Origin of the sequence: Promicromonospora sp. NPDC050262 (genome assembly GCF_040655935.1) — a bacterium.
In the GTDB taxonomy this organism is placed as follows: Bacteria; Actinomycetota; Actinomycetes; order Actinomycetales; family Cellulomonadaceae; genus Promicromonospora.
The window spans coordinates 57,069-172,411 of the sequence record NZ_JBFAKX010000013.1; the positions used below are offsets into that span (position 1 = coordinate 57,069).

The 115,343-nt window shown below is 72.6% G+C and carries 88 protein-coding genes and 1 riboswitch (2 of these 89 cut by a window edge); of the genes, 25 read left to right on the top strand and 63 right to left on the bottom strand.

The features are described from left to right. A protein-coding gene (locus AB0I29_RS19180; RefSeq protein ID WP_357484422.1) for a glycosyl hydrolase family 18 protein crosses the window boundary here: on the top strand, positions 1-296 show its 3' end. Its footprint begins 679 nt before the window's first position; the window shows 296 of its 975 coding nt (coding positions 680-975); the start codon falls outside the window, past its left edge; its stop codon occupies positions 294-296. 22 nt (positions 297-318) lie between these two features. On the opposite strand, the gene AB0I29_RS19185 is transcribed toward AB0I29_RS19180, so the two are convergent. The 5 genes from AB0I29_RS19185 to AB0I29_RS19205 form a co-directional block, all read right to left on the bottom strand. Further along, the gene (locus AB0I29_RS19185) at positions 319-1,986 is read right to left on the bottom strand and encodes an ABC transporter ATP-binding protein (RefSeq protein ID WP_357484425.1); all 1,668 of its coding nucleotides are present in this window, start codon (positions 1,984-1,986) and stop codon (positions 319-321) included. A 62-nt stretch (positions 1,987-2,048) separates the two neighbouring features. Then, the gene (locus AB0I29_RS19190) at positions 2,049-2,897 is read right to left on the bottom strand and encodes an ABC transporter permease (protein ID WP_357484428.1); all 849 of its coding nucleotides are present in this window, start codon (positions 2,895-2,897) and stop codon (positions 2,049-2,051) included. Continuing rightward, on the bottom strand, positions 2,894-3,922 hold the full coding sequence (locus AB0I29_RS19195) for an ABC transporter permease (protein ID WP_357484431.1): 1,029 nt from the start codon (positions 3,920-3,922) through the stop codon (positions 2,894-2,896). The genes AB0I29_RS19190 and AB0I29_RS19195 overlap by 4 nt, the downstream gene beginning before the upstream one ends. A gap of 33 nt (positions 3,923-3,955) precedes the next feature. Next, positions 3,956-5,632, bottom strand: a complete 1,677-nt coding sequence (locus AB0I29_RS19200) for an ABC transporter substrate-binding protein (RefSeq protein ID WP_285101594.1) — start codon at positions 5,630-5,632, stop codon at positions 3,956-3,958. A 142-nt stretch (positions 5,633-5,774) separates the two neighbouring features. Further along, positions 5,775-7,262 carry an FAD-linked oxidase C-terminal domain-containing protein gene (locus AB0I29_RS19205; RefSeq protein ID WP_357484435.1) on the bottom strand — a complete coding sequence of 496 codons (1,488 nt, stop codon included), beginning with the start codon at positions 7,260-7,262 and terminating at the stop codon, positions 5,775-5,777. Between the two features lie 215 nt (positions 7,263-7,477). Between AB0I29_RS19205 and AB0I29_RS19210 the strand changes: the two genes are divergently transcribed. From AB0I29_RS19210 to AB0I29_RS19220, 3 genes are all read left to right on the top strand, one after another. Next, a complete protein-coding gene (locus AB0I29_RS19210; RefSeq protein WP_357484438.1) occupies positions 7,478-8,725 on the top strand; it encodes a PLP-dependent aminotransferase family protein in 1,248 nt (415 codons plus the stop codon). Between the two features lie 141 nt (positions 8,726-8,866). Continuing rightward, positions 8,867-9,508 carry an NAD(P)H-dependent oxidoreductase gene (locus tag AB0I29_RS19215; protein ID WP_357484441.1) on the top strand — a complete coding sequence of 214 codons (642 nt, stop codon included), beginning with the start codon at positions 8,867-8,869 and terminating at the stop codon, positions 9,506-9,508. Next, positions 9,505-10,068 carry a flavin reductase family protein gene (locus AB0I29_RS19220; protein ID WP_285101588.1) on the top strand — a complete coding sequence of 188 codons (564 nt, stop codon included), beginning with the start codon at positions 9,505-9,507 and terminating at the stop codon, positions 10,066-10,068. The genes AB0I29_RS19215 and AB0I29_RS19220 overlap by 4 nt, the downstream gene beginning before the upstream one ends. A 41-nt stretch (positions 10,069-10,109) precedes the next feature. Here the strand turns inward: AB0I29_RS19220 and AB0I29_RS19225 are convergent, their stop codons facing one another. After that, positions 10,110-11,129: an aldo/keto reductase gene (locus tag AB0I29_RS19225; RefSeq protein WP_357484445.1), complete on the bottom strand. Its 1,020-nt coding sequence runs from the start codon at positions 11,127-11,129 to the stop codon at positions 10,110-10,112. Between the two features lie 100 nt (positions 11,130-11,229). Beyond that, positions 11,230-12,285, bottom strand: a complete 1,056-nt coding sequence (locus tag AB0I29_RS19230) for an NADPH-dependent oxidoreductase (RefSeq protein WP_357484448.1) — start codon at positions 12,283-12,285, stop codon at positions 11,230-11,232. 254 nt (positions 12,286-12,539) lie between these two features. Between AB0I29_RS19230 and AB0I29_RS19235 the strand changes: the two genes are divergently transcribed. From AB0I29_RS19235 to AB0I29_RS19270, 8 genes are all read left to right on the top strand, one after another. Further along, the gene (locus AB0I29_RS19235) at positions 12,540-14,174 is read left to right on the top strand and encodes an ABC transporter substrate-binding protein (protein WP_357484451.1); all 1,635 of its coding nucleotides are present in this window, start codon (positions 12,540-12,542) and stop codon (positions 14,172-14,174) included. A 1-nt stretch (position 14,175) separates the two neighbouring features. Then, a complete protein-coding gene (locus AB0I29_RS19240; RefSeq protein WP_285101581.1) occupies positions 14,176-15,126 on the top strand; it encodes an ABC transporter permease in 951 nt (316 codons plus the stop codon). Beyond that, the gene (locus AB0I29_RS19245) at positions 15,123-16,046 is read left to right on the top strand and encodes an ABC transporter permease (RefSeq protein WP_285101578.1); all 924 of its coding nucleotides are present in this window, start codon (positions 15,123-15,125) and stop codon (positions 16,044-16,046) included. The genes AB0I29_RS19240 and AB0I29_RS19245 overlap by 4 nt, the downstream gene beginning before the upstream one ends. Further along, positions 16,033-17,697, top strand: a complete 1,665-nt coding sequence (locus AB0I29_RS19250; RefSeq protein ID WP_357484456.1) for an ABC transporter ATP-binding protein — start codon at positions 16,033-16,035, stop codon at positions 17,695-17,697. Before AB0I29_RS19245 ends, AB0I29_RS19250 begins: the two co-directional genes overlap by 14 nt. 50 nt (positions 17,698-17,747) lie before the next feature. Next, positions 17,748-19,205 (top strand): LLM class flavin-dependent oxidoreductase, encoded by a 1,458-nt coding sequence (locus AB0I29_RS19255; protein ID WP_357484459.1) that lies wholly within the window; start codon positions 17,748-17,750, stop codon positions 19,203-19,205. Continuing rightward, a complete protein-coding gene (locus AB0I29_RS19260) occupies positions 19,202-20,197 on the top strand; it encodes an aldo/keto reductase (protein ID WP_357484463.1) in 996 nt (331 codons plus the stop codon). Before AB0I29_RS19255 ends, AB0I29_RS19260 begins: the two co-directional genes overlap by 4 nt. Before the next feature lie 246 nt (positions 20,198-20,443). Next, a complete protein-coding gene (locus AB0I29_RS19265; RefSeq protein WP_357484466.1) occupies positions 20,444-21,637 on the top strand; it encodes an LLM class flavin-dependent oxidoreductase in 1,194 nt (397 codons plus the stop codon). 10 nt (positions 21,638-21,647) lie between these two features. Then, entirely contained in the window at positions 21,648-23,030 is a 1,383-nt protein-coding gene (locus AB0I29_RS19270; RefSeq protein ID WP_357484469.1) for an NtaA/DmoA family FMN-dependent monooxygenase, read from the top strand. A 75-nt stretch (positions 23,031-23,105) separates the two neighbouring features. Here the strand turns inward: AB0I29_RS19270 and AB0I29_RS19275 are convergent, their stop codons facing one another. The 11 genes from AB0I29_RS19275 to AB0I29_RS19325 all read right to left on the bottom strand — a co-directional run bounded on the left by AB0I29_RS19275 (position 23,106) and on the right by AB0I29_RS19325 (position 40,107). Next, positions 23,106-24,488 carry an NtaA/DmoA family FMN-dependent monooxygenase gene (locus tag AB0I29_RS19275; protein WP_357484472.1) on the bottom strand — a complete coding sequence of 461 codons (1,383 nt, stop codon included), beginning with the start codon at positions 24,486-24,488 and terminating at the stop codon, positions 23,106-23,108. Between the two features lie 52 nt (positions 24,489-24,540). Continuing rightward, positions 24,541-25,794 carry an LLM class flavin-dependent oxidoreductase gene (locus AB0I29_RS19280; RefSeq protein ID WP_357484475.1) on the bottom strand — a complete coding sequence of 418 codons (1,254 nt, stop codon included), beginning with the start codon at positions 25,792-25,794 and terminating at the stop codon, positions 24,541-24,543. A 137-nt stretch (positions 25,795-25,931) separates the two neighbouring features. After that, entirely contained in the window at positions 25,932-26,438 is a 507-nt protein-coding gene (locus AB0I29_RS19285) for an RDD family protein (protein WP_285101566.1), read from the bottom strand. 54 nt (positions 26,439-26,492) lie between these two features. Then, complete coding sequence (locus AB0I29_RS19290) at positions 26,493-27,005, bottom strand: GNAT family N-acetyltransferase (protein ID WP_357484647.1); 513 nt, start codon at positions 27,003-27,005, stop codon at positions 26,493-26,495. Positions 27,006-27,043: 38 nt separating this feature from the next. Beyond that, complete coding sequence (locus AB0I29_RS19295) at positions 27,044-28,396, bottom strand: LLM class flavin-dependent oxidoreductase (RefSeq protein WP_357484479.1); 1,353 nt, start codon at positions 28,394-28,396, stop codon at positions 27,044-27,046. After that, positions 28,393-29,781, bottom strand: coding sequence for an aminotransferase class I/II-fold pyridoxal phosphate-dependent enzyme (locus AB0I29_RS19300; RefSeq protein ID WP_357484482.1), 1,389 nt, complete (start codon positions 29,779-29,781; stop codon positions 28,393-28,395). The genes AB0I29_RS19295 and AB0I29_RS19300 overlap by 4 nt, the downstream gene beginning before the upstream one ends. Beyond that, positions 29,778-30,131, bottom strand: coding sequence for a rhodanese-like domain-containing protein (locus AB0I29_RS19305; protein ID WP_357484485.1), 354 nt, complete (start codon positions 30,129-30,131; stop codon positions 29,778-29,780). The genes AB0I29_RS19300 and AB0I29_RS19305 overlap by 4 nt, the downstream gene beginning before the upstream one ends. A 60-nt stretch (positions 30,132-30,191) precedes the next feature. Continuing rightward, positions 30,192-31,355 carry an LLM class flavin-dependent oxidoreductase gene (locus AB0I29_RS19310; protein WP_357484488.1) on the bottom strand — a complete coding sequence of 388 codons (1,164 nt, stop codon included), beginning with the start codon at positions 31,353-31,355 and terminating at the stop codon, positions 30,192-30,194. Positions 31,356-31,775: 420 nt separating this feature from the next. Further along, positions 31,776-31,887: riboswitch (SAM riboswitch) on the bottom strand. A 307-nt stretch (positions 31,888-32,194) separates the two neighbouring features. Continuing rightward, positions 32,195-35,428, bottom strand: coding sequence for a GH92 family glycosyl hydrolase (locus AB0I29_RS19315; protein ID WP_357484491.1), 3,234 nt, complete (start codon positions 35,426-35,428; stop codon positions 32,195-32,197). Between the two features lie 163 nt (positions 35,429-35,591). Further along, positions 35,592-36,869 (bottom strand): sugar ABC transporter substrate-binding protein, encoded by a 1,278-nt coding sequence (locus AB0I29_RS19320; RefSeq protein WP_357484494.1) that lies wholly within the window; start codon positions 36,867-36,869, stop codon positions 35,592-35,594. Positions 36,870-37,047: 178 nt separating this feature from the next. Next, positions 37,048-40,107 carry a glycoside hydrolase family 38 C-terminal domain-containing protein gene (locus AB0I29_RS19325; RefSeq protein ID WP_357484497.1) on the bottom strand — a complete coding sequence of 1,020 codons (3,060 nt, stop codon included), beginning with the start codon at positions 40,105-40,107 and terminating at the stop codon, positions 37,048-37,050. A gap of 140 nt (positions 40,108-40,247) precedes the next feature. On the opposite strand from AB0I29_RS19325, the gene AB0I29_RS19330 reads away from it, so the two are divergent. From AB0I29_RS19330 to AB0I29_RS19340, 3 genes are read left to right on the top strand one after another with little or no spacing between them, the layout of a single operon-like run. Further along, on the top strand, positions 40,248-40,625 hold the full coding sequence (locus AB0I29_RS19330) for a DUF1844 domain-containing protein (protein ID WP_285101551.1): 378 nt from the start codon (positions 40,248-40,250) through the stop codon (positions 40,623-40,625). After that, positions 40,625-41,176, top strand: a complete 552-nt coding sequence (locus AB0I29_RS19335; protein ID WP_285101549.1) for a hypothetical protein — start codon at positions 40,625-40,627, stop codon at positions 41,174-41,176. The genes AB0I29_RS19330 and AB0I29_RS19335 overlap by 1 nt, the downstream gene beginning before the upstream one ends. Continuing rightward, complete coding sequence (locus tag AB0I29_RS19340; protein ID WP_285101547.1) at positions 41,173-41,910, top strand: serine protease; 738 nt, start codon at positions 41,173-41,175, stop codon at positions 41,908-41,910. The genes AB0I29_RS19335 and AB0I29_RS19340 overlap by 4 nt, the downstream gene beginning before the upstream one ends. A gap of 9 nt (positions 41,911-41,919) precedes the next feature. Here AB0I29_RS19340 and AB0I29_RS19345 read toward each other — a convergent pair whose 3' ends face one another. From AB0I29_RS19345 to AB0I29_RS19380, 8 genes are all read right to left on the bottom strand, one after another. Further along, a complete protein-coding gene (locus AB0I29_RS19345; RefSeq protein ID WP_285101545.1) occupies positions 41,920-42,648 on the bottom strand; it encodes an SseB family protein in 729 nt (242 codons plus the stop codon). After that, positions 42,645-43,382, bottom strand: coding sequence for a bifunctional 1-(5-phosphoribosyl)-5-((5-phosphoribosylamino)methylideneamino)imidazole-4-carboxamide isomerase/phosphoribosylanthranilate isomerase PriA (gene priA, locus AB0I29_RS19350; RefSeq protein WP_285101543.1), 738 nt, complete (start codon positions 43,380-43,382; stop codon positions 42,645-42,647). The genes AB0I29_RS19345 and priA overlap by 4 nt, the downstream gene beginning before the upstream one ends. Positions 43,383-43,473: 91 nt before the next feature. Continuing rightward, positions 43,474-44,118, bottom strand: coding sequence for an imidazole glycerol phosphate synthase subunit HisH (gene hisH / locus AB0I29_RS19355; protein ID WP_285101541.1), 645 nt, complete (start codon positions 44,116-44,118; stop codon positions 43,474-43,476). Between the two features lie 2 nt (positions 44,119-44,120). After that, positions 44,121-44,723: a hypothetical protein gene (locus AB0I29_RS19360; protein WP_357484505.1), complete on the bottom strand. Its 603-nt coding sequence runs from the start codon at positions 44,721-44,723 to the stop codon at positions 44,121-44,123. Positions 44,724-44,728: 5 nt separating this feature from the next. After that, entirely contained in the window at positions 44,729-45,328 is a 600-nt protein-coding gene (gene hisB, locus AB0I29_RS19365) for an imidazoleglycerol-phosphate dehydratase HisB (protein WP_285101537.1), read from the bottom strand. Continuing rightward, positions 45,325-46,518 (bottom strand): histidinol-phosphate transaminase, encoded by a 1,194-nt coding sequence (locus tag AB0I29_RS19370; protein ID WP_357484650.1) that lies wholly within the window; start codon positions 46,516-46,518, stop codon positions 45,325-45,327. The genes hisB and AB0I29_RS19370 overlap by 4 nt, the downstream gene beginning before the upstream one ends. Positions 46,519-46,642: 124 nt before the next feature. Continuing rightward, positions 46,643-49,162, bottom strand: a complete 2,520-nt coding sequence (locus AB0I29_RS19375; protein WP_357484508.1) for a RecQ family ATP-dependent DNA helicase — start codon at positions 49,160-49,162, stop codon at positions 46,643-46,645. Positions 49,163-49,247: 85 nt separating this feature from the next. After that, entirely contained in the window at positions 49,248-50,120 is an 873-nt protein-coding gene (locus tag AB0I29_RS19380) for a helix-turn-helix transcriptional regulator (RefSeq protein WP_357484511.1), read from the bottom strand. A 102-nt stretch (positions 50,121-50,222) separates the two neighbouring features. On the opposite strand from AB0I29_RS19380, the gene AB0I29_RS19385 reads away from it, so the two are divergent. Continuing rightward, positions 50,223-51,092 carry an oxidoreductase gene (locus AB0I29_RS19385; RefSeq protein WP_357484514.1) on the top strand — a complete coding sequence of 290 codons (870 nt, stop codon included), beginning with the start codon at positions 50,223-50,225 and terminating at the stop codon, positions 51,090-51,092. 101 nt (positions 51,093-51,193) lie between these two features. Here AB0I29_RS19385 and AB0I29_RS19390 read toward each other — a convergent pair whose 3' ends face one another. Continuing rightward, on the bottom strand, positions 51,194-52,507 hold the full coding sequence (locus AB0I29_RS19390; protein ID WP_357484517.1) for a glycosyl hydrolase family 18 protein: 1,314 nt from the start codon (positions 52,505-52,507) through the stop codon (positions 51,194-51,196). 143 nt (positions 52,508-52,650) lie between these two features. On the opposite strand from AB0I29_RS19390, the gene AB0I29_RS19395 reads away from it, so the two are divergent. Beyond that, entirely contained in the window at positions 52,651-53,055 is a 405-nt protein-coding gene (locus tag AB0I29_RS19395) for a PPOX class F420-dependent oxidoreductase (RefSeq protein WP_285101528.1), read from the top strand. 3 nt (positions 53,056-53,058) lie between these two features. Here AB0I29_RS19395 and AB0I29_RS19400 read toward each other — a convergent pair whose 3' ends face one another. After that, positions 53,059-53,298, bottom strand: a complete 240-nt coding sequence (locus AB0I29_RS19400; RefSeq protein ID WP_357484521.1) for an RNA-binding S4 domain-containing protein — start codon at positions 53,296-53,298, stop codon at positions 53,059-53,061. Positions 53,299-53,337: 39 nt separating this feature from the next. On the opposite strand from AB0I29_RS19400, the gene hisD reads away from it, so the two are divergent. After that, positions 53,338-54,663, top strand: a complete 1,326-nt coding sequence (gene hisD, locus AB0I29_RS19405) for a histidinol dehydrogenase (RefSeq protein WP_357484524.1) — start codon at positions 53,338-53,340, stop codon at positions 54,661-54,663. 9 nt (positions 54,664-54,672) lie between these two features. On the opposite strand, the gene AB0I29_RS19410 is transcribed toward hisD, so the two are convergent. Further along, positions 54,673-55,125, bottom strand: coding sequence for a cupin domain-containing protein (locus AB0I29_RS19410; protein WP_357484527.1), 453 nt, complete (start codon positions 55,123-55,125; stop codon positions 54,673-54,675). A gap of 170 nt (positions 55,126-55,295) precedes the next feature. Between AB0I29_RS19410 and AB0I29_RS19415 the strand changes: the two genes are divergently transcribed. After that, positions 55,296-59,717, top strand: a complete 4,422-nt coding sequence (locus tag AB0I29_RS19415; protein WP_357484530.1) for a S8 family serine peptidase — start codon at positions 55,296-55,298, stop codon at positions 59,715-59,717. 73 nt (positions 59,718-59,790) lie between these two features. Here the strand turns inward: AB0I29_RS19415 and AB0I29_RS19420 are convergent, their stop codons facing one another. The 22 genes from AB0I29_RS19420 to AB0I29_RS19525 all read right to left on the bottom strand — a co-directional run bounded on the left by AB0I29_RS19420 (position 59,791) and on the right by AB0I29_RS19525 (position 95,132). Further along, positions 59,791-60,315 (bottom strand): NUDIX domain-containing protein, encoded by a 525-nt coding sequence (locus AB0I29_RS19420; protein WP_357484533.1) that lies wholly within the window; start codon positions 60,313-60,315, stop codon positions 59,791-59,793. Continuing rightward, positions 60,312-63,860, bottom strand: coding sequence for a DNA polymerase III subunit alpha (dnaE, locus tag AB0I29_RS19425; protein ID WP_357484536.1), 3,549 nt, complete (start codon positions 63,858-63,860; stop codon positions 60,312-60,314). The genes AB0I29_RS19420 and dnaE overlap by 4 nt, the downstream gene beginning before the upstream one ends. 62 nt (positions 63,861-63,922) lie before the next feature. Continuing rightward, entirely contained in the window at positions 63,923-64,852 is a 930-nt protein-coding gene (locus AB0I29_RS19430; RefSeq protein ID WP_357484539.1) for an RluA family pseudouridine synthase, read from the bottom strand. Continuing rightward, positions 64,852-65,532, bottom strand: a complete 681-nt coding sequence (locus tag AB0I29_RS19435) for a signal peptidase II (protein WP_357484542.1) — start codon at positions 65,530-65,532, stop codon at positions 64,852-64,854. Before AB0I29_RS19435 ends, AB0I29_RS19430 begins: the two co-directional genes overlap by 1 nt. A gap of 251 nt (positions 65,533-65,783) precedes the next feature. Further along, positions 65,784-66,290, bottom strand: a complete 507-nt coding sequence (locus AB0I29_RS19440; RefSeq protein WP_357484545.1) for a hypothetical protein — start codon at positions 66,288-66,290, stop codon at positions 65,784-65,786. 309 nt (positions 66,291-66,599) lie between these two features. Beyond that, complete coding sequence (locus AB0I29_RS19445) at positions 66,600-67,067, bottom strand: TraR/DksA C4-type zinc finger protein (RefSeq protein ID WP_036966460.1); 468 nt, start codon at positions 67,065-67,067, stop codon at positions 66,600-66,602. A 193-nt stretch (positions 67,068-67,260) separates the two neighbouring features. Further along, positions 67,261-67,902, bottom strand: a complete 642-nt coding sequence (locus AB0I29_RS19450; protein WP_020016671.1) for a DivIVA domain-containing protein — start codon at positions 67,900-67,902, stop codon at positions 67,261-67,263. A gap of 264 nt (positions 67,903-68,166) precedes the next feature. Next, positions 68,167-68,463, bottom strand: a complete 297-nt coding sequence (locus tag AB0I29_RS19455) for a YggT family protein (RefSeq protein ID WP_357484550.1) — start codon at positions 68,461-68,463, stop codon at positions 68,167-68,169. Positions 68,464-68,586: 123 nt separating this feature from the next. Next, positions 68,587-69,057, bottom strand: a complete 471-nt coding sequence (locus AB0I29_RS19460; RefSeq protein WP_182614681.1) for a cell division protein SepF — start codon at positions 69,055-69,057, stop codon at positions 68,587-68,589. Between the two features lie 271 nt (positions 69,058-69,328). Continuing rightward, a complete protein-coding gene (pgeF, locus tag AB0I29_RS19465; RefSeq protein ID WP_357484554.1) occupies positions 69,329-70,123 on the bottom strand; it encodes a peptidoglycan editing factor PgeF in 795 nt (264 codons plus the stop codon). A 22-nt stretch (positions 70,124-70,145) separates the two neighbouring features. Continuing rightward, complete coding sequence (gene ftsZ, locus AB0I29_RS19470) at positions 70,146-71,486, bottom strand: cell division protein FtsZ (RefSeq protein WP_285101504.1); 1,341 nt, start codon at positions 71,484-71,486, stop codon at positions 70,146-70,148. Positions 71,487-71,712: 226 nt separating this feature from the next. Next, positions 71,713-72,708 carry an FtsQ-type POTRA domain-containing protein gene (locus AB0I29_RS19475; protein ID WP_357484558.1) on the bottom strand — a complete coding sequence of 332 codons (996 nt, stop codon included), beginning with the start codon at positions 72,706-72,708 and terminating at the stop codon, positions 71,713-71,715. After that, positions 72,708-74,210, bottom strand: a complete 1,503-nt coding sequence (gene murC, locus AB0I29_RS19480; protein ID WP_285101501.1) for a UDP-N-acetylmuramate--L-alanine ligase — start codon at positions 74,208-74,210, stop codon at positions 72,708-72,710. Before murC ends, AB0I29_RS19475 begins: the two co-directional genes overlap by 1 nt. Then, positions 74,207-75,358 carry an undecaprenyldiphospho-muramoylpentapeptide beta-N-acetylglucosaminyltransferase gene (gene murG, locus AB0I29_RS19485; protein ID WP_357484562.1) on the bottom strand — a complete coding sequence of 384 codons (1,152 nt, stop codon included), beginning with the start codon at positions 75,356-75,358 and terminating at the stop codon, positions 74,207-74,209. Before murG ends, murC begins: the two co-directional genes overlap by 4 nt. Before the next feature lie 96 nt (positions 75,359-75,454). Then, positions 75,455-76,702, bottom strand: coding sequence for a putative lipid II flippase FtsW (ftsW, locus tag AB0I29_RS19490; RefSeq protein ID WP_285101497.1), 1,248 nt, complete (start codon positions 76,700-76,702; stop codon positions 75,455-75,457). A gap of 19 nt (positions 76,703-76,721) precedes the next feature. Then, positions 76,722-78,194 carry a UDP-N-acetylmuramoyl-L-alanine--D-glutamate ligase gene (murD, locus tag AB0I29_RS19495; RefSeq protein WP_357484567.1) on the bottom strand — a complete coding sequence of 491 codons (1,473 nt, stop codon included), beginning with the start codon at positions 78,192-78,194 and terminating at the stop codon, positions 76,722-76,724. Next, the gene (gene mraY / locus AB0I29_RS19500; RefSeq protein ID WP_285101493.1) at positions 78,191-79,273 is read right to left on the bottom strand and encodes a phospho-N-acetylmuramoyl-pentapeptide-transferase; all 1,083 of its coding nucleotides are present in this window, start codon (positions 79,271-79,273) and stop codon (positions 78,191-78,193) included. The genes murD and mraY overlap by 4 nt, the downstream gene beginning before the upstream one ends. Then, on the bottom strand, positions 79,270-80,736 hold the full coding sequence (murF, locus tag AB0I29_RS19505; protein WP_357484571.1) for a UDP-N-acetylmuramoyl-tripeptide--D-alanyl-D-alanine ligase: 1,467 nt from the start codon (positions 80,734-80,736) through the stop codon (positions 79,270-79,272). Before murF ends, mraY begins: the two co-directional genes overlap by 4 nt. A 70-nt stretch (positions 80,737-80,806) precedes the next feature. Continuing rightward, positions 80,807-82,384 carry a UDP-N-acetylmuramoyl-L-alanyl-D-glutamate--2,6-diaminopimelate ligase gene (locus tag AB0I29_RS19510; RefSeq protein WP_357484574.1) on the bottom strand — a complete coding sequence of 526 codons (1,578 nt, stop codon included), beginning with the start codon at positions 82,382-82,384 and terminating at the stop codon, positions 80,807-80,809. Positions 82,385-82,663: 279 nt separating this feature from the next. Then, positions 82,664-82,927, bottom strand: coding sequence for a hypothetical protein (locus tag AB0I29_RS19515; RefSeq protein ID WP_357484577.1), 264 nt, complete (start codon positions 82,925-82,927; stop codon positions 82,664-82,666). Continuing rightward, a complete protein-coding gene (locus tag AB0I29_RS19520; protein WP_357484580.1) occupies positions 82,924-91,470 on the bottom strand; it encodes an RHS repeat-associated core domain-containing protein in 8,547 nt (2,848 codons plus the stop codon). Before AB0I29_RS19520 ends, AB0I29_RS19515 begins: the two co-directional genes overlap by 4 nt. A 122-nt stretch (positions 91,471-91,592) precedes the next feature. Then, positions 91,593-95,132: a hypothetical protein gene (locus AB0I29_RS19525; protein WP_357484583.1), complete on the bottom strand. Its 3,540-nt coding sequence runs from the start codon at positions 95,130-95,132 to the stop codon at positions 91,593-91,595. Here AB0I29_RS19525 and AB0I29_RS19530 point away from each other — a divergent pair. After that, positions 95,120-95,404: a hypothetical protein gene (locus AB0I29_RS19530; RefSeq protein ID WP_285101482.1), complete on the top strand. Its 285-nt coding sequence runs from the start codon at positions 95,120-95,122 to the stop codon at positions 95,402-95,404. The genes AB0I29_RS19525 and AB0I29_RS19530 overlap by 13 nt on opposite strands. A 5-nt stretch (positions 95,405-95,409) precedes the next feature. Next, entirely contained in the window at positions 95,410-95,676 is a 267-nt protein-coding gene (locus AB0I29_RS19535; protein ID WP_285101481.1) for a hypothetical protein, read from the top strand. Positions 95,677-95,741: 65 nt separating this feature from the next. Here AB0I29_RS19535 and AB0I29_RS19540 read toward each other — a convergent pair whose 3' ends face one another. The 6 genes from AB0I29_RS19540 to AB0I29_RS19565 are packed head-to-tail and all read right to left on the bottom strand — an operon-like array spanning position 95,742 to position 104,111. Continuing rightward, positions 95,742-96,818, bottom strand: coding sequence for an ABC transporter ATP-binding protein (locus tag AB0I29_RS19540; RefSeq protein WP_285101479.1), 1,077 nt, complete (start codon positions 96,816-96,818; stop codon positions 95,742-95,744). Then, on the bottom strand, positions 96,815-97,732 hold the full coding sequence (locus AB0I29_RS19545; RefSeq protein ID WP_182614664.1) for an ABC transporter permease: 918 nt from the start codon (positions 97,730-97,732) through the stop codon (positions 96,815-96,817). Before AB0I29_RS19545 ends, AB0I29_RS19540 begins: the two co-directional genes overlap by 4 nt. Then, positions 97,729-98,712 carry an ABC transporter permease gene (locus AB0I29_RS19550; protein ID WP_285101476.1) on the bottom strand — a complete coding sequence of 328 codons (984 nt, stop codon included), beginning with the start codon at positions 98,710-98,712 and terminating at the stop codon, positions 97,729-97,731. Before AB0I29_RS19550 ends, AB0I29_RS19545 begins: the two co-directional genes overlap by 4 nt. Beyond that, complete coding sequence (locus tag AB0I29_RS19555; RefSeq protein ID WP_357484590.1) at positions 98,709-99,812, bottom strand: ABC transporter ATP-binding protein; 1,104 nt, start codon at positions 99,810-99,812, stop codon at positions 98,709-98,711. The genes AB0I29_RS19550 and AB0I29_RS19555 overlap by 4 nt, the downstream gene beginning before the upstream one ends. Further along, a complete protein-coding gene (locus tag AB0I29_RS19560; RefSeq protein WP_357484593.1) occupies positions 99,812-101,482 on the bottom strand; it encodes an ABC transporter substrate-binding protein in 1,671 nt (556 codons plus the stop codon). Before AB0I29_RS19560 ends, AB0I29_RS19555 begins: the two co-directional genes overlap by 1 nt. Positions 101,483-101,528: 46 nt before the next feature. After that, entirely contained in the window at positions 101,529-104,111 is a 2,583-nt protein-coding gene (locus tag AB0I29_RS19565; RefSeq protein WP_357484596.1) for a glycoside hydrolase family 3 C-terminal domain-containing protein, read from the bottom strand. Between the two features lie 91 nt (positions 104,112-104,202). Between AB0I29_RS19565 and AB0I29_RS19570 the strand changes: the two genes are divergently transcribed. After that, positions 104,203-104,850 carry a TetR/AcrR family transcriptional regulator gene (locus tag AB0I29_RS19570; protein WP_285101469.1) on the top strand — a complete coding sequence of 216 codons (648 nt, stop codon included), beginning with the start codon at positions 104,203-104,205 and terminating at the stop codon, positions 104,848-104,850. A gap of 21 nt (positions 104,851-104,871) precedes the next feature. Here AB0I29_RS19570 and AB0I29_RS19575 read toward each other — a convergent pair whose 3' ends face one another. The 4 genes from AB0I29_RS19575 to mraZ form a co-directional block, all read right to left on the bottom strand. Further along, the gene (locus tag AB0I29_RS19575) at positions 104,872-106,983 is read right to left on the bottom strand and encodes a penicillin-binding transpeptidase domain-containing protein (protein WP_357484600.1); all 2,112 of its coding nucleotides are present in this window, start codon (positions 106,981-106,983) and stop codon (positions 104,872-104,874) included. After that, positions 106,980-107,408, bottom strand: a complete 429-nt coding sequence (locus AB0I29_RS19580) for a hypothetical protein (protein WP_285101467.1) — start codon at positions 107,406-107,408, stop codon at positions 106,980-106,982. The genes AB0I29_RS19575 and AB0I29_RS19580 overlap by 4 nt, the downstream gene beginning before the upstream one ends. Continuing rightward, entirely contained in the window at positions 107,405-108,448 is a 1,044-nt protein-coding gene (gene rsmH / locus AB0I29_RS19585; RefSeq protein ID WP_285101466.1) for a 16S rRNA (cytosine(1402)-N(4))-methyltransferase RsmH, read from the bottom strand. Before rsmH ends, AB0I29_RS19580 begins: the two co-directional genes overlap by 4 nt. A 184-nt stretch (positions 108,449-108,632) precedes the next feature. Next, on the bottom strand, positions 108,633-109,103 hold the full coding sequence (gene mraZ, locus AB0I29_RS19590; protein WP_357484605.1) for a division/cell wall cluster transcriptional repressor MraZ: 471 nt from the start codon (positions 109,101-109,103) through the stop codon (positions 108,633-108,635). A 396-nt stretch (positions 109,104-109,499) separates the two neighbouring features. Here mraZ and AB0I29_RS19595 point away from each other — a divergent pair, with 396 nt between their 5' ends. From AB0I29_RS19595 to AB0I29_RS19605, 3 genes are read left to right on the top strand one after another with little or no spacing between them, the layout of a single operon-like run. After that, positions 109,500-110,549 (top strand): MoxR family ATPase, encoded by a 1,050-nt coding sequence (locus tag AB0I29_RS19595; protein ID WP_357484608.1) that lies wholly within the window; start codon positions 109,500-109,502, stop codon positions 110,547-110,549. A gap of 20 nt (positions 110,550-110,569) precedes the next feature. Then, positions 110,570-111,883, top strand: coding sequence for a DUF58 domain-containing protein (locus tag AB0I29_RS19600; protein ID WP_285101463.1), 1,314 nt, complete (start codon positions 110,570-110,572; stop codon positions 111,881-111,883). Continuing rightward, on the top strand, positions 111,880-114,171 hold the full coding sequence (locus AB0I29_RS19605) for a transglutaminase domain-containing protein (RefSeq protein WP_285101462.1): 2,292 nt from the start codon (positions 111,880-111,882) through the stop codon (positions 114,169-114,171). Before AB0I29_RS19600 ends, AB0I29_RS19605 begins: the two co-directional genes overlap by 4 nt. A 93-nt stretch (positions 114,172-114,264) precedes the next feature. On the opposite strand, the gene AB0I29_RS19610 is transcribed toward AB0I29_RS19605, so the two are convergent. Both AB0I29_RS19610 and AB0I29_RS19615 read right to left on the bottom strand, forming a co-directional pair. After that, complete coding sequence (locus tag AB0I29_RS19610; RefSeq protein ID WP_285101461.1) at positions 114,265-114,690, bottom strand: DUF3040 domain-containing protein; 426 nt, start codon at positions 114,688-114,690, stop codon at positions 114,265-114,267. A gap of 106 nt (positions 114,691-114,796) precedes the next feature. Further along, positions 114,797-115,343, bottom strand: the end of a protein-coding gene (locus AB0I29_RS19615) for a DNA polymerase IV (protein WP_357484614.1). Its footprint extends 695 nt past the window's final position; 547 of the gene's 1,242 nt are visible here — the last part of the coding sequence; its start codon lies off the right edge, out of view; it ends in the stop codon at positions 114,797-114,799.

A 115,343-nucleotide genomic window follows, 5' to 3' on the forward strand; every position in this document is an offset into this window, starting at 1 on the left:
GGTACAACACCCAGTTCTACTGCGGCTGGGGCGACCTGCGTACGACGACGGTCTACGACCAGATCCTCGCCAACGGCTTCACGCCGGGCCGCGTCGTGGCGGGCACCGTGACCAACCCCGGCAACTGCAGCGGGTACGTGGACCCGCCCACGTTCGACGCCACGGTCGGCACCCTGGTGGACCGCCACCCCGACTTCGGCGGCGTCTTCGGCTGGGAGTACTTCAACTCGGTGGGCCACGACGGCGGCGGACGGGAGTCCTGGTTCTCGCACGTCGCCGAGGTGGTGAACTCCTGAGCCTCCAGGGTGATCGCCCGCGTCACCCACCCGACGGGTGCGGGATCGAGTCCAGGAGGCGGCGGGTGTAGGGGGCGGCCGGGGTCGCGAAGATCTTCTCGACCTCGCCCCCCTCCACGACCCGGCCGCGGTGCAGCACCGTGACCGTGTCCGCGAGCTGGCGGACCAGGGCCAGGTCGTGCGAGACGAAGACGTAGGTCAGGCCGAGCTCGGCCTGGAGCCGCACGAGCACCTCGACGAGGTCGGCCTGCACGGTCACGTCGAGGGCCGACGTCGGCTCGTCGAGCACCAGCACGTCGGGGCGCAGCACGAGCGCGCGGGCGATCGCCACGCGCTGCCGCTGCCCGCCCGACAGCGCGCCGGGACGCCGCGCCAGCAGCTGCTCGGCCAGCCCGACGGCGGCGAGCGCCTCCCGCACCCGGACGGTGCGCTCGGCCCGGTCGCCGATACCGAACCGGTCCAGCGGCTCGCGCACCAGCCGTTCGACGCGCCACGTCGGGTCGAGCGACGTGAACGGGTTCTGGTAGACGAGCTGGAGGTGCCGGCGTACGGCCCGCAGCCCGGCGGCCGAGCGGCCGTGGACGGGCTCGCCCGCGACGAGGATCTCGCCGTCGTCGGCCTGGTCGAGGCCGAGCAGGAGCCGTACCGCCGTGGTCTTGCCCGAGCCCGACTCCCCCACCAGCGCGTGCGTGGTGCCGCGCCGGACGGCGAAGGAGACGTCGTCCAGCGCCGTGAGCCGGCGACCCTCGACGGTGAACGCCTTGGTCACGCCGCGCAGCTCGATCCTGGGCGCGGCCTCGGTCGCCTCGGCGGAGCCCGGGTCACCGGCGGAGCCGGCCCGGGTCTCCCGCAGCGCCCGGTACCGGTCCGGGTTGAGGGCCGGGACGTCGGCCTGCAGCTCGCGCGCATAGGCGGAGCGGGGCGCGGCGAACACCTGCGCCGTCGGCCCCGCCTCCTGGACCACGCCGTCGCGCAGGACCACGAGCGAGTCGGCGCGCTCGGCGGCGATCGCCAGGTCGTGCGTGATGAGCAGGAGGCTGATGCCGAGGTCGGCCCGCAGCTCGGACAGCAGGTCGAGGATCCGCTTCTGGATGGTCACGTCGAGGGCGGACGTCGGCTCGTCGGCGACCAGCAGCGCCGGCCGCGGCAGCACCGCGAGCCCGATGAGCACGCGCTGCAGCATGCCGCCCGAGAGCTGGTGCGGGTACGAGTCGTAGACGCGCCCCGGGTCGTCGAGGCCCACCTGCGCGAAGGTGTCGAGGATCAGCCGGCGTCGCGTGCCGGCGTCCCGCTCGCCCGTCAGCGCGGCGGCCTCCTGCGCCTGGGCGCCGATGGTGCGCACGGCGTTCAGCGAGCTGCCCGGGTCCTGGGGCACGAACCCCAGGGACCGCCCGCGCAGCGGGCGGAACTGCCGTTCGGGCAAGGAGAGGACGTCGCGCCCCTCGAACTCGACCCGGCCGTGAGCCGCGCCGGCGTCGGGCAGGAGGCGCAGCAGCGAACGGGCGATGGTGGACTTGCCGGACCCGGACTCCCCGATCAGCGCGAGGCTCTCGCCGCGCCCCAGCGTGAAGGAGACGTCGGAGACGACCTGGGTGCGGCCGTAGGCGACCGTCAGGCCCTCGACGCGCAGCAGCGCGGACGAGGCGGGGGCGGCGGCGACGCCGGTGGGCGCGGCGGCGGTCACGGTCATGGCGTGCTCCCTCGATGGGATCGGGTCTGGACAAACGGGCGGGGCAATCAGGGCGGAGCGGGTCAGGCGGTCCGCCGCAGCCAGCGGCTGATCCGGTTCACGGACAGCACCGTGGCCACCACGACCAGTGCGGGCGCGTACACGAGCCACGGCGCCGTCGGGTAGTCCTTGCCCGACGAGACGAGCAGGCCCCAGTCGGACGCCGGGGGCGGGTCGCCGTAGCCGAGGAACGCGAGGCCGGCGATCACCAGGATCGACAGCCCGAACTGGAGCACCGCGAGCGCCAGCAGCGACCGCGAGGCGTTGGGCAGCACGTGCCGCAGCAGCACGTGCGTGCGCGAGCCGCCCTGCAGCACGGACGCCTCGACGAACACGGCACGGCGGGTCTTGATCACCTCGGCGCGCATGACCCGGGCGAACACGGCCACGGCGGAGACGCCGGTCGCGATGGCCGCGTTGACGGTCTCGAAGCCGAGCGAGCTGACGATGACCACGGCGAGCAGGAAGCTCGGGATGGCGAGCAGCACGTCGACGACGCGGGCCAGCACGACGTCGGTCCAGCCGCCGGCGGACCCGGCGACCAGGCCGATCGCGCCCCCGACGACGACGCCGATCGTGACGGCGACGAGCGCGCTCGTGACCGAGGACGCCGTGCCGTGCACGACCCGCGCGAACAGGTCGCGGCCGAGGTGGTCGGTGCCGAACCAGTGGGCCGCGCTCGGCCCCAGGAGCTTGTCCGCCGGCACCCCGTTGACGGGGTCCTGGGTCGCGAAGACTCCGGGCAGGAGCGACCACAGCAGCACGACCAGGAGCACCGCGAACGAGAGCAGCACGGTGGGCGGGACGGCGCCCGACCAGGCGCGGGCGGACGCCGTCCGCCACGAGCCGACGACGGTGGTGGCGGCGGTCATGGGACGCTCACCTGCCTCTCCAGGACGGGCTGCTCGGGCGTGGGCTGCTCAGGACCGGGCTGCCCGGCCGCCTTCCGGGGCGCCCGGTCCAGCCGGACCCGCGGGTCGAGCAGCGGGTAGACGAGGTCCGCGAGCAGGTTGACGACGACGAACACGACGGCCGCCAGCGAGACCACCGCCTGCAGCACCGGCAGGTCCTGCGTGGAGACCGAGCGCTGCACCAGGCTGCCGACGCCGGTGCGGCCGAAGATCGTCTCGATGATGAGCGCGCCGCCCAGCAGCTCGCCCACCGTGAGGGCGACCACCGTCACGACCGGCAGGGACGACGGCTTGAGCAGGTGCTTGGCGAACAGCCGCGCCTGCCCCAGCCCGCGCGACCGGGCGACGGCGGCGTACTCCTGCCGCGACTCGTGGTCGAGCCCCGTGATCAGCACCTCGGCCACCTGGGCGGAGACCGGGATGCCGAGCGCGACGGCGGCGAAGAACGTGGCCCACGCGCCGTCGGGCTCGATCACCCGGAACAGGCCGAGCTGGAACGCGAAGACCTGGATGAGCAGGAGGCCCACCACGAACGCCGGCACCGACAGGAACAGCGACGGGAGCGCCCGCAGCACGCCCTGCCCGTACCTGCGCGGCAGGTTCTGCGTGCCGTACGCGACGGCGAACGCCAGCACCAGGGCCACGGCCAGGGCCGACGCCGCGAGCGCCAGCGTGGACGGCACCACCTCGGCGACCAGGCGGGTCACCGGCAGGTTGGACCGCAGCGAGACGCCGAGGTCACCGACGACGAAGTGGGACAGCGACTGCCAGAGCTGGACCACCACGGGCTGGTCGAGCCCGTAGTAGGCCACGATCCGGGCGATCTCCTCCTCGGTGAACCCGTTCTCCGGGTTGCGCAGGGTGTTGGTCACCGGGTCGCCGGGCAGCACGCTGATCACCACGAAGGTGAACACGTACGCCAGCAGCACCACCACGACCGCCTGGAGCAGGCGCCGGCCGGCGAACCGCAGGTAGCTCGCGTTCATGACTCGTCTCCCCCCGTCAGTCCCCGAGCCCCGTCAGTCCTCGAGCCACGCCGTGTAGTAGCTGGCGTAGGCGACCCCGTTGTACGTCACGTCGTGCAGCTCGGGGTTGCTCACGTAGATGCGCTGGACGATCTGCGTGACCGGCGCGAAGTAGGCCTCCTCCAGGAGGTGCTCCTGCAGCTCGTCGACCGCCTTCGCGCGCTCGTCCAGGTCGGTGGCCTGCGCCACGGCGTCGCGCAGCTCGTTGGTCCGCTCGTCGCTCTGGCCCAGGCCGAACCAGTCCTCGCCGTTCTCGGCGTCGGTCAGGATGCTGGCCACGGTGCCGACGTCGATGAAGCTGCGCGTGACCTCGTAGTTGGACAGCGACGTGTTGTCGGAGACCCGCTCGCCGAAGGTGACGACGTCGTACGCCTGGATGTCGACGGCGAAGCCGAGCTCGCCGAGCTGCTGGGCCACGAGCTCGTCGATCGCCTTGGACGTGGCCAGGTAGGGGTTGGGGTAGAGCGTGAGCTCGAGCGGTTCGCCGTCCTTGGTGCGGACGCCGTCGGCGCCCTCGGTCCAGCCGGCCTCGTCCAGCAGGGAGGCGGCCAGCTCGGGGTCGTAGGCGAAGGAGTCGGAGTGGTCCGTCGCCTCCGGGACGTTGCTCTGGATCAGACCCTCGGCGGCGGACCAGTCCTCGGTGTAGACGGTCGACAGGATCTCGTCGCGGTCGATGCCGTGCTGGAACGCCTGCCGCACCAGGGTGTCGTCGAACGGCGCCACGCGGGTGTTGAGGCGGTAGCCGTTGACGAAGCCGAGGTAGCGCGGCACGTCGACCGAGAAGCCCTGCTCCTTGAACGAGTCGAGCTCCTGCGGCGTGGCGTTGTAGGCGACGTCGGCCTGGCCGGACTGGACCGCGCCCGTCCGGGTCGAGGACTCCGCGACCAGCTTGTACGTGATGGTGTCGAGGTAGGCCGGGCCGGTGTGCCCCACGGCCTCGGGGCCCCAGTCGTAGTCCTCGCGCTTGGTCAGGACCACGCTGTCGCCCTCCTTCCAGGACTCGACGACGAACGGGCCGGAACCGATGTCGTTGGACAGGTCGGCCTGCTCCTCGGCGGGCAGGGCGAGGGTCTCGGGCGAGACCAGGATCGAGCCGTGGTAGCCCAGGGTGGGCACGAAGCCGAGGGTCGGGGCGTCGAAGTACACCTCGACGGTGCTCTCGTCCACGGCCTCCGCGCGGTCGTAGGTCTTGGGGAACAGGCCCACGGGGCTGATCCCCGCGTCCGGCGCGCCGAACGCCCAGGTGTCGAGGTTCTCGACGACGGCGGCCGCGTCGAGAGGGCTGCCGTCCGAGAACGTCACGCCGTCCTTGAGGTGGAGCGTGAACTGCGTGGCGTCGTCGTTCTGCTCCCAGCTCTCGGCGACCCAGGGGCTGACCTCGCCCTCCGCGTCGACGTAGACGAGCTTGTCGGTGACGTGGCCCCAGACGTGCCCCTGGAAGCTGGAGATCGAGCTGTTGTTGGGGATCCAGGTGTCGCCGAGCGAGTCGATGAGGAAGACGATGTCCCCGCCCTCGCGCGGTTCGCCGCTCCCCCCGCCGGCCTCCGCCGGGCCGCCGGCCGCGCAGGCCGCCGTGAGGGTGACGGTGGCGAGGGCGGCGACGGCGGCCTGGACCGCCCGGCGCGTACGCCCGGTGCGGCCCGGCGGGCGGCCGGAAGACGTGGTGCTCATCGGTGTCTCCTTCAGGTGCGGTGGTCTGACGACTGGCGCGGACGGTAGCGAGCACGGGGCCCACGTCCATGGCTCATGCCGGACTTCTCACATCATGAGACACAAAATTGAGACAACCTTGCTCCGGGAAACCTTCCCCGGATCAGCGCGCGGCAGCGTCGTCCGCGAGGAAACCACCCGGGGCGAGGATGCCCGCGGGGTCGAGGACCGCCTTGATCGCGCGCTGCAGCGCGATCTGCTCGGCGCCGAGCTCGTCCGCGAGCCAGCGGCGCTTGGCCGAGCCCACGCCGTGCTCCCCGCTGAGGGTGCCGCCGTGCGCGAGCGCCGCGCGGACCAGGGCGTCCGCGGCCTCGTGCAGCCGGGCGGGCGGGGCGGCCTCGCCGGGCAGGCGCGGCACGCTCAGGCCGGGGTGCAGGTTGCCGTCGCCGGCGTGCGCGACGGCGCTGACGGCGACGTCGAACCGCCGGCCGATCTCCTCGATCGCCTCCAGCACGGGCACCAGCGCCGAGCGCGGCACCGCCACGTCCTCGCCGACCGACCACAGGTCGTCGCGCCGGCCGCGCCCCGTGCGACGCAGCTCGTAGTAGCGCTCACCCTCGGCGTCGTCGAGCACCTGGGCGCGCAGGCCCGCGGCGGACAGCGCGTCCGCGAGCGCCGTGATCTCGACGTCGGCGCCCGGGCCGTCGGTGCGGACGAGCACGAGGCCGCCCCCGTGCCGCGCCACCAGGTCGGTACCGCTGTGCGCGTCGATGTTCTCCAGCGTCTCGGCGTTGAGCAGCTCGACCGTGGAGGGGCGCACGCCCGAGCCGGTCACGACCCCGACGGCGCGCCCGGCGTCGGGCAGGCTGGGCACCGAGACCACGAGCGTGCGCACGCGCGTGGGCGCGGGCAGCAGGCGGAGGGTGGCGCCGACGACGATCCCGAGCGTGCCCTCGCTGCCCACGACCAGGCTCACGAGGTCGTAGCCGACCACGCCCTTGACGCTGCGGTGCCCGGTGCGCAGCAGCGTGCCGTCCGCCAGCACCACGTCCAGCGCCAGCACCGACTCCCGCGTCACGCCGTACTTGACGCAGCGCAGCCCGCCCGCGTTGGTCGCGATGTTGCCGCCGATCGTCGAGATCTGGGACGACGCGGGGTCCGGGGCGTACATCAGCCCGTGCTCGCGGGCGGCGAGGTCGACGTGGTCGGTGATCGCCCCGGGGCCGACGACGGCGACGTGGTCGTCCGGGTCGATCCGGATGCCGGCCAGACCCGCGGTGGACAGCACGATGCCGTCGGCCGGCGCCGCCGCCGCACCCGCGAGCCCGGTCCCCGCGCCGCGCACCACGAGCGGCACGCCGTGCGCGCTCGCCGTCCGCGCGACCGCCTGGACCTGCTCCACCGTGCGCGGCACGACGACGACGGCCGGGGGGCGGCCCGCGCGCAGGCCGGTGACGTCGGAGCGGTAGGGCTCGACGTCGTCCGGCGCGGTGAGCACGTCGGCCGCCGCGAGGTGCTCGCGCAGCTCGGCGACGAGCGCCGGGGCGGTGGTCGCGGCGCCGGTTCCGGCGCCGCCCGCGGCGGGTGTTCCGGCGGATGCGGGACGGGTGGCCTGGGCAGGGCCCTCTGCGGGCGAGGTGGTGGTCGACATGGTCGCGGTTGTACGAGGTGGCCCCGCGCCCGTCAACGGTCCGTCGCGACGTCTCGGATCCTGGGCAGCCGGCGGCCCATGGCGTCCAGGGACTGAGAAGTTCCGGCAACCGTGCGGCGTCCGGCCGTGCCTGGCCGTATATCTGCGCCGCGAAGCACGTCCCGGCCGCGGCTCCCGCCGTCGGGCCGGCCGCACCGAACCTGCGAGGAGACGACATGACGCTCACCGACCCGACCGTCCCGGGCACGGCGGCCGCCCCGGATGCGGAATCCCGCCAGCCGGCGCCGGTCCCCCTGGTCCCGGCCGCCCTCGCGCAGGGCCTGACCGTCCCGAAGGGCTTCGGCGACCAGAGCCTGCTGTCGCCGCGCCCGGACGCGATCCGCCTGCTCGGCGGCATCCCCGACCCGTCGGCGCTGCCCCTCCAGGAGCTGCGCGAGGCGCTCGGCGAGGTCTGGGACGCCGGCGGCGCGGCCGCCGCCCTGCAGTACTCCGGATCGCACGGCTTCGAGGGGCTGCGCGGCTGGATCACCGAGCGCGAGGGTGTGGACCCGCGCCGGATCCTCGTCACCAACGGCGGTATGCACGGCCTGTCCTTGACGGTGCAGGCCCTCGTCGAGCGCGGCGGCCTGGTGGCCGTCGACAATCCCGCCTACCCCCTGTTCCTGCGCACCCTGGAGCTCGTCGGCGCCGGCACGCTGCCGGTGCCGGTCGAGGCGGACGGGCTCGACGTCGAGCACCTGGCCCGGCGACTCGCCGAGGGCGAGCGCATCGCCGCGGTGTACACCGTGCCGGACTTCCACAACCCCTCGCAGGGCACGCTGTCGGCGGCCAAGCGGGCCGCGCTGGTGGAGCTGGCGGAGCGGTACGGCTTCGTGGTCATCGCCGACGACCCGTACCGCGAGCTGCGGTTCGCCGGCACCGACCAGGGGCGGCGCGTGTTCTTCGACTCCGGGCACGTGGTGCACGTCAACACGTTCACCAAGACCCTCGGCCCGGGCCTGCGCCTGGGCTGGCTGGTGCTCCCCGACCACCTGGTCGACACCTTCGTGCGGCTGCGCAACCGCCAGGACTCGCACTCCTCGACGTTCGTGCAGACCCTCGTGGAACACCTGCTGGTCAGCCGCCCCGGCTGGTTCGACACCACGCTCGGCGCCGCCCGCGAGCTGTACCGCCACCGTGCCGAGCTGCTCGTCTCGGAGCTGGAGACCCAGCTCCCGGGGCGGTTCGACGTCACCGTCCCCGAGGGCGGGTTCTTCCTCTGGCCGCGGCTGACCGACGACGCAGTGGACTCCCGCGAGCTGCACGCCCGCGCGAGCGCCGAGGGAATCGACTACCAGCAGGGCGAGTTCTTCGTGACGGGACCGGGCACCGACTCGGCGCGCCGACTCCGGCTCGCGTACGGCGACCGCACCGACGACGAGCTGCGCACCGCCGTCGAGCGGCTGGCACGCGCCTTCGGCTGACGCGCCGCCCACGTCCGGGTCCGGATAGTGAGAAGTCCGGGTCTCCTCCTGGTCATCTTCCGATTCGCCGCCTATACCTCCACCACGGTCAACCGCCCACCGCGCGACCACCGAGCTCAACACGTTGCGAGGAGCCCTCCCATGACCTCACCCACCGCACCGACCGCACCGACCACCACCGCCCCGCCCGCACGCACCGTCGTGGTCGTCTCCGGGAACCCCCGTCCCGGGTCGCGCACCCTGCGCGCCGCCGAGGCCGCGGCGCACCGGATCGCCGCGCACCTGGGCATCGACGACGTCGCCACGATCGACCTCGCCACGTTCGCGGGCCAGATCCTCGCCGCCGAGCACCCCGAGGCCGACGCCGCGAAGGAGCGCCTCGCCGGCGCCACCGTCGCCGTCGTCGCCACCCCCGTCTACAAGGCGGCCTACACCGGCCTGCTCAAGGCTTTCCTCGACCTGTACGGCAACGACGGCCTGGCCGGCGTGGTCGCCGTCCCGCTCGTGGTCTCCGGCAACCCCGCGCACGCGCTGGCCGGGGAGGTGCACCTGCGGCCCGTGCTCGTCGAGCTGGGCGCCGTGGTGCCGGCCCGCTCGCTGACCGTCACGGAGAGCCAGCTCGCCGACCTCGACGGCGTGATCGAGGCCTGGCTGAGCCGCGCGGGCGAGTCGCTGCGGCGGGCGACGGGCCCCGGCGTCGTCGTCCCCGCCCGCGTTCCGGCTGGTGCCGCTGCCGGAGTCCCGGCCGGTGCCGCTGCTGGTGTCGAGGAGGTCGCACGATGACCGCGGAGAACATCGACCTGTCCGCCCTGGAGGAGCTCTTGGCCCAGCAGGACGAGCCCCAGCTCAGCCCCGACGAGTTCAAGACCGTCTTCCGCAACCACCCCGCCGGCGTCGCCGTCGTCGCCCTGCTGCACGAGGACCGGCCCGTCGGGTTCACCGCCACCTCGGTCATCTCCGTCTCCGCGGCGCCCCCGCTGCTCGCCTTCTCGCTCGCCTCGACCTCGTCGTCCTGGCCCGCGATCTCCGAGGCCAGCACGCTCGCCGTCAGCTTCCTCGCCGACCACCAGGACGACGTCTCCGCCCGCTTCGCCACCAGCGGCATCGACCGCTTCGCCGACGGCGGCTGGACACCCCTGCCCACGGGCGAGCCCGTCATCGACGGCGCCGTGTCCTGGTTCCGGGCACGCGTCGTGCAGCGCACCCCGATCGGCGACAGCTACCTCGTCTCGCTGCGGGCGCTGGCGTCCAGCCTCACCGAGGCCGGCGGGGAGCCTGCCGCGTCTCCCCTGGTGTACAAGAACCGGGCGTACCACCGCATCGGCGACGACACGGCGATCTGACGCGGGCTGCGCCGCGGCGGCCCGCCGCGGCGCAGCCCCGGTCACGCCTCCAGGAGGTCCGGGCGCGGGTGGCGGACGCCCTGGACGGCGTCGCGCGGGATGACGGCGCCGATCGCCGCGACGTCGTCCGCGGACAGGACCAGCGACGCCGCGGCGACGTTCTGCTCCAGGTACCGCAGCCGCTTGGTGCCGGGGATCGGCACCACGTCGTCGCCCTGCGCGAGCAGCCACGCCAGGGCGAGCTGGGCCGTGGTCACGCCCCGCTCGGCGGCCAGCGACTCCAGCGAGCGCACCAGCGCGCGGTTGTGCTCGAACGCCTCGCCGGCGTAGCGGGCGTGGCTGCGGCGCACGTCGTCGGCGGCGAGCGCGTCCGTCGAGTCGACGGTGCCCGTCAGGATGCCGCGGCCCAGCGGGGAGAACGGCACGAACCCGATGCCGAGCTCGCGCAGCGCGGGCAGGACGGCGTCCTCCGGGTCACGGGTCCACAGGGAGTACTCGCTCTGCACGGCTGTGATCGGGTGCACGGCGTGGGCGCGGCGCACGGTCTCGGCGCCGGCCTCGGACAGCCCGACCGCCCGCACCTTGCCCGCCGTGACGAGCTCGCCCAGCGCGCCGACCGTCTCCTCGACCGGCACCTGCGGGTCCACCCGGTGCAGGTAGTACAGGTCGAGGTGGTCGGTGCCCAGGCGGGCCAGCGACCGGTCGATCGCGCGGCGCACGTACTCGGGGCGCCCGTCGACGGGCCGGCCGTCGGGGTGGCCGCCCGCCGGGGGCAGGCCGAGCTTGCTCGCCAGCACGATCCGGTCGCGCTGCGGGCCCAGCACCCGGCCGATGAGCTCCTCGTTGCGGCCGTGGCCGTACACGTCGGCGGTGTCGATCAGGGTGACGCCGAGGTCGAGCGCGCGCAGCAGCACCGCCTCGGCCTCGGCGGCGTCGGCCGGGCCGTACGAGTCGGCGACGGACATGCCGCCGAACCCGACCGCCGACACGGTCAGGGCGTACGGGCCGGAGCCCAGGGTGCGGGCGGGGACGGGCGGGGTGGGGCTGCTGGCAGTGGTCATGCCCGCAGCCGACCACCCCGCGCCGCCGTCGGCAAGGAGCGCCCGCAGGCTCTCGCATGGCGAGACGGGCGGCTCGCCGCCGGTGCGGCGAGCCGCCCGGTCACCAGGACGGCATGCCCAGCGCGGCCAGCGCCGACCGCAGCCGCTCCCGCCCGCGCAGGGCCGCGGGTCCGCGCAGGCGGGTCAGGGTGCGCCCGATCCAGCCGCCGTCGAGCCCCTCGTCGCGGTAGAAGTCGGTCATGCGCTTCTCGTAGGCCGCCAGCGGCCGGAGCTGCCGCGCCGTGTCGTAGGTCTCGTGGTGCAGCACCACGGCCTGCGGCAGCCGTGGCTTGACCCGCCCCGGGCAGGCCGGGTCGGGACGCCCGACGACGAGGCCCGTCACCGGCGCGGCGCCCCGGGGCAGCCGCAGCTCGCCCGCGAGCTCCTCGGGCCGGTCCCGGACCCCGCCGAGGTAGACGGTGCCCAGCCCGAGCGACTCCGCGGCGACCACGGCGTTCTGGGCCGCGAGCGCCGCGTCGAGGTACGCGGTGACCGTGGTCTCCAGGTACCCGGTCGCGTGCACGGACGTGTTCCGCCGCTCGGCGAGGGCGCGGACGCGGGCGACGTCGGCCACCCACACCAGCAGGAGCGGCGCGTCGCGCACGTGCTCCTGCTCGCCCGACAGGGCGGCCACGCGGGCGAGACGCGCCGGGTCGGTGACGGCCACGACGCTCCAGAGCTGGAGGTTCGACGTGGTCGGCGCGGACTGCGCGGCCGCCACCAGGGTGGGCAGCACGGAGGACGGCAGCGGTCCGGGCAGGAACCGCCGGACCGAACGGTGCGCGAGCTGGACGTCCAGCACCGACCGCGGGAGGTCGGCCGCCGCGGCGACGGTCGCGGACACCTGCGGGGCCGCGGTGTCGGCGCGCCGCGGGCTCACGCCGTAGCGGGCGGCGACCTGGACGCGGGCGGCGGCGAGCCGGCCGGCGTGCTCGGGCGACTCGGGGTGCTGGGAGGGGTCGCGCGTGGAGTCGTGCGCTTCGTCGCGCGCGATCTCGGGCGTGGTACCGGGCTGGTGCGCCCGGGGTGCTCGGGTGATCCGGGCCGGCCTGCGGGCCGGGGGTGCGGGAGCTGTCTCGGTCGGGGTGGTGACCAGAAAGGCGTCGATGGCTGTCATGAGTGCTCCGTGGGGTGGACGGAAGGCCAGACACTCATGTCGGGGGCCCTTCGTCAATGCCCCAGTTCGGCGTCTCACCCTCCGGACAGGAGCCACGGCGAGCTGTCGCGCCCGGTGAGAGGGCTGCGGGCGCCGGCCGCCCACTATATGGACTCTTTGCCGGATTGGTTGACTCGTCGGATTTTTTCCCGTCTCATTCCCGCCGCACTGCAAGGGGCGGTGTCACCTACGTTCCCGATCCGAGGAGAAAGACCGTGTCCACGACGAGAAGGCCCGCCACGAACAGGCGCGGACGGTGGCGCCTCGCCGCCACCGCGGCCGTGCTGGTGTCCCTGGTGGTCTCCGCCTGCAGCACCGGCTCCGGGACCGCGTCGGCGCCGGTGCCCGAGGAGGACCGCCCCGGGGGCACCCTCAACATCGGCCTGGCCGCCGAGCCCAACGGGGTCGACGCCGCCGTCGTCAACCAGGTGTGGCGCACGGTCGCCCGGGCCCTGACGGACTCGCTGGTCTTCTTCAACCCGGAGACCAAGGAGATCGAGCCCTGGCTGGCCACCGAGTGGACCGTCGAGGACGCCCGCGTCTACACGTTCACGCTGCGCGACGACGTGACGTTCCACGACGGCACCGCGCTGACCTCCGAGGTCGTCAAGCAGAACTTCGAGAGCCTCGACCGCCCCGGCATCCACTCCAGCGCCAAGACCATCGTCGAGGGCATCAAGGAGATCCGGACGCCGTCCGAGCACGTGGTCGAGGTGGAGTTCGCCAAGCCGAACGCCGCGTTCCTCGTGAGCCTGTCGCGTGCGCACGCGGGCATCGTGTCGGCGAAGACGGCCGCGCTGCCGGTCGAGGAGCGGCAGAAGTTCCTGGACGGCTCCGGCCCGTTCTACCTGGAGGAGTACACGCCCAACCAGCGGATCGTGCTGAAGAAGCGCGCGGACTACGACTGGGCGCCCGAGTACTTCGAGCGGACCGGCCCGGCCTACCTCGACGAGGTGGTCTACAAGATCATCCCCGAGGACTCGGTGCGCAACGGCGCCGTCATCGGCGGCGAGGAGCTCCAGTTCATCTACTGGGTCAACGCGAAGTACGTGGACCAGCTCGAGGCCGCCGGCCTGACCATCACCGAGACCACGAACCCCGCGACGGGTACGGAGTGGCCGGTCAACACCTCCTCGAAGGTCCTGAAGGACGTCCGGGTGCGCCAGGCGCTCCAGCACGGCATCGACCGCGAGGAGTTCACCAAGCTGGTCTCCGGCGGCTACGACCAGGCCGCGACGGGCCCGCTCAGCACGGCGAACCCGTTCTACTCCGACCAGAGCGAGTACCTCACCTACGACCCGGAGCTGTCGAAGCAGCTCCTGGACGAGGCCGGCTGGTCCGAGACCGGGTCCGACGGCATCCGGGTCAACGCCGCCGGCGACCGCCTCTCCTTCCGCTTCCCGCGGGACGGCGCGGCCGAGCAGGTGGTGCAGGCGCAATGGAAGGAGCTCGGCATCGAGCTGGTCCTGGACCCGCCGCTGGACGCAGAGGCGAACGAGAAGCTGCTGTCCGGCGAGTACGACATCGCCTACTGGTACCACTCCACGCCGGACCCCGACGTGCTGCGCGCCAACTACGGCGTGGAGACGGGCTCGAACCGCTCGTTCATCGCGGACGACGACGAGACCGGCCGGCGCCTCGACGACCTGCTCCAGGAGCAGAACACCGTGATCGAGCCGGAGGCGCGGCAGAAGATCGTCGACGAGGCCGCCCAGCTCCTGGTCGAGGACGCCTACGTGCTGCCGATCGTGAACGACACCGACATCTGGGCCTTCCAGCCCACGGTGCACGACATCCAGCCGGTGGGCCTGGACCAGTACCTCTACAACGCCTGGCTCTCGGAGAAGTGAGGTGCTGAGGTACGGGCTGCTGAAGTACGCCGTGCGGCGGCTGGGCTACGCAGCGATCGTGGTGTGGGGCGCGTTCACCGGGGCGTTCTTCCTGCTCTACATCGTCCCCGGCGACGCGGCGGGCGGCCTGACGATGGGCGCCTCCGGCGGCGACGTCGAGCAGCTCCTGGCCGAGCAGCGTGAGCTGCTCGGCCTGGACCGCCCGGTCCTCGTGCAGTACGGGGACGCGCTGTCGGGCGCCGTCCTCGGGGACTTCGGGGACAGCCTCTACCAGCGCCGGCCCGCCGTCGAGGTGTTCTTCGAGGCCTTCCCGGCCACGCTGCAGCTCGCGTTCCTGGGCCTGGCGCTGGCGGTCGTGCTGGGGGTCGCGCTGTCCGTGGTCATCGAGCTGACCGACTGGCGGTGGCTGCGCGAGCTGCTCGTCTCGCTGCCGCCGGTCGCCGTCTCGCTCCCGCCGTTCCTGGTGGCGCTCGTCCTGGTGCAGCTCGTCGCGTTCCGGCTCGGCTGGATCGACGCGTTCGGCGACCAGACGTTCCTGGGCCTGCTGGTGGCCTCGCTGTCGATCGCCGTGGCCGGCGGCGGGACCATCTCCCAGCTCCTGACGGCCAACCTGCGCGGCGCGCTGACCTCGCCCTACATCGAGACGGCGCGCAGCTGGGGGCTCAGCCGGTTCGACGTCGTGGTGCGGCACGCCCTGCGCAACGCGTCGCTGCCGGTGATCACGGCGCTCGGGACGCTCATCGGCGTCATGGTCGGCGGCACCGTGCTCACGGAGACGGTGTTCTCGCGGCCCGGCATCGGCCGGCTCGTCGTCGACTCCGTCAACGGGCGCGACATGCCGGTGGTGCTGGTCGCGGTCACCGTGAGCGCCCTGATCTTCGTGACCGTCAACTTCGTCGTCGACCTGCTCTACCCGCTGGTCGACAAGCGCATCCGGCTGGAGGGCCGATGAGCGTCACCGAGACAGAGGCGGCGGTCGCCGCGGGGCCTGCGGGTCCGGCCGCGCCGGCCCCGGCCCGCCCGGGCGAGGGACGACGCCGCAGGTGGCTCGGCCGGCTGGTCGACGTCGCGCGCACGCCCAGCCTGCTGGTGTCGTACGTGTGGCTGGTGCTGATCGTCACGGCGGCACTCGCCCCGACGCTGTTCGCGCCGGGCGACCCGCTGGCGCAGAGCGGCGACGCGATGCTGCTCCCGCCAGGCCCCGAGCACCTGTTCGGCACCGACGACCTGGGGCGTGACCAGTTCACGCGCACCGTGCACGGCACCCGGCTGTCGCTCCAGGCCGCGGTGATCGCGGTGCTGATCGGCCTGGTCAGCGGGTCGTTGATCGGGCTCGTCGCCGGCGCCGTGCGCGGCTGGCTCGACAGCGTGCTGATGCGCGTGGTCGACGTCATGCTCGCCGTGCCGAGCCTCATCGTGTCGCTGGCGATCATCTCGGCGCTGGGCCACGGCACCATCAACATCGCCGTGGCCATCGGGATCAACAGCACCGCGACCTTCGCCCGCCTCATGCGGTCGGAGGTGCTGAAGGTCGCGGGCGCCCGGTACGTCGAGGCGTCGGTGTTCGCCGGGCACGGCTATGCCTACCGGCTGCTGCGGCACGTGGTGCCGAACGCCACCCGGTCGGTGCTGGCCTACGCGACGATGGAGATCGGCAGCGCCATCCTCACCGTCGCCTCGCTGAGCTTCCTCGGCCTCGGCGCCCCGCCGCCCACGCCCGAGTGGGGCCTGCTCGTGGCCGAGGGCCGCACCTTCATCGCCGCGCAGTGGTGGCTGAGCCTGCTGCCCGGCCTCGTGATCGTCGTCTCCGTGCTGGCCGTGTACCGCATCGGCCGGTCGATCGACCGAGGGAGAACCCGTGTCGTCGCCTGAACCCCTGCTCACCCTCGACGGCGTCAGCGCCCAGTTCGCGCTGCCCGGCCGTCCGCCGGTCCGCGTGCTCGACGACGTGAGCCTCTCGCTGCGTCCGGGCCACGTGCTGGCGCTGGTCGGTGAGTCCGGCTCGGGCAAGTCGACCCTGGGCCGCACCGTCACCGGCACCCTGCCCGAGAACGGCCGCGTGGTCGCCGGCCGCGTGACCTTCGCCGGCCGGGAGCTGACGGGCCTGCCGGAGCGCGAGCGCCGCGCGGTCCGCGGCAAGGACATCGGGTACATCCCGCAGGACGCCCTGCTCGGGCTCAACCCGCTCCTGCCCGTGGGCGTCCAGGCGGGCGAGCCGCTGCGCGCCCACGGCCTGGCCGGCAAGGCGGAGCGCCGCGAGCGCGTGATCGAGCTGTTCGGCAAGGTGGGGCTGCGCGACCCCGAGACGATCTACGGCGCCTACCCGCACGAGCTGTCCGGCGGCATGTGCCAGCGCGTGCTGATCGCGGCGGCGATGTCCACGGGGCCCCGGCTGCTGGTGGCCGACGAGCCGACCACGGCCCTGGACGTCACCGTCCAGAAGACGATCCTGGACCTGCTGGGCGGCCTGGTCGCGGAGAACGACCTCGCCGTGCTGCTCGTCACGCACGACCTCGGGGTCGCGGCCGAGCGCGCGGACGAGATCGCGGTGCTCAAGGACGGCGTGCTGGTGCGCTCCGGCCGCACGCGGGAGGTCGTGGCCGACCCCGGGGACGCCTACACCGAGCAGCTCCTGAGGTCGTCCTCGCTCGGCTTCTCCGGGGCCGACGCCGCCGCCGCGAGGCACGAGCGCACCGCCGCACGGGTGCCCGCCGACGCCCCCGTGGTGGTCCGGGCCCGCGAGGTCGCCAAGACCTTCCGCGCCCACCGCGGGCGGACGGCGGTCACCGCCGTCGCCGGGGCGAGCTTCGAGGTGCGGCGGGGCACCACGCTGGGCATCGTGGGCGAGTCCGGATCGGGCAAGACCACGCTGGTGCGACTCCTGGCGGGCCTGACGCCGCCCGGCGCGGGCAGCGTCACGGTGGACGGCGAGCCCGTGGTCCATCACCGCCGGGGCGCCGGCCAGGCCGCGTTGTACCGCAAGGTCCAGATGGTCTACCAGGACCCGTTCGCCTCCCTGAACCCGCGCACCACCGTGCGGTCGATCCTGGAGGAGCCGCTGACCGGCCACCGGATCGGCGGCGCGGCCCAGCGGGCGCGGCGGGTCGACGAGCTCCTGGAGCAGACGGGGCTCCCCGCCTCGGTCGCCGACCGCTACACGGCCGAGCTCTCCGGCGGCCAGCGGCAGCGGGTCGCCATCGCCCGCGCGCTCGCGCCCCATCCCGAGGTGCTGGTGCTCGACGAGCCGGTCTCCGCGCTCGACGTCACCGTGCGGCGGCAGATCCTCGACCTGCTGCTCGACCTCCAGGACCGGCTCTCGCTGACGTACCTGTTCGTGTCGCACGACCTCGGCGTGGTCGCGGAGCTCTCCGACGAGGTCCTCGTGCTCCGGCACGGCGACGTCGTCGAGCACGGCCCGGCGTCCGACGTCATCTCCCGGCCCCGGACGGACTACGTCCGCCGGCTGCTGGCCTCCATCCCGGGGGCCGCCCCCGCCGCCGCGGCGGCACCCAGCACGCCGTAGCCCCAGCAACAAGCACGACGCACCACCGCACCGGACGAAAGGAAACCGCCATGGGCGAGCCGGCACAGCGCCAGCTGCACCTCGGATACATGTACTGGCTGAACGGGACCCACTGGGGCGGCTGGCGGCTGGCGGAGTCGGCCACGCCCGACCCCTTCGGCCTCGCCTACCCCGCGCAGGTGCTCAAGCTGGTCGAGGACGCGAAGTTCGACTTCTTCTTCCTCGGCGACACCCTCCCGGGCGACGTCTACCGCGAGCACTACGGGACCACCCACAACGCCGGGCGGCTCGAGCCGTTCACCCTGGCGTCGCAGCTCGCGCTGCAGTCGTCGAAGATCGGGCTCGCCGTGACCGCCCACCCGACCTTCTACGAGCCGTACATCCTGGCCCGGCTGACCGCCTCGCTGGACCACCTCAGCGGCGGCCGCCTGGCCTGGAACGTGGTGCTCGGCGCGAACGACCTCGCCGCCAAGAACTTCAGCCTGCCCGACCTGGGCGGCGAGAGCCGGTACCGCCGCGCGGCCGAGTTCATCGACGTCATCCGCAAGCTCTGGGACAGCGTCGAGGACGGCGCCTACCTCCAGGACAAGGAGTCGGGGCAGTACCTCGACCCGAGCAAGATCCACCGCCTGGAGCACCAGGGCGAGTTCTTCTCCGTGGCGGGCACGCTGCCGATGCTGCGCCCGCCGCAGGGCCACGTGCCGCTGCTGTACGCGGGCGGCTCCGAGCTGTCGCGCGAGCTGACGGCGCAGTACTGCGACATCAACTTCACCGGCCCGCCCACCCGGGAGGTCTCGGCGGAGTTCAACGCCGACGTCCGCGCGCGGGCCCTGCGCCTGCGCGGCCGGGAGGAGCCGATCTTCTTCCTGCCGGGCATCACGCCCGTCATCGGCGACACGCGCGAGGAGGCGATCGACCTCTTCGACCGCCTGAACGCGGGTCTCCCGGTCGACGACGACCCCGTGGCCGGGGACCAGCCCGACGACTACTACACGGGCGAGGCGTTCCAGGCCGCCCAGCGGGGCCGCGCACCCCTGCCGAAGGGCGCGCGCAGCCTGCGCTCCATCGGGGAGCGCACGGGCGCCGACCTGCGTCCGCTGGGGCTCGACGGCGCACTGACGCCCTCGCTCGCCGCGGAGCTGAACGACGTCGGGCAGAAGCTGCTGCGCACCATCGCCGACCGCACGGGCCGCACCGTCGAGGCGGGCACCGTGCGGGGCCGGGACCTGCTGCACAACTCCATCGGGGGCGGCTTCCCGCTCGCGATCGGCACCGCCGACGACGTCGCGGGCACGCTCATCGAGTGGTTCGAGCAGGGCGCCGCCGACGGCTTCAACATCCAGTCGCCGGCCATGCTCGACCAGCTCGAGCGGTTCACCGGGCAGGTGGTGCCGATCCTGCAGGACAAGGGCGTGTTCCGCACCGAGTACGAGGCGGACACGTTCCGCGGCCACTTCGGGCTGCCGGTGCCGCCCAACCAGTTCGCGGCGCAGGAGGCCCGAGCATGACGCTCCCCGCCGGGTACCGCGCGCTCGGCAGCTCCGGCCTGGTCCTGTCCGAGCTCGGCGTGGGCGCCAGCACCTTCGGCCGCAGCGGCATGCGCGCCGTCGGGCAGGAGCAGGTCAACCGGATCGTGGACCGCGCCATCGACCTGGGCGTGACCTACTTCGACATCGCCGAGGGCTATGGCGACCGCACCGGCCTGTCCGAGGAGCTGTTCGGCACGGCGCTGGCCGGGCGGCGCGACCAGGTGGTGATCGGCACCAAGTTCGGCCGCTCGCTGGCGGCGGACCGCGGGCCCTCGTACGGCCGCACGGGGGCGCGCAAGTACGTCCTGGCGGCGGTCGAGGACAGCCTGCGCCGGCTCGGCACCGACTACATCGACCTGTACCAGATCCACTTCCCGGACCCGTTCACGCCGATCGAGGAGACCCTCTCCGCGCTCGACACCCTGGTGCGCGACGGCAAGGTGCGGTACGTGGGCGCGTCCAACTTCAAGGCCTGGCAGCTCGCCGACGCCGACCACGTGGCCGCGGCGCGCGGCTACGGCCGGTTCGTCTCCACGACCGACGAGTACAGCCTGCTGTGGCGCAAGCCCGAGGAGGAGCTGATCGGCGCCCTGGAGCACTTCGGCCTCGGGTTCCTGCCGTACTTCCCGCTCCAGAACGGGCTGCTGACCGGCAAGTACTCGCGGGACAACGCGCCGGAGGGCGCCAAGATCACCAACCTCAAGACGTACCTGCTCGGCGAGGCGCCGTGGGACGCGCTGGAGAAGTTCGAGCGGTTCGCCGCGGACCGGGGCGTGACGCCGAGCGCGCTCGCCCTGGGCTGGCTCCTGGCGCAGCCCACGGTGACCAGCGTGATCACCGGCATCACGGTCCCGGAGCAGCTCGACGAGAACCTCCTGGCGACCCGCTGGGTCCCCACCCCGGAGGAGGAGCAGGAGCTCCGCGACCTCCTCCCGGGCACCCTGACGGGCGGCCCGGGCCGCGTCGGCTGACCGTCGGCGGAACACCCCCGGGTGTTGAGCACAGCGGTTGCTGCCAGAGAGCGCGCCTCTCTGGCAGCAACCGCTGTGGTCAACCACGCCGTCCGGGCGGCCGGGTGGCGGCCGGAGGGTCGCAGCGACCGGATGGCGAGACGATCCGGTCCGGCCATTGCGTCGGGCGGGGCCGGGGCTATGTTGCGCGCGGTCGGCGTCCGCGGCAGTCCGCGGGGGTGCGCCGCGACGACATCGGAGGATCTCTTGTCCGCTTCACAGCCCCCTTCGTCCTTCTTCGTCGGCCTCGACGCCGACGGCGCGGGCGCGCACCCGGCGGCCGCCGCCGTCGCGCGCCTCGCGGGCGCCGACCTCGTGTCCGGCGCCCGGCTGGCCCGCACGGTCCGGCAGGCCGAGAACGCCGGCCTCACCTTCGTCTCCTTCACGGACGCGCTGCTCCCGGCGGTACCCGGTTCGCCGGCGTCGGCCCGGCTGGAGTCCGTCACCCGCGCCGCCTTCGTGTCCCGCACGACGACGGCGATCGGCCTGGTGCCGCAGGTGCCGACCACCTACCCGGAGCCCTTCCACGTCGCGGCGCAGCTCGCGTCGCTGGACATCGCGGCGGCCGGGCGCGCCGGCTGGATCCCGGGGGTGACCCGGGACGCCGCGACGGCCGACGCCTACGGCCGCCCCGTGGTGGGCGACGTGACCCGCGAGGCGCGCGACGTCGTGCGGGTGGTCCGGGACCTGTGGGACTCGTGGGAGGACGACGCCGTGATCCGCGACGTCGCCACCGGCCGGTACGTCGACCGCGACCGCATCCACCACGTCGACTTCGAGGGCGAGACCTTCTCGGTCAAGGGCCCGCTCATCACGCCCCGGCCGCCCCAGGGGCAGCTCGTGGTGCTGGCCGCCGACGGCGACGTGCCGCCGGCGCTCGACGGCACCGGCGACGGTGGCCGTCCCGGCGGGGCGGAGCCGCTCGTCGACGTCACGCTGGTCGGCGGCGCGGGCGTGGGCGCGGCCCGCGGCAACGCGGAGGCCGCACGCGAGCACTCACCGCTCGTCGGCGTCGACCTCGAGGTGGTGCTCGACGCCGGCGGCCGCACCGGCGCGGACCGGCTCGCGGTGCTGGACGCCAGCACGCCCGTCGGCGTCCGCTCACCCTGGGACACGCGCGCCCTGCGCTGGGCAGGCGACGCCGCCGGGCTGGTCGCCCTGCTCACCGAGCTCGCCACCCCGGGTCCGGACGGACGCCGGCCGGTCGACGGCGTGCGGCTGCTGCCCGCCGTGCTCGACGTCGACCTGCCCGTGCTCGCGCGCGACATCCTGCCCGCCCTGCGCGCCGCCCGCCTCACCGCGGTGCCGCGCCCCGGTGCCACGCTGCGCGAGTCCCTCGGGCTGCCGCGCCCCGCCAACCGCTACGACACGCGTGTCCTCGCCGACGCGCCGAACGCCTGAGGAGCCCGCCATGACCGACCTGCCCGCGACCGACCTCCCCGTGACCCGCCCCGACGCCCAGGTGCACTTCGGCGTCTTCTTCCAGGGCGTCAACCACACCACGATCTGGTCCGACCCGGAGTCCGGGTCGCAGACCGACTTCGCCACCTTCGAGCGCGTGATCCGCACGGCGGAGCGCGGGCTGTTCGACGCGTTCTTCCTCGGTGAGGGCCTGCGGCTGCGCGAGTCGCGCGGCGCCCTGCACGACCTCGACGTGGTGGGCCGCCCGGACGCGATCACGCAGCTCGCCGCGCTGGCCGCGATCACGACGCACATCGGCCTGGTCGCCACCCAGAACACCACGTACAACGACCCGGCCGACCTGGCGCGGCGCCTGCAGAGCCTGGACGTGCTGTCCGGGGGCCGTGCCGCGTGGAACGTCGTGACCACCGACAACGCCTGGACCGGGGCCAACTTCCGCCGCGGCGGGTACCTCGACCACGCACTGCGCTACGAGCGGGCGCAGGGCCAGCTCGACGTAGCCCGCCAGATCTGGGACGCCTTCCCGGACACGGGCGGCAGCGACGCGTTCAGCGGCGCGGTGGCGCACGTCTCCGAGCACAGCGCGCTGTTCGACGTCGAGCTCGACCCCACCACGCCGCGCAGCCCGCAGGGGCACCCGATCATCTTCCAGGCGGGCGACTCGCCGCAGGGCCGGGACTTCGCGGCGGCCAACGCGGACGTGATCTTCTCGCGCCACGGCTCCGTGCTGGCCGAGGCGCTGGAGTTCGCCGCCGACATCCGCCGCCGGGCCGTGGCAGCGGGCCGCCCCGAGGACGACGTCAAGATCTTCCCGGGCACCGGCGTCATCGTGGGCGACACGCCCGCCGACGCCGAGGAGAAGGCCCGCTGGGTCCGCTGGAACCAGGTCACCCCGGCCACGGCGCTCTCGATCGTGGGCAACATCTGGGGCGAGGACCTGTCCGGCTACGACCCGGACGGCCCGCTGCCCGCGCACGACCCGGTGGTCGAGGAGCTGGGCGGCGAGCGCGGGTCGGCCACCACGGGCGCGCGGACCCGGGAGATCGCGGCGCGGTGGCGGGCGCTGGCGCAGGCCGAGCACCTGTCGATCCGCGAGCTGGTGGTGCGCAACAGCAGCGAGCGCGGGTTCCAGGGCACGCCGGCCGCCGTGGCCGAGGACCTGATCCGCTGGGTGCGCACCGGCGCCGTCGACGGGTTCAACATCAGCCCGTGGATCGTGCCGTCGGGCCTCGACGACATCGTCGACCGGGTGGTCCCCGAGCTGCAGGAGCGGGGCGCCTACCCGACGTCGTACACGGGGACCACGCTGCGCGAGCACCTGGGCCTGCGCGCCCCGCTCACCCGCCGGGCGAGCGCCGTCGGCGCGGCGTAGGACGCCGATCACGTGTCAGACGTACAGGTCACTCGGGTGACCTGTACGTCTGACACGTGCTGGGGCGTCTGACGCTCAGGCCCGGGCCGCCTCCACCGTGGCCCTGGCACGGGCCGCCGCCGGCAGGCCCAGGTTGTCGCGCAGCGTGGTGCCCTCGTACTCCGTGCGCAGCGAGCCGCGCTCCTGCAGCAGCGGCACGACGTCGTCCACGAGCTCGTCCAGCCCGGTCGGCACCAGGTGCGAGCCGATCACGAACCCGTCCGACCCGTCGTTCTGCACGAAGTCGTCGAGCGCGTCCGCCACCTGCGTCGGGGTGCCGACGAACGAGCCGCGCGTGAACTCCTCGATCACGGTCTGCCGCAGCGACCAGCCGTTGGCCTCGGCCTGGGCGCGCAGGCGCGCCACGGTCGCGGGCCGGTCGGCGTGCGTCAGGGCACGGCCCGCGATGAACGACGGCGCGTCGAGCGCGGGCTCGACGTCGGGCAGCGGACCGTCCGGGTCGTAGGCCGACAGGTCGCGGTTCCAGATCTGCTCCAGCAGGATCTGGGCCGTGCGGCCCGTGACCTGCTCCTCGCGCACCCAGCGGGCCTTCTCCTGCGCCTCGGCCTCGGTCGCCCCCAGCACGAACGACGCGCTCGGCAGGATCTTCAGGTGGTTCGGGTCGCGCCCGAACCCGGCGGCCCGCGCCTTGACGTCCTGGTAGTAGTCCCGGGCCTCGTCGAACCGGCCGTACGGCGAGAAGATCGCGTCCGAGCTGGCCGCCGCGAAGTCCCGACCCTGGGGCGAGACCCCGGCCTGCAGGATCACCGGGTGGCCCTGCGGCGAGCGCGGGACGCCGAACCAGCCGCCCACGTCGAACTGCTCCCCGGTGTGGGCGAACGAGCCGGCCCCCGACCGGGAGAAGACGCCCGCCTCCTTGTCGATCACGAGGTCGTCGGCCGCCCACGAGTCCCACAGCGACCGCACCACCTCGATGGTCTCCGCGGCGCGCTCGTACCGCTGCGAACGGTCCAGGAACCCGCCGCGGCGGAAGTTGCCGCCGGTGAACGCGTCGAAGCTCGTCACGACGTTCCAGGCCGCGCGCCCGCCCGAGAGGTGGTCGAGCGACGCGATCTGCCGCGCCAGCTCGTACGGCTCGTTGAAGGTGGCGTTGATCGTCGCGGCCAGGCCCAGGTGCTCGGTCACGGCGGCGATCGAGGCCAGCACGGTGAACGTGTCGGGCCGACCCACGATGTCCTGGTCGAAGACCTGCCCGTCGCGCTCGCGCAGCGCCAGGCCCTCGGCGAGGAAGAAGAAGTCGAACCGGCCGCGCTCGGCGGTGCGGGCCGTGCGCTCGAAGGTCGAGAAGTCGATCTGGCTGCCCGACTCCGGGAGGTGCCACAGGGTGTGGTGGTTCACGCCGCCCAGGTAGGCGCCGAGGATGATCTGCTTGCGGGGCTTGCCGGTGGGTGTGCTCATGGTCTGCTCGCTCTCAGGTCTCGGGCTGGGGGTTCGCGGTGCTACGCACCGGTCAGACGGCGGCGAAGCGGTTGGGGACCTCGGTCGGCAGGCGCAGCAGCCCCCGCAGCGAGCCGGCGTCGTAGGCGGTGCGCGCCAGGCCCCGCCGCCGCAGCTCGGGCAGCACGTCCGTGACCAGGGCGTCCAGGTCGTCGGGCAGCACCGCCGGGCGCAGGCGCACGCCGTCGTAGCCGAGGCCCGTCCAGGCCTCGACCACGTCGGCGACGTCGGCCGCGGAGCCCGCGAGCACGCGGGCGTCGGTGACCCAGCCCCGCTCGGCCTGGCCGGCCCGGGCGTCCAGGCGCGCCAGCCGCTCGGCCGCCGCCCGCCCGTTCGTGTCCAGCACCACGGCCAGGTCGGCCACCACGCGCAGCGGCTCGCCGGTCCGGCCCACGCGGGCCTCGGCGGCACGCACCTCGGCCAGGATCGAGGCCGCCGTCGCGTCGTCCTGCGGCGTCACGAAGACGACGTCGGCCACGCGGGCCGCCAGCTCGTACGGCACCGTCGCGTGCGCGAGCGCGGTGACGACCGGCTGCCCCTGCGGCGGGCGCGGCGTGATGGACGGGCCGCGCACGGAGAACCACCGCGTCTCCACGTCGACGCGGTGCACCTTGTCGCGGTCGATGAAGCGGCGCGTGGCGACGTCGCGGATCTCGGCGTCGTCCTCCCAGGAGTCCCAGAGGGCGCGGACCGTCTCGGCCACGGCGGCCGCCTCGGCGAAGAGCTCGGCGACCTGCTCGTCGGCGCGGCCCGCCGCGTAGTCCTCCGCGGTGATCTCCGGCAGGTCGCGGCGGCCGGTCAGCCGGGCCTCCGTGCCCGACGGCGAGGCGCGCACCTGCCAGCCGGCCCGGCCCTGGCTGGTGTGGTCGAGGGTGGCCAGCGCCTTGGCGACGTGGAACGGCTCGGTGTGCGTCACCGTGACCACGGGGACGAGCCCGACGTGCCGGGTCGCGGGGGCCACGCGCGCCGCGACGAGCTCGGCGTCCAGCCGCACGCGCACCCGGTCGGTCCGGTCGGCGGCCGGGTCGTCCCAGGGGCCGACGGGGATGCCGAAGCTGTCCTCGAACGTCACGAGGTCGACGAGCCCGGCCTCGGCGAGCTGGGTCAGGCCCACCCAGTAGGCGGCGTCGGTCAGGGCCTCGGGGCGCGCGCCGGGCTCGCGCCACGCCGCGGGGTGCCAGCCGGCGCCGTCGAGGGCGACGGCGACGATGGGCGCCCCTCTTCCGGCAGGGTCCTGTGGTGCGGTGAGAGAACCGTCGGTCGTCATGGGCTGCTCCTCGCGGCGTCGGGCGGCCCTGTTCGGGCCGTGGTGCGCCGAACATAGGTGCGTGCGCCGCCCTGCCAAGGGATCGGCCGGGAGATCTCACATGCTGGCCCGCTCCCCGGTGCCCGCGGGATCAGGTGTCAGACGCGCACGACCTCGGCTCCCCCGGCGCGGTCGTACGGCGTGCGCCCCGCCCCGACGAACAGGGTCACGACGTAGACGACCGGCAGCACGTAGGCCGCCGCGGTGACGATCATGAGCCCCGGCCCGACCGCCGTCGCCCCGACGAGGCCGATCGCCGCGGCGTGGCCGATCGTCCAGGGCACCGCGACCTTGAGCGCGTTCCGGAGCAGCGCCGACGCGAACGTGAGCCGCCCGCCGTCCCGGGCGCCCACCACCTTGAGCCCCAGCACGCGCTTGCCGACGGTCGCCTGCCGGGCACCCGACTCGAGGACGGCCAGGAAGATCGTCAGCGGTACCGCCGTGACGAGCGCCGAGACCACGTTCGTGGTCAGGGCGGACCATCCGCCCGTCACACCGGAGAGGTAGAGCGGGACGCCGATCGCCGCGAGCAGCACGAGCCACACCAGGAAGCAGAGCCAGTCGACGAGCCACGCCACGATGCGCCGCCATCCTTGGGGGTTCACGTGCAGACGGTATCGCGCAGCAGGCAGTGCGGCGCCCGGCTCCGACGGGTCAGGTCACAGCCTCTTCTCGAAGCAGATGCTCGACTCCGCCGGGTACGGCGGGTACGGGTCGATCCGAGTCCAGCCCTCGCGCTCGTACAGCGCCACGGCCTCGGGCTGCCGCACGCCGGTCTGCAGGCGCAGCACCTCGATCCCCCGGTCCAGCGCGGACCGCTCGACGGCGGCCAGCACGCCCGCCGCCAGCCCTCGGCGGCGGTGCGTGGGCCGCACGAACATGCGCTTGACCTCATGGGTCACCTCGGGGTGGAGGGCGGTGCCGCCCAGCCGGCGCAGCGATCCGGTCGCCACCGCCTCCACGCGATCCAGGGCGATCCAGGTCACCAGCACCTCGTCCGACGTCGGCACGGTGCTCAGCCCGCCCGGCTCGGCCGGCGCGAACAGCCGCGCGCGCTGCTCGCGCAGGTCCGCGTAGCGCGGGGCGAGGTCGTCGGTCATGGCCTCGCGCAGCGCGGCGGCGCGCGGGTCGTCCCAGGTAGTGGCGACCCAGGTCGGGTCGGAGACGATCACCGGCAAGAGGTGCTCCTTCCGTGCGGCGAGGGCGCCCGTCAGAACGCCCGCAGGTTGGCGCGCAGGCCGCCGTCGGCCCACTCGGTGCGCAGGATGCCGCGGCGCCGCAGGATCGGGACCAGCTCGTCGAGCGTGCGGTGCACGGTGACAGGATGCAGGTCGCCCCACAGCAGCACGCCGTCGTTGCCCCACTCCCCCAGCTCCTCGATGAGGTCGGCGAGCTCGCCGGCCGTACCCACCCAGCCGGAGCGGTCGGCGATGCGGCCCAGGCGGGCGAGCCCGCCGAGCAGCACGCGCAGCGGCGTGGTGGCGAGGTCGTGGTCGCCCACCAGACGCCTGATGGACCCGTGCGAGACGTGGTCGCCGAACAGGCCCGTGGGCAGCGGCTTGTCCAGGTCGAACGCCGTCAGGTCGGTCTCCAGGTCGCTCGACTGCTGCTCGGCGATGCGCAGCAGCGTGCCGTCGTCCGGGTTCGCCGACGCCGCCACCAGCCGGTCGGCCTCCTGCGGGCTGGAGACCAGCACGGGCCGAACAGCGAACAGCACCTTGACGTGCTCCAGCGCGCGGCCCGACGCGCGGGCCGCGGTGTGCACCCTGGCCCGGTAGTCGCGCACGCTGCGCTCCGTCAGGGGCGCGAGCGCGAGTTGGACGTCGCTGTTCGCGCCGGCGAACGCCAGCCCCCGGCCCGAGCCGCCCGGAGAGACGATCACGGGCTCGCCGTCCGCGCCGTCGGCGAACGGCAGCGCGTTGAGCGGGCCGTCGAACGCGTAGTGCTCGCCCCGGTGCCGCACCGGGCGCAGCAGGCGCCCGTCGGCGTACCGGCCCCCGGTCCGGGCGCCGCCGGGCCCGACGGCGCCCGGGTCGGCGATCAGCGCACCGTCGTCCCAGGACCGCCACAGCGAGCGGACGCCGTCGAGCCACTCCTCCGCGCGGTCGTACGCGGCGTCGTGCCCGAGCGGCGGCGCGTCCGAGAAGTGGCGCGCGCTGCCCGTGTCGGTCACCAGGTTGAGCCCGAACCGCCCGCCCGACAGGTGCTGGAGCGTCGCGAGCTGCCGCGCCCCGGTGTAGGGCAGCACGGCGGCCGGGTTGACCGTCGGCACGATACCGAGGTGCTGCGTCGCCGCGAACAGGTACGGGGCCAGCAGCAGCGGGTCGTGCTTGGGACCGCCGAACGCCTGCCGCACGCGCAGGTCGATGGTCTCGGGGCTGCCGAGCGACGGAGCGTCCTCGATGATCAGCAGGTCGACGCCCGCCTGCTCCAGGGCGCGGGCGGACTCCACGTAGAGGTCGGGCCGGGTCCAGTCGTAGTTCCAGTCCAGGTAGTCGTGGCCCCAGCCGTGCGGCCCGAAGCCGCGGGCCAGGAACCAGCCGAGGTGCTGCTGGCGGGTCATGGTGTCTCCTTGCGTGTGGTGCTGGTACCGGCGTCCGCGGGGGTGCCGGCGTCCGCCTCGGCGGCGGCGCGGGCGGACGCGAGCCCGCGGTCGAGGTCGGCGATCAGGTCGGGCAGGTCCTCGATGCCGACGGACAGCCGCAGGGTGCCCGGGTGGATGCCCGCGGCGGCCCGCTCGGCAGGGGTGCGCAGCACGTGGCTGGTGCTCGCGGGGTGCAGCACGAGCGAGCGCACGTCGCCGATGTGGGTCATGTGCGTGAAGACCTGGACGGCCTCGACCAACGCCCGTGCCGCGGGGGCGCCGCCGTGCAGCGTGAAGGTGAAGACGGAGCCCTGGCCGTCCGGCAGGTACCGCTTGGCCAGCGCGTGCGACGGGCTGGAGTCGAGCCCCGAGTAGTCCACCGACGCCACCTCCGGCCGGAACGCCAGCCAGCGCGCGACCTCCAGCGCCGCGGCGCTCTGCCGCGCCACCCGCAGCGACAGGGTCTCGATGCCCTGGCCCACGAGGAACGCGTTGAGCGGCGACGGCGTGGGGCCGAACCGCGGCGCCACGGTCTCGCGCAGGTACGCCAGGCGCGCGTTGCCGCCGTGCCGGTCGGCCACGCTCGGCCCGCCCGTGCGCGAGGGCGCGACCAGGTGCGGGTACAGCGCGCCCGAGGCCCGCGCGTCGAACGTCCCGGAGTCGACGACGACGCCGCCCAGCACCGAGCCGTGCCCCGCGAGGAACTTGCTGGCGGAGTGCACCACGACGTCGGCGCCGTGCTCGACGGGCCGCAGCAGGTAGGGCGTGGCCAGGGTGTTGTCCACGACGAGCACCAACCCGTGGGCGTGCGCGACGTCGGCCACGGCCGCGAGGTCGGGCAGGTCGTTGCGCGCGTTCGGGATGGACTCCAGGAACAGCACGCGCGTCTCGGGGCGGATCGCGCGCTCCCAGGCGGCCGGGTCGGCGGCGTCGTCCACGAAGTCGGCCTCGATGCCGAGGCGCGGCAGGTTCTCCAGGAGCAGACCGCGCGTGCCCTCGTAGATGCTGGACGCGGCGAGCACGCGCTGCCCGGCCTCGACCAGGCCGAGCAGGGCGACCGTGACGGCCGCCTGCCCGCTGGCCAGGAACAGGGCGTCGGAACCGCCCTCCAGGGCGGCTATCCGCTGCTCGACGGCGGCCGTGGTCGGGTTGCCGGTACGCGTGTAGGCGAAGCCCTCGCCGGCGCCGAAGTGCCCGGCCGCCTGCTCCCACTCCTCGAACTCGAACCCGGCGGTCAGGTAGACGGGCGTGGCACGCGGGACCACGCGGGCCGACGGCGCGGCGTCGGGCGCCCCGGTGGCGCGCCCGGCGTCGTCCCGTCCCGCGCTGCGCGCGTGCACCTGCCGGGTGGCGAAGCCGGTCATGGCGCCGCGCTCGGCTCGGCCTCCGTCGCGGGCAGCCCGGCCTCCTTCCAGGCGGGGAACCCGCCGTCGACGTGCGAGACGTCGGTGTAGCCGCGGGCCGCGAGCGCCTCCGCGACCGGGCCGGAGCCGTTGATCGAGCCGCACACGATCACGACGGGAGTGTCGAGGGTGATCGCGGGGTTGTCGGACGGCCCGAACAGCGCGTCCAGGTTGTCGCGGTCCGCGAGCGTGGCGCCCGGGATCTCGCCCGCCGAGGCCCGGCCCGCGGCCGAGCGGACGTCGATCAGCAGGGCGCCGCCGGCGACCTTGGCGCCCGCGGCGTCGGGGGTCTGCAGCTCAGGGGTGGTCATGATGGTCTCCTCCACGATGGGTCGTCTGGTGCGGGTGCCGGGTGTTCGCCGGCGCGGTCGTCAGGCGCTCAGCAGCCGGCCCGTGGGCAGCACCCGCTCGGCCGCCTCGACGTCGGACAGCCCGAGCGAGCCGCGCAGCGTGGTCGCCGTCCGCTCCGTGCGGAACAGGCCCGCCTGCTGGAGCGCGGGGACCAGGTGGTCGGTGATCGCGTCGAGGTCGGAGCTGAGCGAGGACGGCCGCAGCAGGAACCCGTCGACGGCGCCGACGGTGGTCCAGTCGGCGATCAGGGTGGCGAGCTCGTCCGGCGTGTCTGCGACGACCAGCCCGTCGCCCATGGCCGCCGTGCCCTCCAGCGCCTCGACGAGCTCCAGCCGGGCCCGGGCGCTGGCCCGCTCCGCCGCGAGCACCACGTAGACCTCGGCGAGCACGCGCAGCTCCTCGGGGTCGCGCCCGGCGGACAGCGCGGCATCCCGCACGAGCCGGCGCAGCCGCACCGCGTGCGCGGCGTCGGTGACGGTGATCCGCGCGACGTCGGCGGTGCGGCCGGCCAGCGCCGCGCTGGCCTCGGAACGCACCCGCACGACGACCGGCGGGGGCACCTGTGGCAGCGCGTCGCCGCCGCCGGCCGGGCGGCCGCGGACGGCGAACCGGATGCCGTCGTGGTCCACCCGGAACCGGCCCTCGGCGTCGAGCTCGACCGCGCCCGCCCCGCTGCCGGGCCGGCCCGTCCACACCTGCGTCACCGACCGGATGCCCAGCTCGACGCGCGCCGCCCAGGCCTCGTCGGGCTCGGGGAGCGTGCCCTGCCGCACGGCCTGCCAGCCGGCCCGGCCGCTGCTCGCGCGGTCGATGCTGCTCAGCGCGACGGCGGCGTGGGCCGCCTCGACGTGCACCGTGTCGACGGCGGCGACCAGCCCGATCCCCGCGGTGACCCGGGCGGCCCGGGCCGCGGCGACGGCCGTGTCCAGCCGTCCGGTGACCTGGCTGCGGCCGGGGTGGAGCAGAAAGCCCTCGTCGAGGCTGACGAAGTCGAGCAGTCCACGGTCGGCGGTCCGCATGAGGTGGAGGAACCGCTCGCCGTCGAACGGGCGCGGCGCGACCGGGCCGCGGGCCCGGTGGGCGCCCGGGCGGGCGCCGGCGGAGGTGAGGTCCACGCCGAGCACGACGGGACGGGTGGAGAGGGCGGTCGAGGAGAGGGACGTGGGCTGCGACGGGTACGGCACGGCGGTGCTCCGTTCGGGCTGCGGCGGCGCGACGGCGCCCGGAGGACCCGGCCGCCGCGCGCAGGTGCACGACGGCGTCCAGGGGTCACCCGGGAGCGTGGCTGCCGGAGGGCAGGAGTGAGACGTCCGGTCAGGGACGTGAGGGCCGGTTACGGCCGGGGCTCGGCGTGCGACGCCGAGAGGAGTTCCGGACGGCGGACCGGTGGCTGGCTGCGGCCGGTCGGCGCGTCGGGGCTGTCGCGGTCAGGTTGTCGCGATCAGCCTGTCGCCGTCAGCGACAGGAACAGTGACAACACATCTCCTCGCGCGGGGCAGCACCAGCCCGCGCGGAGACGTTCCGGGACGGCAGGGACACGTGGACGGCGGGGGCAGCGCTCCGGGTCATCGTCGTTCTCCTCACCTGCTCGCCCATCGGCGAGCGACGCGTGTTGTCATCCGCCGGCGGCGGTGGACCTGGTCCTCACCCGGGGCACCCACCCGCGCGGGGGGTTGCCGTCCGACCAGCCGGGGCTTCGCGTCGGAACTCATGACCTGTCGAGGCTTTCTACATCTCTCCGATCGGATAAGTGCGGTTGGTCTCGATGTCACAGAAGATACGAATGGAACCCATAGAAGTCAATGATCCTTGCCCAGATCTCACATCCCGGGACCACGGTCTCGCCAAGGCCCTGGGGGCGCGGCCAGGAGCCGCCGTCCCGGACGCTGCGCGACCGGCACGAGGGAGGTGCGCTTCTACCCCGTCTTCGGGCCCGGAATCCGGCTGATTCCGGGCCCGATGACGGGGTAGAAGCGCACCTTCGAGGGCTGCCGTTCGCAGCGCCGGCGCCTGGACGTGCGGGTCAGCCCAGGAGGAGCTCGATCTGGGCGAGGGCACCGGGTCCGGCCAGCTCCAGGCGGAGGTCCGCGAGCGGCACGGGCTCGTCGAGCACGAAGGGGCGGAGCTGGCTCGGCCAGCGCCACTCCTCGCCGGACCGCTCGTCCAGCACCCGCCCGTCGCCCCCGACCAGGCGCCAGGCCGACGGCGGTCCGGACGCCGCCTCGACGGACGACGACTCGGCCGACGGGCCCGAGACCAGCGTGTAGGCGCGCAGCACGGCCCCCGCCGGGACCTCAGCGGCGGGCGCCCAGTCGAGCGTGCCGTCCACCACGGCCGACGTCGTCAGGTCGCCGTCGGTCAGGTGCGGCAGCGCACCCTCGGCACCGCGCCAGGCGCCGTCGGCGCGCCGCCACGGCCGGTCGGAAGCCAACCCGGCACCGCCCTCAGCGGCACGAGCACCAGCCTCGTCGCCGTCCGCCGGCACGCCCCACCGGGTCGGGGTCTCCGACAGCGCGAACCGCAGGGTCGCTCCCCCGACGAGGTCACCGTTGTCGATCGACGGCGTCGTGACCGCCCGCGCCGCGGCCACGTCGACACCAGCCGCGCCGTCACCACCAGCCACGTCCAGCCCCGCCACGTACTGCCGCCCGGCCGCTCCCGGTGCCTCGATCACGAGGTCGCCGTCAGGCCGGTGCACCACCGCCCGCTCGAACAGCGGTGACGTGACCGCCCACCGCGGCGAGCCGATCTCCAGCGGGTACAGCCCGAGCGCGGCCAGCACGTACCAGGCCGACATCTCGCCGTTGTCCTCGTCGCCGTGGTAGCCCTGCCCGATGTCGTTGCCGGTCCACAGGCGCGTCAGGATCTCGCGCACGACCTCCTGGGTGCGGTCCGGCCGCCCGGCGACCGACCACGTCCAGGCGATGTGGTGCGACACCTGGTTCGACTGCCCGAGCTGGCCCAGGCGCACGTCACGCGCCTCGAACATCTCGTGGATCGCGGACCCGTAGCTCCCCGGCTTGTCCGCCCGCTCCGGCGCGGCGAAGAACCGCTCCAGCAGCCGCTCCAGGCCGGCACGGCCGCCGTGCAGGGCGGCCAGCCCCGCGCCGTCGTGCACGGGGTGGAACAGGAAGTTCCAGGCGTCGGACTCGGTGTAGTCGCCGCCCCACGCGTCCGGGTCGAACGGGGCCGGGTCGAGCTCGCCGTCCCGGGCGCGCCCCCGGAAGAACCCCGTGCCGGCGTCGAAGAGGTGCACGTAGCCGAGCGCGCTCTGCCGCAGGTAGGCGGCCTCGTCGCGCAGGGCACGGCGGCGTCCCTCCGGGGTCCCGGGCGCGTCCGCGAGCGCCTGCGCCATCCGCGCCAGCCCGGCGTCGTTGATGTAGCCCTCCAGGCTCCACGACACCGACTCCTCGACGTCGCGCGGCACCCAGCCGTGGGTGAGCGCGAACTCCTGGCCCTTGCGCCCCACACCGGACCGGGTAGGCAGCGCCGTGGCGTTGCGCAGCCCGGCGTCGTAGGTGGCCAGCGGATCGGGCAGGTCCACGCCGCGCAGGTACAGGTCGGCGAAGGCGACGTCGGACGACGTGCCCGTCATCAGGTCGGCGTACCCCGGCGACGACCAGCGGGCGACCCAGCCGCCCTCGCGGTACTGCTGCACGAACCCGTCGGCGAGCCGTGCCGCGACCTCCGGGTACAGCAGGGCGTACGCGGGCCAGCAGGTGCGGTAGGTGTCCCAGAACCCGTGGTTCACGAACATCTCGCCGGGCACCACCGGGGCGCCGTCGAGCACGGGCGAGGCGTGCACGGGCGCGCCGTCGGCCCCGACCTCCGTGTACGACGACGGGTACAGGTTGAGCCGGTACAGGTTCGAGTAGAGCGTGACCCGCTGCTCCTCGGCGGCGCCCTCGACGTCGAGCACGCCGAGCCGCTCCTCCCACTGCGCGCGGGCGGCGTCGGCGACCTCGTCGAAGGTGCCGGACACCTCGCGCTCCAGCGCGAGCCAGGCCAGCTCCTCGCTGATGTACGACGTCGCCACGCGCACCTCGACCGTGCGGCCCGCGTCGGCCCCGGCCGCCGCGTCCGCCCCGGCGTCCAGCGCGACCGTCGCGTACGTGGCGTGGTCCCGTCCGCGGGCGCGGCCCGTGCGCAGGACCGGCCGGGAGATCCGGCCCACGACGTACATGCGGCTGCGGCCCACCGACAGCGGGCTGCCGTGGTCGCTCCAGCCGGTGAGCGTGCCGTCGTCGTGGACGGTCACGGACACGGGCGCGCCGTCCGCGCCGGAGTCGCCCACGGCGTCGATCAGCAGGTGGCCCGTCGTGGCGCCGTCCGGGAACGTGAGGCGGAGCACGCCGCCGTGGTCGGACGCCGCGACGGCCACGCGCGCGCCGCCGTCCAGGCCGACGTCGTACCGGTGCGGGCGGGCGGTCTCGTCGTCGTGCGAGAAACCGATCGAGCGGGCGTCGAGTCCGGCGTCCGGCACGTCGTCGCCGGGTCCGGCGGGCACGAGGTGGAACGCAAGCTGGTCGCGGTCCCCCATCCACGGGCTCGGCTCGTGCGAGATGCCCACGCCCTGCAGGCGCGGCCGGTTGTCCGGGCCGTTGTGCGCGGCCCAGGAGTACAGCCAGCGCTCGGAGGCGGCGTCGGTCAGCGGGACCCACATCGTGAAGCCGTTCGGCACCGCGGCGGCGGGCACGTTGTTGCCCCGCGAGTAGGCGCCCGAGGAGTGCGTGCCGCGCCGCGTGTCCACGAGGTCCGTGCGGCCGGTGACCGTACGCGGGGCGCGTCGCCCCACCGACACCGTGTCGAACCACGCCTCGGTGCGCCCGCCGTCGGGCGCGGCGGTCACGGCGGCGGCCGCGCGCACGCGGCGGCCCGGGAGCGCCTGGGCCACGGGGCCCAGGTCCACGCGGACCAGGTTCCAGTGGTCGGGCACCAGGATCCGGGCCTCCCCCTGCCCGACGGCGGTCGCGGGCATCCCGTGCTGGTCCAGCAGGTCCCGCCCGGGGTCGGTGGCGGAGAGCCACGTGCCGTCGTCGAGCTGCAGGTCGAGCGCCACGTAGGTGGAGCGGTAGGTCAGCTTCTCGTCGAGCACGGGCAGCACGGCGTAGCGCAGCTCGGTGCCGGCCTCGACCGGCACGTCCAGCCCGTCGAGCAGCACGGTGCGGCCCTCGCCGTGGTGCCGCACGCGGGTGGCGTGCTCGCTGGTCAGGCCGGCGCCGGGGCGGCCGGCGGGGACGTGTGCGGGCCCGGTCATGCGCGGACCCATGACAGCGTTGTCGTCGCAGCGGGCGCGGCGACGTCGGAGTCGTAGACGATTGCAGTTGGCCTTTCGTCGCGGGCGAGGAGCGCCCTGGTTGCTGCCGCGGCCTCGTCCTGCGAGAAGTCCGTCGGCACCGTGGTGATGGTCAGGTGCGGTCTCACTGGTCGGCGAGCAGCTTGTTGCACTCGGCGACGGCGGCGTCGAGGGCCTCCGCCGACGTCTTGTCGCCCGTGATCGCCGCCGCGAGCTGCTGGTTGATGACGGTGGTCATCGCCTCGCTGATCTCGACCGGCTGCAGCACCCGCGCCGTGGTGAGGTTGCTGAACGCGATCGCCTTGGCGTCGCCCTGCGGCGTGCCGTCGCTCCGCGCGAGGTCCGGGTTCTCCTGCGAGGCCGCCGTGGACGGGAAGACGCCGGGCACCTCGGCCGAGAACGCCTCCTGGTTGACGGCGTTCGTGACGAACCGGGCCAGCGCCACCGCCGTCGGCAGGTTCGTGGACGTGTTCGAGACCGACAGGCCCTGGACGTACAGCGGGGTGGCGCCCATGTACGGCGAGGAGGTGATCTGGCCCTCCAGCGCCGGGTTGGTCTCCAGCACGCTGTTGATGAAGTTGCCGCCGCCCGTCGACCAGGCCACCTTGCCCTCGGCGAAGAGCTGGCTGTTGCCGAGGTAGGCGTCCGTGAGCACGTCGTCGGGCATGAGGCCCTCGGCGTAGGCGTCCCGGTAGACGTCGAGCAGCTCGGCCGCCTCGGGCGAGTTGAACGTGAGCTCGGTGCCGTCGTCGGACAGCACCGGGATGCCGGCCGCCGCGAAGTCGCCCACGCCGGGTTTGCGGCTCATGAGGTACCCGCCGGTCGCGTCGTGCATGATCCGCGCCTGCGCGACGAGCTCGTCGAGGCTGGTCGGCGGCGACGCCGCGTCGAGCCCCGCCTCCTGGAACATCGCGGTGTTCCAGTAGTTCAGGTCCGTGGTCAGGTACCACGGGAAGCCGAACGTGCCCTCGAGCCCCGCGTACCGGTAGGCGGCCAGCGCCCCGGGCACGTAGGTGTCCTCCAGGGTGTCGTCCACGGTCGTGAGGTCGGTGAGCAGGCCCTCGCGGGCCAGCGTGAGCGCGAAGTCGGGCGGCAGGTTCGTGACGTCGGGCAGCTCGCCCGCGGCGGCCTGCGCGAGCACCGTGTCCGAGTAGCCGTCACCGGGCTGGTCGAGCCACGTCACCTCGGTGCCCGGGTACTCCTGCTCGAAGTCGGCGATGACGCCCTCGACGTACTCGGTGAAGCGGGGCTTGAGCGACCAGGTCTGCAGCGTGACCTCGCCGGTCACGTCCTTCGCGCCGCCGTCCGGATCCGTGGCGCCCCCGCCGTCGAGGGTGCAGCCGCCCAGGGCGGCCACGACGGCCAGGGCCGTCCCCGCGGCCCCGATCCTCGTGATGGTCATGGACAGTTCCTTCCGGCAGAGGCTTCGTCGCGTCTGGGATCGATGTCGCCGTTCCCGGTCGGCTCGAGCGGTTTGGCGCGGACCAGTGCATCGTGCCCGAGCGTACGGGTGTCAAGGTGCCCCGGCGGACCGGGCCCGCAGCTCACCCGGGTGAACTGCGGGTCCGGCCACGCGGGCGCTACGCCAGGGCGAAGCGCAGCGTGCGCACCTCGAACGGGCTCAGCTCGACCGTCACGGTGCCGTCCGCCGTGACGTCGACCGCGCCGCCGTCGACGTCGTCCTCGAGGAGGCTGACGGTCCGGGCCCCGCTCACCGGCGCCGCCACCGTCACGGCGCCCGACGCGCGGCGGCCGTGCGCCTCGTAGACGCGCACCACGAGGTCGCCCGACCGGTCGTCGGCGAGCTTGACCGCCGACAGCGTCACGCCACCGGCCACGCCGACCAGCGGCTCGAAGCCGGCCGCCCCGCGCAGCTCACGCGGCCGCGCGCCGAACGTCGCGCCGGCCTCGGTCGCCACGGCGGTATCCGCGCCGACGACCAGGCCGTACCGGTGCGTCTGCAGGCCCTGGTCGGTCTCCGGGTCGGGGAACCGCGGCGCGCGCAGCAGCGACAGCCGCACGGTCGTCGTCACCTCCGGCACGCCCGGCGCGGGCGCCACGCCCTGCTCGGACACCTCGCGCGTCACGTCGTAGGCGTAGGACGAGTCGTTGACGAGCCCGACGCCGAAGCCCGGCTCCTCGGCCAGCAGCCACTTGTGCATCGACGTCTCGAACTTGGCGGCCTCCCAGCTCGTGTTGGTGTGCGTGACCCGCTTGTGGAAGCCGAACTGGGTCTCGGCCGCCACGTGCTCGGCCCGCACGTCGAGCGGGAAGGCGACCTTGAGGAACTTCTCGGTCTCGTGCCAGTCGGTCCGCAGGTCCACCTCGAGGGTGCGGCTGCCCGGCGCGAGCGTGATCACCTGGTCCAGGCTGGACGCCGAGAACTGCCGGTGCACCGTCACGACGGCCACGCCGTCCTCCACGGTGCCGGTCACCTTCTCGGCCTCGCGCAGGTCGGTCACCGAGTTGCGGTAGAACCGGTCCACGTCCCAGGCGTCCCACTTGTTCGGGAAGTCCTGGTGGAGCTGGAGCACGTTCGCCTCGCGGCCAGGCGCCACCGCCTCGCGGCCGGAGGCCAGGTCGACGGCGGACGTCACGTGGCCGGCGGCGTCCAGCGTGACCCGGACCTGCTCGTTGGCCAGCACGTACCCGCCGTCGGGCAGCTCCTCCAGGGTGCTCGGCGCCGCGGCCGGGGCGGACGCCGGGGCCACGCCGAGGGCCGGCACGCCCGCCTGCGCGAACACCGCGGGGTTGGCCCGCAGGGCCACCTCGCCGTCGCCGACCAGGGTCCGCAGGGAGCGCTCGATGATCGCCTGCGCGCCCTCCGTGATCGCCGCGTGCTGCGCCACGGCCTCGCGGTGCACCCAGGCGATGGACGTGCCCGGCAGGATGTCGTGGAACTGGAGCAGCAGGACCTGCTGCCACAGCGAGTCGAGCTCGTTGTAGGGGTAGTCCGCCCCGGTCCGGGCCGACGCCGTGGCCGCCCAGGCCTCGGCCTCGACCAGGAGCTGCTCGTTGCGGCGGTTGCCCTGCTTGGTCCGGTGCTGCGAGGTCAGCGTCGCCCGGTGCAGCTCCAGGTAGAGCTCGCCCACCCAGACAGCGCTGTCATCCGTCCCGGACGCGACCAGCTCCTCGCGGGCGCGCTCGAAGAACGCGTCCGGGTGCTCCCAGCGCACCTTCGCGCTGCCCTCGAGGCTCGCGAGCCGCTTGGCCCGGCCCGTCATCTCGCGGGTGGTGCCGCCACCGCCGTCGCCGTAGCCGACGGGCGCGATCGAGCCCGTGGCGCGCCGCGACTCGCGGAACTGGCGGGTCGCCTTGGCCAGCTCCTCGCCCGAGAGCTGCGAGTTGTAGGTGTCCATCGGCGGGAAGTGCGTCAGCACGCGCGAGCCGTCGATGCCCTCCCACCAGAACGTGTGGTGCGGGAAGACGTTGACCTGGTTCCAGGAGATCTTCTGCGTGAAGAACCAGTCGAACCCGGCGCGGCGCACGAGCTGCGGCAGGGCCGGCGAGTAACCGAACGAGTCCGGCAGCCACACGCCGTGCGACCGCTGCCCGAACTCCCGCTCGAAGAAGCGCTGCCCCTGCGAGAACTGGCGCACCAGCGCCTCGCCCGACGGCATCACCGTGTCGGACTCGACCCACATGCCGCCCAGCGGCAGGAACCGTCCGGAGGCGACGGCCTCCTTGACCCGGGTCCACACCTCGGGCCGGTGCTCCTTGACCCACGCGTACTGCTGCGCGGACGACATGCCGTACACGAAGTCGTCGGTGCGGCCGATGAGGTCGGCCATGGACGACGTCGTGCGCGCGACCTTGCGGATCGTCTCCCGCACGGGCCACAGCCAGGCCGAGTCGATGTGGGCGTGGCCGACGGCGGAGATCTCGTGGGCGCTGTGCTCGGCCGGGCTGGCCAGCACGTCCGCGAGCGCCGCCCGGGCCGCGGCGGCGGTCTCGGGGATGCGCTGCAGGTCGAGCACGTCGAGGGCGTCGTCGAGGGCCTGGAGCACGCGCATGCGACGCGGGCCGGTGGGCAGCTCGGCCTGCAGCTCGAGCAGCACCTCGACGTCGAGGGCGAGGTCGTGCACCTCGGACTCGAAGATCGCCAGGTCGATGCGCCGGGTCGTGTACAGGGGGTGCGGGGACGAGGTGGCGGTGTCGCCCTCCGTCGTCCGCTCGAAGACGTTGTGCCCCAGCAGCACGGGGTTGGACGCGGCCTCCAGGTAGAGCTCGACCCGCTCGCCGCCGGCCGCGGCGTCGGCCACGGGCACGTGCTGGTTGCGGGGGTTGATCGACTTCACCGGGCTGCCGTCCGGCGTGTAGACCAGCGCCTCGGCCTGGAACCCGGTCCGGTCGACGTCGAAGCCGAGGTCCACCACGGCCTCGACGGTGCGCCCGGCCCACTCGGCGGGCACGGTGCCCGTCAGCCGGAACCAGGTGGTGCCCCAGGCGGGGCCCCACGGGGTGCCCACCTCGTACGGCTGCATCGCGAGGGCCAGACCCTCGGCCGGCGGGATCGGCTCCCCCGGCAGGGCGTGCCACTCGACCTCGAGCGGGACCGACGTCTCGTGGACCGCGGGCCAGATCCGTTCGGTCAGCACCCGGTGCGCGCGCCCGGTGGTCAGTGTGATGTCGTCGTGCATCGAAAGGGCCTCCCCTGTTTCACCGTTGAACGCACGCAGGCTAACCCAGACTCGCGCCGTCGTTCGGAGGACGTTCGGCAGGCGTCGGGAGGGCGCCCGGTGGGCGTCCGCACCCCCGGGGGGATGAAAGGATGGTGCCCATGAGCACGAGCGACGAGACACCCACCGGCATCGAGGCCCCGGTGGGCCCTGACCAGGCCACGCGGGACATCGCGGAGGTCGCCGCGGTCGAGGTCATCACGACGGCCGCCGTCCACCTGATGAGCGCCGCGGCGGTCAAGTGCGGCCTGGCCGAGGGCGACGACGCCGAGGAGCTCAAGGACCTGGACGAGGCGCGCAAGCTGATCACGGCGCTGGCCGCGCTGGTGGTCGCGAGCGCTCCCGACATCGGCAACCAGCACGCCCGCTCGCTGCGCGACGGCCTGCGCAGCCTCCAGCTCGCGTTCCGGGAGGCGTCGGTGATCCCCGACGCGCCGGGCGAGGGGCCGGGCGAGAAGTACACGGGTTCCGTCGTCTGATGACCGAGGCTCCCGTCGTGGCGGCGCCTGAACCGGAGCGGGCGCCCCGGCGCCGTCGGGGTGGTTCTCGTGTGCTCGCCATCGTGCTGGTGGCGACGATCGCCGTCGGCGCCTACCTGTGGCTCACGACCGTCCGCTGGCAGCGCACGGCCACCGAGTGGGAGACCAAGGCGCACGGCTACGCCGACGAGGTCGCCTCGCTGCGGCTGCAGCTCGACGGCGCGAACGCCGAGCTGAAGGCCGCCCGGGACCAGCTCTCGACCGCGACGTCGCGCATCACGGACCTCGCGAACGAGAAGGCGCAGCTCGGTGACGAGAACGTCGCCTCGCAGCAGTACCTCGACTACCAGACGCAGGTCAGCGCGGCCGCCGCCACGGTGGCCTCGGCGCTGGGGCAGTGCGTGTCGGGCCAGGAGCAGCTCGTCGGCTACCTCAAGGAGGCCGACCAGTACGAGCCCGCGGACCTGGCCCGCTACGAGCGGGAGGTCAACGCGCTGTGCGCCGACGCGGAGGACGCCAACGAGGCCCTGCAGCGGGAGCTGCGCCAGTGAGGTGGAGCGCCCGTTCGCGCGCCGTCCTCGCGGGCCTCGTCCTGACCGGGACGCTGGGCGGCTGCGGGGTGCTGCCGCCCCTGCCGGACCCGGTGCCCGGCGACATCGTGCCGTCCACGCCGGTGGACCTGTCCCCCGCGGCCGGCGGCGACGCGCTGAGCCCGGACGGGTTCGACGCCGTCGAGCGGATGGCCGTCCGCATCCGCAACGTGGGCTGCGAGGAGCTGTCGACCGGTTCGGGCTTCGCGATCGACGAGCACACGCTGATCACCAACAAGCACGTGGTCGCGGACTCGAAGGACCTCGAGGTCAGCACCTACGACGGGCACGACATCACCGTCGGGGCCACCTCGACCGCCGGCCTCGCGGACCTCGCGGTGGTCCGCACGACCGACCCGCTGCCGTCGCACCCGGAGCTCGCTCAGGCCGACCCGGAGCGCGGCGACCCCGTCACCGTGGTGGGCTACCCCGCGGGCGGCGAGCTCACCGTCACGGAGGGCGAGGTCATGGGCACCACCCGGGACCCGCTGAACGCCAACCTGGGCGAGGTGCTCCTCACGGACGCCCCCGTCGAGCCCGGGTCGTCCGGGTCGGCCGCGCTGGACGACCAGGGCCGGGTGATCGGCGTCGTCTACGCCAAGACGGCGGACGACAACAGCCTGCTGGTGCCGCTGTCGACGCTCCAGGACATGCTGGCCGACGACACGGCGTTCACGCCGGCCAAGGGCTGCTGAGCGGAGGGCTCAGCGGGCCGCGCCGATGCGGAGCTCCAGGGAGTCCACGCGCGCGGAGATCACCTCGGACGCCGCCAGGCGGGCGTTGACCTGTCCCAGCACCGCGTCCAGCCCGGCCCGGTCCAGGCCCGGGTCCAGGGCGAGCACCACCGCGACCTCGGCCTTGCGGCCGGGCTCGGCGTGCACCCGCACCACGTGCTGCACGGGGGCAGCGGCGACCACCACCTCGGCCGCGACCTCGGGGTCGACGGCGAGCCCGTCCTCGTGCGGCACCAGGGCCGGCCGCCAGGGCTGCCCCTGTGCCAGCGCCCACACGGCCGGGCGCGGGACCAGCGCCGTCGCGGGCCCGGCGGGGTCCACGACGACCAGCGCCCAGTTCTCGTTCACCGCCGACAGGGCGGCGCGGGTCGCCTCGACCGGGACCGGCCGGGCGTCGGCGCGCCACGCCTGCATGGTCGCCACGGAGGTGAACACCGGCAGGGCGCGGCGGCCGTCCGGGGCCTCCAGGGCGACGACGCCGGAGGACGCCTCCTTGTCGACGGTCAGCCCGTCCGGGTTCTGCTCGACGGCGCCGGCCTCGGCCAGCACCGGCACGAGCACGCGGGTCTCGGCCAGCCGGGCGACGACGTCGCGCAGCGGGACCGTCCCGGTCGAGTGGCCCTCCAGCAGGCGGGTCAGCTCGGCGTCGGCCGAGCCGTCGTCGCCCGCGAACTGGCTGGACGGCTGGATGGACTTCACTCGGCGGCTCCCGGCCGCCCGGCGACGTCGAGCGCCTCGGGGAGCGTGAAGGCGCCCGCGTACAGGGCCTTGCCGACCACGGCGCCCTCGATGGTGCCCAGGGCGCGCAGCGCCCGCAGGTCGTCGAGCGAGGAGATGCCGCCCGAGGCGACGACGTGCGCGGAGGTGCGCGCGGCGACGTCGGACAGCAGGTCGACGTTGGGGCCGCGCAGCGTGCCGTCCTTGGTCACGTCGGTGACCACGTAGCGGGCGCAGCCGGCCTCGTCGAGGCGGCCGAGGACCTCCCAGAGGTCGCCGCCCTCCTTGGTCCAGCCGCGCGCGGCGAGCGTGGTGCCCCGCACGTCGAGGCCGACGGCGACGCGGTCGCCGTGCTCGGCGATGACCTTGGCCGTCCAGGCCGGGTCCTCCAGGGCGGCGGTGCCGAGGTTGACGCGGCGGGCGCCGGTGGCCAGGGCGCGCTCCAGCGACTCGTCGTCGCGGATGCCGCCCGACAGCTCGACCTGCACGTCCAGCTCACCGACCACGCGCGCGAGCAGCTCGGCGTTGGACCCACGCCCGAAGGCCGCGTCGAGGTCCACGAGGTGCACCCACTCGGCGCCGCCGGACTGCCAGTCCAGCGCGGCGGTCAGCGGGTCCCCGTACGAGGTCTCCGAGCCGGCCTCCCCCTGGACGAGGCGGACGGCCTGGCCGTCGGCCACGTCGACGGCGGGCAGCAGCACGAGTCGGTCGGTCATGTCTCTCCAAGTCTGAGTTTCTGTCTGCGTCGAGTGCTGGACATTCGCCCTTCCGGGACGCCCTGGAGGGCGAACATCCAGCACTCAACGGTCAAGCGAGGGTGGTGAGCCAGTTCTCCAGGAGCTGGGCTCCCGCGTCGCCGGACTTCTCGGGGTGGAACTGGGTCGCCGCCAGCGGGCCGTCCTCGACCGCCGCGACGAACCGGCCGCCGTGGTCCGCCCAGGTGACCTTCGGCGGCGAGAAGACGCCCACCGCGTTCTCGTCGTGACCCTTGGTGAACGTCTGGGCGGCGTACGAGTGCACGAAGTAGAAGCGCTCGTCGGCGATCCCGGCGAAGAGGGCCGAGCCCCCCGGCGCCTCGACCGGCGACCAGCCCATGTGGGGCACCACGTCGGCGTGCAGCCGCTCGACGACGCCGGGCCACTCGCCGATGCCGTCGGTGCGCTCGCCGTGCTCCACCCCGGCGTCGAACATGACCTGCATGCCCACGCAGATGCCCAGGACGGGGCGGTTGCCGGCCAGCCGCCGGCCCACGACCTCGTGGCCGCGCACCGCCGTGAGGCCGGCCATGCACGCGGCGAACGCGCCGACGCCGGGCACGACCAGGCCGTCCGCGTCCTGCGCGAGGGCCCGGTCGGCGGTGAGCGTCACGTCGGCGCCCACCCGCTCCAGGGCCCGGACGGCGGACCGGACGTTGCCGAAGCCGTAGTCGAGGACGACGACGCGCGCGCCCACGGTCAGACCCCGTCCTTGCTGTCCGGGCCCGTCTCGCCCTTGCCCATGCTCTTGCGGGCCTTGCGCGCGGCGGAGGTCAGCATCCGCATCGCCTTGAACTTGCTGATCGAGTCCGAGCCGACCACGCCGTCGACGTCGGCCACCGCCGTGGCGCCGGTCAGCAGGTCGACGACGTTCTCGGGCGCGCCGCCCAGCACGAGGCCCGGCGCGAGCTCGTCGCCGCGGACGCCGTCGGCGAACCGCACGGCCGTCATCTGCTCGCCGGTGCGCGTGACCAGGACGAGCGGGACGCCCCGCACGAGCTGGGAGATCGCCGCGGCGGCCCGCTCGGGCGCGTCGCCCGACCGGTCGCGCAGGACGCCGACCGCGCCGACCGGGGTCGGCACCGCGTCCAGGTCGAGCTGGGCCAGGGAGCTGGCCGCCGCCAGCGGCTCGGCGCCGGCGATCTGGGTGATGATCGCGGCGAACTCGGGCTCGCCGGTGCCGGTCAGGGAGGACAGGTCGTCGGGGATCTCGAGGTTCTCAAGGTCGAAGTCGGGCAGGTCGTCGCCGGCCGGCGTGCTGCTGTCGGACCCGTCGTTCGCGGGCCTGGGGCTGTCGGACATGGCTGCTAGAGCGCACCCTTCGTGGACGGGATGCCGTCGACCCGGGGGTCGACGGCCACGGCGGCGCGCAGCGCACGCGCCAGCGCCTTGAACTGAGCTTCGACGATGTGGTGGGGGTCGCGTCCGGACAGCACCCGCACGTGCAGGCAGATGCCCGCGTGGTGCGCGATGGACTCCAGCACGTGCCGCGTCAGCGACCCCGTGAAGTGACCGCCGATGAGGTGGTACTCCTGGCCCGCGGGCTCGCCCTCGTGGACCAGGTACGGCCGGCCCGACACGTCCACGACCGCCTGGGCGAGCGCCTCGTCGAGCGGCACGAGCGCGTCGCCGAACCGGGATATGCCGGCCTTGTCGCCGAGGGCCAGGCGCAGCGCCTCGCCGATGCTGATCGCGACGTCCTCGACCGTGTGGTGGGCGTCGATGTGGGTGTCGCCGGTCGCCTGCACGGTGAGGTCGATCAGCGAGTGCTTGCCGAGCGCCGTGAGCATGTGGTCGTAGAACGGCACGCTCGTGCTGATCTCGGTACGCCCGGTGCCGTCGAGGTCGAGCTCGACCAGCACCTTCGACTCGGACGTGGCGCGTTCCACGCGGGCTGTCCTGCTCATGCCTGTTCCTCCCCCTGCTCCCGCAGTACCTCGGTGAGCGCCGCGCGGAACGCGGCCATCTCGGCGGACGTGCCGATCGACACCCGCAGCCAGCCGTCCGGGCCGGTCTCGCGGATCAGGACCCCGCGGTCCAGCAGACCCTGCCACACGGCGTGCCGGTCGCCGAACGTACCGAACAGCACGAAGTTGGCGTCGGTGTCCGCGACGTCGAACGGGAGGCCGTCGGGGAGCCTCTGCTCGCGCAGCCAGGCGACCGTGGCGTCCCGCTCGGCGCGCAGCGTGGCGACCTGCGCCATCAGCGACTCGCGGTGGCGCAGCGCGGCCCCTGCCGCGGCCTGCGTGATGGCGCTCAGGTGGTACGGGAGGCGCACGATCCGCAGGGCGTTCACGAAGTCGGGCGACGCGACCAGGTAGCCGAGCCGCGCACCGGCCGCGGCGAACGCCTTGGACATCGTGCGCGAGACGGCCAGGTTCGGGTACCGCTCCAGCAGCGCGACCGCCGACGGCGTGCCGGGGCGCCGGAACTCCGCGTACGCCTCGTCGACCACGACGACCGGGCGGGCGCCGTCCAGGTCGACGCCGAGCGCCGCCTCGCAGACCGCCTCGATGGTTGCGGTGGGCAGCGCCGTGCCGGTCGGGTTGTTCGGGCTGGCCAGCAGTATCACCGAGGGGCGGACCTCGCGGATCGTCGCGGCGGCGTGCGCCGGGTCGAGCGTGAAGTCGTCCTCGCGGCGGCCGACCACCCAGGTGGTGTGCGTGTCCCGCGCGTACTCCGGGTACATCGAGTACGTGGGCGCGAACGACAGCGCGGTGCGGCCCGGGCCGCCGAAGGCCTGCAGCACGTGCAGCATGACCTCGTTGGACCCGTTCGCCGCCCAGACGTCGCAGTGGTCGAGGCGCACCCCCGTCTCCAGGGTGAGGTAGTCCGCCAGGTCCTGGCGCAGGACCGCGGCGTCCCGGTCCGGGTAGCGGTTCATGCCGCGGGCGGCGCGAGCCACGTCCTCGGCGATGGTCGCGACCACGTCCTCGCTGGGCGGGTACGGGTTCTCGTTGACGTTCAGCAGCACCGGGACGTCGAGCTGCGGCGCGCCGTACGGCTCCTCGTCCGCCAGCTCGGGGCGCAGCGGCAGCCGCACCGAGGACGCCGTGGCGCTGCCCCCCGCGCCCTGCTGGTCGACGGTGTTGGTCATCACCGCACCAGTCTACGAACCGCGCGACGCGGACCCGGCACCCGTCCGCCCACCGGGCGGGTGGCGATGGTCACCCGCCCCGGAGGAACGGCTGCCGCCACCCGCCCCGGAGGGACGACGTCCGTCATCGCACGCCCAGCACGAACGGGTACACCGCCGCCGCGCCGGCCTGGCGCAGCAGGCGGGACGCGACCGTGAGGGTCCAGCCCGAGTCGGTGTAGTCGTCCACGAGCAGCACGGACCGGCCCGGCAGACCCCGCAGCGCGCCCTCGCCGAGCTGGAGCTGCAGGCGCCGGGCCACACCGGCGAGCCGCATCGCGGAGTTCACGTCGTGCCGGCCGGGCTCCTCCTGCCCCGCGACCGGGCCGACCGCACCGATCATCGGCACACCCAGGTACTTGGCCAGCCCGGTGGCCAGGTGGAAGGAGAGCTGAGGCCGGCGGACCGAGCGGACCGCCACGACGGCCTCGATCACGAGCGGACCGGGCTCGGCCCCGCCCGGGACGTCGCCGCCGTCGGCCTCGCCCGCCGCCTCGCCGTTCTCCACCGGCCGCAGCGCGGGCCACTCGTCCAGCACCCGGGCGGCGGCGCGGCGCAGCGGCACGGGCAGCTCGCCGTCGGTCGCGTTGGGGGCGAGCAGGTCGCGCAGCGGACCGGACCAGCCGAGGCCGTCGAGCCGGGCGACGGCCCGGCCCGGCTCGGCCAGCTCGGCGGGCGCGATCTTGCCCTTGAGGTCCAGGCCGATCGAGGCCAGGCCCGTGGGCCACATCTTGCGGGGCTCGACCTCCATGCCCGGACGGTCCATCTCGGCCCGCGCGGCGGCGACGGCCTCGGCGTCGGGTGCCTCGGGCAGCGCCATGGTGCCGCAGCGGTCGCAGCGGCCGCACTCCCAGCCCGGCGTCAGGTCGGGGTCGTCGAGCTGGGCGCGCAGGTAGGCCATGCGGCAGCCCGGGGTGTTCACGTAGTCGACCATCGCCTGCTGCTCGGCGGCTCGGGTCGCCGCGACGCGCGCGTACCGCTCGGCGTCGTACGACCAGGGTTGCCCGGTGGCCTCCCAGCCGCCGCGCACCCGCCGGACGGCGCCGTCGACGTCGAGCACCTTGAGCATGGTCTCCAGGCGGGAGCGGCGCAGGTCCACCTGCGTCTCCAGCACGGCCGTGGACATGGTGCCGCCGCCCGCCAGGGCGTCGAGCGTGGCCCGCACCTGCCCCTCGGCGGGGAACGCCTGCTCGCCGAACCACTCCCAGATCGCCTTGTCCTCGGTGCCGGGCAGCAGCACCACCAGCGCCTGGTCGACGCCGCGGCCCGCGCGGCCCACCTGCTGGTAGTACGCGATGGGCGACGACGGCGCACCCAGGTGTACCACGAACGCCAGGTCCGGCTTGTCGAAGCCCATGCCCAGCGCGGACGTCGCGACCAGCGCCTTGACGTCGTCGTTCTTGAGGTCGGCCTCGAGCTGCTCACGCTGCGCCGGCTCGGTGCGGCCCGTATACGCGGCCACCGCCAGGCCGTAGCCGCGCAGCTGCTCGGCCACCTGCTCCGCGGCCGAGACCGTGAGGCAGTAGACGATGCCGGACCCCTCGATGTCCTGGAGCGCCTCGGCCAGCCAGGCCACCCGGGTGGGCTGGTCGCCGAGCTCCAGCACCGCCAGGTGCAGCGACTCCCGGTCGAGCCCGCCCCGGAGCACCAGCACGTCCTCACCGGCCGCCGCCTCGCCGTGCACGGCGAGCTGCTCGGCCACGTCGGCCGTGACTCGCTCGTTCGCGGTCGCCGTGGTGGCCAGCACCGGGATGCCCGCCGGCAGGTCGGCCAGGAGCGTGCGGATCCGGCGGTAGTCGGGGCGGAAGTCGTGGCCCCAGTCCGAGATGCAGTGCGCCTCGTCGATGACCACCAGGCCGGCGTCGGCCGCCAGGCGCGGCAGCACCTCGTCGCGGAAGCCGGGGTTGTTCAGGCGCTCGGGCGAGCACAGCAGCACGTCGACCTCGCCGCGCGCGATCGACGCGTGCACCTCGTCCCACTCGGTCATGTTGGCCGAGTTGATCGTCACGGCCCGGATGCCCGCGCGCGAGGCGGCGGCGATCTGGTCCCGCATGAGCGCCAGCAGCGGCGAGACGATCACGGTGGGGCCGGCGCCCCGGGCCCGCAGCAGGCGGGTCGCCACGAAGTACACGGCCGACTTGCCCCACCCGGTGCGCTGCACCACGAGCGCTCGCCGGTGGAACGCCGCGAGCGCCTCGATCGCCGTCCACTGGTCGTCGCGCAGCCGCGCGTCGTCCCGCCCGACCAGCTCCCGCAGCGCGGCCTCGGCCTCCTCGCGCAGCGAGGCGCCGGGTGACGCGGCCGGTACCGGGCGGGCGGGCGGTGCGGCCTCCGCAGGTTCTGCCTCGTCCTCGACCGGTGCCCCCGCGCCGGCCTCCGGCGCGTCCGCCTCCGGCTCGGCAGGCGGCCACCTGCGGACCGGTGCCGCGGCCGCGACGCCACCCTCGGGCAGCAGGCCGCGCAGCATCTGCAGCTTCGCCGCCTGCGCCTCCGGGGTGTTGCGTGCCGACGGCGGCAGCGCCGGGTCACCGACGTCGGTCAGGAGGGCGTCGTCGGGCGGCTCCTCCATGGCGAAGGGGAGGTCTGCGAAGGGGTCCTTGGTCACGTCATCGATCCTAGGAGCAGCCACCGACACCGCGAGCCGGTTATCCACAGCCGACGCGCTTGGCACACTGTTCTCCGGCGATTCCCTACGCCGTCTCGGCGCGCGCTGCCGCGGCGTCGTCAGGTACGACCGCCTCCCCGGACGACGCGGCCAGCGACGCGAGCAGCGCCAGCCGCTCCCCGCTCGGCGAGTCCGGGGCGGCGTGCAGCAGCACGACCATCTGCCGGTCGGTGCCCATGATGGCGAGCTTCTCCATGTCGAGCTCCAGCTCGCCGACCTGCGGGTGCAGCATGCGGGTCTCGTGCGGCGTCCCGAGGTTCACGTCGTGGCGCGCCCACAGGGTGCGGAACCGCTCCGAGGCGAGCGAGAGCTCCCCCACGAGCCGTTCGACCCGCTCGTCGTCGGTGTCCGTGCCGATCGCCTCGCGGAACCGGGCGACGATCTTCGGCGCCACGTCGGGCCAGTCCGGGTGCATCGCCTGCTCGGCGGGGTCGAGGAACAGGTCCCGGAGCCGGTTGTGCCCCACCCGCAGGGTCGGAGAGAGCGCCTGCGCCAGCTCGTTCACCGCGAGCACGTCGAAGTAACGCCCCTCGACGTACCCCGGGATGCCCACCCGGTCCAGGAGCCGCAGCGTCCCGGCGGGCACCACCTCGCGGCGCGGCCGACGGCGCCGCCTCCGCGGCGTGGGCGCCGCCAGGTCGAGCAGGTGCCGCGTGGCCGGCTCGTCCAGGAGCAGCACGCGGGCCAGCGACTCCAGCACCTGCGCCGACGGGTTGCGGTCGCGGCCCTGCTCCAGCCGCAGGTAGTAGTCGGCGCTGATGCCCGCGAGCAGCGCCACCTCCTCGCGGCGCAGGCCCGCCACGCGCCGCACGCCGCCGTCCGGCAGCCCGACGTCGGCGGGCCGCACCAGCTCGCGCCGCGCCCGCAGGTACTCGCTCAGCTGGGTCTCCCTGGTCATGCCCACCACGGTAGGCCGGGCGCCGCGCGCGTGCCTGGTCCCCGTACTCCCAGGATCGCCCGGGCACTGCCTGTCCGCGCCGGGCCGCCGCACCGTGGAGCCATGACCACACAGACGATCCCCGGCGGCACCTTCACGCTCGCCGACCACCTGACCCTCAACCGCGTCGGCTACGGCGCCATGCAGCTCGCCGGCCCCGGGGTCTTCGGCCCGCCCGCCGACCGCGCGGCGGCCGTCGCCGTCCTGCGCGAGGCCGTCGCGCTCGGCGTCAACCACATCGACACCGCCGACTTCTACGGCCCGTACGTGACCAACGAGATCATCCGCGAGGCCCTGCACCCCTACCCCGCCGACGTGCACGTGGTCACCAAGGTGGGCGCGGTGCGCGACGCCGAGGGGCACTGGGTGCTCAGCCGCGAGCCGGACCAGCTCCGGCGGCAGGTCGAGCAGAACCTCGAGCACCTCGGCCTGGACCGCCTCGACGTGGTGAACCTGCGCGTCGGCGGGCTGGAGTCCCCGGAGCCGGGCTCGCTCGCGCCCCAGTTCACCGAGCTGGCGAGGATGCGCGACGAGGGCCTGATCAGCCACCTGGGCGTCAGCACCGTCACGGCGGAACAGGTCGCCGAGGCGCAGACGATCGCGCCGGTCGTGGGCGTACAGAACATGTACAACATCGCCAACCGCTCCGACGACGCGCTGATCGACTCGCTGGCCGCGCAGGGCATCGCCTACGTGCCGTACTTCCCGCTCGGCGGCTTCTCGCCGCTGCAGTCGGCGGAGCTGAACGCCGTGGCGGCCCGGCTGGGCAGCACCCCGGCCGCCGTCGCGCAGGCCTGGCTGCTGCAACGCTCGCCGAATATCCTGCTGATCCCCGGGACGTCCTCGGTGGCCCACCTGCGCGAGAACGTCGCGGCGGCCGGGCTCACCCTGCCCGACGACGAGATCGCCGTGCTGGACGCGATCGGCGTCTGACACCCGCGCGGCGCCCGGACGGCACACGACCGGCACGCGACCGGTACACGAACGGCGCCGGGCGGGCGGACCCGAGGTCCGCCCGCCCGGCGCCGTCGTCCCTACCGGCCCTGCAGGGCCTTGACGTTGTCGGCGAAGGTCCAGCCGCGCGACCCGTCCCAGTTGATGGACCAGGTCATGAGGCCCTTCAGCGCCCCGTTGTACGAGCCGTACGCCTGCGAGACCAGGGACGGCGCCATGTAGCCGCCGCCCGCGCCCTGCTGGGCGGGCAGGCCGGGTACCTGCTTCTCGTACGGCACGCGGATGGTGGTGCCCTGGATGACGAGGCCGTCGTCGAGGCAGTCCGTCTGCGCCTGGAAGCCGGCCACCGTCCCTGCCGCGTACGAGTTGCCGGAGCAGTCGTACATCGAGCCGTTGTAGTACTGCATGTTGAGCCACCAGAGGCGTCCGTTGTCGGCGTACTTCTTGATGATCGGCAGGTACGAGCCCCAGATCGAGCCGTAGGTGACGCTGCCGCCGGTCACGTACGCGGTCTCGGGCGCCATCGTCAGGCCGAAGCCGGCCGGCATCCCGGCGAGCACGCCGTCGATGATCCGGATCAGGTTGGCCTGCGACGTCGAGAGCTGGGTGATGGAGCCGCTGCCCGTCAGGCCCGTCTCGATGTCGATGTCGATGCCGTCGAAGTTGTACTCCCGCAGGATCGGCACGATCGTGGCGACGAACCGGTCCGCCACGGCCTGGGAGGACAGGTCGATCCCGGCGGTGGCGCCGCCGATCGACATCAGGATGGTCAGGCCGGCCTCCTTGGCGGCGCACATCTCCTCGGGGCTGGGCACCTGGACGCCGGAGTCCATGCCGTCCTCCCACAGCACCGTTCCGTCGGAGCGGATCACCGGGAACGCGAGCGTGGCCACGTTGTAGCCGTGCTGCGTGATGCGCGAGTCGGTGATCGGGATCCAGCCGAGGCCGGGGTGCACGCCGTTGCTCGCGCCGTCCCAGTTCTCCCAGTAGCCCTGCAGCACCTTGCCCGACGGGCGCGGGCGCTGGCTGCAGTCCGTCGGCGTCGGCTCGGGGTCCGGGGTCGGGTCCGTGGGGTCGGGCGTCGGGTCGGTCGGGTCGGGGTCGGGCTGCGTGGCGCACGCGCCGTCGTCCGACCAGAGGCTGGGCGTGGTGTCCGGGGTCCAGCCCGCGCCCACGTGCGCCGTGTGCGCCACGAGCGCCGTGTAGGCCCGGCCGCGGTGCGTCACGTGCGCGCCGAGAGCGTAGGAGCTGCCCTCCGCCCAGGCGGACGCCGCGCAGTCGGCGACCGCGGCCTGGGCCACCGGCCCGGCCTGCGCGACGACGACCGGTATGGCGAGTCCGGTGACCAGCAGGGCGGTGACTCCCGCCGCCAGGAACGATGTACGCCGTCTCATGGCACTCCTCAGGACCGTGGTGTGTCGCCGTGGCATTTGTCAGGAACGCTAGCCAAATGCCGGACCTCCGGGAATACGGGGAACCCACACCCCGACCACACGGCGACGCCGGGCACTCACCCGCCCCGACCTAGACTCACGGCGTGATCCGACTCAACCCCGAGCAGCTCGTCTTCGTCACCGAGCGCCACCTCGCGACCCTCACCACCCTGCGCCCCGACGGGACGCCGCACGTGGTCCCGGTGGCCTTCACGTGGGACGCCGACGCCGGGGTCGCGCGCATCACCACCAACCGCGCGTCCTTCAAGGCGCGCCACTCCGCCCCGGGGCCCGACGGCGGGGAGCCCCGCGCCGCCCTGTGCCAGGTCTCCGGCGGCCGGTGGATCACGCTGGAGGGCACCATCGCCGTCAGCGAGGACGAGGCCGAGATCGCCGACGCCGTCGCCCGGTACGCGCGCCGCTACCGCGAGCTGGGACCGAACCCGGAGCGGGTCGTGCTGCGCGTGACGGTCGACAAGGTGATGGCGTCGACGTACATGGCGTCCTGACGCTCAGCCGACCTGCGCGGCCTCCTCGCCGGCAGGCATGAGCACGCTCACCACGTCGCCGCGCACGAGCTGGCGGCCGCGGCGCGTCTCGACCTCGCCGTTGACCCGCACCTCGCCGTCGGCGATCAGGTCGCGGGCCTGGGCGCCGTCCTCGGCGAGGTCGGCGAGCTTGAGGAACTGGCCCAGCCGGATGACGTCGTCGCGGATCGGGACCTCGGGTACTGCGGACTCAGAGTTGGACACGACAGCATTGTCTCCCGCCCGCCGCCATAGACTGGCCGGGTGATCCAACGTATCGACCTCCGCGGCCGGTCCCTGGGCCGCCGCGCCCTCCTCGATGTCCTGCCCCGTGCCGAGGTCGGGGTCGACGAGGCCGTCCAGGTGGTCGAGCCGCTGCTGCGCCAGGTCCGCGAGGGCGGCGCGGCCGCCCTGCGCGAGATCGCGCTGCGGCTTGACGGGATCGCGCCCGAGCACCTGCGGGTCCCCGCGTCCGCGCTGAGCGACGCGCTCGACAGCCTCACGCCGCTGGTCCGGTCCGGCCTGGAGGAGGCCATCCGCCGCGTGCGCCGGGTGCACGCGGAGCAGCTCCCGGCCAACCACGTCACCGAGCTCGCGCCGGGCGCCGTCGTGCGGCAGCGCTGGATCCCCGTGCGGCGGGTCGGCCTGTACGCGCCGGGCGGCCTGGCCGTATACCCGTCGTCGGTGGTGATGAACGTCGTCGCCGCGCAGGAGGCGGGCGTGCCGGGCCTGGCCGTGGCCTCCCCGCCGCAGAAGGACAACGGCGGCCTGCCCCACCCAACCATCCTCGCGGCCTGCGCCCTGCTCGGCGTCGACGAGGTCTACGCCGTGGGCGGCGCGCAGGCGGTCGCGATGTTCGCGTACGGCGCCACGGGCAGCACGGAGCAGGACGGCGAGACCCTGTGCGAGCCCGTGGACGTCATCACCGGCCCCGGCAACGTGTACGTCGCGGCGGCCAAGCGGCTGGTGCGCGGCATCGTCGGGATCGATGCCGAGGCCGGGCCCACGGAGATCGCCGTCCTCGCCGACGGCACCGCCGACGCCGGGCACGTGGCCCTCGACCTCATCAGCCAGGCCGAGCACGACCCGATGGCCGCGTCCGTGCTGGTCACCGACTCCGTGGAGCTCGCCTCCGCGGTCGAGGCGCGGGTCCTGGACCTCGCGTCGGCCACGAAGCACGCCACGCGGGTGGCGCGCGCCCTGGACGGCCCCCAGTCCGCGATCGTCCTGGTGGACGACGTCGACGCGGGGCTCGCCGTGGTGAACGCGTACGGCGCGGAGCACCTGGAGATCCAGACGGCCGACGCCGCCGCCGTGGCCGCGCGGGTGCACAGCGCCGGCGCGATCTTCGTGGGGCCCTGGTCGCCGGTGTCGCTGGGCGACTACATGGCCGGGTCCAACCACGTGCTGCCGACGGGCGGCACCGCGCACTTCGCGAGCGGCCTGGGCGTGCACAGCTTCCTCAAGTCGGTGCAGCAGGTCGAGTACACGCGCGACGCGCTCGAGGAGCTCGCCGACCGCATCGTGGCCGTGGCCAACGACGAGGACCTGCCCGCGCACGGCGAGGCCGTGCGCGGACGGTTCCACTAGCTCGTCGACTCAGGCCTCCGGGCGCGGCGCGCGCAGGTGCGTGCGCTGCGCCAGCTCGGACTCGGCCACCAGCTCCAGCATCGGCTTGCCCGGGGCGCACATCATGGTCACCACGAACTCGGTCCGGGCGTCGTCCAGGGCGTTGCCGTCCTGGTAGTGGATGACGTCGCCGCCCGGCTCCCAGAACGTCCCGCCGGCCTCGACGACCCGCTCGGACTCGCCCTCCAGCTCGAACCGGACCGCCCCCTGGATGACGTACCCGAAGGCAGGCCCGGAGTGCCGGTGCGGCGGGGTGCCCGGGTCGCCCGGCTCCCACTGGACGTGCACGGTCATCGCCGAGGCGCCCTCGGGGATCGTGATCGGTGACGCGTCCTGCAGCATGGTGGCCGCCGTCATCCAGCTCGCCACCGGGCCGGCGTGCTCGCCGGCCTGGTGCAGGTGCTCCGCGTGGTTCTCAGTCATGGTGCTGCGCCTTTCGTCGTGTTCGTCTCGACGTCTCGACCGCACACCCTCCTGATCTGTGACTGGGTGAATCCTGTACAGAAGCATTGACATGGCACCGGGCGGTAAGCGAGGAATGTCGCACACCTGCACGTTGCTCGTTCCATCGCTGCCGTACCGAGGGAGCCGTCATGTCATACAGGTCCAGAACGCCCCTGCTCGCCGTGGCCGCGGTCACGGCACTAGCGGCGGCGTTCACGCCCGCGGCCGCGGCCGTGCTACCCGCGGCGCCGCCGGCCGCCGACAAGGTCGATCCCCGCGACCGCCTCGCCGAGGACCTGGTGCCGGCGGAGACCACCCCGCAGGCCGGGGTCGAGCGGGACGCCGGGATCCAGAAGTTCGCGCTCGGCCGCGGCAAGGCGGAGCGTACCTACCTCATCCGCCTGTCCGACGCCGCCGTGCCCACCTACACGGGTGGCGTCGAGGGCCTGGCCTCCACGGCGCCCCGCGCGGGCCGGACGCTCGACCCGTCGACCACCCGCGTCCGCGAGTACACGGAGTTCCTCGAGGCGGAGCAGGACGACTTCGTCACCCGCATGGAGCGGAAGGTCGGGCACGACGTCGAGGTGCCCTTCACGTACCAGTTCGCCGCCAACGGCCTGTCCGCCGTGCTGACCCCGGCCGAGGCGCGGAAGATCGCGCAGGACCCCGCCGTCGCGCACATCGCGCTCGACAAGGAGCACGAGCTGCACACGGACGCGGGTCCGGCCTGGAGCAACGCCGACGCGCTGTGGAACGCCGTCGAGGAGCTCGACCTGCCGGAGAACTACAAGGGCGAGGGGGTCGTGATCGGCACCATCGACACCGGCATCCACCCGTCCAGCCCCTCGTTCGCCGAGACCGGCGACGACGGCTACACGCACACCAACCCGCTCGGCGCGGGCAACTACCTGGGCGTCTGCGACCCGGCGAACACCGACCAATACGACCCCGACTTCCCCTGCAACGGCAAGCTCATCGGCGCCTACGGGTTCCTGAGCGCCGCCGACCGCAGCGCGCTGGACGAGGACGGCCACGGTTCGCACACGGCCTCCACCTCGGGCGGCAACGTGGTCGACGACGTGACACCGACGGCGCCGGAGGGCACGAACCCGCCGACGTTCGACGTCTCGGGCGTGGCCCCGCACGCCAACGTCATCAGCTACCGCGGCTGCTGCACGACCGCGGGCCTGACGGCCTCGATCGACCAGGCCATCGCCGACGGCGTCGACGTCATCAACTACTCGATCGGCTCCTCGTCGCCGTCGGACCTGTGGAACGACTTCGACGCGCTCGGCTTCCTCAACGCGCGCGCCGCGGGCATCTTCGTGGCCACCTCCAACGGCAACGACGGCCCCGGGTTCGCCACGACGGGCTCCCCCGCCGACGCGCCCTGGCTCACGTCGGTGGGCGCCTCGACGCACAACCGGCACATGCTCAACGCCCTGGAGAACCTGACCAGCAGCGCGGGTGACCTGCCGGACCTCACCGGCAAGTCCCTGACGGGTCCGCTCCCCGCGACCGGGATCATCGACGCGGCCTCCGTGGGCGACCCGCAGTGCACCACGACCACGGGCCACGAGGCGGACTACGCCGACAAGATCGTGGTCTGCGCCCGTGGCGGCAACGGCCGCGTGGAGAAGTCCGCCAACGTGGCGGCGCAGGGTGCCACCGGCTTCGTGCTGACGAACGACGAGGTCAACGGCGCCTCGCTGCTCGGTGACGCGTTCGCCGTCCCGGGTGTCGCCATCAGCTACGCCGACGGCGAGACCCTGCGGGCCTGGCTGGCGGAGGGCTCGGACCACACCGGGACGATCGCGGGCACCACGTTCATCACGGACGACGCGCTGGGCGACACCATGTCCAGCTTCTCGTCGCGCGGCCCCAACCGGGCCGTCGACACGATCGTCCCGTCCATCACCGCCCCCGGCGTCGACATCCTCGCCGCGTACGGTGTGGCCGACGGCGCGTACGACCACGTCGAGTACGGCATCATCTCGGGCACCTCGATGTCGAGCCCGCACGTGGCCGGCGCGGGCGCCCTGCTCACGCAGGCGCGTCCGGAGTGGACCCCGGCCCAGCAGCAGTCGGCGCTCATGACCACGGCGCGCACCACCGTCAAGGACTTCGACGGCTCGCCCGCCACTCCGTACGAGCAGGGCAGCGGCCACATGGACATCGGGGCCGCCGTCGAGGCGGGCCTGCTGTTCGACGAGACCGGCGCGAACTACGTGGCCGCGAACCCGGAGGAGGGTGGCGACCCGAGCACGCTCAACCTGCCGTCCTTCGCCGACACCCAGTGCCTCGCCACCTGCTCCTGGGAGCGGACGGCGGTCGCGCCGCCCTCGGCCCCGGCAGACGTCACCTGGACGGCGTCGGTCGAGTCCGACGACGCCCTGACCCTGTCGGTGGACCTGTCGGCGGACACCGTGTCCCCTGGTGACTCGCTCGGCATCTCGGTCACCGCGGACGTCGACGGCGCCCCCGACGGCGAGACGCTGTTCGGCCGCATCACGCTCACCCCGAGCAACGACGACGTCCCCGCGGTGACCCTCCCGGTCGCCGTCGTCCCGTCCGGCGCGATCCTGCCCAGCGAGATCGACGTCACCACGCGCCGGGACACCGGTTCGCAGGCCGTGACCGGCCTGAAGTCGATCGCCATCAGCGACTTCACCGGCTCGGTGAAGGGTCTCGTCGAGGCGGACCTGCACGAGGGTTCCCTCAGCCAGGACCCGACCAACGCCGACGCGTTCGACGACCTGAGCCAGGTCGAGGTCACGACGCTGGAGGTGCCCGACGGCGCCGCGCGGCTCGTGGCCGAGATCACCGCCGCCGAGGCGCCGGACCTCGACATGTTCGTCGGCACCGGTGACACGCCGAGCCCGGCGACCCAGGTCTGCGCCTCCACGACGTCGTCCGCCGCCGAGGCGTGCGACATCCCCGACCCGGAGGCCGGGACGTGGTGGGTGCTGGTCCAGAACTGGAGCGGCACCGAGGACCAGCCCGACGCGCACACGCTGGCGACCGCCGTCGTCCCGACCGAGGACCTCGGCAATGCCGGGGTGGCCGGGCCCGACGGCGAGGTACCGGTGGGCGAGCCGTACGACGTGCGGCTGCACTGGAACCTGCCCACGGCCGCCGAGGGCGACCTGTTCTTCGGCACCGCGGTGCTCGGCACGTCGCCCGACAGCCCGGGTGACATCGGCGAGATCCCGGTCCGTATCTCCCGGGTGGCCGACGACGTGACCAAGACGGCGTCGGTCGACGCCGCCGGCATCGGCGACACCATCGGCTACGACATCACCGTCCAGCCGAACGTCACGCCCGAGGACCTCACCTACACGGTCACCGACACGGTGCCGGACGGGCTGAGCATCGACGAGGCGTCGGTGACCGGTGACGGCGTCGTCGACGGGCAGACGATCACGTGGGAGGTGGACCTGCCCACGCAGGTGGGCGCGGTGGGCTCGTACGTGGCGTCCACGCCGGCGGACGACCCGCAGTGTGCGGCGTGGGCGGGGTTCCTGGACCTGGGCGCGGTCAACAACGGCGCTGGTATCCCGTTCAGCTCGCTCGACGGCGACACCGTCGCGGTCAACACGTTCGCCAACATCGGCCCGTTCTCGCACTACGACCAGCAGTCGCCGAGCCTCATCGTCTCCGACGACGGACTGATCACCATCGCGGGCGGGTACGGCGGCAGCCCCTGGGAGCCGCAGGAGCTTCCGAACACGGCCGCACCGAGCGGTGTGATCGCACCGCTCTGGTCGGACCTGCAGCTGTCGGTGGCGAACAACCGCGGTGTCCGGCTGGCGACCACTCCTGACGGTCAGGCCGCGGTGGCTCAGTGGGACGACCCGTTCGAGTTCGGCGGCGACCCCGCCGACCTCACCAACTCGGTCGGCACGTTCCAGGCCTGGATCTACAAGACCGTGTCGGAGGACCGCCCCGAGATCACCTTCGAGTACCCCGACCTGGGCGCACTGCCGGAGACGGCGACGATCGGGATCGAGAACCTCGCGGGCACGCTCGGCACCGCCGTCGTGAACGCGGGCGATCCGTCGTCCGCCCTGACCGAGGGCGGCTCGATCTGCCTCGACTACGTGGCGCCGGATCTCGACCCGGTCGCCCTGTCGTACGAGGTCACGGTGGCCCCTGACGCCGTCACGGGCACGTACACCAACTCCGCCGAGCACGTCACCGACAACCCGTTCGACGAGCCGGCCGTCACCTCGGTCGACGTCGACGTGACGGGTGTGCCGGACGTCCCCGCCTGGGACCGCAAGGCGATCTACACGGCTGGTGACGAGGTCCTCTACGACGGCTCCGTGTGGGTCGCCCAGTGGTGGACCAAGGGCCAGAAGCCGGGCGCCACGCCGTGGGGCCCGTGGGCCGAGGTCGGTGCGGATGTCGTCTGCGGCGACGAGACGTACCAGGCCTGGACGAACTCGTGGATCTACACCGGCGGCGAGACCGTCGAGCACGAGGGCAAGCTCTGGCGGGCCAAGTACTGGACCCGCAACCAGGAGCCGGGCATCCCGTGGGGCCCGTGGCAGAAGGTGGGCACCTGCTGACGTAGCCCACCCGTGATATGTCAGACGCTCAGGTCACCCCGGTGACCTGAGCGTCTGACATGTCGGGCGAAGGTCAGAAGCCGAACGTCAGCAGCCTGGGCATCTCGGTGCCGTGCCGGCCCGTGTCGTGGACCGCGCGCAGCACGGCCAGCTCGTGCGGCACGACCGGGTCCGGCAGCCCGACGAACGGGAACCACGCCAGGTCGGCCGCCTTGTCGGGCTCCTGGATCGACGGCGTGCCGGTCCAGCGGGTCACCTCGAACATGAAGTCGACGCGCTGCTCGATCGCGGGGCCGCCCGGCTCACCGCGGTGCAGCACCGTGAGCGGCCGGACGTCCTCGGGCGCCACCTCCACACCGAGCTCCTCGCGGGCCTCGCGCACGGCGGCGTCGACCACCGACTCGCCCTCCTCGACGTGCCCCGCGGCCGCGCAGGCCCAGAAGCCGTCACGGTAGCCGGTGCCCTGCCGCAGCTGGAGCAGCACCTGCCCCTCGCGCCGGAAGTAGAGGTAGGCCGCGGGCACCAGCGTGAACCGCTCGTGGTCGCGCTCGTCGTAGCGGTCCGTCTCTGCCGGCGCCGCGCCGGGGGCCTCGGTCACGACAGGCAGCCCTGGCCGAGCAGCGCCTTCAGGTCGCCGAACAGCGCGGGCGACTTCTCCACCCGCAAGGTGTCGGCGGCGCGGATCACGGTCCGCTTGCCGGGCTCCGCGACGGCGACGTGCACCTCGGCGGAGCCGGGATGGGTGGCCAGCACCTCGCGCAGCCGCACGATGACCGGCTCGACGGCGCGGGTGTGCGGCACGGTCACGGCCAGCGGCGAGTCCGACCCCGCCGTGATGTCGGGCAGGGCCACCTCCATGGCCTGCAGCGACATCGACTCGTCGCGGCGGCGCACCTTGCCGCGCAGCACCACGACCTGGTCCTCGGCGAGCATCGTCGAGTACGCCAGATAGGTCTCGCCGAAGAACATGACCTCGACGGCGCCCTCCAGGTCCTCGACCGTCACGGCCGCCCAGGGGTTGCCGTTCTTGCTCATCTTGCGCTGCACCGAGGTGAGCAGGCCGGCCACGGTCACCACCGAGTTGTCCGGCCGGTGCTCGTCGGCCAGCAGCGACGCGATCGAGGTGTCGGCGGACCGCTGCAGCACGTGCTCCAGACCGGACAGCGGGTGGTCGCTCACGTACAGGCCGAGCATCTCGCGCTCGAACTGCAGCTTCTGCTTCTTCTCCCAGTCCGGCAGGTCGGGCACGTCGACGGAGAAACCCATGCCCTCGTCGTCGGCACCGCCGCCGAAGTCGGCGAAGAGGTCGAACTGGCCCTCGGCCTCCTTGCGCTTCACGCCGATCACGGAGTCCACGGCCTGCTCGTGGATCACGAGCAGCGAGCGCCGCGTGTGGCCGAGCGAGTCGAAGGCGCCGGCCTTGATGAGCGACTCGATGGTCCGCTTGTTGCAGACGGGCGCCGGGACCTTGTCCAGGAAGTCCTGGAAGGACGTGTAGGTGCCCTTCTCCTCGCGGGCCTCGACGATCGCGTCCACGACGTTGCGGCCCACGTTCCGCACACCGGTGAGCCCGAACCGGATGTCGCCGCCCACGGCGGTGAACTTGGCGGCGGAGTCGTTGACGTCCGGCGGGAGCACCGTGATGCCCATGCGACGGCACTCGTTGAGGTAGAGCGCCATCTTGTCCTTGTTGTCGCCCACGGACTGCAGCAGGCCGGCCATGTACTCGGCGGGGTAGTTCGCCTTGAGGTACGCGGTCCAGTATGCGACGAGGCCGTAGCCGGCGGAGTGCGCCTTGTTGAAGGCGTAGCCGGCGAACGGGACCAGCGTGTCCCAGACCGCCTTGATCGCTCCGGCGCTGTACCCCTTCTCCTTGGCGCCCTTCTCGAAGTTGACGTACTCCTTGGCCAGCACCTCGGGCTTCTTCTTGCCCATGGCGCGGCGGAGCAGGTCGGCCTGTCCGAGCGAGTAGCCGGCCATGATCTGGGCGGCACGCTGCACCTGCTCCTGGTAGACGATCAGGCCGTAGGTCTCGTCGAGGATCTCCGCGAACGGCTCGATGACCTCGGCGTGGATCGCCTCGATCGGCTGCTGCTTGTTCTTGCGCAGCGCGTAGTTGATGTGCGAGTTCATGCCCATCGGCCCGGGCCGGTACAGGGCGATGACGGCGGAGACGTCCTCGAAGTTGTCGGGCCGCATCTGCCGCAGCAGGGACCGCATGGCGCCGCCGTCGAGCTGGAACACGCCGAGCGTGTTGCCGCTGGCGAGCAGCTCGTAGGTGGGCTTGTCGTCGAGCGCCACGTTCTCGATGTCGACCGGGTCCTTGCCGTTCATCACGATGTTCTCGAGCGCGTCGTCGAGGATCGTGAGGTTCCGCAGACCCAGGAAGTCCATCTTGATCAGGCCGAGGCCCTCGGACGTCGGGTAGTCGAACTGCGTGATGATCGCGCCGTCCTGCGGGCGCTTCATGATCGGGATGATGTCGATCAGCGGGTCGCTCGACATGATGACGCCGGCCGCGTGCACGCCCCACTGGCGCTTCAGGCCCTCGATACCGCGCGCGAGCTCGACCACGCGCTGGGCCTCGGGGTCGGCCTCGTGCACCTGGCGGAACTCCGCCGCCTCCGAGTACCGCTTGTCCTTCGGGTCGAAGATGCCGCTCAGGGAGATGTCCTTGCCCATGACGGCGGGCGGCATGGCCTTGGTGAGCTTCTCCCCCATGGCGTACGGCATGCCGAGCAGCCGAGCGGAGTCCTTGAGGGCCTGCTTGGCCTTGATGGTGCCGTAGGTGACGATCTGCGCCACGCGGTCGTCGCCGTACTTCTCCGTGACGTACCGGATGGCCTCACCGCGCCGACGCTCGTCGAAGTCGACGTCGACGTCGGGCATGGAGACGCGCTCCGGGTTGAGGAAGCGCTCGAAGATCAGGCCGTGCTCCAGCGGGTCCAGCTCGGTGATGCCCATCAGGTAGGACACCATCGACCCGGCGGCCGAACCACGCCCCGGCCCCACCCGGATGCCCTGGTCCTTGGACCAGTTGATGAAGTCGGCGACCACGAGGAAGTACCCCGGGAAGCCCATCTGGATGATGACCTCGACCTCGTAGTCGGCCTGCTTGCGGACCGCGTCCGAGTAGCCGTTCGGGTACCGGCGCAGCAGACCCGCCTCGACCTCCTTGATGAACCAGGAGATCTCGTCCTCGCCGTCCGGCACGGGGAAGCGCGGCATGTAGTTGGCCGAGGTGTCGAACGAGACCTCGCACTGCTCGGCGATGAGCAGCGTGTTGTCGCACGCCTCGGGAAGCTCCTTGAAGACCTTGCGCATCTCGGCGGCGGACTTCACGTAGTAGCCCGAGCCGTCGAACTTGAAGCGGTTCGGGTCGTCCAGCGTGGAGCCGGAGTTGATCGCCAGCAGCGCCTCCTGGCTGGTCGAGTCCTCCTCCCGCACGTAGTGCAGGTCGTTCGTGGCCACCAGCTTGGCGCCGATGACCTTGGACAGCTCGAGGAGCTCCTTGGTCACCCGGGTCTCGATGTCGAGCCCGTGGTCCATCAGCTCGACGTAGTAGTTCTCCTTGCCGAAGATGTCCTGCAGCTCGCCGGCCTGCCGGACCGCCTCGTCCCACTGGCCCAGCCGCAGGCGTGTCTGGATCTCGCCCGACGGGCAGCCGGTCGTCGCGATGAGCCCGTCGGAGTAGCGTTCCAGCAGCTCCCGGTCCATGCGGGGCCACTTGCCCATCTGGCCCTCCAGCGAGGCCAGGGAGGACGCCCGGAACAGGTTGTGCATGCCGGTGTTGTTCTTGCTCAGCAGCGTCATGTGCGTGTACGCACCGCGCGCGGAGACGTCGTCCGACTCCTGGCCCGCCTCGCCGTAGCGCACACGCGTCTGGTCGAACCGGCTGGTGCCCGGCGTGATGTAGGCCTCGACGCCGATGATCGGCTTGATGCCCGCCTTCTGCGCCTGCGCCCAGAACTCGTGCGCACCGAACAGGTACCCGTGGTCCGTCGTCGCGATGGCGCTCTGGCCCTGCCGCGCGACCTCCCCCATGAGGTCGCCGATTCTCGCCGCGCCGTCCAGCATCGAGAACTCGGTGTGGACGTGGAGGTGGACGAAGTCGTCGCTCTTCGAGGCGGTCGCGGAGGGCATGTCCATGATCTTAGGACGGCTCTCCGACACTCCGGCCCAGCAACGCCGAGCCACATCTCACATCACTTGTACGCGCCCCGCACGACCTCGAGCGCGGCCTCCAGATCTGCCGGGTACGGCGACTCCACCTCGACCCAGCGCCCGGTCACGGGGTGCTCGAAACCCAGCCGGTGCGCGTGCAGCCACTGCCGCGTGAGCCCCACCCTGGAGGCCAGCACCGGGTCCGCGCCGTAGGTCAGGTCGCCCACGAGCGGGTGGCGCAGCGCCGCGAAGTGCACCCGGATCTGGTGGGTGCGTCCGGTCTCCAGGTGCACCTCCAGCAGGGAGGCCGCGGACAGCATCTCCAGCGTCTCGTAGTGCGTCACCGACGGCTTGCCGTCCGCGGTCACCGCGAACTTCCAGTCCGAGCTGGGGTGCCGGCCGATCGGCGCGTCGATCGTGCCCGTCGTCGGGTCGGGGTGGCCCTGGGCGAGCGCGTGGTAGACCTTGTCGACCGTGCGTTCCTTGAAGGCGCGCTTGAGGCCCGTGTACGCGACCTCCGACTTGGCCACGACCATGAGGCCCGACGTCCCGACGTCGAGCCGGTGCACGATCCCCTGCCGCTCGGCGGCGCCCGACGTCGAGACGCGGTAGCCCGCGGCGATCAGCGCGCCGACCACGGTCGGTCCGGTCCAGCCCGGCGACGGGTGCGCCGCCACGCCGACGGGCTTGTCGATCACGACCAGGTCGTCGTCGTCGTACACGATGCCCATGCCGGGCACGGGCTCCGCCACGACCTCGACGGCGGGCCGCTCCTCCGGCATGTCCACCTCGAGCCAGCCGCCCGCGACCACGCGGTCCGACTTGCCGACCTGACGCCCGTCGAGCGAGACGGCGCCCGCCTCGGCGAGCTCCGCGGCGCGCGTCCGCGAGAAGCCGAGCATGCGGGCCAGCGCCGCGTCGACCCGGTCGCCGGCGAGCCCGTCGGGGACGGGCAGGGTCCGCAGCGCCATCAGGCGGGGTCGCCCTGCTCGCCGACCGTCTTCCCGGAGGGCTTCCCGGATGTCTCGTCCGCCACCTTGTCCACCGAGGCATCGGCGGCTTCCTCCGCCGCGGCGTCGGCGGGCTCGTCACCCGTGTGCCGCTTGCCGTCCAGGCCGATCCCCCGCAGGGAGAGCAGGGCGATCAGCACGGCCGCGGCGACGACGGCGATGTCCGCCACGTTGCCCACGAAGAAGCCGGCGTAGTCGATGAAGTCCACGACGTGCCCGCGCGCGAACCCGGGCTCGCGCGCCAGGCGGTCGATGAGGTTGCCGACGGCGCCACCGAGCAGCAGGCCGAGCGCGACGGCCCAGCCCCGCGACCCGAGGCGGCCGATCGCCCGGACGATGAAGACCACGACGACCGTCACGACGATGGTCAGGATCCAGGTGTAGCCCGAGGCGATCGACAGCGCGGCGCCGGGGTTGTAGATGAGGCGCAGGCCGAGCAGGTCGCCCACGAGCGGGATCGGCTCGGCGTTCGGCGTCAGTGCGGACTCGGCCCACCACTTCGTGAGCTGGTCGGCGGCCAGGACGAGGGCCGCGAGCACGCCGGTCCAGGCAACGAGCACACGGCTGCCCGACGGCGAGGGCGTGGCTGCGGGACTGGACTTGTCGCCGGCCACGGCGGAGGGTTCAGCGGGAGTAGACATCAGGCAAAGTCTCCCATGCCATGAGCCCTGCCCGACCCAGCGTCCGGCGCCGCGTCGGAGATCAGCGGAAGGACGCGGAAACACGACCCGGCGCGGACCGTGAAAAACGGAGCCTACGGACAAAGGCTCCGAATTGCTGGAGCACCCCGCACAAAGGCAGCGAGGCCCTTTCCCGGATTTCCGGGAAAGGGCCTCGCCTGGTGCGACATCACCGCGTCACCGCGCGGCGACAGTCAATTGACGTCAGAACGTCAGCAAGCGGCGTAGCCGGTCACGTTGCCGGTCTGGAACAGGTTCAGCGGGCCGTCCCAGTGCCACGGCGCGACGCACACGTTGTTCAGGACGTTGACCGAGTCCTCGCCACCGATGACGGCGTCGCCCTCGTCGCAGGCCTGGTAGTCCGTCAGGTTGGCGGTGCTACCCACGTTGCCCGGGCCCTCCCAGTACCAGGGAGCGACGCACACGTTGTTCAGCGCGTTGAAGCTGCCGTCGCCACCGATCTCGACGACCTCACCAGCCGTGGCGACCTCCTCGGGGACCATCACGCCGTCGATCCCCTCGGGGAGCTCCGCGTTCTGGGTCGCGCCGAGCACGTCCAGCGCACCGTCGGCGCCGACGACGCCGACGGCACCGTCGATCCCGCCGAGCACCTCGCTGGTCTCGGCCGAGCTGATCACGTGCGCCTCGGGCGAGTCGCCCTGGGTCAGTGCGCTGGCGCCCGACGCCGCGGCGACGACCAGACCGGCCGACATGGCCACGGCCGCACCCGCACGACACGTTGCACGGAATCCTCGGATCATTGTGTTTTCCCCCTCGAATAGCGTCCGTCGAAATAGCGGTGAACCACACGTGTGTGATTCACCTGGACGAGCATCCGGGGTGAAATTCACCCTGTCAATCGGAACGTGACGTGCCGCACGGAGCGCCGGGAGTACGAAAAACGACATTCCAGGATCGAACTCCATGGCAATGCATGAGGTATGCACGTAACTCAGACATCACAACGTTGATATCGAGTGCAGGATCCGGTGCACGGTCCGGCGTGACGCCCTCGTCACGCCAGCCGCTCAGGCCCCGCGGCGCTCCTCGCGCGCCTTCGCCTCGACCGACAGCGTGGCCCTCGGGAACGCCTGCAGCCGAGCCTTGCCGATCGGCAGGTCCGTGAGCTCGCACGTGGCGTAGGTGCCCTTCCGGATCCGGTCGAGGGCGTGGTTCGTCTGGTCCAGGAGGTCACGCATGTTGTTGACGAGCGTCAGCTCCTGCTCGCGCTCCAGGGCGCTCGAGCCGTAGTCGGCCTGGTCGTCGCCGGCGCCGTCGCCCGAGTTGCGCAGCAGGTCCGACAGCTCACGGTCGGCGACGTGCAGCTCGCGCTCCAGCCGCTCCTTGTCCTCGAGGAGCAGCGCGGCCAGCTCCTCCGCCTCACGGACGGTCCAGGGTTCTTCACCGTCACGGACGGGAAACTTCTTCACGTCTCGTGTCAGGTTCGGGAACTCCTGCTTGATCGCCGCTCGCGTCGCAGTCGAGATCTTGGTCATGGGTTCCCCTTCGCGGTCGCCCCCGGTGGTCAAGTGCACGAAGCGTAAGCACAAGCGGCCAGACGCACAACGGGGCGCGCCGTTGTGGCGCGCCCCCATGATGAGCGTGTGCCGCACAACTCGCACGGCGGCCGGACGTGAGGTGGGGACGTCCGGGCCGCCGTGCGTGTCGAGCGGTGCTGTCAGACGGCCCTCAGATGCCCTGGGCCATCTCGGCCGGCCGGCCGGACTGCTGGTTGTTCCGCGGCGGCAGGGCCGAGCCCCGCGCGTCCAGGTCGCCCAGCAGGTTCTGCAGGAAGCTCTTCAGGCGGGTGCGGTAGTCGCGCTCGAACAGGCGCAGCTCGTCGATCTTGCGCTCCAGCAGCGAACGCTCCTGCTCGAGCTGGGAGAGCGTGCGGTGCGACGTCTCCTCGGCGTCGCGCACGATGCGCGCACCTTCGGTCTTGGCCTCCGTGATGAGGCGGTCACCCTCCTCCTGGCCGGAGCGCACGTAGTCGTCGTGCAGCTTCTGGGCCAGCTGGAGCATGCCGGTCGCCGACTCGGGCTCCGGGCCGTTGCCCTTGGGGCCGGCGGGGCCGGTAGGCATGACGGGCGCCGCGACCGGCGCGGCCTGCGCGCGGGCGGGGGCGGCGGCGTCGCTGCGCGACAGCTCCGCGATGCGCCGCTCGGCGGCCGCGACCTTCTGCCGCAGGCCCTCGTTCTCCTCCTGGACGTTGGTCAGCGTCCGCACGACCTCGTCGAGGAAGTCGTCGACCTCCTCGACGTCGTAGCCCTCGCGGAACTTCGTCGCGGAGAACTTCTTGTTGAGGATGTCCTCTGCTGTAAGCAGTGCCATCGTGTCACCTCGAAAGTTAGAACGTAGGAACGCTGAACTCGGACGTCGGCGCTAGCAAGCCGCGCGCCCTTCGCCGAAGCCCACGGTAGCGGACGACATCGGCCCGGGACACCGGGAGCACCCCCGGGCACGATTTCCTCACAGAGTGTGCCGTGTCACCCCAGCCCGGATCCATGCATCGGTCAATATTCTCGTGCCTCACATCGATGAATCGTGCGCCACTCCGACGAGAACCGGCACATCTCCACCACTTTTCCGGTGGCGTCAGCCCATCCTGGCCCAGGAACCGACAAGCTGGGAGAGGATCGAGACGCCGAAGAACAGGACGATGAAGGCCAGGTCGAGCTGGATCTGGCCCAGCCGCAGCGGCGGGATCAGCCGGCGCAGGAACCGCAGCGGCGGGTCCGTGACCGTGTAGACCGCCTCGGCAACCACGAGCAGAACACCACGCGGCCGCCAGTCCCGGGCAAAGAACTGCACCCAGTCGAAGATGAGCCGACCGATGAGGAACAGGATGAAGAGCCACAGCAGGAAGCTGATGAACTGCAGGATCAGAGTCACACGCACAACTTAACGTGTTCGTCCCCCGGATCCCATGAACCTGCGCGGATGCGATGTGGGGACAGACGTGAGCGGGGAGCGTTCGCCGTGTGGCGACCGCCCCCCGCTCAGGTCTCGTGGTGATCAGCTCTGGTTGTAGAAGCCGCCGCGTCCGTTCGGCTTCTCGGTGGCGACCTGCTCCTCGGCCGCGATCTCCACGTGCTCGGGAGAGAGCAGGAAGACCTTGTTGGTCACCCGCTCGATCGAGCCGTGCAGGCCGAAGATGAGGCCGGCCGAGAAGTCGACCAGGCGCTTGGCGTCGGCGTCGTCCATGTCGGAGAGGTTCATGATGACGGGAGTGCCGGCGCGGAAAGCCTCGCCGATGCTCCGTGCGTCGTTGTACGAGCGCGGGTGCACGGTCGTGATGCGGCGCAGCTCCCCCGTGGAGAGCGCCTGGTGGGGCACGCCATCGCGGTGCAGCGGCGTGACCTGCGCGTGTCGGTGGTCCTCCACGTTCTCCTCCAGGCCCTCGTCGTACTCGTCGAGGTACTCCTGCTCGCCCTGATCGTCGGCGAGGCCCAGATACAGCATGGTCTTGCGAAGCGCTCCGGCCATCGCTCACTCTCCGTTCGTCGCCTGCTGTGCGTCCTTCTGTCTGTGTCCCAGCGGGCCCGTACAACAGGTCCGACCTTGACCTCCGACCGAGGTCGTCTTGACAAAAGTAGCCCGGCGCAATCCGACCCGGAAGTGCGACACGCCGTGCCACGAACAACTTTGCCAAAGTTGTTCAGCGATTGCTCGCTAAAAACGACATCCGTGTGATTTCGCAGGTCAGGGCACTGTTGTCGGCGTGTCGCGGATGTGGCGGGAATCCGCCACGGCGGGCTCAGAACAGCGCCACGACGCCCGCCTGCCGTCCGGTCGTGACGCCGGTCACGCTCGCCCGGCGGTGCGAGAACAGCTCCGGGTCCTCCAGCGTGCAGCGCTCGACCCGCGTGACCGCCACCCCCCGGGAGACGAGCTGCGCGACCACCCCTGCGGGCAGGTCGAGGCCCGGCGTGCCGTCGCTCGTGGTCGCGAAGGTCTCGGGCACGACCGCGGCCACCTCGTCGCGCATCGCGGCGGGCACCTCGTAGCACCGCCCGCACACCGCGGGCCCGACGGCGGCGCGCACGCTCTCGGGATCCGCGCCCCGGGCGACCAGCGAGTCCAGCGCCCGGTGCACCACGCCGGCCAGCACACCCTTGCGCCCGGCGTGCGCGACGGCGACCACGCGGGCCACCGGGTCGGCGAGCAGCACCGGCACGCAGTCGGCGACCAGCACCCCGAGGCCCAGCCCGCGCTCGGAGGTGACGAGGGCGTCACCCTCCCCCGCCGAGGCCGGCGGCCGGGGCGCGGCCCACAGCGCGCGCTCGGTCGCGCCGAGCTCCAGCACGACGTCGCCGTGCACCTGGGTGGCGAACGCGACCGGCGCGCCGAGACGCTCGGCGGCACGGGACCGGTTGACCGCGACCCGCGCGCCGTCGTCGGACACGTTCAGGCCCAGGTTGAGACCTCCGCCGCCGTCCGCGGCCGCCCACGGGGCGAGCGAGACGCCGCCCGCGCTGGACGTGAAGAAGGCGTGCACCCCGTCGCCCAGGTCGACGGGGTGCACGCCTGCAAGAGTCCGGGTTTCGCTCACGGGTGCGAGGTTACCCGGCCGGTCACTTCAGGAAGTCGGGGACGTCCAGGTCCTCCGTGGAACGACGCGGGTTCTCGTCGTACAGCGGCGGGACCTCGACCCGCTCGCCCTGCTCGCGCCCCACCTCCTGGCGGTTGAACGAGCCCTGCACCACGACGGCCGGCTCGTCCAGCGTGCGCGGCACGTCGTCCGAACCCTCGTCGTCGATCACGCGGGGCAGCGTGGACACGGGCGCCGGCTGGTGCGTCGGCGGGACCGACGGCGGCATGCCGTTCACCCCGGTGTGCTCGGGCGCGCGGCGGGCGGCGTCCGACACGTCGGGCAGTGGGACCGGCGCGGTGGCGGGGCTGCGCGAGCCCGTCCCGACCGCACCGGCGACCTGGCCGAGCGCGCGGTTGTCCTTGCGCTCCTTGGGCAGGCCGCCGTCGAAGCCGGCCGCGATGACGGTGACCCGCACCTCGTCGCCCAGCGCGTCGTCGATGACCGTACCGAAGATGATGTTCGCCTCCGGGTGCGCGGCCTCCTGCACCAGGCGCGCGGCCTCGTGCACCTCGAACAGGCCGAGGTCGCTGCCGCCCTGGATCGAGAGCAGCACGCCGTGCGCGCCGTCGATCGAGGCCTCGAGCAGCGGCGACGAGATCGCCAGCTCGGCGGCCTGCACCGCACGGTCCTCGCCGCGCGCGGAGCCGATGCCCATGAGCGCCGAGCCCGCACCCTGCATGACCGACTTCACGTCGGCGAAGTCGAGGTTGATCAGGCCGGGCGTGGTGATGAGGTCGGTGATGCCCTGCACGCCGGAGTGCAGCACCTGGTCCGCCGAGTGGAACGCCGCGATGGCGGACACGTTCCGGTCGGACATCGACAGGAGCCGGTCGTTCGGGATGACGATCAGCGTGTCGACCTCGTCGCGGAGGTTCTCGATGCCGCTCTCGGCCTGGACCGCACGGCGCCGGCCCTCGAACGTGAACGGGCGCGTCACCACGCCGACGGTCAGCGCGCCGAGCGAGCGCGCGATGCGCGCCACGACCGGGGCGCCGCCCGTGCCGGTGCCGCCGCCCTCGCCCGCGGTGACGAAGACCATGTCGGCGCCGCGCAGGACGTCCTCGATCTCCTCGGCGTGGTCCTCGGCGGCCTTCTTGCCGACCTCGGGGTCCGCGCCGGCGCCGAGGCCGCGCGTGAGCTCGCGCCCGACGTCGAGCTTGACGTCGGCGTCCGACATCAGGAGCGCCTGTGCGTCGGTGTTGATCGCGATGAACTCGACGCCCTTGAGGCCGACCTCGATCATGCGGTTGACGGCGTTCACACCACCGCCGCCGATACCGACCACCTTGATTACTGCCAGGTAGTTCTGCGGAGTTGCCACGTCGTCGCCTTTCGATTCGGGTCCCGAGTCCCGACTCTCATCCCTCCCAAAGTCTCAGGTTGAGGTAGAGGGTTAGAGTTATGTCAGGTTGCTGCTGAGTTCGACGGTAGGTGTGCCGCCGGGGTGTGTCGAAGACATCGTTGCGCGTGTCGCGCAACGATGCACGCGAGAAATCACACCGATGTTATTCCTGGTCGGTGCGTGACCTGCTCGGTAGGTGGCCTGGTCAGTGCGTGACCGGCAGGCCGGGCGACGACACGTCGACGGTGGTCGCCGTCGGCTCCGCCCGCAGCAGCGTCTGCGCGACCTTCGTCTTGAGCGGTACGTCCGCGCCGCTCCCCCACCGGATCACGCGCCCGTCGGACAGCGTGGTCCGTACGTCGTCCTGCGTCGCCGCGCTCACCGTCGTGATGTCGGCCGCCAGCTTCGGCGGCAGCGCGCCGAGCACCGCGAGGGCCGCGTCCAGGGCGCGGCGGCCGGCCCCGGCGTCGGACAGCGAGGTCACGATCGAGGGCAGGCCGTCGGGCACCTCCTCGGCGGTCCCGACGCGGACGCCCTCGGCGTCCATCAGCGCGTACACGTCGCCCGGCTGTGGCACCGCGGCGACCGGCTCGCGCGAGGTGAGCTCCACCGTGAGCCCGTCGGGCCAGGCCCGCGTGATCCGCACGTTCTTCACGGCGTTCATCGCGAGGATCTCCTCGCGCAGGCCCACCGTGTCCAGGCGCGGCAGGGGCACGCCCGCCTCGTCGGTCACGGCCTCACGCACCTCGCCGACGTCGACCGTGGTGCCCTCCCCGGTGACCCGCACCTGCTCCGCGTCGAGCGCGAACAGCGGCGAGACGAACGCCGCCCACCCGAGGCCTGCCGCGACCGCGACCGCGAACGCGGTCCAGCCGATCCGGCGCCACACGCGGTAGCGCGCCATCGCGGTGCGCTCCGCGAGCCGGTCGGCGAGCTGGTCCGAGACCACACCCACCCGGCCGCCCGCGGACGGCGTCGCGCCGGTCGCGGGACGCTCCTGGGGGGCCGGCCGCGATCGGCCGGTCTCCTGCCGGTCGCCGGCGGGCCGGCCGCCGACCGACCGGTCCCGCCGGGCCTCGTCCTGCAGGTCCCGGCCCCGGTGGTCCGCCTCCGGCCCTCCCCGGTCCTGTGCGGCCGCGCCCTGGTCCGCCGGGCGCGGCCGTGCCGTGCCCGCGGCGCGAGGGCGCGCGGGCGGGCGCATCAGTCCTCGCCCAGCCCCGGCGTACCGGTCGCCACGCGGCCCGCGAGGCGCGCCAGCACGGCGGGTCCGAGCTGGGTGACGTCGCCGGCGCCCACCGTGAGCACCACGTCGCCCGGCCGGGCGAGGTCGGCGATCACGTGCGCGGCGTCGAGCCGGTCCGGAACCGCGTAGGCGGCGCCGTGGTCGGTCATGAGGTCCACGATCGTGTTCGGCGTGACCGTCGGGTCGAGCTCCTCGCGTGCCCCGTAGATGTCCGTGACCACCACCTCGTCGGCGGCGGACAGCTCCTGCGCGAACCGGTCGGCGAACGTCTTGGTGCGCGAGTACAGGTGCGGCTGGAACAGCACGAGCACCCGGCCGCCGTCGGCGATCTCGCGGGCCGCCGTCAGCACGGCCTTGATCTCCGTGGGGTGGTGGGCGTAGTCGTCGACGACGAGCACGCCGTCGGCCTGGCCCTTCTCCTCGAAGCGGCGGCCCGTGCCGATGAACGCCTCGACGCCGGCGACCGCCTGCTCGGCGGGCACGCCGAGCAGCACCGACGCGATGACGGCGGCGGTCGCGTTGAGCACGTTGTGCTTGCCGGGGACCGACAGGCGCATCGGGATGCCGGGCACGCTGCCGGACACGCCGGCGCCGTCGGCCACCTGCTCGTTGGTGCCCAGCACGTCGCCGCGCAGCACCGCGGTGGTGCCCTCCGGCGTCGTGGAGATGTCGGTGACCCGCACGCGGGCGGTGTCGTTGGTGCCGTAGGTGATGACGTGGCCGCCGGTGGCGCAGATCGTGGCGCCCACCGACAGCGAGCCCTCGTCGTCGGCGCAGGCGATGAGCCAGCCCTCGGGCACCAGGCGGCGCGCGAACCGGATGAACGCGCCGTTGAACGCCTCCGGGGTGCCGTAGTGGTCCAGGTGGTCGGCCTCGACGTTGGTCACCACGGCGATGGTGGGCGTGTAGTTGAGGAACGAGCCGTCCGACTCGTCGGCCTCCGCCACGAGCACGTCGGACGAGCCCAGGTGGCCGCCCGGCGTCGAGCCGCTGGCGGTGCGCACCGTGCTGCCGATCGCGTACGACGGGTCCAGCCCCGCCTCGCGCAGGATCGTCGCGACCATGGCGGACGTCGTCGTCTTGCCGTGCGCGCCGGCGACGGCGACGCCGCGCGACCCCTCCATCAGCGCGGCCAGGGCCTGCGAGCGGTGGAGCACGTTGAGGCGTCGGGACCGGGCAGCGGAGAGCTCCGGGTTGTCCTCGTGCACGGCGCTGGAGATCACCACGGTGTCGGCGCCGGTGAGGTGGGCGGCGTCGTGGCCCACCCACACCTTGATGCCCTCTTCCCGCAGCGCCGCGAGGGCTTCCGACTCGGCGGCGTCGGAGCCCTGCACGGCGACCCCGCGCCCGGCGAGCAGCCGCGCGACGACGGACATGCCCGCCCCGCCGATGCCGATCATGTGGACGCGGCCGAGCTTCGCGACCTGATCCGCCATCTGATCCGTGACCGTGGTGCTCATGACCTGACCTCCGTGGTGTCGGTACCTGCTGACCGTACGGCTTGCTCGACGAGATCGACGACACGAGCCGCGCCGTCGCTGGTGCCGGCCGACCCCGCGGCCTTCGCCATGACACCGAGCCGCTCGCGGTCCGCGAGCAGCGTGGGAACGTTCTGGGCCACCCAGGCGGGCGTGACGTCGGCGTCGTCCACCAGGAGGCCGCCACCGGCCTCGACCAGCGGGGCGGCGTTCAGCCGCTGCTCGCCGTTGCCGATCGGCAGCGGCACGTAGACGGCCGGGATGCCGAGCGCGGCCAGCTCGGCGACGGAGCCCGCGCCGGAGCGGCAGACCACGAGGTCGGCCACCGCGTAGGCGTGCTCCATCTGCTCGAGGTACTCGCGCACCTGGTAGCGCTGCGGGTCGACGCCCGCGACGGTCTCGCGGACCTCGTCGGCCTTGCCCTTGCCCGTCAGGTGCAGCACCTGCGCACCCGCCGCGAGGATCTGGGTGGCGGCGCCCGAGACGGCGCGGTTCAGGCTCAGGGCGCCCAGCGAGCCGCCGGTGACCACGAGGGTCGGCAGCGCGGGGTCGAGGCCGAGCTCGGCGGCGGCCCGGGCACGCACGCCCGCGGCGTCGGCCTCGCGCGCCTGGACCAGGCCCGCGATGGCCTGCCGCAGCGGCAGGCCCGTGAGGATGCCGCCGCGCAGCGGCGTGCCGGCGAAGGTGACGCCCACGCGCGATGCCCACCGCGCGCCGAGGCGGTTGGCGAGGCCCGGGCGGGCGTTCTGCTCGTGGATCACGATGGGCACGCCCTTGCGCTTGGCCGCGAGGTAGGCCGGGGTGGCGACGTACCCGCCGAACCCGATCACGGCCTGCGCGCCGATCTCGTCGATCGCGTCCTCCGCGGCCCGCACCGCGGCCGTCAGCCGGCCGGGCAGCCGCAGCAGCTCGGGGCTCGGGCGGCGCGGCAGCGGCACGCGCGGGATCGGGCGCAGCTCGTAGCCGCGCGACGGCACGAGGTCGGCCTCCAGGCCGGTGGTGGTGCCGAGCGCGAGCACGCGCGCGCCGGGCTCCCGGCGCCGCACCTCGTCGGCCACCGCGAGCAGGGGGTTCACGTGTCCCGCGGTGCCGCCTCCGGCAAGCACCACCGACACAACTGCTGAGCTCATCATCACCTTCTCGTCGTCGCCCGGGCCCGGGCGAATCGATCGCGACGCGGCCTGCCGTGCAGGATCTGGTCACAGATCAGGCCGCCGTGCACATTTCTACCGTCTCCTGACCGCGCCGCCCAGCACGGCCAGTGACTTGCGGACGACGCTACCGCGTGCAGCGAGTGCCTTGGCAGCCCCCGGCTCCGTCCGGGCGAACGAGATCACCATCCCGAGCGCGGCCATCGTGGTGATCAGCGCCGAGCCGCCGGCGGACACCAGCGGCAGCGGCACGCCGATCACCGGCAGCACCCCGATGACCACGCCGATGTTCACGAACGCCTGGCCCACGATCCAGCAGCCGACGGCGGCCGTGGTCACCTTGACGAACGGGTCCTTGTGCCGCTGGATCACGCGGCTCATCGCCAGGCCCAGCACGGCGAACAGCGCGAGCACCAGCACCGTGCCGAACAGGCCGAGCTCCTCGCCGATCACGGCGAAGATGAAGTCGTTGTGCGCCTCGGGCAGGTAGTTCCACTTCTCGCGGCTGCCGCCCAGCCCCACGCCCCACAGGCCGCCGGTGCCCAGCCCGAACAGGCCGTGCAGGGACTGGTAGCACTCCGAGGTCTCGTCGCACTCGGCGCCGTAGGTCGCGATGATGCGCTGGAGCCGGTCGCCCGACCCCTGCTGCAGGATGAACACGTACCCGACCACGAACGCCGCCAGCGCGCTGCCCAGCCCCATCAGTGACAAGGGCACGCCCGCGACCAGGAAGGCGCCCGCCACGAGCAGGCCCATCACCAGCGCCGTGCCGAGGTCGCCCCCGGCGAGCACCAGGCCCATGACCGCGACGGCGCCGGGCACCGCGGGCAGGATCGAGTGCGACCAGCTCCCCAGCAGCGCCTGCTTGCGGCCCAGGACCGTGCCGAGCCAGACCGCGAGCGCGAGCTTGGCCAGCTCCGAGGGCTGGAACGAGAACGGGCCGAGCTCGAGCCAGTTCTGCTGGCCGTTGCGGATCGAGCCCAGGAAGATCACCGCGACGAGCAGCGCGAGCGCCAGCACCAGGGCGGGCAGCGCGAGCCGCTTGTACCAGCGGATCGGCAGGTGGGCGGCGACCAGCAGCACGGGCAGGCCCATCAGCGCGTACTGCGCCTGGACCAGGAACGCCGCGTACGGCGACTGGCCCTCCGCGATGGAGGTCACCGTCGAGCTGGAGAGCACCATGATCAGGCCGATCACGGTCAGCAGACCGGTGGTGCCCACCAGGAGGTAGTAGCTGGTCACGGTCGAGTTCCACTGGCCGAGCCAGGGCCGGTCGGGCGCCTTCCGGTCGGGCGCCTTGCGGCTCGTGGTCGTCGTGGCCATCCCCTGCCCCCTCCCGCGCTCAGCGCGTGGCGGTGAGGTCACGCACCACGCGGACGAACTCCTCGCCGCGCTGGGCGTACGAGACGAACTGGTCCTGCGACGCGCCCGCCGGGGCCAGCAGCACGGTGTCCCCCGCCTGGGCGAGGTCGCGTGCGGCCGTCACCGCCCGGCGCATCACGGTCTCAGTGTCACCGGGATCGATCACCACAACCGGGACCTTGGGCGCGTGTCGGGCCAGCGTGTCGGCCAGCGGTCCCGGGTCGGCCCCGATCACGACGGCGGCGCGCATCCGGTCCGCGCGCGAGGAGACGAGGTCGTCGAACGTGGCGCCCTTGGCCAGGCCGCCGGCGATCCACACGACGGTGCCGTGCGCGAAGCCGGCCAGGGACGCGGCCGCGGAGTGCGCGTTCGTCGCCTTCGAGTCGTTCACGTAGGTGACGCCGCCCGCCTCCGCGACCCGCTGGATGCGGTGCTCGCTGGGCCCGAAGGACCGCAGGCCGTCGCGGACGGCCGACGCGGGCACGCCGTGCGCCCGGGCCAGCGCGGCGGCGGCCAAGGCGTCCGCGACGATGTGCGTGGGCACGACGCCGTTGTGGTCGCCGAGCTGCTTCAGGTCGGCGAGGGTGCCGAGCTCCGCGGCGCTCTTGCGGCGGTCCGGGTCGTCGTGCTCGGCATGGAAGGCACGGTCCACGAGGACGTCGTCGACCAGCCCGAGGTCGCCCGGGCCGGGCGTGCCCACCGCGAAGCCGACGGCGCGGGCGCCCTCGACCACGTCGGCCTCGCGCACGAGGTCCTCGGTGGTCGGGTCCGCGACGTTGTAGACGCAGGCGACCTGGACGCGCTCGAAGATGCGGCCCTTGTCGCGGGTGTAGGCCTCGAGCGAGCCGTGCCAGTCGAGGTGGTCGGCGGACACGTTCAGCACCGCGCCGGCCTGCAGCGACATGGTGTGCGTGAAGTGGAGCTGGAAGCTGGACAGCTCCACGGCGATCACGTCGAGCGCGGGGTCCAGGACTGCCTCCACCAGCGAGCGGCCCACGTTCCCGACGGCGGCGGTGCGCAGTCCCGCGGCCCGCAGGATCGCCGCCAGCATCTCGACGGTGGTCGTCTTGCCGTTGGAGCCGGTGATCCCGAGCCACGCGGCCGGCTCGTCGGTGCCCAGGCGGTTCGCGCGCAGGCGCCAGGCGAGCTCGACCTCGCTCCACACGGGCACGCCCGCGGCGAGGGCCGCGGCGACCAGCGGGTGGTGCGGCGGGAAGCCCGGCGAGGCGACGAGCAGGTCCGCCTGCGCGACGAGGGCGGCCGCGCCATCGGCGTCGAGCCGTCCGTGGTCGGCGTCGTGCGCCTTGTCGTCCACGGTGACCAGGGACGCGACCCGCGGTTCGAGCACCCGCTGGAGCGACCGGCCGGTGACGCCAAGGCCTGCCAGGACCACGCGAGCCTCCGCCAGGGGGACGCGCGGCTCGACCGTGCCGTAGGTGTCGGCCTCGGTCACGAGGCCACCCACTCGGCGTAGAAGATGCCCATGCCCAGGCCGGCGAGCAGGCCCGCGATGAGCCAGAACCGGATGACGATGGTCACCTCGCCCCACCCGGACAGCTCGAAGTGGTGCTGCAGCGGCGCCATCTTGAACACGCGCCGGCCGGTCATCTTGAAGAAGCCCACCTGGATCACCACGGACGAGACGATGAGCACGAACATGCCGCCCAGCAGCACGGCCAGCAGCTCGGTGCGGCTCAGGATCGACAGGCCGGCCAGCGCGCCGCCCAGGGCGAGCGAGCCGGTGTCACCCATGAAGATCTTGGCGGGGTTGGCGTTCCACCACAGGAAGCCGACGCAGGCGCCCGTCACGGCGGCCGCGACGATGGCGAGGTCCTGCGGGTCGCGCACCTCGTAGCACCGTGGCCCGGCCGTGGCCAGGAACTGGCACGACTGGTTGAGCTGCCAGATGCCGACCAGCACGTACGCGCCGAAGGTGATGATCGAGACGCCGGTGGCCAGGCCGTCCAGGCCGTCGGTCAGGTTCACCGCGTTGGACCAGGCCGAGACCAGCAGGTTGGCCCAGATGACGAAGAGGATCAGGCCCACGGTCGCGCCGGCGAACGCCAGGTCGAACTCGGTGTCGCGCAGGAACGAGATCTTGGTGGAGGCCGGGGTGCGCGAGTTCTCGTTGGGGAACTGCAGCGCGAGCACGGCGAACGAGATGCCGACGATGCCCTGTCCGATCAGCTTGGCGCGCGCCGTCAGGCCGAGCGACCGCTGCTTGCGGATCTTGGTGAAGTCGTCGAGGAACCCGACCAGGCCGAGGCCCGCCATGAGGTAGAGCGCGAGCAGCGCCGACACGCTCGGCAGTCGCCCCGACACCAGCATGGAGGCCGCGACGCCGACCAGGGTGGCCGCGATCATGACGACGCCGCCCATGGTGGGGGTACCGCGCTTGGTGAAGTGCCCCGTGGGGCCGTCCTCGCGGACGAACTGGCCGTAGTTCTTGTGGACCAGGAACCGGATGAAGACCGGTGTGCCCAGCAGGGCCACGAGCAGCGCCACCGCGGCGCTGACCAGGATCGCGATCACTTGTTGTTGTCCTTAGCGGTCAGAGCCATCGACAGGTGGTCGCCGAGCTCCCAGAGTCCGGAGCCGAGCGAGGACTTCACGAGCACGACGTCGCCGGGCTCCAGCGACTCGTCCAGCATTGCGCGGGCGGCGTCCAGGTCGGGCACGAAGATCGACTCCGACCCCCAGGACCCCTCCTGCATGGCGCCCTCATGGATGTGATAGGCGCCGTCGCCCACGACGACGAGCTGCTTGATGTTCAGCCGTACCACGAGGCGGCCGATCTCGTCGTGCGCGGCGCGCGCGCCTTCACCGAGCTCTCGCATCTCGCCGAGCACCGCGACGGAGCGGCGGGTACGCCCGGCCATCACCGCGAGGGTGCGCAGGGCGGCCTTCATCGAGTCGGGGTTCGCGTTGTACGCGTCGTCGATCACGGTGACGCCGTCCGGCCGCTCGGTGACGGCCATGCGGTGCGGGCTGCGGGCGGTCGCGGCGGAGAGCCGCTGCGCGACGTCAGGCAGGGACACCCCGAGGCGCAGGGCGACCGTGGCGGCCGCGAGCGCGTTGCTCACGTGGTGGGGGCCGACGAGCTGGAGGGCGACGTCGGCGCGCTGCTCGCCTTCCCCGGACGACGCGGCTCCCGCCGCGACGCGGAGCGTGAAGCTCGCGCGGCCCGTCGCGTCGACGTTGATGTCCTCGGCGCGGACGTCGGCGGACGGGATGGTGCCGAAGGTCTGCAGGGTCGTGCCGGGGGCGGCCTGGCCGGCCATGGCGGCGACCCGCAGGTCGTCGGCGTTGAGCACCACGGTGCCGCCGTCGACCACGCCGAAGACCATCTCGGCCTTGGTCTTCGCGATGGCCTCGACGCTGCCGAAGTGGCCCACATGGGCCACGCCCACGGCGAGCACGACGCCGACGTCGGGCGGCGCGATGCGCGTGAGGTAGGCGATGTTGCCGATGCGGTCGGCGCCCATCTCGGCCACCAGGTACCGGGTCTGCCCGGTGACGCGGAGCACCGTGAGCGGCAGGCCGATCTCGTTGTTGAACGAGCCGGCGGGGACGATGATCGCGTCCTCGCCCGCTTCGGGGGCCAGGAGCTGGCCGAGCAGGTCCTTGGTGGTGGTCTTGCCGACCGAGCCGGTCACGCCGATCACCCGGGGCGCCTCGCCGTCGGCGGCCGTTTCGCGGACCGTCGCCAGCACGTACCGGGCGAGCTCGCCCAGGGCCTCCTGCGGGTCGTCCACCACGACGGTCGGCAGGCCGTCGAGCTCGCGGCCCGCCAGCACCAGCGCGGCACCCGCCGCGACCGCTCGGGCCGCGAAGTCGTGCCCGTCCACCCGCTCCCCTGGCAGGGCCACGAACAGGGCACCCGGCCCGGTCTCGCGCGAGTCGATGATCACCGCCCCCGTGACCGTGACGTCCGGGTCGGCGTGCAGCCGCCCGCCGGTGGCTGCGGCGACCTGTGCCGCAGTCAGCTCGATCATGCCTGTGTCGTCCTCTCCTGCGTGGGTCCTGCTGGGGTAGCGCGTGCTGGGTACTGCTCCGCCTGCCGGGTCACGCGCCGCGGGCCGCCAGTGCGGCGCGCGCCTCGACCCGGTCGTCGAGCACGTGGTCCACGCCGGCGACCTCCTGGATCGTCTCGTGCCCGCGACCCGCCACCAGCACGGTGTCGTCCGGACCGGCCGCCAGGATCGCGGTGCGGATGGCATCCGCGCGCGGGGCGACCTCGTGGACCTCCACCGTACGCGAGCCGTCGTCGTCCACGGTCTCGACGGTGCCGCCCGGCGCGGCGACGCCGGTCCCGGCCAGGACCTCGGTCCGCACCTTGGCGGGGTCCTCGTCGTGCGGGTCGTCGTCCGTGACGTAGACGACGTCGGCGCCGTGCACCGCGGCCGCGCCCATGAAGGGGCGCTTGCCGGGGTCGCGGTCGCCCGTGGCGCCGAAGACGACGGCGAGCCGGCCCGCCGTCGTCGGGCGCAGGGCCGCGAGGGAGAGCTCCAGGGCCTCGGTGTTGTGCGCGAAGTCCACGACCACGCGCGGGGCCGTGGCCAGCACCTCCATGCGGCCGGGCACCGTGGCGCTCAGGCCGTCGGCGGCCGCCAGCGCGTCGGTGACGTCGCGGATGTCCGAGCCACCCTCCAGCACCATCGCGACGGCGAGGGCCGCGTTGGCCACGTTGTAGCCGCCCGGCAGCGAGGTGGAGGTGCGCAGCGTGCGCCCGTCGTGATGCGTCAGCGTGAAGGCGGACCCGGTGCCGTGCGGCGCGACGTCGGTCACGACCCAGTCGGCGGCCTTGCCCGGCAGGGTGGTGAGCGTCGCGACCGGGATCTGGGCCTCGTTCGCCATGCGGTCGCCCCAGGCGTCGTCGACGGTGACGACGCCGCGGCGCGCGCGGGCGGGCGTGAACAGGTCGGCCTTGGTGGCGAAGTAGGACTCGAAGTCGCCGTGGAAGTCCAGGTGGTCCTGGGTCAGGTTGGTGAACCCGGCGACGCCGAAGACGATGCCGTCCACGCGGTGCTGCGCCAGGGCGTGGGAGGAGACCTCCATGGCCAGGGTGCGCACGTGGTCCTCGCGCATCGCGGCGAGCAGCGCCTGGAGGTCGGCGGCCTCGGGCGTGGTCAGCGTGCTGGCGATGACCCGGTCCCCGGAGCGCGTCTCGACGGTGCCGATCAGGCCGCCGATCCAGCCCAGCGCCCGCAGCAGGTGGTCGAGCTGGTAGGTCGTGGTGGTCTTGCCGTTGGTACCGGTGACGCCGAAGGTCATCAGGTCCTCGGCGGGGTTGCCCAGCACCCAGGCGGCGACCTGGCCGAGGATGGCGCGGGGGTCCTCGGCGACGAGCACCGGGGTGGTGCTGCCGGCCCCGATCAGCTCGGCCCCGCGCGCGTCCGTGAGGATCGCGGTGGCCCCGCGCCCGACGGCATCCGCGGCGAACTGCGCACCGTGCGCGCGGGCGCCGGGCAGGGCCACGAACAGGTCCCCCGGCTGCGCGACCCGGTTGTCCGAGGCGACGCAGGTGACCGCGGCGTCAGCGGCGTGACCTGGGGCGATGGTGAGGCCGAAGGCGACGGCGAGGTCCGAGACCTGGCGCGCTGTCGTGGCGGCCGGTCGGATCCGGTCGATCGGGGATGTCACGGAGAAGAACCTACCGTCTCCAGGGACGGGGTCTCGTCCTGGGTGTGGGCCTTGGGTGGTGGTTGTGGGGTGGTCCGGGTGTGGTGTAGCCGGATTCTCCGATGTCGCCTGCCTGCGACTCGACAGCAGCCCCTATGAAGCAAGTCCACCGTCCTGAGACGACAAACAACACGGGGAACAAAGCCGAGAGCAACGCGATGGCAAGTCCGCCGCAGCCGACCTGCACCCATGACATGAATCATTACCGAAGGCCAGGAGCGCCAAGCCAGTTTGACTAGGTCAGCACGTCATTACCTCTGCCAGCCACTCCCACTCGCCGGGCCGAGAACGCAGACGAATAAACACCTGTTCGAGACAATCATGCAGGCTAAGAGCCTCGGCACGAATGAATCCTTCAGCCCCGAGCCCTGGCCCGGATAAGACCACTGTCCAGGGCTCGCCGCCTCCGACCATTCTCTCGTCATCCACCTTGAGGATCATGGTGACACCGGAACGGCCAAGTTCCTCCATGAGCCGCTCGATGCGTACCCCTTGCTCGCTCATTTGAATCCCCTCAATGCCGCAGAAATTTCGCTGACGTCACGCAACTGGCCCTTGCCGACTCTATCAATGACGCTTCGGAGATCAGCAGACGACGGGCCACTTGTGACGTTGTTTCTCTCCATTAGTCGCTCCACCACAGCCTGGGCCGTACGCTTATTACCATTGTTAAACATGTGCCCGCCTGCAACATCCCGAATCACAACGGCGGACTTATCCCAGAAGCTGTTATAACGATTAGCGTTCTCCAATGTGTTTGCTGGCGTGCCACTCAGCAATGTTTCACCACCGAAACTGCGGTTGATGTCCGTGACCTCGTCAGGGGTCACGCTCACCTTGAAGCCACCCCTGCCTACTCCCTTAGTGCCGAGCAGTCCGATGACGAAAACGCCAGCGAGGCCAACCGCTTCGGCGTTGTTTCCCCCCGCGACGGCGTCACCGATCTCTTGCCCGTCGGCGATAGTGCCTTCCACAGTCGCTTGTGGCATTCCGGCGATCGTCGAACTGTAAGAACTGCACTCATCTGTGGCCTTGAGGTCAAAGTTGCAGGCCCACCATTGGCTGGCGAACGCCGCCATCCCGTCGATCTGCTCGCGCCACTTCCGGTCAGCCGCAGCGTCGGCGTCATCGAACCACGCGGGATAGTGGATCGGCTCTTCCGCACCGGGGCAGATGAACAGGTACGTGCACCAGACGTCGACCACGACGGGGATGTCGTCACCTGGGCCGGAGGTGTCTCCACTGCTGTAAGCACGTTCGCCCTCGAGGTAATCCTGGGAGTCTGAGTCGCTGAAGCCCACGCCTTCCTGGTGCCAAGGGCGCGGCTCAAGGCCGTCGGGGTCCCAGTATGTGGTCGGGTTGTTGTTGGCGTAGGAATACCCGTTCCACTGCTCCGGGTCAGTCAGGTCCATGACCGGGTCCACACTCAGGAACCTGCCGATGGTCTCGTCGTACCACCGTGCCCCCACCAACGTCAGACCAGTGGCCTCATCCCGGACCTTGCCCAGGAACTCGTGGTCACCCGGAGCCGAGACCCCACCCCGTTGCTCACCGAACGGCAGCGTGTAGTGCTTGTCCACGCTCGTGGTGGTCCAGTTGGTGTTGTGCACCGACGCCAGCGGCGTGCCGTGCGGGTCGTTGATCAGCGACGTCACACCACCGAGCCCGTTGACGGTACGCATCGCTACCGTCTGCCCGCCGAAGCTGTAGTAGCGCGCCCCGGTGACGGTGCCGTTGGCGGCCTTGGTGATCTCCTGACCACCGAGGTACACCGTGATCGACCCGTCCGGCGCAGTCCGCATGATGCGGTCCCCGTCAGCGGTGTAGAGGTTGCGGCCGGCGGCCGTCGTCGTCGTGCCCGTGCCACGGACCGGTCCCGTACCCGAAGACTGGTCACCGTCGGTGTCGTCGTCCCCGGAGCCCGGGTCGGGCTCCGCGTAGACGGTGGTGGCAAGGCTGGTCGAGGCCAGCTCGGTCTCGTGGTCCCAGCCCAGTGACAGCTTCGTGGTCAGGTAGTCGCTGTCCTGCGTCTGGGTCAGCGTCCGGCCCGCGTTGTCGTACGTGAAGGTCGACGCCGTGCTCCCGCTCGGCCCGTCCGTCGTGATCGACGTGACCGCGTGCGGCCCGGCGAACTCGCCCACGTCAGTGGCATCGCCGTCCGCGTTGAGGTCCCGGCTACCCGCGTAGGAGTAGTCCATCGTGGTGGTCTGACCACCGTCGATGTCGCCGGCAAGGCCGCGAGTGCGGTAGATCTCGCTGGTGCGGTTGCCGAGCGCGTCGTACTCGAACGAGGTCCAGTACGGCGCGGCTCCGCCCAGTGCGGGGATCGACCTCGTCAGCCCGCAGTTGCCGGTCGCCGGGGTCCACGCCTCGGTCAGACGGCGCAGAGAGTCGTACTGGTAGCACTGCCGGTCTGCTGCGCGGCCCGTAGCGGTGGGCCGGTCCTTGACCGACAGCACGTTCCCGGCGTCGTCGTACGCGTAGGTGAGATCGAGCTCGGTACCACCGATCCGTTCCCGATCCAGCTTCACGCGCTGCAGTCTGCTGGTACCCGTCTCGTACCCGTATGACACCACCGTGCCATAGGTGTTGCCGAGGTCGAGGTACGCCAGCCGGCCGAAGACGTCGGTGCGGCTGGACGCAACATACGTGCCCCACCCGAACCCGCCGCCCATCCACTCGGCGACGCTCGTTTCGTCGTCGTAGTGGGTGGTCACGGTCTCCTTGCGCAGACCGCCCGCCGCCGGGTACGTGGTCGACGCGAGCTGGCCGTCCGCGGTGTAGGTGGCCTTCTGCTCGTAAGTGCCTGCCAGGCCGGCCATCTTGGTGGTGCTCGGAATGACAGTCACCGTGCTGGTCGGCCGGTACGCCTTGTCGAAACCGGTCAGCGCAGTGACGAACTCTCCGCCCCCGTCGGCCGACGACGCGACGCGCGTCGAGCTGGTGACCTGTCCCTTCGCACTTGGCGGGTTGGGACCCGCGTAGGACGTCAGGACGTCGTAGGTCCACTTGGCCCGGACCGCACCCGTGGTCGAGTCCTGCCGGACGGCCATGCGGCGTCCGAGCTTGTCATAGGTGTAGAAGAGCTTCTGGTTCGCACCGTTGCTCACCGACGTGGTCTGGCCCGCGGCGTCGTACTCGGTGACCGTCTTGCCGGCGTCCGGGTCGACAGCCTCGATCTGCCGGCCGAGCTTGTCGTACTTGTACGTCCAGGTGTTGTCCTCGGTGTCCAGCACCGAGGACAACCGTCCGGCCTTGTCGTAGCGGTACCGGGTGGTCTGCTCGTCCAGGTCCAGGACGCCGGCCAGCGTGCGCATCGCCGCATGCTCGACCGGGTCGCGCAGGAACTGGCTCAGTGCCACGGTCCTGCCACGGGCGTCGACCACGGTCTGGGTCGGGGTCGCGCCGTCCGGAGGGATGACCGTGGTCGTGGCGCCGTCGTAGTACGTGGTGGTGCGCCACTGCTCGTAGGCCGGGTTCGTGATCGTCCCCGTGAACAGGGCCTCGGTCCGCACCCGCCCCAGGCCGTCGTACGTGTAGACCGTGGTGGCGTCCGGCTGCACGGCCGCGCCCACAAGGGTCGTGCTCGGGTTGCCCGTCGCGAACCATCCTGAGGTCGTGAACGAGACCCGGCCGTTGGCGTCGTACTCCGTGTCCGTGACGATCCGGCCGTGGGTGGCCTCGTCGTCCCCGTCCAGGGACTCCGTCTGCGTCTGGACCGGACGGAGCAGACCGTCGTACAGGGCAACCGACGTGTGATAGCTGGTGCCGTCTGCAGCGAGCGTCTTGGTGGTCACCGTGTTCACGCCGTTGCGCGAAGTCGAGTACGCGTAGGTGACGTTCGCCGACTTGCCCTCGCGGTCCGGGTACGTCACGGAGAGCAGACGACCGGCGGCGTCGTAGGTCGCCGTCGTGGGGCGAAGGTTCGGGTCGCTCACCGTGGTCGGGACGCCGAGCAGCGGGTGCAGCGTGGTGGTGGAGACGTGCTCGGTCAGGGTGACGCCGTCACCATCACCGTCGCCCGTACCGTCCGGGTCCGGGCTCGTCGTGGTCACCTGGGTGAGCACCCCGTTGGCCTCGACGTACCCCGTCTTGGACAAGCGCCCCAGCAAGTCCGTCGAGCTCGTCGTCCGGCCGCGATCGTCGTACGTGGTGACCACCCCCGGGGAGGTGTCGTTGAGCACGCCGTCCTTGTCGTTGGTCTGCACCTTTGTCGGCAGACCCTGCGTGGGCGGTGCTTTGTAGCCGAGCCTGTCATAGCTGATCCACGATTCGCCGACCAGGTCAGCCGGTTTGTTCGGCGTCACCCCGCAGCGCACGCTTACGGTCTCCGTCGACGAGGGCGCCACGATGTGCTTGCCATCGTTGACGGCGTACTCCGTCGTGGTGCACAAGTCGTCAGACGTGATGTTGTCTTCGGCCGACTCGGAGAAGGCCCCGTAGTTGTCGACCTCGGTGACCTGACCGTTCGCGTCATAGTCCGTGTCAGTTCGCGTCACGTACTCAAGCGACCCGTCGGCAAGGTATGAGGCGTTGTACGTGTCCACACGGAGAGTGCGCGATGCAACGAGCAGGTCGTCCGTCCCGGCACTCCCGGTGCTCGCCGTCTGCTCGGCCTCGGGGATCGTGACGGACTTGGAGACCTCGGTGGAGCCGTTGAGCACCGAGTTGATGACCGGCATCCCGGCGAACCGCTCGTGGTCCGTGACCTTACGGGTGGTGATCGAGTCCACGGACAGGTCAAGGATCGCACCCGTGCCCTGCAGGTACTGGGTCCGGGTCTTCGCCGCGACGGAGCCCGTCCCGGTCGTGGTGGTCACGGTCTTGTACCCGCGGTTGACCGAGAACGTCCGGTCCTTCTTGGGTGTCAGGGGGTCGTCGATCCGCGCCCACTCGATGCCGTCGCTGTAGGTGTAGGAAGTGACGACAGGCAGGTCGAGCCCACTCTCACCCGGCGACTGGGTCACCTTGGACACCATGTAGGCGTGGAAGTACTCGCTGCGCGGCTCGGGCATACCCCACGGGTGCCACACCACGGGGAAACACCGCGACGCGTTCGCCGCCTGCTCCTCGATCTTGATGTAGCCCTGCGGGACGGTGGAATGGTTGCCGGCCGGGCAGTCGGTCGGGGTGTACTCGATGTCGATTTTTGCACCGGTCTCGGTGGTGATCCCCGTGACCCGGATGCGGTTCATGGCCGGCAGGCCATCGGCCACCGTGTCCGCGACGCGGCCCGGCAGCTGCCGCTCGCCCTGGAACCGGATCGGGTCGAAGACGACGTCGTCCGTCGTCGCGCTGCTGGGACCGTTGGCGGTGCGCTTGATCGCGTCCAGCCAGAGGATCCGGCCCGTGCCGTCACCCGGGTCACGCCACTTCTGGGTCAGCGCGACCGTGTCCTTGGCCGTCAGCGTGCCACCGACATTGACCTTCGTCACCACGGTCGTCAGGCGCTTGGTCGAGAAGAACGCCGGGCTTCGGACGTCCGGGCAGCTGGTGCTCGACGAGCACTCCAGGTCCACGGGCGTGTCGTGCCACCGCACCGCACCCGCCGTCGTACCGCGATCGGTGATCTCGCAGTCCGTCGCCACAACCAGGCAGCGCTCGGCGACCGCGAAGTCGACCAGGTTCGGGGAGCCTGCGCCGCCCGCGTCGACCGGCTCGGACCCGGCGCGTGTGCCGTAGCTGATCCAGTCGAGCGTGCCGCCGCGCGTGTAGGTGCGCGTGGCGCCCGTGTTGTTGTTCGCGCCGTACCGGTTGGTCTCGCTCGCGTACCGGTACGTCATCGTGTTGTCCGACGTGTCGCGGACATAGTCGAGGTTGAACCGCCAGCCCATCACGCGCCCGGAGTCCGCAAAGGCGGCCTTGTAGCCGGGCTCGCTCGGGTGGTTGGAGTACACCGGGACGGTCCAGCGCGAGTTCTGCGCCAGCGTGTCCCCGGAGTACCGCTCGTCCTTGCCGAAGAAGTAGGTGGTGCCGTCGGTCGTCGTGACCTTCCAGTACTCCCCGGCCCAGCCCGCGTCGGTCTTGGCGGCGTCGCCCGTCGGGCGTCCGTACTGCTGCACGAGCGTGCCGTCGTCGGACTCCGGACGCCACTCGATGACGCCAGCCGTCGCAGCGTCGTCGTCCTTCACCAGGGCCGACGATGTCCCATTGAACACCAGGAACGCGTTGTCGCTGTCCCAGCACAGGTCGCCCGTCTTGCGCGAGGCGTTGTTCGGTGACTGTCCGCCGACCTCGTCGCGGTCCTCCGAGCAGGGCACGTACCGGCGCTCCACGAACCCGCTGGTCATGTCCCATCCGTCCCCGATCCACGAGGACTGGTTGTTCGTGCTGGACACCCGCCCGTCCAGGGCGGCGCTCGAGTAGCCGATGGCGAGTTCGGGCGAGGGGCCTGCGGCGGGAGCTGGGGCCTGGATCGGGTACGACCAGCCCAGCGAGCCCGTGCCGCCGCTGACCGACCACGAGGACGCCGACGACAACGGGGTGGCACCCCAGTCGCCGGCCCCGGAGCTGGTGCCAGCCGTGACGGCGAACGTGTCGCCGCCGCCCGCCGCGAGCGTGCTCGCCTGCGTTTCGACGGCGGCGCTCTTCGTCGAGTCAGCGGACTTCTCGGCGGTACCCGCGACGGCGGCCGAGGCCCCCGCTGCGGCCAGGTCGAGCGTCGCCGTTACCGTCCCCGCCTCGACGTCGTTCGTCGACTCGACCGGTGTGGGCGAGCATGCCTCCAGGTCCGGGGTCGTGGCGTGACACTCCGGGATGCGGACGATGCCGAGACGGCCGGACCAGTCGGCGCCCGCAAGGTCGGTGAACTCGTCGTAGTCCACCTGGACGTCCACCTGCCGCACGCCGCTGGCCGGCGGGGCCTCTGCCGAGGTGTCAGTGACGTCGAGAAGCACGCCGGAGATGCCGGCGCCGATGGCCGCGGCCTGGTCAGCAACCTCGACATGCACCTCAGAGGAAGCCTCGGGCGTACCGGCGGTCGGTGCCGGGGCGCCGATTTTCAGGTCGAGCCCGCCCAGCGCATTCTCTGGGACCGCTGTCAGCGTCTCAGGCACGGGGAGCGTGGCCTCGGCGGCTTCCGGCGTCTCCTGCACGGGGACGAGAGCCGGGTCGGCAGTCGGCTCCGGCGGAGTCGACACCGGCACGGGTGTCGGCGTGGCGGCGTCCGGGGCCGCGTCGTCAGCGGCCGCCTTGGCCGGATCCAGGTTCTCCGTGCGTGCCGCCAGGTCGGCGCCCTCGGCGTCCGCCGAGGTGGCCGGAGGCTCGTACTCGACGGTGAGCTTGGCGTCGTGCCGGTACCGCTTCCACCCCTGCGTCATGTCGGTCTCGTTGAGGGCCGCGAGGCCCAGGCTGAGCGTGCCGGTGTCGGTCGAGGCCAGGTTCTTCACGCCGGCCGTCGCGTCGAGGTCAACCCACCCGGCGTTGTCGCACGCCTCCTTGTGCGCGACCGTCACACGGGACAGCTCCGTACCGAAGGGAGCAATGCCCCAGGTGTCCCAGGTGGACGCCGCGTCGACCGGCCTCGTGCTGAAGAGCCGCACGGTCCGTGCGGTGCAGTCCCAGCTGTGCTCACCGAAGACACTGAACGTGGCTGACGTGATGGCACCCGGTTCGAGGAGACCGAGGTGGTCGAGGCCGGTGAACTGCCAGCCCAGGCGGAACTTGATGGTCTCGTTGCATTCGGCGACTTCGCCGACGTCGCACAGGCCAAGCCCCTGGTTGCCCTCGAACATGTACCCGCTGGTCACGTCGGGCGTGCCCTCGTGGACCATGAGCCACTCGTTGCCCGCGGACGTCACGGTCGGGTCGATCAGCGCAGGAAAGACCGTGTCCGGATCCGAGAGCAGGAAGTCGCGGTCCGGGCGGATCCGCACACCGACCGTGGAGGGTTCGGTCGCGCCCGCGGCGCCGAATCCGCCTGCCGCGTCGAGCGACTCGCCGCCCACGGACAGCTCGCCGCCGGTCAGGTCCTCTCCCGGGGCGGAGCTGCCCAGCGGGTCGCCTCCCGGTACGGCACCCGGCGTCGCACCGGTCTCGGTGTCCGTGGTGTGCCGAGCCCTGGCGGGGACCAGGTCCACCGGCATCGGAAGCTGCTGATCGCCGAGGAGCGGGGCCGTGGCCCGAGCTTCGGGGTCGGCGGCGTCCTCGTCACTGACCTGGTCCCATCGGGATGCTCGGGTGGGCCCGGCCGTGTCCTGGGTCGCAGGCGTGCCGCTCATGCTGAACAGCCCGGACGTGCCGGTGTCTGCCGGGGCGTCCCCGGAGGCCGCGGAGTCCCACATCTTCGGCTGCGGCGCGCGGAAGATCGGCTGCCCGAAGGCGTCGACGACGTCGAACCCGCCCGCGGCGCTCTGCGTGACCGTCAGGCCGGGCGAGGTGGTGACAGGGAAGGTGAGCTCGTCCAGGCCGAGCTTTCCGTCAGCACGCTTGGCGGCGGAGCGGTCTGCCAGCCGCAGCGCCGTCGAGATGCCGGTGCCGTCGGGGTTGATGGTGACGACCAGATCGGCGCCCTCGCCCGCGACGGCGGGATAGGTGACCGACTCACCCTCGACCACGGGCTCCGTCAGGTCGAACGGGCTGTCGTAGGTCAGCGTGTGACCGTCGCGGTTGATCGTCGCCAGCGGTACACCGGCGGTTCCGTCCGAGAGCGTGATCGGATAGACCGGTGCCGAGACCGACAACGTCCCGTCGCCCGGCGTCGGGTCGGTGATCCGGTTCGAGACCGGGCCCCAGGTGCCGCTGACCGCGGTACGCGTCGCAGTGGCGGTGACCTCCTCGGTCACGGTGCCGTTCTCGGTCGCGGTGAACGTCGACCACGGCGATCGAGCAGAGGCGATCTCGACGTCCTGCCCACAGGACTGCGCCAGATCGAGCGCGGTGTCCTGATCAGGCGCCGTTGCGGTCGAGGCTGACGTCAAAGCCTGGCACTCGATCCCCACGATCGGGCCGACGGCGAGCGCCGGCTGGCCCACGAGGGCAAGAGCAAGACCACTCGCGACGGCGACCACGCCGGCGCGTCGCGCTCTGGTACGCCATGCGGATCGCATCGTCCGCACCGTGCGGCGGGTCGCGGCGGACACACCACCACCCACACGTCCACCCAACGCAGTCACTCGTGTTCCCATCTGGTTCGTCAGCCCCCGCTTGCCGCCACTTGCTGCTCGTGCGGTCACTGGCCCGACTCCTCGATCGACTTGTCGCCCACGGTCGGATCGAGGGCCGGAAGCCCCGTCACGAAGTCGGTGCTGTCGGCGCCCTGGCAGAGCCGCCGAACCTTGTTCTCGGCGATGACCGTTCCTTCGAACACACGCACGTTGTCGATCTCACCGTCGAAGAAGTGAGCAGCTTCGTCGTTCCACATGCCACGTCCGATGACGGTCGCGCCTGTCGCGCGCCACATCGACGTCACGGTCGCCGTGGAATCGCTCCGGATCGGGTTCGCGGGTGCGGGGTTCTCCGGTGTTCCGATCGGACACACCCACAGGGACGCCTTGCCCGTGTCCTTGTTCCACGAGCCCGTCAGGTGCACCCACTCACCCGGGGTATAGGTGACCGCGGAGGACTGGGTGGCGCGCACGATCCCCGAGTTGAGAGCGTCTGTCTGGTACAGGTTGAACGACCAGCAGCCGCCATCGGTCCTGCACGATCCCCACCACATCAAGGCGAAAGGCGACTGGATAGTGCCGTTCTGGGAGATCACGATGTCATGGCCCGTGAGGTCCGCGTCCTGCGGAAGCCGCACATGAGCCGACACGACAAAGCTCTTGCTCGTGTCGATGCCCGCGCCAACGGTCGCGGCCCGGTCGTCCACGCCGTCAAGGGACAGCGCCTCGTCTCCGGTTCGCGATCCGAACAGTTCGTGCGGGCCGGCCACCCACGCCGGCGCGGTGCCGAGACCGTCGTCCTTGAGCGCCAGAGGTTCCTTGACCGTGACCCAGGACCCGTCCGCCACGCTGGTGCCGGTGCCTTCGTCCATCCGCCAGATGTGTGACTCCTGGGGAGCAGCAATGTCGATGAAGAACGCCGACATGTCAGAGATGTTGCCGGCACGGTCGACGGAGCGGACGTACACCGTCGCAGGCCCCGGCTTGGTCGGCGTGAAGGACACCACCGCTGTCCCCGCCGACGAGGTCGCGACCGACTTGGGCGTCGCAGTGTCCGTGAAGCCGTACTTGAACCGGACCACGTCCTTGGAGCCTGCCCAGCCGAACCGGAACTTGCCCGTGAGCCCGATGCCGCCGGCCTCGATGTTCTCGTTGGTGTAGACCGCTTCCACGCCTTCGCCGCTCGTCACGGCGTAGATGTTGGGCTTCTCGGGCTTCGTGATGTCCACGGTGAACTCGCACCACTTCGACCAGCCGCCCTCGCGGCCAGTCGAGTCCTTGGCCAGGACGTGCCACTTATAGACGACGTTGGAGAACAGCTCGTTCTCCGGCACCTGGATCTTGTGCGTGCGTGCCGAGGCCAGGTAGGAGGACATATAGGCGCCCCAGACCTGGACGCCGCTGTCGACCCGGAAGATCTGGAACCGCGCCTTGGTCGCGTTGCCGTCCGGGTCCCGGATGAACGCGGACAGCCGCGGCATGGTCGTGCGCAACACAGGACGGTCCGTACCCGTCTTGCACGAGTAGTCCTCCTTGCTGTGCCACGTCGTCAGGCTTGACGGGATGCCGGGGGCTCGGTTGTAGGTGACGGACAGCGTGGCGCGCGCGCTGGTGCTGCCGTTGCCGTCGTTGCGGCCGATGTACCGCTTCCAGCCGACCATCGTGGACTCGTTCGCCGACCGCACGCCCAGGGTGAGCGACGACCAGTTCGACGACGCGACCTTCTTCGCACCCGCCGTGACGTCGAAACCGACCGATCGCACCATCCCAGCGCAACCCGTGCGGTGCGTCACCAGCTCCCCGGCGAGCCGCGTCGACCAGGACCCACGGTTGTTCCACGTCGTCGCGCTACTGACCGCGTTCGAGCCGGTCTGGTACACCCAGACACCGGTCTTGTCGCAGTTGTAGGAGAAGGTGGCGTTGATGTTGAAGACCGCCTTCGTCACGTCCGCGGACGCCAGGCTCCCCACTCCGCCCAGGCCGCCGAACTCGTAGAGGATCCGGTGGGTACTGGTCAGGCCGCACTGATAGCCGGCGTACGGGTCGGGCGCCAGGCAACGACCGACACCTGCGTCACCGTCGAACTGGTACGAGGAGGCGCTGTCCGGCCAGGCGCTGCGCACAGCCGTGACCTCGGACAGAGTTCCCGACACGGCGAGCGCCGCGAACATCGGGAAGGCCGTCGTCTCGTCCTCTGCCGCAGCCATGATCGCGGCACCGACAGTCCCCTCTGTGGTGTCCCCGCCGTCGTCGGTGGGCACCTCGACCACCGCGCCGGGGGTCAACGGACCCGTGACCGGATCCGTCTGGTCGGCCGTGGTCGAGGCGGAGGGAGTGGCTGTCTCCGAGATCGCCGCACGTCCTGCGGTTGCCGCGGCGGGCTCCTCCGCAGGTGCCTCGGAGGTCCAGACCAGCGGACGGGACGACCGGAACACCTCGGGGTCATCACCGTCGGCATCGGGCTCAGCCGCGTGCGGATCGGTGACAGTGAAGGCACCGTGCTCGCGTGCGATCTCGAGGCCGGCTCCCGAGGCGTCCTTGGCGCTCACACCGAAGCCGAGATCGGCATCGAGCTCAGCGACGTGCGGGTTACGTGCCGCCGCCTCGTTCGCGAAGCGCAGCACCTGGCTGAACCCAGACCCGTCGGTGTTCACCGCGACGACCAGGTCGACGCCGGACGGCTCGCCGCCGGTTGACATGACGTCCGGGTACACGATCCGGTCACCTTCGACGGCCGGGTCGGTCAGCTCGAACGGTGCCTCGACGTCCACCACCTGGCCGTCCGCCGAGGTCATCCGCGCGAGGACGTCCGGCTCCGAGGTGGCCTCGTCGCCACCCGCGGAGAAGCTCATGGCCACCGCGGGAGCGGCAGGACTCAGGCGGCCGGACTCGTCCTCGGCCACTGCGGTCTCGATCGGCTCGAACACGCCGTCGCCATCGGCGTCGGACGCGTCCGCACTGCTCCCGATCTCCAGCCGCACCTGTCCCGACGGCTGCCCGAACGACGACTGCCAGGGCGTCTTCTCGTCGAGCGCCTCGACCTCGTGACCGCAGCGGGCGGCCGTCGCCAGCGCCACAGTCAGCGTCGGTTCCTCGACCGGGCACTCCTGGACGGGCTCGTCCCCCATCGCGGCCAGCATGCCGTCCGCGGCCCCGGTCGCGACGAGGGCGGAGGCACCTGTCGCCAGGACCACCAGCGCCGTCACCGCCGCCACCGCACTACCCGCGCGCGTCCGGAGACCCCGTGCCGCACGTCCCCACACTGTCGCCGCCGACCGGCGCACACCACCCAGGTCCGGAATATCCACAGAGAGGAGGTTATGGGCGAGAATCACCACTATTTGACCAAACAGCGGGTGATCTTTTCGATCACGTGACGAGGTTCGCCCCGGTGACCGGGTGCGACGCGACCCGCCGCCCGACCGGGACGGCGGCTTCCAGCCGTACCGACACCTTTGACCGACTACCCTTCGTCGACCTCGGCAACACCTACGGCACCGTCGCGCTACCGACCGAGGGCGATCGTCGCCGAGCGATCGCCAGCCTTGCCAAGTAACCTTGCCAACAAGTAATCTTGTGGATGGAGAGGTCAGTGGGGAAGGCACAGGGGTGGGATGCGGCGTTTGAGGCCGACGACATCGAGGAGCCGGTCATCCTTGAGCCGGCGCACCGGCATGGCGTCGCTGAGGAGGACATCCTGCACGCGTTGCGGTTCGAGCTGCATCACGTGGTTCAGGAGGACGGCATGGTGATGTTCGTCGGACCAGACCAGCAGGGCGTGTTGATCGAGGTCGGGGTCCTGGAGTGGTTCGGGCTCCTCGCAGTCGCTCATGCGATGCGCCCTGCCCGGGAGAAGTACCTGCGACGGAGGAAATGAATCAGATGCGACGAAACCTGGAAGCGCTGATCGCCAACGCTGATGCCCTTGCCGATCAGCTTGAGTCCTACGAGCCCAAGCCGGAAGACTTTGACGCGCCCGTTCCGCCGTTGATGGCGGTCAAGCTCGCAGCGTTCAAGCGGGACGCGGCCGAACGTGACCTGGCCAAGGCGGTGGAGGCTGCCCGCGAGCAAAAGGTGTCCTGGCGCAAACTCGGTGAAGCCATCGGTACCACCGGGGAGGCAGTCCGCCAGCGTTACTCCCACGCCTGACCGGCAGCACGGAGCAGCGGTCGAACAGATCTCACCGCCCGACCACTGCTCGCACGCGCCACCAACTACCGCGCCACCAGATCCGGCAGCTTCTCCCCCGCGGACAACGAGGTGTGCAGGTGGCACGCCACCAGACGCCCGTCCTCGGCCTGGGCCGTCCGGCCCAGCACCGGCAGCTCCGTGCGGCACACGTCCATGACGTGCGGGCAGCGCGGCGCGAACGGGCACCCGGGCTCGCGCTGGGACAGGTCCGGTGGCGCGCCGGGGATGCCCGAGAGGTCGCGTCGCGGCCCGTGCAGCGGAGGGAACGAGCCGAGCAGGCCCGCGGAGTACGGGTGCCGCGGGTGCGTGTACACGTCGCGCGCGGCGGCCGTCTCCACGATCTCGCCCGCATACATGACGGCGATGCGGTCCGCCACCTCGACCAGCAGGGACACGTCGTGCGTGATGAGCACCACGGAGAACCCCAGCCGCTCGCGCAGTTCCATGACCTGCTCCAGGATCTGGCGCTGCATCACCACGTCGAGCGCCGTGGTGGGCTCGTCCATGATGAGCACCTGCGGCTCCAGGGCCAGCGCCATCGCGATCATGACGCGCTGACGCATGCCGCCGGAGAGCTGGTGCGGGTAGGCCCGCAGGCGGTCGGCCGAGATGCCCACGAGCCGCAGCAGCTCCGCCGCCCGCTCCCGGGCCTCCCCGCGCCCCATCCGCGGCCGGTGCGCCAGGATGCCGTCCACGAGCTGCTTCTCCACCCGGAACACCGGGTTGAGCGAGCTCATTGCGCCCTGGAACACGATCGCGATGTCGCGCCAGCGGGCGGCCCGCAGCTCGGCGTCGGACAGGGCGAGCAGGTCCGCCCGCTTGCCGTCGCGGTTCGTGAGCCACACCTCACCACCGGTGATGAGGCCGGGCGGGGCGAGCAGCCGGGTCGCGGCATAGGCGAGGGTCGACTTGCCGCAGCCCGACTCCCCCGCCAGCCCCAGCACCTCGCCGCGGCGCAGCGTCAGGGAGACGTCGCGCAGCACGTGCGTGGGATCGTCGCCGAACCCGTAGTCGACGCTGAGGTTCCGGACCTCGAGGACCGGCTCCGCCGTCGTCGTCGCCGTGCCCGTATCGGCACCAGCGCTCGTAGCCGTGCTCATGACCGCACCTCCCGCACCACCGGGGTGAACCCCACGCGCGGCCGGATGCCCCGGCGACGCAGCGAGCGCGCGTGCAGGCCGGTGGACCGCAGGCGGGGGTTGACGATCTCGTCGATACCGAAGTTGACCAGGGTCAGCGCCATGCCGAGCAACGCGATGCACGCCCCGGCCGGCACGAACCACCACCACGCGCCACGCTGCAGCGCGAGGTTGTTCTGCGCCCAGAACAGGATGGTGCCCCAGTTCCAGTCGCTGACCGGCGTGATGCCGATGAACGACAGGGTGACCTGGGACAGCACCGCGAACGTCACGGTGCCCACGAACCCGGAGGCGATGACGGCCGTCAGGTTGGGCATGACCTCGGCGAGCACGAGGCGCCAGGTGCGCTCCCCGTTGGCCCGGGCCGCCTCGACGAAGTCGCGCTTGCGCAGCGACAGCGTCTGGGCGCGCAGCACGCGAGCGCCCCAGGCCCAGCCGGTGGCCCCGATGACCAGCGCGACGGTGAGCCCGCCGGCGGACGGGAGCTGCGCGGCGATCAGGATGATCAGCGGCAGCTGCGGGATGACCAGGAACATGTTCGACAGCGCGGACAGCGACTCGTCGCCGATGCCGCCGACGAACCCGGCGGTCACGCCCACGAGCACGCCCACCACGGTGGCGCTCACGCCGGCGACCAGGCCGACCACCAGGACGCCGCGAGCGCCCACGATGATCTGGGACAGGATGTCGCGCCCCGTGTGGTCGGTGCCCAGCCAGTGGGTGGCGGACGGCGGGCTGAGCAGCGCGTCGCTCACCTGGTTGGGGTCGTACGGCGAGAGCCACGGGCCCACCAGGGCGAGCAGCGTGAAGAAGCCGAGAATGACCAGGCCGGTGATGACCTTGCCGTTGCGCAGGAACAGCAGCTGGTTCTTCATCGGTCCTCCGTCCGGGTGCGGGGGTCGAGCAGGGCGTAGGCGAGGTCGGCCACCATGTTCGCCACGAGGACGGACAGGGTGATGACCAGGAAGCAGCCCTGCATCAGCGGGTAGTCGTGGGTGGAGACCGCCTGGTAGAGCGTGTAGCCGATGCCCTGGTAGGAGAAGACCATCTCCATGATCAGCGTGCCGCCGACGACGAAGCCGAGGGACAGCGCGAAGCTGGAGACCTGCGGCAACACGGCGTTGCGCGCGGCGTAGCCGAGCATGACCTGCCGCTCGGGCAGGCCCTTGGCGTGCGCCACGGTGACGTAGTCCTCCGAGGAGACGGTCACCATCATGTTGCGCATGCCGAGCACCCAGCCGGCCACGGACGACAGCACCACGGTGAGCGCGGGCAGGAACCCGTAGTAGATGACAGAGCCGATGAACTCGCCGCTGAACGCGGGCACCAGCCCGCGGTCGTAGCTGCCGCTGGACGGGAACCAGCCGAGGTTGACCGACAGCACGGCGATGGTGATCAGGCCCAGCCAGAAGTACGGCACGGCCTGGAAGAACGTCGCCACGGGCAGCAGCCCGTCGGCCCAGGTGCCGCGGCGCCAGCCGAGGAACGTGCCGATGAGCGAGCCGATCACGAACGCGATGATCGTGGCGACGCCGACCAGCCCGACCGTCCACGGCAGCGACTGGGCCACGATGTCGGCCACGGGCGTCGGGAAGTGCGTGAACGACAGCCCGAGGTCGCCCCGCAGGAGCAGACCCCAGTAGTCGACGTACTGCTGCCAGAGACTGGTGTCCTGGTCGAGGCCGAACAGCACGCGCAGCGAGTGCTCGGCGTTGCTGTCGATGCGGCCCTGCATGCGGCCCAGCAGCGCCGTCACGGGGTCGCCCGGCAGCAGCCGCGGGATGAAGAAGTTGATGGTGATCGCGGCCCACGCGGTCAGCGCGTAGAACACGACCCTGCGCAGCAGGAACCTCATGTGGCCGCCTCCCCGTTCGTACCCGACCCGTTCGCACCCGCGTGGCGGACGGCGGGCCCGACGTCGGGCCGCCCCTCCCGCTCGCTGTACCCCCAGCACGCGGCGGACCGCCCGGGGGCGACCTCGATCAGCTCGGGGGTCTCGGTGCGGCACAGGTCGGTGGCGTACGGGCAGCGCGGCGCGAACCGGCAGCCGGGCGGCGGGTCCACAAGGCTCGGCGGCTCGCCGCCGGTCCCCTGCTCCCGCACGGCCGCCGCTCCGACGCCCGCCAGGTCGTCCGGGTCGGGCGCGGAGGCGATGAGCAGCCGTGTGTAGGGGTGCAGCGGCTCCTGGGTCACGGACTCGGAGTCGCCGGTCTCCATGACCTGCCCCGCGTACAGCACGGTGGTGCGGTCGGCGAAGTACCGGGCCGAGGCGATGTCGTGGGTGATGTACAGGACGGCGATCCCGAGCCGGTCGCGCAGGTCGGCCAGCAGGTTGAGGATGCCCAGCCGGATCGAGACGTCGAGCATCGAGACGGGCTCGTCGGCGAGCAGCACCTCCGGGTCGGCGGCCAGGGCCCGCGCGATGGCGATGCGCTGCCGCTGCCCGCCGGACAGCTCGTGGGGGTACTTGTCCACGTACCGCGTGGCGGGCGTGAGGTGCACGCGCTCCAGCAGCTCGGTCAGGGCGGCCTCGAGCTCGGGGCCCCGCAGCGTGCCCCCGCTGGACTGGCGCCGGTGCAGGCGCAGCGCCCTCGTCAGGGTGTAGCGCACGGGGTGCACCGGGTTCAGGGACCCGAACGGGTCCTGGAAGATCATCTGCACGCGTCGCACGTACGCGCGGAACGCCCGCCGGCCCCGCAGGCGCACGTCGGCGCCGTCGAGCAGCACCTGCCCGCCCGTGATCGGGATCAGTCCGGCCAGCAGCCGGGCGACCGTGGACTTGCCGGAACCCGACTCCCCCACCACGGCCAGGACCTGGCCGCGGTGGAGCTCGAGGTCCACGCCGTCCACGGCGTGGATCGCCCGGGCGGGCGAGCCACCGCTGACGCGGCGCCCGCCCGCTCGGAAGTGCTTGGTGAGGCCGTGCGCGGCCAGCACCGGTGTGGTCTCGCTCATCAGCCTTCCGCGGGCTTGAGGTGCATCAGGATCTGGGCGGCCTGCACACCGGTGGGCTGGGGCTGGTTGTACGGGTCCTCCTCGGACGGCCAGCCCACGTAGTTCTGCGTCGAGTACTGCGCGGTGGCCGGGCGGGTCCAGATGGCGATGCCCGGCACCTCCTCGACGAACACCTTCTGGATCGTGTCCAGCGCCTCGGTGCGCGTGGCGTCGTCCGGCGCGGCGGCGTAGTCGGCGAGCGCCTGCGTGGCGTCGTCGTTCTGGAAGCGGCCGAAGTTCCACGTGGCCGGCTCGCCCAGCTTCTTGTAGTGGGCGCCGTCCAGGATGTCGGAGTACATGTCCCAGGGGGTGGCGCCGCCGTCGGTCCAGTGCAGCGTGGCCTGGAAGTCGCCGCCGGGGATGATGTCGGCGAACCAGCCGTCCTGGTTGACGGGGTTGACGGTGGCGGTGGCGCCGAGCTCGGCGGCGGAGTTCTTGATGAGGTCCAGGGCGGTCAGGTAGTCGTTCCAGCCGGCCGGGTTGACGAGCTCGAACGTCACCTCGTCGCCGTCGGGGTCGACGAGCTTCTCGCCCTCCCAGGTGTAGCCGGCGTCCTCCAGCAGGGCGCGGGCGCCCTCGACGTCGACCGCGTACTCCTGGTCGGCGTAGGCGGCGGAGAGGAACTCCTCGCCGGCGGGCAGGGGCAGGCCCGTGACGCTGGTCAGGGCGGGGTTGACGCCGGAGGTGGCGACGTCGACGAGCTCCTGGCGGTCGATGACCATGTTCAGGGCCTGGCGGAACGCCTTGTCGTCGAACGGCTTCGTCTCGTTGTTCAGGTAGAGCACGTCGATGCCGAGGCCGCCGGCGGCGTACTGGTGGTAGTGCTCCGGGTCCTGGGCGATGTAGACGTTCTCGTAGTCGGCGATGAACGTCCAGCCCCACTGCGCCTCACCGGTGGTCAGGGCCGTGGTCAGGGCGTTGTTGTCGTTGTACGACGAGTACCGGATCTCGGGGACGGCGGGCTTGCCGCCCCAGTAGTCGTCGCGGGCCACGACGGTCGCGGCCTGCGGCGTCCAGGACTCCAGCGTGTACGGGCCGGTGCCCACGGGGTCGGGGTTGGTGTCGGTGGTCGGGTCCTCGACGTCGGCCCAGATGTGCTCGGGCACCATGACCAGGTCGTACAGCTTGGACTGGTTGACGAACTGCCCGGCGGTGAAGCTGACGGTCACGGTGGTCCCGTCGGTCTCGACCGTGTCGTAGGGCAGGGCGCCGGTGTTGAGCGCCTCGAAGTCCTTGCGGAGCTGGATGGAGAACGCGACGTCGTCGGCGGTGAACTCCTCCCCGTCCGACCAGGTGACGCCCTCGCGGGGCGTGATGACGGCCTCGGTGAAGTCCTCGTTCCACTCGATGCTCTCGGCGAGCCAGGGCTCCGGGGCCTCGGAGGGCCGGGCCTGGTTGCGCATCATCAGCGGCTCGTAGATCGTGAACGCGTAGCCCAGCGAGAGCGCGGACGAGCCCGTGGCGAACGGGCTGTGGTTCTCGGTCTGGACGCCGTTCGGCATGCCGACGGTCAGGGTCTCCCCGCCGCCCGCCTGAGTGGCGGTGCCGCCACCGCCACCGCCGCTGCAGGCTGCCAGCAGCGCGACGGCCGCCGCGGCCGCCACGACGGCGACGTGCTTGTGAATCCTCACGGTGTGCCTCCTTGCACTCGTCCCGGTCGGGACAGATGGGGTCTGATCACTGGTTTCCGGCGCCGGGTTCCTCCCCGGGCCGGACGGTCAGCTCGTTGGTCAGGCGCAGGTCCGCGACGGACCTGCCCGTACGCAGCCGGTAGGTGCCCGGCGGCGTGGTCCAGCCCTTGGCCTGCGGGTCCCAGACCTGCAGCGCCCGGGTGGGAACTGGTACGCGGACGGTCGCGCTGCCCATGGCGGGCACGTCCGCCACCGCGAAGCCGCCGAGCCACCGCACGGGGCGGCTCGGGCCGCCCGCGGGCGCCTCGACGTAGACCTGGACCACCTCGCGGCCCGCACGGGACCCGGTGTTCCGGACGGTCACGTACGCGGTCAGCGTCGCGGGCGCGTCGTGGGACTGGCCCCAGGCGAGGACGGCGTCCTCGTACTCCCAGGTGGTCCAGCCCAGTCCGTGCCCGAACGGAACGGCCGGCGCCGGCGCGCCGTCCGGCCCGGCGGCCAGCCGCCGCTCCCAGGCGCGGTAGCCGACGTCGGTCCCCTCGGTGTAGTCGACGACGCCGCCCACCGGCCGCGCGTGCGGCACCGGGACGTCCTCGAAGCGTGCCGGGAGCGTCCACGGCAGGCGGCCGGACGGCTCGGTGGCGCCGGTCAGCACGTCGGCGAGCGCCGTGCCCGCCTCCTGGCCGGGCAGCCAGCCCCACAGCACGGTCGGCACGTCGTTCAGCCAGGGCAGCAGCACGGGCGCGCCCGCGTTGACGACGACGACGGTGCGCGGGTTCGCCGCCGCGACGCGCCGCACGAGCTCGTCCTGGTTGCCCGGCAGGTCGAGGTCCGGCCGGTCGTAGCCCTCGGACTCGACCTCGGCGGTGGTGCCGACCAGCACCACGGCGACGTCGGCGGCGGCAGCGGCGTCGACCGCGGCGGCCAGCTCGGCGGCGGCCGAGGGGCCGGGCAGCCGGTGCACCAGGGCGGCGCGCACGAAGTGCCCGTAACCCACGGCGTGCACCACCTGGACGGTCGCGTCCAGGTCGGCGGTGCCGCTCGCCTGCGCGAGCGTCGCGATCGGGTGGTTGTGCCCCGAGGAGAGCACCACGTCCTCGTCCACGCGGGTGGCGCCGGTCGCGACCTCCGCGTCGTCGACGAGCACCCGGTGCACGCCGACCGTGCCGACGCCCAGCTCGTGGGCGCCCGGCTCGTCGAGGCGGACGGTCGCCCGCAGGCGGACGGCGTCGGCGTCGGGCCGCACGTCCTCCAGCCAGCCGGTCCACTCCCGGGCGGTGCGCTCCTCGAGCGTGCTGCCGTCGGCGGCCAGGAGCTCGACGCGCAGGCCGGGCTGCCCCGTGACCGGGTCGGTGCACCGGTCGACGTCGAGCTCCGGCGGGTTGTGCAGGGCGCGGGCGCCGGCCAGCACGGTCAGCTCGGAGCCCTGCGGCAACGCGGCACGCAGCTCGTCGGCGGGGTAGGTGAGGTGGTCGGGCTGCACGAACGAGGAGCCGCCGCCCTGGAAGAACGGCTCGACGGCGGCGGGTCCGAGCAGCGCGACGCGCAGCGGGCGGGCACCCTCCTGCACCAGCGGCACCAGGCCGGCGTCGTCCTTGAGCACCACCACGGAGCGTGCGGCCAGCTCGCGCAGGAGCTCGCTCGACGCCGTGGTCGCGGCCTGGTCCGGCACGGCCTGGAGCACGAGGTGCGCGCCCACGCCACCGCCGTTCCCGTCGGCGGACCCAGGCAGCACGAGCCGGCCGGTGCGACGCGCGAGCCGCAGCAGGCGCAGCACCTTGTCGTCCAGCTCCGACGCCGCGACCTCGCCGGAGCGGACGGCGTCGAGCAGCCCGTCGCCCCACGCGCCGTCAGGCCCGGGCATCTGCAGGTCCAGGCCGCCCCGCACGGCGGGCACCACGGACTGCGTGGCGACCCAGTCGCTCACGAACAGGCCGTCGTAGCCCCACTCCTCCTTGAGCAGGTCGACCACGAGCGGCCGGTGCTCCAGCAGGGGCGCCGCGAGGCCCTCGGTGTCGGCGCCGTTGTAGGCGCCCATGACGGACCACGGGTTGACGTCGCGCACGAGGCGCTCGAAGGGTGCCAGGTAGGCCTCGCGCAGCGTCCGCTCGTCGAGGCGCGCGAGGTAGCGCGTGCGCTCGGTCTCGGAGTCGTTGGCGACGTAGTGCTTGACGCACATCCCGACGCCCCGCTCCTGCGCGGCACCCACGAGCGCCACCGCGATCTCGGCGGTCAGGTGCGGGTCCTCGGAGTAGCACTCGAAGTGCCGGCCGCCCACGGGCGTGCGCTGGAGGTTCACCTGCGGGGCCAGCACCACGTCGACGCCGTGGCGACGGGCCTCGGCGGCGAACAGCACGCCGCCGCGGCGGGCCAGCTCCAGGTCCCACGTCGCGGCCAGCGCGGACGGCGCGGGGAACATCGCGGACGTCCCGCCGTTCGGGCCGCGCACGCCGACGGGGCCGTCGGACAGCACCACCGGCTCCAGGCCGATCCGTGGCACCCCCGTGGTGGTCCACATGGACGCGCCCACGACGAGCGACACCTTCTCCTCGACCGAGAGCTGGTCCAGGAGCCGGAGCAGCTCGGGCTCCGGGGCGACGGCCTGCGTGGTAACAGCCTGCGATGACACGTGCTTCTCCGTTCGGCGGTGGACGGCTGACCGCATTCAACCACACTTACTTACTGGTAAGTAAGCCCGCAAAGTTCTGTATCGTGAGGGCATGCCAGACGCGACCGGGCAGGCTGCCCCGAAGGCCAAGCGACCCACCCGCGACGAGCGGCGGGAGGAGATCCTCGCCGCCGCCACGCGCGTGTTCGGGTCCAAGGGCTACCACCAGGGCTCGCTCGTCGACGTCGCCGCCCAGGTGGGCATCACGCACGCCGGGGTGCTGCACCACTTCGGCAGCAAGGACAAGCTGCTGTGGGAGGTGCTCGAGTACCGCGACCGCGTGGACGTGCAGCACCTGGAGGGCAAGCACATCCCGGGGGGCATGGAGCTGTTCCGGCACCTGGTCACCACCGCGAGGCTGAACGCCGACCGGCGCGGCATCGTGCAGGCCTACGCGGTGCTCACGGGCGAGTCCGTGACCGACGGGCACCCGGCGTCCACCTGGGTCGCCGAGCGCTTCTCCGTGCTGCGCGGCGAGATCTCCCAGGCCGTGCGCGAGCTGGCCGCCGAGCGGGACGTGACCCTGCCCGAGGGCGAGCCCGAGCGCGCCGCGGCCGCGGTGATCGCCGTCATGGACGGCCTCCAGCTCCAGTGGCTGCTCGACCCGGAGGCCGTCGACCTGGCGTCGGCCACGGGCTTCGCCATCGAGTCGATCCTGACGGCCACCCTCGGCGCCGCCGTGCGGATCGCGGGCTCCTGACCCGCGACCCGCACGGCCGCCTCACCACTCGGTCTTGAGCCGCCGCTCCTGGTCCTCGCTCGGCGGCACGTCCATCTTCTGCAGCGTGAAGCCCATGACGTCGCTGAACACCGGCGCCGCGACGTCACCGCCGAAGATCGAGCTGTGCGGGCTCTTGAGGAACACCGCCACGGTGTACCGGGGGTCGTCGGCCGGCGCGACGCCGATGAACGACGCCATGTACGTCCAGCCGCCGCCCGCGGGCATCTGCGCGGTACCGGTCTTGCCCGCCACCCGGTAGCCCGGCACGGCCGCGTTGGTACCCGTACCGCCGTCCTCGGTCACGGCCTCCATCATCTCGACCAGGGTGTCCGCGGTCTCCTGCGAGATGACCCGCTCACCCGGCTCGCGCCCGGCCGGCGTCGTGACGCCGTCGGGGCTCGTGGAGCCCTCGAAGAGCGTCGGCGTCATCCGCACGCCGCCGTTCGCCACCGTCGAGAACACGCTGGTGGCCTGCATCGCGTTGACGGACAGGCCCTGCCCGAACAGCACCGCGTACTGCGTGCGGCCGTCCCAGTCCGCGACGTCGGCGGGCGGCATGAGGCCCACGGACTCGCCGGGCAGGCCCAGGCCCGTCGGCTCCCCGAACCCGAACTTGTACAGGTAGTCCTGCCGGGTCTGCAGCGGGATCTTCTCGCCGGCCTGCACGGTGCCCGTGTTCGACGACTGCGCCAGCACGCCCGTCAGCGTCAGCCGCTGCACGGGGTGCTCGTGCGAGTCGCGGAAGGTCTGACCGTTCGGCGTCGTGTAGGTGTACGGCACGGTGAACCTGCTGTTCGGGTTCCAGTAGCCGCCCTCCAGCGCCGCGGCCATGGTGATCACCTTGCCCGTCGAGCCCGGGTCGAACACGTCCTTCACGGCGCGCGAACCGCCCGCGACGGCCGACGTCGACCGGTCGTTCGGGTTCACCGCACCCGAGTCCGCGAGCGCCACGATCTCGCCCGTGCGCACGTCCTGCACGATGGCGATGCCGTACTCGGCGCCGGTGGTCCGCTTGGCCTCGTCGATCGAGTCCTGGGCCTTCCACTGGATGTCGTGCACCAGCGAGAGCTGGATGCTGTCGCCCGGGACCGCCGGGACCGACTCCTGGCCGGCGGCCGGGATGCGCAGGCCGTCGAGGCTGCGCTCGTACGTGTCCGAGCCCGCGGTACCCGCCAGCAGGTCGTCGTACGCCGCCTCGATGCCGCCCTGCCCGGTCTGCTCGTCGTCCACGAAGCCGACCAGCGAGCCCGCGACCGTGCCGGCCGGGTAGGTGCGCCGCGAGGTGAGGTCGGTCCGGATGTACGCCCGGATCTGCAGGTCCGCGACGGCGCGCTGCACCTGCGGCACCACGTTCTTCGCGAGCACCTTGTAGCGGGACTCGCCCACGAGCTTGGCCGCCAGCTCGTTCTTGGGCTCGTCGAGGATCGGCGCGAGGAGCTGGGCGATGCCCAGGGCGCCGTCCTGCACCTTGTTGCCCTCGGCGTCGACCCGCCCCGAGCCGCGGAAGTCCTCGATGGCGACCGGGTCGCCCACCACCGTGTACCGGTCCACCGAGGTGGCCAGCACCACCCCGTTCGCGTCCGTGATGTCGCCCCGGTGCGCGGGCGTCACCGCGGTGGCCGTGCGCGCGGCCTCGGCCTTGGCGGCCAGGCTCGGGCCCTCGATGAGCTGCACGTGGACCAGCCGCACCAGGAAGACGAGCACCACCACCGCCGCGATGCCCACGAGCCAGCGCTGCCGTACCTCCGGCCGGCCCGGCCGGGGCGGCAGCGGCCGGGCCACCCGCGACCGCGCGGGGCGCGGCTGCTGGGCGGACGCCGGGCGTGGGGCACCGGGTGCCTGAAGGCCCAGCCGTGTGCTGGTCGCACGCGGCTGGGCCTTCGTGGGCCGGGCCCTGGTCGGCTGAGCCTTGGTGGGCTGAGCCTTGGCGGGCTGAGCCTTCGCGGGCCGGGACGTGGCCTGGGTGGAGCGGGCCTTCGGCGGCTGGGCCTTGCCCTTCGCCTGGGGCGGCTGGGCCTTGCCCTTCGCCTGGCGCGGCTGGGCGGAACGCGGGCCGGCAGCGCGCCCCGACGGGGTGCGCTGCCGGCCCGAGCCCGACGTCGGACCCGTCACTGGTCCGTACCCTTCACCACCTTGCCGGTAAGGACACTGACCATGGTCGGGTTCTCCGCCGGCACCATGCCGAGGCTGCGGGCCTTGGCGGGCAGGTCCGTCTCGGCCGCGCTCAGGTCCTCCTGCAGCACCTGGACGTCCTGGGCGGTCTGCGCCACGTCGCCCTGGAGCTGCGACATCTCGTAGGAGCCGCGCGCGAGCGTGGTGTTGAGCACCAGCACCGCCACGAGCGAGCCGACCATCAGGGTGGCGCACAGCACGAAGAAGGGCACGCGACTCTTCGCGTGCAGCGGCGCGCGGACCACGTCCAGGCGGCGGCCGCGCTGCGCGGCGCCCCCCGAGATCGCGGTCAGCGGTGCCCTGCGGGTGCGAGGCAGCTCGGCCGGACGGACTGCGCGGGCCGTCGCGGCGTTGGTAGCACTCATCGGCGGTCCTCCTTCGTTGTGTGGTGCTTGGTGGTGCGGTTCAGCAGGTGCTCGGGCGTGGGGCGCAGACGCCGCGCGGCGCGCAGCCGGACCGACGCCGAGCGCGGGTTGCGCTCCAGCTCCTCGGCGTCGGCCTCCTCCGCGCCCCGGGTGAGCGCCTCGAGATAGGGCCGGTGGGTCTCGGGCTCGACGGGCAGGCCGGGCGGGGCCGACGACGTGGTGCCCTGCGCGATGGCCCGCTTGACGATCCGGTCCTCGAGCGACTGGTACGACTCCACGACGATGCGGCCGTCCACCGCGAGCGCCTCGATCGCGGCGGGTACGGCCCGCTCGAGCACCTCGAGCTCGCCGTTCACCTCGATGCGCAGCGCCTGGAAGGTGCGCTTGCCCGGGTGGCCGCCCGTCTTGCGGGTCGCGGCGGGGATGACGGCGCGCAGCAGATCGACGAGCTCGCCGCTGCGGTCCCACTCCCGCTCGGCCCGACGGCGGACGATCGCCCGCGCGATCTTGCCCGCGAAGCGCTCCTCGCCGTACTCCCGCAGGATCCGCGCGAGGTCGCGCTCGTCGTACGTGTTGAGCACGACGGCCGCCGTCAGCTCCTGGGTGGAGTCCATGCGCATGTCGAGCGGGGCGTCCTGCGCGTAGGCGAAGCCGCGGTCGGTCTCGTCGAGCTGGAGCGAGGACACCCCGAGGTCCATGAGCACGCCCTGCACGGCGCCGCCGGCGTGCGCGTCGACCACCTCGGTGATCTCGTCGTACACCGCGTGCACCGGCGTGAACCGGTCGCCGAACCGGGCCAGCCGCTCGCCCGCGAGGGCGAGGGCCTGGGGGTCGCGGTCGATGCCGATCACGCGGGCCGCCGGGAGCTGTTCCAGCACGGCCTCGGTGTGGCCACCCATGCCCAGCGTGCAGTCCACCAGGACCGAGCCGGGCTCGGCGAGCGCGGGGGCGAGCAGGTCGACGCAGCGCTGGAGGAGCACCGGGAGGTGGCGGTCGGCGGCGTCACTGCCGGTGCCGGGGCGGTCGTCGGTCGCGTTCATCGGTGTCTCCCTCCTGCGTGGTGCTGGTCCTGCCGTGCTGGTCCTGCCGTGCTGGTCCTGCCGTGCTGGTCCTGCCTGCCGGGGGCCGCCCGGTCAGGTCTCCCTCCGCACGGTTCCGGCGGCGGGGAAGTGCGCCGGATCCTGCGGGAGGAGGCCTGGCCGTACGGCCGTCCCCTCGCCCTGCCTAGAAGCTCAGCCCGGGGAAGATCTCCTCGGCCTGGTCGATGTAGTCGGGTTCGGTCTGTTCCTGATATGTGGCCCACGCCTGCGCATCCCACACCTCCACGCGGGTTCCCACCCCGATCACGACCACATCGCGGTCGAGACCGGCGTACGCCCGCAGGTGCGTCGGGATGGAGACGCGGCCCTGCTTGTCCGGGACCTCGTCGCTCGCTCCCGCCAGGAAGTTTCGCGTGTAGTCCCGTGCTGCCTTGCTCGTCACCGGCGCCTGCCGGATCTGGGTGTAGATCTGCTGGAACTCGTCCATCGGCAGAAGAAAGAGGCACCGCTCCTGCCCTTTGGTCATCACCAGACCGCCGGACAGTCGCCCCCGGAACTTGGCGGGAAGGATCAGGCGCCCCTTCTCGTCGAGCTTCGGGGTGTACGTGCCGAGGAGCAGACCCAGACCTGCGAAACCTTCTGCCATCGCAGTCATGGGCCGACACCTCCTTCCGCTCCCGCATACTCCACGCTACTCCACTTTCCACCACCACACTCGGAAAAACCGTGGGGAGAACTGCCCACCAGCCATCAATGCGCAGGTCAAAGAGGTAAAGAGCAGGTGGAGCAAATTCATGTCCGGCGTGGCGTGGAATGTCCCGGTAGGCGGCTCTGGTCCGCGGTCTCGCACGGGTCCGTCACCTGGCGAGACGTCGTTTCACCAGGGCGAAACAAGCCCTGGGATGTGTGAAGACCGCGTGATGCACTCAACAGAGTGCTTTACATCTCTACTAGGCTGGTCCAGCCGGGGCGAGCGACAGCCGCCCCGCTTCCGAACAGCGCGTACATGCGCGAGAAACCGGCCTGACTCCCGGCCCGATGGAGGTCCCCAGTGCACACGGAACGCGCCACGTCCGGCCTCACGGATCCTCGGTTCGGCGGAGCGCCCGCTCCGCAGGCAGCCCCCGGGCCAGGTGCGCTCGACGAGCTCGTGGAGACCATGGCCCGCGTCCGGGGTGCCGTGGAGTCCGTCGTGACGGGCCGGCCCGGCCTCGCCGACATCACCCTCGCCGTCCTCCTGGCCGAGGGCCACCTGCTCGTCGAGGACGTGCCCGGCGTCGGCAAGACCACCCTCGCCAAGGCCGTCGCGCGCAGCATCGACTGCCACGTGGGCCGCATCCAGTTCACGCCCGACCTGCTGCCGAGCGACCTCACCGGCGTCAACATCTTCCGCACCGGGAGCCACGAGTTCGAGTTCCGGCCGGGGCCGGTGTTCAGCAACATCGTCATCGGCGACGAGATCAACCGCGCCTCGCCCAAGACCCAGTCCGCGCTGCTGGAGTGCATGGAGGAGGGCCAGACCACCGTCGACGGCACCACCCACCAGCTCCCCCGGCCGTTCCTCGTGGTCGCCACCCAGAACCCGGTGGAGATGGAGGGCACGTACCCGCTGCCCGAGGCGCAGCGGGACCGGTTCATGGCCCGCATCACCGTGGGGTACCCGGACATCGACGCCGAGATGCTCATGCTCGACCGGCAGGAGGCCAGCACGCCGCTGGCGCACCTGGAGGCCGTGACCGACGGGCACACGCTGCTGCGGTTCGCGCAGCTCGTCCGGTCGCTGTACGCCTCCCCCTCGGTCAAGCGGTACGTGGTGGGGCTCGTCGGCGCCACGCGTGAGCACCCCGGCCTGCGACTGGGCGCCTCCCCGCGGGCCTCGCTCCAGCTCCTGCGCGCCGCCAAGGCCATCGCCGCCATGGCGGGCCGCGACCACGTGCTGCCCGACGACATCCAGCGGCTCGCCCGGCCCGTGCTGGCCCACCGCCTCATCCTCACCACCGAGGCGCGTCTCGGCGGCGTGACCCCCGAGACGGTCGTCGACGAGATCGTGCAGCGCACCCCGGTGCCGGCGCTCGAGCCCGCCGACCGGCGCCAGTTCTGAGCGGCCGGGGCGGCACGGTCATGAAGTGGCGTGACACGCTCGCACGGATCAGCCGTGTCCGGCTCACCCCCCGCGGCATCGGGGCGGCCTGCGTGGGCGGGGTGCTGATCCCGCTCGGGCTGGTGCTCACCCTGCCCGACCTGGTGGGCCTCGGCGCCGCGGCACTCATCGCCGTGGCCGTGGCCTGGCTGGTGATCGGCACCCAGCGGCTCGAGTCCGGCCGGGGCGCCCTGCACGTGACGCGGTCCGTCGCGCCCAACCCCGTGGTGCGCGACCGGACGGCGGACGTGAGCCTCCTCGTCGCCGCGCACCAGGCCTCGGGCGCGGCGTACGAGCGGCTCTCCCGCCTGCGCCTGTCCGAGCAGGCGGCGCACGAGCTCGCCGGGCACCAGGGCATCCGTGCCCGGGTCTCCGCGCGGGCCGACCGGATCACCGTCCACTACTCGCTCACGCCCATGCGCCGCGGGCGCTGGTCGCTGGGCCCGCTGCTGACCACCCGGACCGACGTGTTCGGCCTGGTCCGCGCCACCCAGCCCCTCGGCAGGGCCACGCACGTCCCGGTGTGGCCCCGCACCGTCGAGCTCGCCGTCCGCACCCGGTCGGTGGGCGACGTCGACCACTCCGCCACGGGCGCGCGCCTGCAGTCCACCGACGACTCGGTGCTGCGCGAGTACGTCGCGGGCGACGACCCGCGCCGCGTCCACTGGGCGAGCGCCGCACGCCGCGGCCAGCTCATGGTCCGCGCCGACGAGAGCGCCGGGGTGCGCCCCGTGACCGTCCTGCTCGACCGCTCGCTGCTGCCCCACTGGCAGGAGTCCGGCAGCCTGCGCCGTCCGGCGGCGGTGGACGACGGCGAGTGGGCCGTCGAGCTCGCCGCGTCGATCGCCACCTCGTTCCTCGACGCCGGCCACCCGGCCCGCCTGGTGACCACCAGCGTGGCGCCCAGCGTGGACGGCGTCCGGTTCGCCACCACCCGTGCCAGCCGGTCCGCGCTGCTGGACGCCTGCGTCGACATCCGCGGGCACCGCGGCGCGTCGGAGGGGCAGCACGCGACGAGCACCACCGCGCGAGCGCTCCGGCTCGCCCGTGTCCCGGGCGAGATCGTCGTGGCCGTGCTCGGCCCGCAGGGGCCCGACGCGCGGCACGACCTCGCCGCGCTCGGCGCCGAGGGCACCTGCTGGGGGCTGCTGGTGGCGCCGCGTGGCGCCGGGTTCCAGCACGAGCTGGACCAGACGGCCGCCGAGCTGCGCGCCTCCGGCTGGCACGTCAGCACCTGCGAGGCCCGCACCGACCCGGAGCGCGCCTGGGCCCTGCTCGCGGAGCGTGCGCCGTGATCCCCGCCCACCGCGGCCCGCTGGTCCGCACCGTCGCGTCCGGCGTGCTCGTCGCGATCGCCGTGATCGCGTCCATGCACGCGCTCACGCTCGTCATCGACCCCGGACCCTGGCTCACGGCCGGCACCACCGGCATCGTGCTCGTCTCGGCCACCACATGCGTCGTGCGGTACCTGCTGCTGCGCAACGCCGTCGACCGCGCCGCCGCCCGCCGGGCGGCGGGCCAGGGACCGAGCGCGGACCGGGCCGCCGACCGCGCGGCCGGCAGCGCCTCGTTCTTCGCGACGACGGCGGGCCTCGTGGTCGCCGTCTGGTTCGTCCTGGCCCGCTACGGCGGACCGGGCCAGCGGTTCGAGCCGTTCGTGGGGCCGGACTCCGTCGAGCAGGCCCTCGAACGGTTCCGCCAGGCCACCGAGCTGATGAGCACGCAGGTGGCGCCCGTCGACCCCGGCCCGGCCATCAGCATGGTCGCCGTGGGCGGCACGCTGCTGGTGCTGCTCGTGGTGGACTCCCTCGCCGGCGCCCGCATGCCGGGCTTCGCCGGGGTACCGCTCCTGCTCCTGTGGACGCCGTCGCTGACACTCATCGGGGACGTGCAGTGGCAGGTCTTCGTCATCAGCGTCACCGCGATGCTCCTGCTGCTCACCGTCGACCCGGTGGGGCTGACCCCGGGCCGGCGCAGCGACGCCGACTCCGCGGCGGTGCGCCGGGCGCAGCGGTTCCGCTCCGGGATCACGGCCCTGACGTCGGTGGCGGTCGCCGCCACCTCGCTCGGCGTCGCGACCGGCATGGCGGCGCTGCCGGCGCTGGCCGGGACGTGGAACCAGCTCATCTCCACGCCGTCCGACACGGTGGAGCTGTCCTCCGAGCTGGACATGCGCCAGCCGCTGAGCGCTCGGTCCTCCAACACCGTGCTGACGTACACGATGGCCGAGGGCGAGACGTCCGGCCCCCTGCGCGTCATGACGCTCACGGCGTTCGACGGCGTCCAGACCAACCGCAACGTGCCCACCGGCGGCCTGTCCGAGTTCGACCCGTCGACGGTCCTCGCGCCGCCCGGCGAGGGCGCCGACGGCGAACGCCGCCGGATGGACCTGCGGATCGGGCAGCTCGACGGCGCGGAGCTGCCGCTGCCGCTGGAGCCCCGCACCGTCGACGTCCGGGGCCAGTGGGCCTACGACCCGCTGCGGGACGAGGTGCGCAGCGGCGACGGCACCGAGCAGGGTGCGCCGTACACCGTCGAGATCGTCGACCGCGGGCTCACCCCCGAGCTGCTGCGGGCCACGCCCACCTCGGGCGACCCCCGGTCGGCCGGCTACACGGAGGTTCCGGACACCGAGCACCGGGACGACATCGCGGCCTACGCCCAGGAGATCGCCGGCGACGCACCCACCCGGTTCGACGCGGTGGTCGCGCTGCAGAACCACCTGCGCTCGGGCGCCGGGTTCGTGTACAACCCGGACGCCGACTACCGGGGCTCGTCGGACACCGTCTGGGACTTCCTGCAGAACAAGGAGGGGTACTGCACGCAGTACGCCCTCTCGATGATGGTCATGGCCCGCAGCCTCGACATCCCGGCCCGGATCGGCGTCGGCTGGCTGCCCGGCCGGCCCGACGGCGAGGGCAGCTACCGGGTCACGGGCCAGGACTCGCACGCCTGGCCCGAGATCTACTTCCCGTCGGTCGGCTGGGTCCGCTTCGAGCCGACGCCGCAGGTCCAGACCGGCCCGCTGCCCTCGTACGCGAACCCGGGCACGGGCAGCGCGCCCAGCGCCTCACCCACGCCGTCACGCGCCAACGAGGTGCCCCCGCAGCAGCCGTCCCAACGCCCCGAGCAGTCGGAGCAGGGTGCCGCCGACGACGCGTCGTCGGGCAGCCAGATGTCCGACCAGACCCTGCCGGGCTGGGCCTGGGTGGTCGCGATCGTCGTCGCCCTCGGGGTGCTCGGCGGCGCCGCGTGGCTGCTGCTGCGCCGCCGGACGGAGGTCGAGGAGCTCGACCCCGAGCGGGCCTGGGCCCGCGTCCTGGCGCTGCTCGCCGAGCGGGAGGTGCGGCTCGGCCCGTCGGTCACGCTGCGCCGGGCGCCGGAGGTCATCGCGGACCAGGTACGCGCGAGGACGGGCGCGCCCCTGCCCGACGACGTCGCCGAACGGCTCACCGCCCTGGCCGACGCCGCCGAGGACGAGCGCTACGCCCGCGACTCGACGCCGCCCACGGCCGCCGAGCTCGAGGAGCTCACGGCCACGGTGACGGCGGAGCTCACGGAGGCGCTGACCCGCAAGCCCTGACCCGCATCACACAGACAGGAGCCGGGCCCCTCGGGGCCCGGCTCCTGTCATGTGCCGGTCGTCCGGTCAGGACCACCGGGAACGGTTGGCCGGCTAGCGGCCGCCCTGGTTGCGCCGGTTCTCCCAGCGCTCTTCGAGGCGGGCGAGGAAGCCGGAACGACCGCCACCACCCTGCCGCTTGCGGGCCTTGCGTGCTCCCCCGTGCGAGGGCTGGACGGTGCCGTCTTCGCCGACGACGCCGACCGGACCCTCCTGCTGCTTCTTGCGCGGTCCGAGGAACGCGAAGACCACACCCGCGAACATCAGCACGAAGCCGATGGCCCCGAGCCACGTACGCGACGTCGCTGCACCGACGACAAGAAGAAGCAGGCCGACGACTACGCCGGCCCCGGACAGCACATAACGGAGCGCGTTACCGCGACCTGTGGACTGGAGCGTGTTCGCCAGCCGCGGGTCGTCTGACGTCAGAGCACGCTCCATCTGCTCCAGCACCCGCTGCTCGTACTCGGACAGAGGCATCGAGACCCCCGGATCTCGCAAAGGAACAGTGTCCCTTCCAGGATAGGACGACCCGGCCGTCGGTGGTAGTCGACATCCCGGGCATACCCATGACTATAGGGGCAGATCAGTAAAGATGCGTGCCGTTCTTGCGATGTACACCCAGGTCGATCGCCGTTTTCCCGAACTTCTCACGCACCGCGTCGAGCGCGAGCTCCGCCTCGCGCTGCGCTCCGGAGCGTGGATCGACCGCTTCCTCGAGGGTCGGCTGCTGGGCGGAACCGTCGCGTTCCCGCAGGTTTTCACCCCGCACGCCGACCAGCCGCACCGGGAGGCCGCCCAGATCGACCGCCGCGACGAGCTCCCGCGCCACGAGGTAGATGTCCCGGGCGACGTCCGTGGGCCCGTCCAGCGTTCGCGACCGGGTGAACGTCGCGAAGTCGCTGGAGCGCACCTTCACCGACACGGTGCGCGCCAGCACACCCTGGTGCCGCAGCCGCGCCGCCACCCGGTCGGACAGCTCCAGCACCCGGCGGTTCACCGCCTCGGTGTCGTCCTGGTCGGTGCCGAAGGTGGTCTCCGCGCCGATGCTGTGCTCGCGCTGCTCGGGGACGACAGGGCGCGGGTCGCGACCCCAGGAGAGGTCGTGCAGGTGCGCGCCGCTGACCCGGCCG

Coding starts and splice junctions, on each gene's coding strand:
- AB0I29_RS19230 (WP_357484448.1), bottom strand. CDS start 12,285: ATGACAGCCATCGACGCCTTTCTGGTCACCACCCCGACCGAGACAGCT.
- AB0I29_RS19520 (WP_357484580.1), bottom strand. CDS start 91,470: ATGCGATCCGCATGGCGTACCAGAGCGCGACGCGCCGGCGTGGTCGCC.
- AB0I29_RS19315 (WP_357484491.1), bottom strand. CDS start 35,428: ATGACCGGGCCCGCACACGTCCCCGCCGGCCGCCCCGGCGCCGGCCTG.
- AB0I29_RS19385 (WP_357484514.1), top strand. CDS start 50,223: ATGACCACACAGACGATCCCCGGCGGCACCTTCACGCTCGCCGACCAC.
- AB0I29_RS19335 (WP_285101549.1), top strand. CDS start 40,625: ATGACCGAGGCTCCCGTCGTGGCGGCGCCTGAACCGGAGCGGGCGCCC.
- AB0I29_RS19255 (WP_357484459.1), top strand. CDS start 17,748: ATGGGCGAGCCGGCACAGCGCCAGCTGCACCTCGGATACATGTACTGG.
- rsmH (WP_285101466.1), bottom strand. CDS start 108,448: ATGAACGCGACCGACGACCGCCCCGGCACCGGCAGTGACGCCGCCGAC.
- AB0I29_RS19270 (WP_357484469.1), top strand. CDS start 21,648: ATGACCGACCTGCCCGCGACCGACCTCCCCGTGACCCGCCCCGACGCC.
- murC (WP_285101501.1), bottom strand. CDS start 74,210: ATGAGCACCACGGTCACGGATCAGATGGCGGATCAGGTCGCGAAGCTC.
- AB0I29_RS19200 (WP_285101594.1), bottom strand. CDS start 5,632: ATGAGCACCACGTCTTCCGGCCGCCCGCCGGGCCGCACCGGGCGTACG.
- AB0I29_RS19225 (WP_357484445.1), bottom strand. CDS start 11,129: ATGACCACTGCCAGCAGCCCCACCCCGCCCGTCCCCGCCCGCACCCTG.
- AB0I29_RS19550 (WP_285101476.1), bottom strand. CDS start 98,712: ATGAGGTTCCTGCTGCGCAGGGTCGTGTTCTACGCGCTGACCGCGTGG.
- AB0I29_RS19535 (WP_285101481.1), top strand. CDS start 95,410: ATGCGACGAAACCTGGAAGCGCTGATCGCCAACGCTGATGCCCTTGCC.
- AB0I29_RS19245 (WP_285101578.1), top strand. CDS start 15,123: ATGAGCGTCACCGAGACAGAGGCGGCGGTCGCCGCGGGGCCTGCGGGT.
- AB0I29_RS19220 (WP_285101588.1), top strand. CDS start 9,505: ATGACCGCGGAGAACATCGACCTGTCCGCCCTGGAGGAGCTCTTGGCC.
- AB0I29_RS19330 (WP_285101551.1), top strand. CDS start 40,248: ATGAGCACGAGCGACGAGACACCCACCGGCATCGAGGCCCCGGTGGGC.
- AB0I29_RS19460 (WP_182614681.1), bottom strand. CDS start 69,057: ATGGCCGGAGCGCTTCGCAAGACCATGCTGTATCTGGGCCTCGCCGAC.
- dnaE (WP_357484536.1), bottom strand. CDS start 63,860: ATGCCCTCCGCGACCGCCTCGAAGAGCGACGACTTCGTCCACCTCCAC.
- AB0I29_RS19185 (WP_357484425.1), bottom strand. CDS start 1,986: ATGACCGTGACCGCCGCCGCGCCCACCGGCGTCGCCGCCGCCCCCGCC.
- hisB (WP_285101537.1), bottom strand. CDS start 45,328: ATGAGCAGGACAGCCCGCGTGGAACGCGCCACGTCCGAGTCGAAGGTG.
- AB0I29_RS19445 (WP_036966460.1), bottom strand. CDS start 67,067: ATGACCAAGATCTCGACTGCGACGCGAGCGGCGATCAAGCAGGAGTTC.
- AB0I29_RS19610 (WP_285101461.1), bottom strand. CDS start 114,690: ATGCCTCTGTCCGAGTACGAGCAGCGGGTGCTGGAGCAGATGGAGCGT.
- AB0I29_RS19295 (WP_357484479.1), bottom strand. CDS start 28,396: ATGACCCGCCAGCAGCACCTCGGCTGGTTCCTGGCCCGCGGCTTCGGG.
- AB0I29_RS19600 (WP_285101463.1), top strand. CDS start 110,570: ATGAAGTGGCGTGACACGCTCGCACGGATCAGCCGTGTCCGGCTCACC.
- AB0I29_RS19325 (WP_357484497.1), bottom strand. CDS start 40,107: ATGCACGACGACATCACACTGACCACCGGGCGCGCGCACCGGGTGCTG.
- AB0I29_RS19450 (WP_020016671.1), bottom strand. CDS start 67,902: ATGGCACTGCTTACAGCAGAGGACATCCTCAACAAGAAGTTCTCCGCG.
- AB0I29_RS19280 (WP_357484475.1), bottom strand. CDS start 25,794: ATGACGACCGACGGTTCTCTCACCGCACCACAGGACCCTGCCGGAAGA.
- AB0I29_RS19300 (WP_357484482.1), bottom strand. CDS start 29,781: ATGACCGGCTTCGCCACCCGGCAGGTGCACGCGCGCAGCGCGGGACGG.
- AB0I29_RS19215 (WP_357484441.1), top strand. CDS start 8,867: ATGACCTCACCCACCGCACCGACCGCACCGACCACCACCGCCCCGCCC.
- AB0I29_RS19380 (WP_357484511.1), bottom strand. CDS start 50,120: ATGACCAGGGAGACCCAGCTGAGCGAGTACCTGCGGGCGCGGCGCGAG.
- AB0I29_RS19580 (WP_285101467.1), bottom strand. CDS start 107,408: ATGAGTGCTACCAACGCCGCGACGGCCCGCGCAGTCCGTCCGGCCGAG.
- AB0I29_RS19210 (WP_357484438.1), top strand. CDS start 7,478: ATGACGCTCACCGACCCGACCGTCCCGGGCACGGCGGCCGCCCCGGAT.
- AB0I29_RS19435 (WP_357484542.1), bottom strand. CDS start 65,532: ATGTCTACTCCCGCTGAACCCTCCGCCGTGGCCGGCGACAAGTCCAGT.
- AB0I29_RS19305 (WP_357484485.1), bottom strand. CDS start 30,131: ATGACCACCCCTGAGCTGCAGACCCCCGACGCCGCGGGCGCCAAGGTC.
- AB0I29_RS19415 (WP_357484530.1), top strand. CDS start 55,296: ATGTCATACAGGTCCAGAACGCCCCTGCTCGCCGTGGCCGCGGTCACG.
- AB0I29_RS19410 (WP_357484527.1), bottom strand. CDS start 55,125: ATGACTGAGAACCACGCGGAGCACCTGCACCAGGCCGGCGAGCACGCC.
- AB0I29_RS19545 (WP_182614664.1), bottom strand. CDS start 97,732: ATGAAGAACCAGCTGCTGTTCCTGCGCAACGGCAAGGTCATCACCGGC.
- AB0I29_RS19515 (WP_357484577.1), bottom strand. CDS start 82,927: ATGAGCGAGCAAGGGGTACGCATCGAGCGGCTCATGGAGGAACTTGGC.
- ftsW (WP_285101497.1), bottom strand. CDS start 76,702: ATGGCCACGACGACCACGAGCCGCAAGGCGCCCGACCGGAAGGCGCCC.
- AB0I29_RS19390 (WP_357484517.1), bottom strand. CDS start 52,507: ATGAGACGGCGTACATCGTTCCTGGCGGCGGGAGTCACCGCCCTGCTG.
- AB0I29_RS19555 (WP_357484590.1), bottom strand. CDS start 99,812: ATGAGCGAGACCACACCGGTGCTGGCCGCGCACGGCCTCACCAAGCAC.
- AB0I29_RS19205 (WP_357484435.1), bottom strand. CDS start 7,262: ATGTCGACCACCACCTCGCCCGCAGAGGGCCCTGCCCAGGCCACCCGT.
- AB0I29_RS19430 (WP_357484539.1), bottom strand. CDS start 64,852: ATGGCGCTGCGGACCCTGCCCGTCCCCGACGGGCTCGCCGGCGACCGG.
- AB0I29_RS19370 (WP_357484650.1), bottom strand. CDS start 46,518: ATGACCAACACCGTCGACCAGCAGGGCGCGGGGGGCAGCGCCACGGCG.
- AB0I29_RS19190 (WP_357484428.1), bottom strand. CDS start 2,897: ATGACCGCCGCCACCACCGTCGTCGGCTCGTGGCGGACGGCGTCCGCC.
- AB0I29_RS19320 (WP_357484494.1), bottom strand. CDS start 36,869: ATGACCATCACGAGGATCGGGGCCGCGGGGACGGCCCTGGCCGTCGTG.
- AB0I29_RS19540 (WP_285101479.1), bottom strand. CDS start 96,818: ATGAGCACGGCTACGAGCGCTGGTGCCGATACGGGCACGGCGACGACG.
- AB0I29_RS19260 (WP_357484463.1), top strand. CDS start 19,202: ATGACGCTCCCCGCCGGGTACCGCGCGCTCGGCAGCTCCGGCCTGGTC.
- murF (WP_357484571.1), bottom strand. CDS start 80,736: ATGATCGAGCTGACTGCGGCACAGGTCGCCGCAGCCACCGGCGGGCGG.
- AB0I29_RS19275 (WP_357484472.1), bottom strand. CDS start 24,488: ATGAGCACACCCACCGGCAAGCCCCGCAAGCAGATCATCCTCGGCGCC.
- priA (WP_285101543.1), bottom strand. CDS start 43,382: ATGACCGACCGACTCGTGCTGCTGCCCGCCGTCGACGTGGCCGACGGC.
- murG (WP_357484562.1), bottom strand. CDS start 75,358: ATGAGCTCAGCAGTTGTGTCGGTGGTGCTTGCCGGAGGCGGCACCGCG.
- AB0I29_RS19360 (WP_357484505.1), bottom strand. CDS start 44,723: ATGTCCGACAGCCCCAGGCCCGCGAACGACGGGTCCGACAGCAGCACG.
- AB0I29_RS19195 (WP_357484431.1), bottom strand. CDS start 3,922: ATGAACGCGAGCTACCTGCGGTTCGCCGGCCGGCGCCTGCTCCAGGCG.
- mraZ (WP_357484605.1), bottom strand. CDS start 109,103: ATGACTGCGATGGCAGAAGGTTTCGCAGGTCTGGGTCTGCTCCTCGGC.
- AB0I29_RS19570 (WP_285101469.1), top strand. CDS start 104,203: ATGCCAGACGCGACCGGGCAGGCTGCCCCGAAGGCCAAGCGACCCACC.
- AB0I29_RS19475 (WP_357484558.1), bottom strand. CDS start 72,708: ATGCGCCCGCCCGCGCGCCCTCGCGCCGCGGGCACGGCACGGCCGCGC.